General features: G+C 37.1%; 106 protein-coding genes and 2 pseudogenes (2 of these 108 cut by a window edge). 5 read left to right on the forward strand and 103 right to left on the reverse strand.

The genetic code is table 11. The features are described from left to right. The 30 genes and pseudogenes from E7L28_RS04440 to E7L28_RS04585 all read right to left on the reverse strand — a co-directional run. Nucleotides 1-182: pseudogene (locus tag E7L28_RS04440) on the reverse strand (IS30 family transposase) (its annotated part extends 625 nt beyond the left edge of the window); the annotation flags it as partial. Nucleotides 183-539: 357 nt separating this feature from the next. Then, nucleotides 540-854, reverse strand: a complete 315-nt coding sequence (locus E7L28_RS04445; RefSeq protein ID WP_101928203.1) for a hypothetical protein — start codon at nucleotides 852-854, stop codon at nucleotides 540-542. A gap of 31 nt (nucleotides 855-885) precedes the next feature. Continuing rightward, nucleotides 886-2,934: a tetratricopeptide repeat protein gene (locus tag E7L28_RS04450; protein ID WP_101928202.1), complete on the reverse strand. Its 2,049-nt coding sequence runs from the start codon at nucleotides 2,932-2,934 to the stop codon at nucleotides 886-888. Nucleotides 2,935-2,985: 51 nt separating this feature from the next. Then, nucleotides 2,986-4,665, reverse strand: a complete 1,680-nt coding sequence (locus E7L28_RS04455) for a hypothetical protein (protein WP_316691896.1) — start codon at nucleotides 4,663-4,665, stop codon at nucleotides 2,986-2,988. Nucleotides 4,666-4,869: 204 nt separating this feature from the next. Continuing rightward, complete coding sequence (locus tag E7L28_RS04460; RefSeq protein ID WP_101928200.1) at nucleotides 4,870-5,073, reverse strand: hypothetical protein; 204 nt, start codon at nucleotides 5,071-5,073, stop codon at nucleotides 4,870-4,872. A gap of 208 nt (nucleotides 5,074-5,281) precedes the next feature. Then, nucleotides 5,282-5,743 (reverse strand): annotated as a pseudogene (gene tnpA / locus E7L28_RS04465) (IS200/IS605 family transposase). Nucleotides 5,744-5,957: 214 nt separating this feature from the next. Continuing rightward, nucleotides 5,958-6,407, reverse strand: a complete 450-nt coding sequence (gene dut, locus E7L28_RS04470; RefSeq protein WP_101928199.1) for a dUTP diphosphatase — start codon at nucleotides 6,405-6,407, stop codon at nucleotides 5,958-5,960. 10 nt (nucleotides 6,408-6,417) lie between these two features. Beyond that, nucleotides 6,418-8,487: a polyribonucleotide nucleotidyltransferase gene (locus E7L28_RS04475; RefSeq protein ID WP_315306755.1), complete on the reverse strand. Its 2,070-nt coding sequence runs from the start codon at nucleotides 8,485-8,487 to the stop codon at nucleotides 6,418-6,420. 111 nt (nucleotides 8,488-8,598) lie between these two features. Then, entirely contained in the window at nucleotides 8,599-8,865 is a 267-nt protein-coding gene (gene rpsO, locus E7L28_RS04480; RefSeq protein ID WP_004692991.1) for a 30S ribosomal protein S15, read from the reverse strand. Nucleotides 8,866-9,036: 171 nt separating this feature from the next. Next, entirely contained in the window at nucleotides 9,037-9,834 is a 798-nt protein-coding gene (locus tag E7L28_RS04485; RefSeq protein WP_004692990.1) for an ABC transporter ATP-binding protein, read from the reverse strand. 10 nt (nucleotides 9,835-9,844) lie between these two features. Beyond that, nucleotides 9,845-10,717 (reverse strand): ABC transporter permease, encoded by an 873-nt coding sequence (locus E7L28_RS04490; RefSeq protein ID WP_004697183.1) that lies wholly within the window; start codon nucleotides 10,715-10,717, stop codon nucleotides 9,845-9,847. Nucleotides 10,718-10,728: 11 nt separating this feature from the next. Continuing rightward, nucleotides 10,729-11,709: an ABC transporter substrate-binding protein gene (locus E7L28_RS04495; RefSeq protein WP_021148050.1), complete on the reverse strand. Its 981-nt coding sequence runs from the start codon at nucleotides 11,707-11,709 to the stop codon at nucleotides 10,729-10,731. Nucleotides 11,710-11,733: 24 nt separating this feature from the next. Then, the gene (locus E7L28_RS04500; protein WP_004692987.1) at nucleotides 11,734-12,711 is read right to left on the reverse strand and encodes an ABC transporter substrate-binding protein; all 978 of its coding nucleotides are present in this window, start codon (nucleotides 12,709-12,711) and stop codon (nucleotides 11,734-11,736) included. Between the two features lie 131 nt (nucleotides 12,712-12,842). Then, a complete protein-coding gene (locus E7L28_RS04505; RefSeq protein WP_316101697.1) occupies nucleotides 12,843-13,220 on the reverse strand; it encodes a hypothetical protein in 378 nt (125 codons plus the stop codon). A gap of 51 nt (nucleotides 13,221-13,271) precedes the next feature. Beyond that, complete coding sequence (locus E7L28_RS04510) at nucleotides 13,272-14,663, reverse strand: aminopeptidase (RefSeq protein ID WP_316711457.1); 1,392 nt, start codon at nucleotides 14,661-14,663, stop codon at nucleotides 13,272-13,274. 71 nt (nucleotides 14,664-14,734) lie between these two features. Further along, the gene (locus E7L28_RS04515; RefSeq protein ID WP_316711458.1) at nucleotides 14,735-15,718 is read right to left on the reverse strand and encodes a 3'-5' exonuclease; all 984 of its coding nucleotides are present in this window, start codon (nucleotides 15,716-15,718) and stop codon (nucleotides 14,735-14,737) included. 4 nt (nucleotides 15,719-15,722) lie between these two features. Continuing rightward, the gene (locus tag E7L28_RS04520; protein ID WP_316711459.1) at nucleotides 15,723-16,763 is read right to left on the reverse strand and encodes a glycosyltransferase family 9 protein; all 1,041 of its coding nucleotides are present in this window, start codon (nucleotides 16,761-16,763) and stop codon (nucleotides 15,723-15,725) included. Next, nucleotides 16,763-17,782, reverse strand: coding sequence for a glycosyltransferase family 9 protein (locus tag E7L28_RS04525; RefSeq protein ID WP_316711460.1), 1,020 nt, complete (start codon nucleotides 17,780-17,782; stop codon nucleotides 16,763-16,765). The genes E7L28_RS04520 and E7L28_RS04525 overlap by 1 nt, the downstream gene beginning before the upstream one ends. A gap of 70 nt (nucleotides 17,783-17,852) precedes the next feature. Further along, nucleotides 17,853-18,347: a D-glycero-alpha-D-manno-heptose-1,7-bisphosphate 7-phosphatase gene (locus tag E7L28_RS04530; RefSeq protein WP_021148043.1), complete on the reverse strand. Its 495-nt coding sequence runs from the start codon at nucleotides 18,345-18,347 to the stop codon at nucleotides 17,853-17,855. After that, nucleotides 18,347-19,312 (reverse strand): ADP-glyceromanno-heptose 6-epimerase, encoded by a 966-nt coding sequence (gene rfaD / locus E7L28_RS04535; protein ID WP_316711462.1) that lies wholly within the window; start codon nucleotides 19,310-19,312, stop codon nucleotides 18,347-18,349. The genes E7L28_RS04530 and rfaD overlap by 1 nt, the downstream gene beginning before the upstream one ends. Continuing rightward, nucleotides 19,309-20,787: a D-glycero-beta-D-manno-heptose-7-phosphate kinase gene (gene rfaE1, locus E7L28_RS04540; RefSeq protein ID WP_316711463.1), complete on the reverse strand. Its 1,479-nt coding sequence runs from the start codon at nucleotides 20,785-20,787 to the stop codon at nucleotides 19,309-19,311. Before rfaE1 ends, rfaD begins: the two co-directional genes overlap by 4 nt. Before the next feature lie 94 nt (nucleotides 20,788-20,881). Next, nucleotides 20,882-21,451 (reverse strand): D-sedoheptulose 7-phosphate isomerase, encoded by a 570-nt coding sequence (gmhA, locus tag E7L28_RS04545; protein WP_316711464.1) that lies wholly within the window; start codon nucleotides 21,449-21,451, stop codon nucleotides 20,882-20,884. Then, nucleotides 21,451-22,377, reverse strand: coding sequence for a dipeptidase (locus E7L28_RS04550; protein WP_316711465.1), 927 nt, complete (start codon nucleotides 22,375-22,377; stop codon nucleotides 21,451-21,453). The genes gmhA and E7L28_RS04550 overlap by 1 nt, the downstream gene beginning before the upstream one ends. A gap of 60 nt (nucleotides 22,378-22,437) precedes the next feature. Next, nucleotides 22,438-22,929: a transcriptional regulator NrdR gene (gene nrdR, locus E7L28_RS04555; protein ID WP_004692976.1), complete on the reverse strand. Its 492-nt coding sequence runs from the start codon at nucleotides 22,927-22,929 to the stop codon at nucleotides 22,438-22,440. 198 nt (nucleotides 22,930-23,127) lie between these two features. Next, nucleotides 23,128-26,574, reverse strand: a complete 3,447-nt coding sequence (locus E7L28_RS04560; RefSeq protein ID WP_195395141.1) for a pyruvate carboxylase — start codon at nucleotides 26,572-26,574, stop codon at nucleotides 23,128-23,130. A gap of 281 nt (nucleotides 26,575-26,855) precedes the next feature. Beyond that, the gene (locus E7L28_RS04565; protein WP_008600727.1) at nucleotides 26,856-28,205 is read right to left on the reverse strand and encodes a M18 family aminopeptidase; all 1,350 of its coding nucleotides are present in this window, start codon (nucleotides 28,203-28,205) and stop codon (nucleotides 26,856-26,858) included. A gap of 234 nt (nucleotides 28,206-28,439) precedes the next feature. After that, a complete protein-coding gene (locus E7L28_RS04570; protein WP_316711466.1) occupies nucleotides 28,440-29,840 on the reverse strand; it encodes an anion permease in 1,401 nt (466 codons plus the stop codon). 236 nt (nucleotides 29,841-30,076) lie between these two features. Continuing rightward, entirely contained in the window at nucleotides 30,077-30,910 is an 834-nt protein-coding gene (locus tag E7L28_RS04575; protein ID WP_004697392.1) for an Mrp/NBP35 family ATP-binding protein, read from the reverse strand. 120 nt (nucleotides 30,911-31,030) lie between these two features. Beyond that, nucleotides 31,031-32,224: an aminotransferase-like domain-containing protein gene (locus tag E7L28_RS04580; RefSeq protein ID WP_008600722.1), complete on the reverse strand. Its 1,194-nt coding sequence runs from the start codon at nucleotides 32,222-32,224 to the stop codon at nucleotides 31,031-31,033. 56 nt (nucleotides 32,225-32,280) lie between these two features. Then, a complete protein-coding gene (locus E7L28_RS04585; RefSeq protein ID WP_060918806.1) occupies nucleotides 32,281-33,018 on the reverse strand; it encodes a TVP38/TMEM64 family protein in 738 nt (245 codons plus the stop codon). Between the two features lie 274 nt (nucleotides 33,019-33,292). On the opposite strand from E7L28_RS04585, the gene E7L28_RS04590 reads away from it, so the two are divergent. Further along, nucleotides 33,293-33,685 (forward strand): thioesterase family protein, encoded by a 393-nt coding sequence (locus E7L28_RS04590; RefSeq protein ID WP_278471420.1) that lies wholly within the window; start codon nucleotides 33,293-33,295, stop codon nucleotides 33,683-33,685. A gap of 156 nt (nucleotides 33,686-33,841) precedes the next feature. Here E7L28_RS04590 and E7L28_RS04595 read toward each other — a convergent pair whose 3' ends face one another. Further along, complete coding sequence (locus tag E7L28_RS04595; protein WP_316711467.1) at nucleotides 33,842-34,864, reverse strand: branched-chain amino acid aminotransferase; 1,023 nt, start codon at nucleotides 34,862-34,864, stop codon at nucleotides 33,842-33,844. A gap of 285 nt (nucleotides 34,865-35,149) precedes the next feature. Here E7L28_RS04595 and E7L28_RS04600 point away from each other — a divergent pair, with 285 nt between their 5' ends. Beyond that, nucleotides 35,150-35,812 carry a fumarylacetoacetate hydrolase family protein gene (locus tag E7L28_RS04600; RefSeq protein ID WP_004693512.1) on the forward strand — a complete coding sequence of 221 codons (663 nt, stop codon included), beginning with the start codon at nucleotides 35,150-35,152 and terminating at the stop codon, nucleotides 35,810-35,812. Between the two features lie 172 nt (nucleotides 35,813-35,984). Here the strand turns inward: E7L28_RS04600 and E7L28_RS04605 are convergent, their stop codons facing one another. The 19 genes from E7L28_RS04605 to E7L28_RS04695 all read right to left on the reverse strand — a co-directional run bounded on the left by E7L28_RS04605 (nucleotide 35,985) and on the right by E7L28_RS04695 (nucleotide 51,944). Then, entirely contained in the window at nucleotides 35,985-36,482 is a 498-nt protein-coding gene (locus E7L28_RS04605; RefSeq protein WP_195394927.1) for a methylated-DNA--[protein]-cysteine S-methyltransferase, read from the reverse strand. A gap of 102 nt (nucleotides 36,483-36,584) precedes the next feature. Continuing rightward, nucleotides 36,585-37,364, reverse strand: a complete 780-nt coding sequence (locus E7L28_RS04610; protein ID WP_060919708.1) for a protein-ADP-ribose hydrolase — start codon at nucleotides 37,362-37,364, stop codon at nucleotides 36,585-36,587. A gap of 108 nt (nucleotides 37,365-37,472) precedes the next feature. Then, nucleotides 37,473-38,240, reverse strand: a complete 768-nt coding sequence (locus tag E7L28_RS04615; protein ID WP_118091498.1) for a putative quinol monooxygenase — start codon at nucleotides 38,238-38,240, stop codon at nucleotides 37,473-37,475. Between the two features lie 14 nt (nucleotides 38,241-38,254). Continuing rightward, a complete protein-coding gene (locus E7L28_RS04620) occupies nucleotides 38,255-38,740 on the reverse strand; it encodes a prolyl-tRNA synthetase associated domain-containing protein (RefSeq protein WP_118091497.1) in 486 nt (161 codons plus the stop codon). Nucleotides 38,741-38,863: 123 nt separating this feature from the next. Further along, nucleotides 38,864-39,886, reverse strand: a complete 1,023-nt coding sequence (locus E7L28_RS04625) for a DMP19 family protein (RefSeq protein WP_316711468.1) — start codon at nucleotides 39,884-39,886, stop codon at nucleotides 38,864-38,866. Between the two features lie 125 nt (nucleotides 39,887-40,011). Further along, a complete protein-coding gene (locus E7L28_RS04630; RefSeq protein WP_316711469.1) occupies nucleotides 40,012-40,590 on the reverse strand; it encodes a hypothetical protein in 579 nt (192 codons plus the stop codon). Between the two features lie 119 nt (nucleotides 40,591-40,709). Further along, the gene (locus E7L28_RS04635; protein WP_316711470.1) at nucleotides 40,710-41,075 is read right to left on the reverse strand and encodes a hypothetical protein; all 366 of its coding nucleotides are present in this window, start codon (nucleotides 41,073-41,075) and stop codon (nucleotides 40,710-40,712) included. A 176-nt stretch (nucleotides 41,076-41,251) separates the two neighbouring features. Beyond that, the gene (locus E7L28_RS04640) at nucleotides 41,252-42,778 is read right to left on the reverse strand and encodes an SMI1/KNR4 family protein (RefSeq protein WP_316711471.1); all 1,527 of its coding nucleotides are present in this window, start codon (nucleotides 42,776-42,778) and stop codon (nucleotides 41,252-41,254) included. A 30-nt stretch (nucleotides 42,779-42,808) separates the two neighbouring features. Further along, nucleotides 42,809-43,279 (reverse strand): hypothetical protein, encoded by a 471-nt coding sequence (locus E7L28_RS04645; RefSeq protein ID WP_039969246.1) that lies wholly within the window; start codon nucleotides 43,277-43,279, stop codon nucleotides 42,809-42,811. 109 nt (nucleotides 43,280-43,388) lie between these two features. Then, complete coding sequence (locus tag E7L28_RS04650) at nucleotides 43,389-43,808, reverse strand: hypothetical protein (protein ID WP_005386940.1); 420 nt, start codon at nucleotides 43,806-43,808, stop codon at nucleotides 43,389-43,391. A 28-nt stretch (nucleotides 43,809-43,836) separates the two neighbouring features. Then, a complete protein-coding gene (locus E7L28_RS04655) occupies nucleotides 43,837-44,898 on the reverse strand; it encodes an ankyrin repeat domain-containing protein (protein WP_005386941.1) in 1,062 nt (353 codons plus the stop codon). A 113-nt stretch (nucleotides 44,899-45,011) separates the two neighbouring features. Then, on the reverse strand, nucleotides 45,012-45,659 hold the full coding sequence (locus E7L28_RS04660) for a DUF4304 domain-containing protein (RefSeq protein WP_227283057.1): 648 nt from the start codon (nucleotides 45,657-45,659) through the stop codon (nucleotides 45,012-45,014). Between the two features lie 108 nt (nucleotides 45,660-45,767). Further along, nucleotides 45,768-46,136, reverse strand: a complete 369-nt coding sequence (locus E7L28_RS04665; RefSeq protein WP_227283058.1) for a BdrN protein — start codon at nucleotides 46,134-46,136, stop codon at nucleotides 45,768-45,770. Nucleotides 46,137-46,329: 193 nt separating this feature from the next. Then, nucleotides 46,330-46,749 (reverse strand): hypothetical protein, encoded by a 420-nt coding sequence (locus E7L28_RS04670; RefSeq protein ID WP_227283059.1) that lies wholly within the window; start codon nucleotides 46,747-46,749, stop codon nucleotides 46,330-46,332. Between the two features lie 232 nt (nucleotides 46,750-46,981). Continuing rightward, nucleotides 46,982-48,460 carry an Lsa family ABC-F type ribosomal protection protein gene (locus tag E7L28_RS04675; RefSeq protein WP_024066715.1) on the reverse strand — a complete coding sequence of 493 codons (1,479 nt, stop codon included), beginning with the start codon at nucleotides 48,458-48,460 and terminating at the stop codon, nucleotides 46,982-46,984. A 28-nt stretch (nucleotides 48,461-48,488) separates the two neighbouring features. Beyond that, a complete protein-coding gene (locus E7L28_RS04680; protein ID WP_024066714.1) occupies nucleotides 48,489-48,803 on the reverse strand; it encodes a TfoX/Sxy family protein in 315 nt (104 codons plus the stop codon). 149 nt (nucleotides 48,804-48,952) lie between these two features. Then, nucleotides 48,953-50,440 (reverse strand): 23S rRNA (uracil(1939)-C(5))-methyltransferase RlmD, encoded by a 1,488-nt coding sequence (gene rlmD, locus E7L28_RS04685; protein WP_316711472.1) that lies wholly within the window; start codon nucleotides 50,438-50,440, stop codon nucleotides 48,953-48,955. Further along, nucleotides 50,440-51,108, reverse strand: a complete 669-nt coding sequence (locus E7L28_RS04690) for a TerC family protein (protein WP_288187162.1) — start codon at nucleotides 51,106-51,108, stop codon at nucleotides 50,440-50,442. Before E7L28_RS04690 ends, rlmD begins: the two co-directional genes overlap by 1 nt. A gap of 176 nt (nucleotides 51,109-51,284) precedes the next feature. Beyond that, entirely contained in the window at nucleotides 51,285-51,944 is a 660-nt protein-coding gene (locus tag E7L28_RS04695; RefSeq protein ID WP_316711473.1) for a TerC family protein, read from the reverse strand. Between the two features lie 270 nt (nucleotides 51,945-52,214). On the opposite strand from E7L28_RS04695, the gene E7L28_RS04700 reads away from it, so the two are divergent. Then, nucleotides 52,215-53,573, forward strand: coding sequence for an MATE family efflux transporter (locus E7L28_RS04700; protein ID WP_316711474.1), 1,359 nt, complete (start codon nucleotides 52,215-52,217; stop codon nucleotides 53,571-53,573). 60 nt (nucleotides 53,574-53,633) lie between these two features. On the opposite strand, the gene uvrC is transcribed toward E7L28_RS04700, so the two are convergent. The 20 genes from uvrC to E7L28_RS04800 all read right to left on the reverse strand — a co-directional run bounded on the left by uvrC (nucleotide 53,634) and on the right by E7L28_RS04800 (nucleotide 76,879). After that, nucleotides 53,634-55,460: an excinuclease ABC subunit UvrC gene (gene uvrC / locus E7L28_RS04705; RefSeq protein WP_316711475.1), complete on the reverse strand. Its 1,827-nt coding sequence runs from the start codon at nucleotides 55,458-55,460 to the stop codon at nucleotides 53,634-53,636. A gap of 134 nt (nucleotides 55,461-55,594) precedes the next feature. Further along, a complete protein-coding gene (uvrA, locus tag E7L28_RS04710; RefSeq protein WP_316711476.1) occupies nucleotides 55,595-58,447 on the reverse strand; it encodes an excinuclease ABC subunit UvrA in 2,853 nt (950 codons plus the stop codon). A gap of 134 nt (nucleotides 58,448-58,581) precedes the next feature. Further along, nucleotides 58,582-60,759 (reverse strand): excinuclease ABC subunit UvrB, encoded by a 2,178-nt coding sequence (uvrB, locus tag E7L28_RS04715; protein ID WP_004697449.1) that lies wholly within the window; start codon nucleotides 60,757-60,759, stop codon nucleotides 58,582-58,584. Continuing rightward, nucleotides 60,759-61,142 (reverse strand): hypothetical protein, encoded by a 384-nt coding sequence (locus E7L28_RS04720; RefSeq protein ID WP_008600675.1) that lies wholly within the window; start codon nucleotides 61,140-61,142, stop codon nucleotides 60,759-60,761. The genes uvrB and E7L28_RS04720 overlap by 1 nt, the downstream gene beginning before the upstream one ends. Further along, the gene (gene ftsY / locus E7L28_RS04725; protein WP_004693455.1) at nucleotides 61,132-62,067 is read right to left on the reverse strand and encodes a signal recognition particle-docking protein FtsY; all 936 of its coding nucleotides are present in this window, start codon (nucleotides 62,065-62,067) and stop codon (nucleotides 61,132-61,134) included. The genes E7L28_RS04720 and ftsY overlap by 11 nt, the downstream gene beginning before the upstream one ends. Next, a complete protein-coding gene (smc, locus tag E7L28_RS04730) occupies nucleotides 62,067-65,621 on the reverse strand; it encodes a chromosome segregation protein SMC (RefSeq protein WP_024061461.1) in 3,555 nt (1,184 codons plus the stop codon). The genes ftsY and smc overlap by 1 nt, the downstream gene beginning before the upstream one ends. A gap of 45 nt (nucleotides 65,622-65,666) precedes the next feature. After that, nucleotides 65,667-66,866: an elongator complex protein 3 gene (locus tag E7L28_RS04735; RefSeq protein ID WP_024061460.1), complete on the reverse strand. Its 1,200-nt coding sequence runs from the start codon at nucleotides 66,864-66,866 to the stop codon at nucleotides 65,667-65,669. 170 nt (nucleotides 66,867-67,036) lie between these two features. Further along, nucleotides 67,037-67,777 carry a ribonuclease III gene (rnc, locus tag E7L28_RS04740; RefSeq protein WP_004693448.1) on the reverse strand — a complete coding sequence of 247 codons (741 nt, stop codon included), beginning with the start codon at nucleotides 67,775-67,777 and terminating at the stop codon, nucleotides 67,037-67,039. Beyond that, nucleotides 67,777-69,021, reverse strand: a complete 1,245-nt coding sequence (fabF, locus tag E7L28_RS04745) for a beta-ketoacyl-ACP synthase II (protein ID WP_004693446.1) — start codon at nucleotides 69,019-69,021, stop codon at nucleotides 67,777-67,779. Before fabF ends, rnc begins: the two co-directional genes overlap by 1 nt. A gap of 35 nt (nucleotides 69,022-69,056) precedes the next feature. After that, complete coding sequence (locus E7L28_RS04750) at nucleotides 69,057-70,013, reverse strand: NAD(P)H-dependent flavin oxidoreductase (RefSeq protein WP_004693443.1); 957 nt, start codon at nucleotides 70,011-70,013, stop codon at nucleotides 69,057-69,059. A gap of 77 nt (nucleotides 70,014-70,090) precedes the next feature. Continuing rightward, nucleotides 70,091-70,321: an acyl carrier protein gene (locus E7L28_RS04755; protein ID WP_004693441.1), complete on the reverse strand. Its 231-nt coding sequence runs from the start codon at nucleotides 70,319-70,321 to the stop codon at nucleotides 70,091-70,093. Nucleotides 70,322-70,372: 51 nt separating this feature from the next. Beyond that, nucleotides 70,373-71,116 carry a 3-oxoacyl-[acyl-carrier-protein] reductase gene (fabG, locus tag E7L28_RS04760; RefSeq protein WP_004693439.1) on the reverse strand — a complete coding sequence of 248 codons (744 nt, stop codon included), beginning with the start codon at nucleotides 71,114-71,116 and terminating at the stop codon, nucleotides 70,373-70,375. A gap of 1 nt (nucleotide 71,117) precedes the next feature. After that, nucleotides 71,118-72,059: an ACP S-malonyltransferase gene (gene fabD / locus E7L28_RS04765; protein ID WP_004693437.1), complete on the reverse strand. Its 942-nt coding sequence runs from the start codon at nucleotides 72,057-72,059 to the stop codon at nucleotides 71,118-71,120. 11 nt (nucleotides 72,060-72,070) lie between these two features. Continuing rightward, entirely contained in the window at nucleotides 72,071-73,015 is a 945-nt protein-coding gene (fabK, locus tag E7L28_RS04770; protein ID WP_004693435.1) for an enoyl-[acyl-carrier-protein] reductase FabK, read from the reverse strand. Nucleotides 73,016-73,030: 15 nt separating this feature from the next. Then, nucleotides 73,031-74,026 (reverse strand): beta-ketoacyl-ACP synthase III, encoded by a 996-nt coding sequence (locus tag E7L28_RS04775; RefSeq protein WP_012864189.1) that lies wholly within the window; start codon nucleotides 74,024-74,026, stop codon nucleotides 73,031-73,033. Then, nucleotides 74,010-75,038 carry a phosphate acyltransferase PlsX gene (plsX, locus tag E7L28_RS04780; RefSeq protein WP_004693432.1) on the reverse strand — a complete coding sequence of 343 codons (1,029 nt, stop codon included), beginning with the start codon at nucleotides 75,036-75,038 and terminating at the stop codon, nucleotides 74,010-74,012. Before plsX ends, E7L28_RS04775 begins: the two co-directional genes overlap by 17 nt. 3 nt (nucleotides 75,039-75,041) lie before the next feature. Further along, nucleotides 75,042-75,602, reverse strand: coding sequence for a transcription factor FapR (gene fapR / locus E7L28_RS04785; protein WP_004693429.1), 561 nt, complete (start codon nucleotides 75,600-75,602; stop codon nucleotides 75,042-75,044). Nucleotides 75,603-75,929: 327 nt separating this feature from the next. Then, on the reverse strand, nucleotides 75,930-76,106 hold the full coding sequence (rpmF, locus tag E7L28_RS04790) for a 50S ribosomal protein L32 (RefSeq protein ID WP_004693428.1): 177 nt from the start codon (nucleotides 76,104-76,106) through the stop codon (nucleotides 75,930-75,932). Between the two features lie 25 nt (nucleotides 76,107-76,131). Continuing rightward, nucleotides 76,132-76,644 (reverse strand): YceD family protein, encoded by a 513-nt coding sequence (locus tag E7L28_RS04795; RefSeq protein WP_004693424.1) that lies wholly within the window; start codon nucleotides 76,642-76,644, stop codon nucleotides 76,132-76,134. A 100-nt stretch (nucleotides 76,645-76,744) separates the two neighbouring features. After that, nucleotides 76,745-76,879 carry a rubredoxin gene (locus E7L28_RS04800; protein ID WP_004693422.1) on the reverse strand — a complete coding sequence of 45 codons (135 nt, stop codon included), beginning with the start codon at nucleotides 76,877-76,879 and terminating at the stop codon, nucleotides 76,745-76,747. 548 nt (nucleotides 76,880-77,427) lie between these two features. Here E7L28_RS04800 and E7L28_RS04805 point away from each other — a divergent pair. Then, entirely contained in the window at nucleotides 77,428-78,381 is a 954-nt protein-coding gene (locus tag E7L28_RS04805; protein WP_118091479.1) for a nitronate monooxygenase, read from the forward strand. 21 nt (nucleotides 78,382-78,402) lie between these two features. Next, a complete protein-coding gene (locus E7L28_RS04810; RefSeq protein ID WP_004693416.1) occupies nucleotides 78,403-78,951 on the forward strand; it encodes a gamma carbonic anhydrase family protein in 549 nt (182 codons plus the stop codon). 92 nt (nucleotides 78,952-79,043) lie between these two features. On the opposite strand, the gene E7L28_RS04815 is transcribed toward E7L28_RS04810, so the two are convergent. From E7L28_RS04815 to E7L28_RS04975, 33 genes are all read right to left on the reverse strand, one after another. Beyond that, nucleotides 79,044-80,282 carry a chloride channel protein gene (locus E7L28_RS04815; protein ID WP_118091478.1) on the reverse strand — a complete coding sequence of 413 codons (1,239 nt, stop codon included), beginning with the start codon at nucleotides 80,280-80,282 and terminating at the stop codon, nucleotides 79,044-79,046. Nucleotides 80,283-80,284: 2 nt separating this feature from the next. Beyond that, on the reverse strand, nucleotides 80,285-80,782 hold the full coding sequence (gene nrdG / locus E7L28_RS04820; protein ID WP_118091477.1) for an anaerobic ribonucleoside-triphosphate reductase activating protein: 498 nt from the start codon (nucleotides 80,780-80,782) through the stop codon (nucleotides 80,285-80,287). Between the two features lie 248 nt (nucleotides 80,783-81,030). Then, nucleotides 81,031-83,181, reverse strand: coding sequence for an anaerobic ribonucleoside-triphosphate reductase (gene nrdD / locus E7L28_RS04825; protein ID WP_004693410.1), 2,151 nt, complete (start codon nucleotides 83,179-83,181; stop codon nucleotides 81,031-81,033). A gap of 244 nt (nucleotides 83,182-83,425) precedes the next feature. Then, nucleotides 83,426-84,229, reverse strand: a complete 804-nt coding sequence (locus E7L28_RS04830; RefSeq protein ID WP_004693408.1) for a tyrosine-protein phosphatase — start codon at nucleotides 84,227-84,229, stop codon at nucleotides 83,426-83,428. A 289-nt stretch (nucleotides 84,230-84,518) separates the two neighbouring features. Further along, nucleotides 84,519-84,953 carry a VanZ family protein gene (locus tag E7L28_RS04835; protein ID WP_004693407.1) on the reverse strand — a complete coding sequence of 145 codons (435 nt, stop codon included), beginning with the start codon at nucleotides 84,951-84,953 and terminating at the stop codon, nucleotides 84,519-84,521. A gap of 36 nt (nucleotides 84,954-84,989) precedes the next feature. Further along, complete coding sequence (locus E7L28_RS04840) at nucleotides 84,990-86,156, reverse strand: nucleotide sugar dehydrogenase (protein ID WP_004696963.1); 1,167 nt, start codon at nucleotides 86,154-86,156, stop codon at nucleotides 84,990-84,992. Then, complete coding sequence (locus tag E7L28_RS04845; protein ID WP_024061192.1) at nucleotides 86,157-87,254, reverse strand: NAD-dependent epimerase/dehydratase family protein; 1,098 nt, start codon at nucleotides 87,252-87,254, stop codon at nucleotides 86,157-86,159. 22 nt (nucleotides 87,255-87,276) lie between these two features. Continuing rightward, nucleotides 87,277-88,731 (reverse strand): lipopolysaccharide biosynthesis protein, encoded by a 1,455-nt coding sequence (locus E7L28_RS04850; protein WP_316711477.1) that lies wholly within the window; start codon nucleotides 88,729-88,731, stop codon nucleotides 87,277-87,279. Beyond that, entirely contained in the window at nucleotides 88,731-89,864 is a 1,134-nt protein-coding gene (locus E7L28_RS04855) for a CapA family protein (RefSeq protein ID WP_270278911.1), read from the reverse strand. The genes E7L28_RS04850 and E7L28_RS04855 overlap by 1 nt, the downstream gene beginning before the upstream one ends. Further along, on the reverse strand, nucleotides 89,848-90,780 hold the full coding sequence (locus E7L28_RS04860; RefSeq protein ID WP_316711478.1) for an ATP-grasp fold amidoligase family protein: 933 nt from the start codon (nucleotides 90,778-90,780) through the stop codon (nucleotides 89,848-89,850). Before E7L28_RS04860 ends, E7L28_RS04855 begins: the two co-directional genes overlap by 17 nt. Beyond that, nucleotides 90,770-91,999, reverse strand: a complete 1,230-nt coding sequence (locus E7L28_RS04865; protein ID WP_316711479.1) for an O-antigen ligase family protein — start codon at nucleotides 91,997-91,999, stop codon at nucleotides 90,770-90,772. Before E7L28_RS04865 ends, E7L28_RS04860 begins: the two co-directional genes overlap by 11 nt. 19 nt (nucleotides 92,000-92,018) lie before the next feature. Beyond that, complete coding sequence (locus tag E7L28_RS04870) at nucleotides 92,019-93,086, reverse strand: glycosyltransferase (RefSeq protein ID WP_118091549.1); 1,068 nt, start codon at nucleotides 93,084-93,086, stop codon at nucleotides 92,019-92,021. Beyond that, nucleotides 93,083-94,132 (reverse strand): NAD-dependent epimerase/dehydratase family protein, encoded by a 1,050-nt coding sequence (locus E7L28_RS04875; RefSeq protein ID WP_316711481.1) that lies wholly within the window; start codon nucleotides 94,130-94,132, stop codon nucleotides 93,083-93,085. The genes E7L28_RS04870 and E7L28_RS04875 overlap by 4 nt, the downstream gene beginning before the upstream one ends. After that, entirely contained in the window at nucleotides 94,125-94,847 is a 723-nt protein-coding gene (locus E7L28_RS04880; RefSeq protein WP_060918974.1) for an IspD/TarI family cytidylyltransferase, read from the reverse strand. The genes E7L28_RS04875 and E7L28_RS04880 overlap by 8 nt, the downstream gene beginning before the upstream one ends. Before the next feature lie 9 nt (nucleotides 94,848-94,856). After that, nucleotides 94,857-95,723 (reverse strand): LicD family protein, encoded by an 867-nt coding sequence (locus E7L28_RS04885; protein WP_118091547.1) that lies wholly within the window; start codon nucleotides 95,721-95,723, stop codon nucleotides 94,857-94,859. 11 nt (nucleotides 95,724-95,734) lie between these two features. After that, a complete protein-coding gene (locus tag E7L28_RS04890) occupies nucleotides 95,735-96,421 on the reverse strand; it encodes a sugar transferase (protein WP_118091546.1) in 687 nt (228 codons plus the stop codon). Next, the gene (locus E7L28_RS04895; protein WP_118091545.1) at nucleotides 96,415-97,614 is read right to left on the reverse strand and encodes a DegT/DnrJ/EryC1/StrS family aminotransferase; all 1,200 of its coding nucleotides are present in this window, start codon (nucleotides 97,612-97,614) and stop codon (nucleotides 96,415-96,417) included. The genes E7L28_RS04890 and E7L28_RS04895 overlap by 7 nt, the downstream gene beginning before the upstream one ends. 77 nt (nucleotides 97,615-97,691) lie before the next feature. Next, nucleotides 97,692-98,303: a CpsD/CapB family tyrosine-protein kinase gene (locus E7L28_RS04900; protein ID WP_118091544.1), complete on the reverse strand. Its 612-nt coding sequence runs from the start codon at nucleotides 98,301-98,303 to the stop codon at nucleotides 97,692-97,694. 1 nt (nucleotide 98,304) lies between these two features. Next, nucleotides 98,305-99,750, reverse strand: a complete 1,446-nt coding sequence (locus tag E7L28_RS04905) for a GumC family protein (RefSeq protein ID WP_058948428.1) — start codon at nucleotides 99,748-99,750, stop codon at nucleotides 98,305-98,307. Between the two features lie 150 nt (nucleotides 99,751-99,900). Then, a complete protein-coding gene (locus tag E7L28_RS04910; RefSeq protein ID WP_118091543.1) occupies nucleotides 99,901-101,727 on the reverse strand; it encodes a polysaccharide biosynthesis protein in 1,827 nt (608 codons plus the stop codon). A 37-nt stretch (nucleotides 101,728-101,764) separates the two neighbouring features. Next, a complete protein-coding gene (locus E7L28_RS04915; protein ID WP_118091542.1) occupies nucleotides 101,765-102,508 on the reverse strand; it encodes a polysaccharide biosynthesis/export family protein in 744 nt (247 codons plus the stop codon). A 407-nt stretch (nucleotides 102,509-102,915) separates the two neighbouring features. Further along, the gene (locus E7L28_RS04920) at nucleotides 102,916-103,626 is read right to left on the reverse strand and encodes an ABC transporter ATP-binding protein (RefSeq protein ID WP_118091541.1); all 711 of its coding nucleotides are present in this window, start codon (nucleotides 103,624-103,626) and stop codon (nucleotides 102,916-102,918) included. Between the two features lies 1 nt (nucleotide 103,627). Continuing rightward, nucleotides 103,628-104,389: an ABC transporter ATP-binding protein gene (locus E7L28_RS04925; RefSeq protein ID WP_004697257.1), complete on the reverse strand. Its 762-nt coding sequence runs from the start codon at nucleotides 104,387-104,389 to the stop codon at nucleotides 103,628-103,630. 11 nt (nucleotides 104,390-104,400) lie between these two features. Next, nucleotides 104,401-105,414, reverse strand: a complete 1,014-nt coding sequence (locus tag E7L28_RS04930) for a branched-chain amino acid ABC transporter permease (RefSeq protein WP_024061205.1) — start codon at nucleotides 105,412-105,414, stop codon at nucleotides 104,401-104,403. Then, nucleotides 105,414-106,295, reverse strand: a complete 882-nt coding sequence (locus E7L28_RS04935; RefSeq protein ID WP_024061206.1) for a branched-chain amino acid ABC transporter permease — start codon at nucleotides 106,293-106,295, stop codon at nucleotides 105,414-105,416. The genes E7L28_RS04930 and E7L28_RS04935 overlap by 1 nt, the downstream gene beginning before the upstream one ends. Nucleotides 106,296-106,311: 16 nt before the next feature. Next, nucleotides 106,312-107,460: an ABC transporter substrate-binding protein gene (locus E7L28_RS04940; RefSeq protein ID WP_118091540.1), complete on the reverse strand. Its 1,149-nt coding sequence runs from the start codon at nucleotides 107,458-107,460 to the stop codon at nucleotides 106,312-106,314. Between the two features lie 120 nt (nucleotides 107,461-107,580). Next, the gene (locus tag E7L28_RS04945) at nucleotides 107,581-109,500 is read right to left on the reverse strand and encodes an ABC-F family ATP-binding cassette domain-containing protein (protein ID WP_118091539.1); all 1,920 of its coding nucleotides are present in this window, start codon (nucleotides 109,498-109,500) and stop codon (nucleotides 107,581-107,583) included. 28 nt (nucleotides 109,501-109,528) lie between these two features. Next, entirely contained in the window at nucleotides 109,529-110,851 is a 1,323-nt protein-coding gene (locus E7L28_RS04950; RefSeq protein ID WP_118091538.1) for a type II secretion system protein GspD, read from the reverse strand. After that, the gene (locus tag E7L28_RS04955) at nucleotides 110,833-111,681 is read right to left on the reverse strand and encodes a hypothetical protein (protein ID WP_316061068.1); all 849 of its coding nucleotides are present in this window, start codon (nucleotides 111,679-111,681) and stop codon (nucleotides 110,833-110,835) included. The genes E7L28_RS04950 and E7L28_RS04955 overlap by 19 nt, the downstream gene beginning before the upstream one ends. Nucleotides 111,682-111,806: 125 nt before the next feature. Beyond that, a complete protein-coding gene (gene galE / locus E7L28_RS04960; RefSeq protein WP_077708306.1) occupies nucleotides 111,807-112,796 on the reverse strand; it encodes a UDP-glucose 4-epimerase GalE in 990 nt (329 codons plus the stop codon). Nucleotides 112,797-112,805: 9 nt separating this feature from the next. Then, complete coding sequence (locus E7L28_RS04965) at nucleotides 112,806-114,242, reverse strand: glucose-6-phosphate isomerase (protein ID WP_024061211.1); 1,437 nt, start codon at nucleotides 114,240-114,242, stop codon at nucleotides 112,806-112,808. Nucleotides 114,243-114,325: 83 nt separating this feature from the next. Then, nucleotides 114,326-114,604 carry a DUF1294 domain-containing protein gene (locus E7L28_RS04970; RefSeq protein WP_077708305.1) on the reverse strand — a complete coding sequence of 93 codons (279 nt, stop codon included), beginning with the start codon at nucleotides 114,602-114,604 and terminating at the stop codon, nucleotides 114,326-114,328. Between the two features lie 20 nt (nucleotides 114,605-114,624). After that, a protein-coding gene (locus E7L28_RS04975; RefSeq protein ID WP_077708304.1) for an NAD-dependent epimerase/dehydratase family protein crosses the window boundary here: on the reverse strand, nucleotides 114,625-115,343 show its 3' portion. The gene runs 205 nt beyond the window's last position; 719 of the gene's 924 nt are visible here — the last part of the coding sequence; its start codon lies off the right edge, out of view — the gene reads right to left on this strand; its stop codon occupies nucleotides 114,625-114,627.

Raw genomic sequence — 115,343 nt, forward strand, 5'->3', positions numbered from 1 at the left:
GTCTTAAAGCTTAGAACTCCAACTAATTCAGTACCAACTATTTCTTCTGGAGACCATGTTTGTTGTAACCTAGATTCAATTAAAGCTGCTAATTGAGGTGTTAACTTTATTGGTCTGCCTTTATTAGCAGACTTACTAATTGCTAACTGCTGCGCTTTAGTCGCAGAGTCCCCTTCTTTTCTTAACTATTTGACTTCGTTTTTCTATAGTAATACGTATATAACTCATATTAGAGACCTCCGTGTCATGTATTTGTGGTTATTTACATTTTACACGAGCTCTCCAATATGAGTCTTTTTATTTGTCGCAATATATTCTACAATTTATCTATTGTAAAAGTCGAAACTAGCAACACTACATATATTATATTTCTAGTCACATATTTATTATTTGGTATTGAAGATTCAATACACCAAGTATTATAAATTATTTTACGCTATAAAATATACTCTTTAGTTATATCAATAATATAATGTTTATACTCTGACAAACTCAATATTATATAAATAATTACACAGTTATACTAAAGTGGATAGAAATCAACATATTTGAGTTATTACCTTTTGATTTTCTTTATCTTCTCCATCAATCCTTAAACAATTACCATCAAATGAAAGCTTAGAATATTTGCTTGAAAAAACACTATAAAACTTTTTATCATACATGTTATCAGAATTCAGTGTTATAGTATAAACATTAGAATTATAAGTAATTATGACATCAAATTTCCCTTGATATATTAGTTTTTCGTTTTTCAAAACTAAGATTTGTCTAGACTTTTCTTGACCTATAAAATCCCGATAGGCTTTAATAGTTTCAATATTATTTATATTATCAATATTATTACTAATCATATCGTTCCCCTATATAAAACTAAATTGTCAATTATATTTTAGGCTCATCAAGTTCCCAATTACTTGATAAGGCATTATCAAAATAACCTTTTCTATAATAATCAAGTCTATTCCAAGCATCAACATTATTCATTAAATAATGCATCTCATCCCCTTTCTCCTTACTTTGCTCAACACCAAAACCATTATAATAACACATTCGAATTTTATTCAAAGACATTGGATTCGTTGAATCCCAAGAGGCGTAATAATACTTAAATGCAACATCAAAGTTTTGTTCAACTGCTACTCCATTTTCAAAAAATCGAGCATAGTTATAAGCACCTAACTTTAATCCATTTTCATAAGCACATTTATAACATTCCATAGCTTTCTTATATGCTACATTCTTTACTAATCCTTTTTCATATATATAACCTAGCATATTTAAAGCTAATGGGTTATTTTTATCCGCTCCAATTTTAAAATATTTAAATGCTAAATCATAATTTTGATTTACTCCATTTCCATTAAAATATATCATCCCTAAGTTATATGCAGATAATGCATTATCACAATCAACACCTTGCTCAAATAGTGAAATTGCTTCTTCTATATTTAAATCTACACCGTCTCCAGCTTGATACATTAAACCAAGATTATTAAAAGCCATTCCCTTTACATATGGATTTTTCACTAATTCTATTGCTTGTCTATAACATTCTAATCCTTTAATATTATTTCTATTACAACCTAATCCCTCAGAATATAGTTTACCTAATAAGAAATATACTTCATTATTATTATCTAAAGCTGTATCAATTAAATCAAAACAAGTCTCATAATCTACATTCGTACCACGTCCATATAGATAGGATGCAGCTAAATAAAAAATATTAGTATAGTCACCTTTATCAAATTCATCTTTCAATAAAATAAATGAATCATCATATTTACACTCCATATACTTATTTACACTTTCATATTGTATGATGTTCAAATTCTCAACGCATTGTTCAATTAGTTTATTATCATTAGATTCTATTGTAGACGGAGAGTTTTCATAAATTATATATGCCTCACCTTGATTTAAATTAAACAGCATCTCTAATATAAAATTAAATATAGATACATTACTATCGATCTTAAAATTATCATTAAAATGAATATATGACTTTGTTAATGATTGTGCTATATCTCTATATATAAAATCTATATTTCTAGAACTAAGTAATTCTATACAAGATAAAACTTCATATTTATCTTCATGAAAATATCTATTTAATTTATATAATGCTTCTAAAGCAACTAATCCACTTTCGGTAATCTCATCAGAAATACAAATTACCCTATCACCTAATAATTTATAATATAATTCATTTCTATCTTGTATTGACATAATTGAATCCCATAGATTAATTTCATCACTAGGAGAAAGTGATAGTTGAGATAGTACACTTTTTAAAACTAATAACTCTGATGTAGACCAATCGCCTTTAGTTATTTCATAAAAATCTCTTGTAATACAAATTATCTTTGATAATTTATCTAATTCTAAATAAGGAACCTCATTAAACATTTGATATTCAATAGAACTTGCCCATGTTAAAAGATTAACATTACGCTCTAAATTATTTAATCTCAATTCAATTTGTAATAGATTACTTTGATAAAGTCTAAAGAATTTATTTAGTCCTTCATATATTTGTTCAAATTCATTATTAACCATTTCAATATGATTATTTAATTTATTATTTACTGCTGATATTAAATCAAAAGATAGAAGATTCTGTTCAGCTAACTTTTGTAGTGTTTGTTGTGCTAAATACTGTGCCTTACCTCGATTATTAAGAATATCAATTTCTAGCTTTTTATTAGAACCTGTAAAGTTGCCTATCAAACGTTTAAAGAAACCTTTATTTGCTAAAGTATTACTAGCTCTATCCGCGTCAGTTAAACAAGCTATACTATCAAAAACAAGTCGATTAATCGTTTGGCGATTATCTTTATGTTGGTTTATAATTATATCTATTTGATCATTAAAATAATTCTTATCTTCTATTGTAACAATATCATCTTTTATAACGTCTAATTTATTCATTCTTATCTCCCCAATATATAAGATTAAATCATAAATATAAATTAAATTTCTTCACTTTTTTTCCTCATAAAACTTTATTGAGCTATTAAATTTTTGCTTACTATCATACAATTGATTTTGTATCATACTTATATTCCTTGAATGTATAACCTCATCGTCTTTTATTTTACATAGGATAATTTCTTCCTGTATTCCAATAGAATTAAACTGTTTGATAACATACCAAGCTTTTTTTGCAGCAAAATCACTTACATTATGATTTAATAATCTTTTTGCAATTTCTTGTGAATTAATACTGGAAGTACTAGATATAGTAAAAGTATTATTTTCTAGTCCTGTAATAACCCTACTTACTCCATCTACAAATTGTGATTGACTAGGTATTCTAACTTTTATTCTCCATATTATTACAGAATTTATACATTCAAGTATAAGTTCATCTGCAAATAATTCCTTATTTTTTGCAGCAAACATTTCTAATAATTTTCTCTGTATTAAACACCCTCTTAAAACTTCTAAGGATAACTCTATCTCTTCTTCACTCAATAAATACTCAAATGCTAATATAGAAAATCTTTTATTTATAATTCTTACCAGTGCGATAGAGTCATCTTCAATAAATTTATCTAATATTTCTTTTGATATCGATGTACCCAGACTACCACCTATAATTCCACCAACAATAGATGTTACGGCAGCCCCAACTGGGCCTAAAGATAACCCTAAAGCACCAATTAAAGCCGTAGCACCTGTTGCACCCCCTGTTGTACCAACAACACCAGAAACTATAGTGGTCACTTCCTTAAATAATTGTTTGCCTGAAATTTTACCTGTCACAAAATTAAGAATATCTTGACTAGACAAAACTAGTGAAGTAGTAGCAGAAACAATCAAATTTCCTCTTAATAATTTTGCTAAATTATTACTAGCTGCAGAGCCAAAAATAGGTGCACCATTTCTCATGGTAGCTAATAAATTAGATTTTACAACACTTGGTAATGCTTTTACCAACTCTACAGAAGGCTCTAAGAATAAAGTATTTAAACTAGTTTTAGTAAGTTGTGCAGAAACTAAAGATATTATAAAAGCACTACCTCCTGCTTGAATACCTATAAATACAGCATTATCAATAGCAGAATTAAGATCTTCACCATTCCATAATGCACGAGCAAAAGTTATAGTTGCAGAAATTCCAGCAGCACTCGTTCCTATTACTACACCATTAATAGCATCAAAGGATAAAGATTCAATCGTACCAGCCTTAGCCAAATTAGTGGCTTGCTCTAACGTTATATTCCCTTTGCGTACTAACTCTTTTGCTTTACTAGGATTATTACAATTGGGTACTTTACCATCTTCTATTTTTTTAGCCATAATTTTTACAGCTTCTTCATATTGATCACTAGGAACTTCTAATTGCATTGGATTACCATTTGTATCAAGATACCTATATTGACCATTTTTAAATCCTGCATCAATGGATGCTCGGGCACTTTGACAATACTTTGTTTGAATTAGCTTACCATTAACTAATCTATCAGCGCCATTTTTAGCATTATCATCACCTAAGATTTTTGCATCATTCCCTATCATTCGATCCCATAAATCATTTCCTTGCTCTGCAGCATATCCATGACCTTGTTGACTATTAAATCTATTTAATCGATCATTATGAGTTATTGAATCAAATTGACCTTGATAAAGTTGCTGTTTCTTAATCTTCGAATCCATAATATTCCTATCATTACCCCTATTCATACAAAATATTTTTTTACAATTATATCATCATTTCATCTCATTTTCATTAAACAAAATTAATTTCACTATTGTAGTAATATTTTTAACATTATTATACGAAAAGATATATGTAAATTTATACGCAAAAAAACCGTCCAACTATGTTGAACGGTTTAAAGTATCACATTAAATATCATATTACGCTAAAGATGCAATAGCTCTTAAGTATACATGTTGTAATAAGCGATTCCCTCTTAACCCATATTGTAGTCGTCGTATCATAGACAAACTAGCTTGGCTATATTTATCATTCTTAGCACGTTTTAAACAACGAATTGTATCTCTTGCTATTATGCGTTGATTTTTAAGCTCGAGCTTATATTCTTCAAGAGTAAAACTCATATTATATCCTCCTTTCCTCAATTATTTATCTTAATAATATCAGTATTTTAACGCAAAAACAATAAATCAGAACCACCCATAAAACTGGTGGTTTGCTCACGGGCTATAAGCCCGTAATACTAGGCCAGCGTCTAAAGGCGCTAGCCTAGTATTACGTTTAAGCCGCATAGGCATTGACTCGTAACATTCTCCTTAAAGAAGATATGTATTACTTGCTACCCTTAAAAGGGTGCTCATATTCTTTTACACTAAGTTTATCTTTCATTTGGTCATGTAAATCTTACTCACGAATATATTTTTTTACGATTGCTTCATTTAAACCTACTGTACTTATATAATACCCCTCGGACCAAAAGTGTCTATTTCCAAATTTATACTTTAAGTTTGCGTGTTTATCGAACATCATTAATGCACTTTTACCTTTTAAATATCCTATAAAAGATGAAACTGCTATTTTAGGTGGGATTAATACTAGCATGTGTACATGATCCGCCATAAGCTCCCCCTCTATAATCTTGACGCCCTTATATTCACATAAACTTCTCAGTATTTCACTTAAACTATTTTTGTATTGATTATATATAACTTTACATCTATACTTAGGTGTAAATACTATGTGGTATTTGCATAACCATTTTGTGTGCGCAAGGCTCTGTGTTTTTGTTACCATATAAAATCACCTTTCTTTTGCATATAATGTGGCTTGAACACCTACATTATACTTAAGCAAGGTGATTTTTTTATATAACTTTCGTTGCCGCCCCCGTATAGCGGGTGGTTTTATGATTCGCGACTACGTCGCGAACCAGTCTAAAGACAATAGTAAAAAGCCGCCCAACTTTAGTTGAGCGGCTTTTACCATTCCATTCAGAATCGTATTGAGTTTACATAGTCCCAGTGCTACCGATACCACCTGTACGAATACCTGTAGCATCATCATCATTTGTAATAAGGTATTTAGAGAATATACCTTGAGCAACGCGTTCGCCTTTTTCAAGGGTAACTGGTTCTTTGCCAAAATTATAGAGAGCGATCATAATATGACCTTCGTTGTCCTCATTGTTGTAGTAATCACTATCAATGATACCTGTGCTATTCACAAGTGCTAAATGGCGTTTAATAGCCATGCTAGATCGGATGTGAATGGCAAGGTATTCGTCGTACGCCATGAAAGCTTTAATACCTGTCGGAACGAGCACTACTTGTCCTGGTTCTAATGTAACAGCTTCAGCACATTCAATATCATAGCCTGCGCTTTCAGTTGTTTTACGAGTTGGTAAGTTGATATCTTGTTCTTCAAAAGCAGAAACTACTTCAAAGCCGCGAATATCCATGTAACACCTCTTATTTTAAACAATCTTTACGGGACAAATTCACACGTCCTTGTTTATCGATTTCGATAACTTTTACCATGATTTCATCCCCTACACTTACTACGTCTTCTACATTTTCAACGCGTTCTTTCGCGAGTTTAGAAATATGTACAAGACCTTCCTTACCTGGTAATACTTCTACAAATGCGCCAAAAGCCATTAGACGAGTTACTTTACCAAGATATACTTCACCTACTTCAACCTCTTTAGTAAGGTTTGTAATAATTTCTTGAGCTTTTGCAGCCCCTTCTTGTTCTACAGAGGCGATAAATACTGTACCATCATCTTCTATGTCAATTTTAGCGCCTGTTTCTTCGATAATACTGCGAATTACTTTACCGCCAGAACCGATTACGTCACGAATCTTATCAGGATCAATTTTCATTGTAATAATACGTGGAGCGTATTGGGACATTTGTTGACGTGGTTCAGCAATTGTATCAAGCATGATGCCCATGATATGCATACGACCTTTGTGAGCTTGTTCTAATGCTTCTTGAAGGATTTCACGGGATAATCCAGAAATCTTGATATCCATTTGAATTGCTGTTACGCCTTTAGCTGTACCAGCAACTTTAAAGTCCATATCTCCGAGAGCATCTTCCATGCCTTGAATATCTGTTAAAATTGTATAGTGTTCCCCTTGAGTTACAAGACCCATAGCGATACCAGCTACAGGCGCTTTAATAGGTACACCAGCATCCATCAAAGATAATGTAGAACCACATACGGAAGCCATGGAGCTAGAACCATTAGATTCCAATACTTCAGATACTAAACGCAAAGCATATGGGAAATCCTCTTCACTTGGAATCACAGGTACCAACGCGCGTTCAGCCAACGCACCATGACCAATTTCACGACGCCCAGGGCCACGGGAAGAACGAGTTTCCCCTACGGAGAAAGATGGGAAATTATAATGATGGATATAACGTTTTTCAGTTTCAACACCAAGGCCATCGATGGTTTGTTTTTCGGATAAAGGCGCTACTGTTGTGACATTCAACACTTGAGTTTGACCACGTGTAAACAAGCCAGAGCCATGTGTACGTGGTAATACACCTGTACGGCAAGAGATTGGACGAACTTCATCAAGTTGACGGCCATCTGGACGGATTTTTTCAACAGTAATCATATGACGCACGATTTCTTTTGTCATTGCATCAAATGCTTTATTTACATCAGCCAAGTTATCTGGGTAGATCTCTTCAAAGTGAGCTAATACATCTGCACGTACTTCATTTTCTTGTGCATCACGTTGTTGTTTATCTGCACAACGAACTGCAGCATCAAGTTTATCATGACCATAGGCACGAACTGCATCACTAATTTCAGCAGGAACATCTTTACATTCAAATACGCGTTTTTCCTTACCTACTTTTGCAGTCATATCTTCTTGGAATGCTACGATTTTTTTGATTTCTTCGTGAGCTGCCATGATAACTTCAAGAATGATATCTTCCGGTACTTCTTCAGCGCCACCTTCAACCATGAGGATAGCATCTTTAGTACCAGCTACAACGATATTAAGATCTGTTTCTTCTAATTGTGCTTTCGTTGGATTTACAACAAATTCACCATTGATACGTCCCATACGAACGCCTGCAATAGGACCATTCCAAGGAACATCAGAAATAGACAATGCCGCAGAAGCACCAATCATACCACAAATGGCTGGATCACAATCTTGGTCCACAGACATAACTGTTGCTACTACGTGTACTTCGTTACGTACACCTTTATTAAATAATGGACGAATAGGACGGTCAATCAAACGGCTATTCAAAATCGCAGACTCAGGTGGACGTGCTTCACGTTTAATGAACCCCCCTGGTAAACGACCAACAGCATACATTTTTTCTTCATAGTCTACTGTAAGTGGGAAGAAGTCAATATCCTTCGCCTCTTTAGAGCCTGTAGCAGTAACGAGTACACGAGTATCGCCATAACCAACCATTACGGCACCGCCAGCTTGTTTTGCAAGTTCCCCAGTCTCAATCGTAAGCGTACGACCAGCTAGGTCCATTTGGAATTGTTCCATTCCTATTCCTCCTAAAAATCTTCTTATATGTATACCTTCTAATTATATATCAATTAAAGCTAAATAGCCAATTCAAAATAAAAAAGCCGTCCTTTAGGACGGCTTTTTTTATTATTTACGAAGACCAAGGCGTTCGATAAGAGAACGATAACGTTCGATATCTTTACGACGAAGGTAGTCAAGCATGTTACGGCGTTGACCAACCAATTTCAACAAACCACGACGGGAATGATGGTCTTTTTTGTGCTCTTTCAAGTGCTCAGTTAAGTATTGAATACGACTTGTTAAAATCGCAACTTGTACTTCTGGAGAACCAGTGTCACCTTCATGAGTAGCGTATTCTTTAATTACTGCTAATTTAGCTTCTGTAGTTAACATTAATGTTACCTCCTAAAAAATTATAATCCCGATAAGCTTAAGTAACCGTTGGAGAATCGAATACTTCGCTTACGATATGTCTTACGACCTAATTTAGTATACAGTATCTGCCCTATCTTGTAAAGCAAAAATACAGTAATTGAACAAAAGATAGATTAGAACTTCCTTCTATTATTTAGCACCTAGCACCATGCGGTCGCTCAGTGCATTTTCACCAGCTACCTCAAACTTTTGAAGTAAGTCCGCAACAGTTAATTGTTTCTTTTCTTCTCCTTTTACATCATAGATAATTCGACCAGCGTCCATCATGATGAGGCGATTACCAAAGCGCAATGCATCACGCATATTATGAGTAATCATAAGAGTTGTTAGATTATGCTCTGCAACAAGTTTATCTGTTAGTTGCAATACATTTTCTGCAGTCTTAGGGTCAAGTGCCGCAGTATGCTCATCCAATAGCAAAAGCTCTGGACGAAGCATGGTAGCCATTAATAATGTAATAGATTGGCGTTGACCACCAGATAGTAGGCCCATACGAGCAGATAAACGTTCTTCAAGTCCTAAACCTAATAATGCAAGGCGTTCCTTAAAGAATGCTTGTTCGCTATCTTTGAAAGCCCATTTAAGACCTAAGCTTTTACCACGGCGCATAGCAAGAATCAAGTTTTCTTCAATTTGCATATTACCAGCAGTACCTACCATAGGATCTTGGAATACACGGCCAATGTATTTAGCACGCTTGTATTCTGGCATTTTTGTTACATCAATATCATTAATTGTAATGGAGCCTTCATCTACTGGGAATACACCGGCGATGGAGTTTAGTAAAGTACTTTTACCAGCACCATTACCACCGATTACAGTACAGAAATCTCCTTCTTCTAGGCGAAGGTTGATGCCTTGTAATGCAGTCTTTTCATTAATTGTGCCCTTAAAGAAGGTTTTTACCATATTTTTTACTTCTAACATAGTGTCCTCCTTAACGAGCCAACCATTTTGCTTTCAATGTAGGTAGGGAAAGCGCTATGGCAACAAGAATTGCAGTGAATAATTTCAAATCATTTGGTGGCATACCCATGTAGAGAACGGCAGCAATAACGATACGATATACTATAGAACCAAGTACTACAGCGATGAGACTGCGTACGAAGGATTTCGTACCAAATACTACTTCACCGATGATTACAGAAGCCAAACCAATAACGATGGTACCAATACCCATGCCTACATCAGCAAAGCCTTGGAATTGACCGATAAGAGCTCCAGACATACCAACAAAGCCATTGGAAATCAAAAGACCAAGAACAATCATATTATCAGTATTTACGCCTTGAGCGCGAATCATTTGAGGGTTAACACCTGTAGCACGTAAGGCTGTACCAATTTCGGTACCGAAGAACCAAAATAAGAGCAAACATACAACTACAGCAACGATAATACCTACGATAGCTGCAGACCACATATTCGGCGTATGGAAAAATCCACCAAGAATCGTATAAATTGTATCCATTCGAAGCAAAGATACATTAGCTTTGCCCATGATGTGAAGGTTTACAGAGTACAGTGCAATCATTGTCAAAATACCAGCCAATAATGCTGGAATTTTTAATTTTGTATGTATCCAACCTGTTACAGCACCGGCTATCATACCACCCACACCGGCAAGTAAAATGGAAAGGATTGGATTCATACCACTTGTAATTAAAATAGCAGAAATGGCTGCCCCCATTGGGAACGTGCCTTCCACGGTTAAGTCAGCCACATCTAATACACGGAAGGTTATGAATACACCAACCGCTAACAAAGACCATAAAAGGCCTGTGGTTATGGTGCCTACCACTAAATCTAACATCAAATTCTCCTCTATTGTTTCATATCTTTACGAAGAGCTTCAGGAATCGTAATGCCTAATTTTTTAGCACGTTCTTCGTTAACAGTTAACTTAATCTCTTTTTGTGTCTCAATAGCTAAGTCTGCAATTTTTGCTTCTCCTGCAAGAACTTTAGCAGCCATTAAACCTGTTTGATAACCCAATTGATAGTAATCAACAGAATATGTTGCTACACCACCAGTCATTGTCATACCTTCATCGGCAGCAAATACTGGGATTTTAGCAGCATCTGTGATTTGTGCCAAGTTAGCCATAGCGGATGCCAATACATTATCTGTTGGTGTATAAATAGCTTGCACATCTTGATTTACAAGATTTGTAGCCGCTTGTTGAATATCATTTACATTGGAAACAGTCGCCTCTACAACAGTAATACCTTTTGTAGCAGCATAGGCTTTCATTTTTTCAACTTGCAATTGGGAGTTGATTTCAGAGGATGTATAAATGGCACCAATGCGCTTTACATTCGGTACTAATGCTATGATAAGATCAACCTCTTTTTCAACAGGTGTCATATCGGATGTACCAGATACATTACCACCAGGGTGTTCGTTAGATTGAACGAGTTTAGCTGTCACGTAGTCTGTAATAGCTGTACCCATGATTGGCATGTCATGAGAAGCATTTGCCATCGTCTGAGCCGCAGGCGTTGCAATAGCTAATACTAAATCTTTTTTATCAGATACGAAACGTTGTGCAATACTATTGAGATTGGATTGATCGGCCTGTGCATTTTGTTGGTCAATTCTAATGTTTTGACCATCCTTATATCCTTTAGCTGCTAAACCATCTACGAAGCCTTTATTAGCAGCATCAAGAGATGGATGTTCTACTAATTGAATAACACCAATTTTCTTTTGGTCATTAGTTGCGGTATTGGAACCACAACCTGCTACCATTGCCATAACAGCAATGGCACTAAGTGCCACTGCAATACTTTTTTTCCAGTTCATGTATAACTCCTTACCAGATATGTATTAAATCATAGTCGCCTTGTTCATCAAATCCTCTGGTAAGGTGATGCCCAATTTTTCTAATTTATCTTTTCCCACAACTAATTTAAATTCTTTCTGCATTTCGATAGGCATATCTTCAACTTTAGCTTCACCAGTTAGAATTTTAGCTGCCATTAAGCCGGTTTGGTAACCGAGTTTGTAGTAATCTACAGACAAGGACATAACTGCCCCACCTTTTACGTGGTTATCTTCACCGCCAAACACAGGAATTTTTGCTGGATCGGTAATAGCTACAAGATTGCTCATCGCTGAAGCTACCACATTATCTGTTGGCACATAAACTGCATCCACACGTTGAGATACGAGATTTTGTGCCGCTTGTTGAATATCGTTTACATTGGAAACTGTAACTTCTTCAACTTTAATGCCTTTTGTAGCTGCATAAGCTTTCATCTTCTCCACTTGAATTTGAGAATTTACTTCGCTAGAGCTATAAATAGTGCCGATTGTTTTAGCATTTGGCATTACTTGTAAAATTAAATCTACTTGTTGCTCTACTGGATTCATGTCGGATGTACCAGACACATTACCACCAGGTTTTTGATTGGATTTAACAAGTTTAGCTGCCTCGTAATCAGTAATAGCTGTACCTAAAATTGGAATATCATGAGTTGCATTCGCCATGGATTGAGCCGCTGGCGTAGCAATTGCTAAAATCAAGTTTTTCCGATCGGATACGAAACGCTGTGCAATGCTATTCAAATTAGATTGATCTGCTTGCGCATTTTGTTGATCAAAAGTAATCTTTTCTGCCAAACCTTTTTCTTTTAGCGCATCAACAAAACCTTTATTTGCCGCATCTAATGCAGGATGCTCTACCAGTTGTACAACACCAACTTTGTATTCACCATTCGATGTAGTTCCATTTGAGCCACAACCTGTAAACGCCAACAATGCTGTCGCTGTGAGCGCCAAAGCAATACCTTTTTTCAAGTTCATGGGGATTTCCTTCCTATCTGCAAAGATTATAATACTTTTATTATAAACAAATTTATCTACTACATCAATGTAGCAGATTAAAGTATTTTACATTTGTCCATTTATAGAACACATTAAGATATGAAATCCTTTTACTTTTCAAGAGACGCTAACATGTCTTCTGTTAAATCATTAGCTGCTAAAATATAGCCCTTAAGAGTCCCTTTATCGAGAGCTACTTTCATAACAGGCACTTCAAATGGGTCCAAGATGACGCACATTAGAATTTCACCCGTTACATAGTAACCAACCACTGCTTCCCCTTCTTCAGGATCTAAGGTTTCACGTTTTACAGTAACACAGTATGGTCTCATAACCTGTGCTGCTGCTTCTGCTACCTCTTCACGATTAGCAATATATTCTTCAACCTTCGTTTCAGGAATGTCAAAGATATCTACCTTTACAGTCTTGACCTCTGTAGCCTCTCCTTTGGCAGACTCTATAGCTGCGCCTAATTCTGTTTGCTTCATATATACCTCACATAGAATGGACTTTCACCATTGGTGAAAGCCCCCATTATCTTAGATTGATTCATCAGTTGCATTTAAGAACGCCACATAACATTGTTTAGCCTCGTAAATATCAGCCTTAGATGTAACCTCCCAAGGAGCATGCATGCTAAGTACGGCTACACCACAGTCGATGACATTCATACCATAAAGAGCCATGATGTACGCGATGGTGCCACCACCACCCAAATCAACCTTACCAAGTTCAGCAGTTTGATAAGTTACATTGTTAGATTCCATGACACGACGAATAAAGCCCATATACTCAGCATTCGCATCGTTAGAACCAGCTTTACCACGAGAGCCTGTAAATTTATTAAATACTACACCCATACCAAGGTAAGAAGCATTTTTCTTTTCATACGCCGATGCATAAAGCGGATCATAGCCTGCACTTACATCGGAGGACAACATACGAGATTTCTCCAATGTACGACGTACACTTACAGAATTAGGTTTGCCCATAAGTGTTAAAATTTCAGCCACAGCATTTTCAAAGAAGCGTGATTGCATACCTGTAGCACCTACAGAACCAATTTCCTCTTTATCTACAAGTAAGCAACAAGTAGTACGCTTTACAGAATCCACTTCAAGCATTGCTACCAAGGATGTGTAGGCACACACGCGGTCATCTTGACCATACGCCATTATCATGGAACGATCAAAACCCATATCACGTGCTTTACCAGCTGGTACAATTTCTAATTCTGCAGACAATAAGTCACGTTCAATAAATCCATACTCTTTTTCAAGAAGGCTATTAATAAATTTAGTACCCCCTTCTTTTTCTTCATCTTTAACTGGACGGCTACCGATGAGTAAATCAAGAGCTTCCCCTTCAATTACTTTAGCTGCATTCTTTTGCATTTGTTCTTGCCCCAAGTGAGGTAACAGGTCAGTAATGCAAAACACAGGATCCGTTTCTTTATCACCAATATTAATATTAATACGGGTACCATCTGTTTTTACCACAACGCCATGAATGGCAAGAGGCATAGCTACCCAATGATATTTTTTAATACCTCCATAGTAATGAGTATCCCAAAATACTAAATTACTATCCTCATATTGTGGATTTTGCTTTACATCGATGCGTGGAGAATCAATATGAGCACCTAAAATATTCATACCCAATTCAATATCATCAATACCAATATTAAATAAAGCAATAGATTTATCCATATGTGTGTAATAAATCTTATCACCAGCTTTGATTGACGTATTGCTTTTAATAATATCATTTAGATTTACGTAGCCCTTTGCTTCTGCAAATTCTACAGCTTGCACAACACATTCACGTTCTGTTTTACCATTATCTAAAAATTGACGATATGTATCACTCAAAGCATATACTTTTTTCATAGTGGCATCATCATAATTATGCCATGCATATTTACGTTCCATAATCTATCCTTTCTAAAAGTTCATATTCAAATATATACTACAAATCAGAAAATGAACTTGAATTTACATAACTATTTTTGGTGGATTTTTTCATGTTCCGCCTTACGATACTCTAAATATTTTCGCTCTTTTTCGCGATTGATTTCAGACTTCTGAGTGTATAGAGAACGAATTTCGTCTGTACAATGAGTTAATACCTTAGTAACGTAAAAGTTACTATTGCCGGACTTAATCGTATACTTTCCAACTTTAAGTTGCACCGCAAAATCGCCATGTTTAGGACATACTCCGATGGCTAGGTGCTTATCCCCTTGTAATCGTTCAGGTCTTGTCATTTCTAAACGTGTTTCACAGTACGGACAGAAGGACATACGTACTCTTCTATCATGAACAATACGTTTTTTCTCAGAGAAATTTTCATACATAAAAAATGTCAAAATAGGAGGATATAGGAAAGGATTGTTACTTTCCTTGCGAATTAGATCATAATGTAAAATTCCTTGTGCAATATCTAGAGTCTGACATATATGAGCCGTAAAGACAGCATCGTGCAAAGCATTGTGAGCAGATAAGTGCTCCGTCGATATATTGAGATCCTCCATAGCATGTGCCACAGAATACTGCTGATTTGTTCCATATCGTTGATAAGAATAAATCATTTGCGCGTCAACCCATTGATCATAAGATAATGCTTTCATCTTATGGAGCATAAGGTTCTCTCGTAGGATGAGAATATCGTCTGATCCCCAAGAAAGCAGCATATATTCATCACCACACCATTTTTGAAAGTACTGCATAGCCGTCTTGAATGGCACACCATGATTGAGCTCATGGGTAGTTATCCCTGTCAACTCACGCACATGTTTATGCATCCGTGGCAGATATTGAGGTTTGATGAACATCGTAAAATGATCTATAATGTCCATCTTTTCATTCAGTTTTACCGCTCCGATTTGAATGATTTCCCCTGTCAACGGCATTTTTGTGCGCTTCATAAAGCTAATGTCATTGCTATAGGGTTGATTCCATTCTAAATCAAATACAATATAGTTCATATGTTTATTTCGATTCTAAAAGCAATGTTTCCGCTGCTTTAATAACCTGTTCTTCAGAAATTACAGATAAACCTTTATAATTTCCTTCTTTAATAATTTTTTTCATGCTTTTACCAATCTCATAAGAATCCATCGTTTCTAAAACGATAGCATGAGCTTGATAAGGTCCATAAAAGAATGGATTTGATGGACCATACAGTGCCACAATTGGCACACCTTGACTGATTCCTACATGCATCGGTCCAGAGTCATTAGTAATCAACAGATTACAACGGCCCATAGCAGCTGCCAAAGGCCCTAACTGAAATTTTCCTGTAGCCACAATAGGCTTTCTTTCCATTTGTTCCACTACGGGCTGCACCATTTCAAGGTCCATAGGTCCCCCAAAGAAAATCGTCTTATAACCTAAACGCCCAAAGTAATCTGCTACATGAGCAAAACGTTCAGCAGGCCAGCGTTTCTCAGGAACGGCGCTACCGATATTAAAACCAATGAGTATATCAGTATCAGTTAATCCATGTGTACCGTAAAACTCTTGAGCCTGACGACGCCATTCTTCACAGGTTTCAATATGTAAACCAGAGTTAGAAGTATCTGTTACACCTAATTGCTCTAGAACATTAATGTACATGTCCGCAGCATGACGAGTTTTACGATCTAACCGCGTATACTTTGTCATGAATGGTCTAAATAGAAAGTGGCTCATACCAGTTGTGATAGGTGCATGAATTTTCCATGCTAAATATGAAGTACGCTCATTAGGATGTAAATTAATGACAATGTCAGGTTTTCCCTTAGCATTGATTTCACGAGCAACTTCATTAAGACCTGAAATGCTATTATGGCGACCTTTTTTATCTACAACGATAAGTTCATCAATATTTGGATTATATTCCATGACTTGTTGTAATTTTTCATCTATTACATACGTAATATGACTATGAGGAGCCGCTTTGCGAAGCACTTCTAAAAATGGAGTCGTTAATATAACATCTCCTAAATGCATTAAAAAGGTTACCACAATGCGCTTATAATCTAGTTCCATTATAGTTCCTTTCCAAGTACTTGTTCATACACTGACCATACTGCGTCTACAGGAATTTGTGCCATACAGTCTGGATCATCTACTAGTGGTTGCTCAGGAGTAGCCTTAGATGTAGGTGAAATAATGAGATGTACATGACTGCCACCATAAGGACCTGTACGCTTAGGAGATGTTGTGCCAAACATGGCAATCAAAGGACGCTTCAAGGCATTTGCAATATGCAATGGTCCCGTATCGGCACTAATAAAAATTTGACAATGACGAATCAACTCAATGAGTTCAGGCATTGTTGTAGATCCCACTAAATTAATGAGATTATCATTCTTTACGTAGTTCTCAATAAAAATACCCTTCTCTGCGTCATCAGGGGCACCGGCAATAACAACCTTCTTACCAGATTCACATAAACGAATACAAAATTCTCCAAAATTAAGAAGTGGCCACTCCTTAACAATCCATCGTGCCCCTGGTACAACTACAATATATTCATCATCTACACCATGGCATTTCAACTTTTGTTTTATGGATTTCTCAGCCTCAACGTAGGCTGGCATAGGAAATTCAATCTCCTCTACCTCGCCACCAAGTGCACGTACAGTATCAAGATACCGTTCGATAACATGGTCGTATTTATGCTCACCTACTAAGGCTTTATTAACTAGATTACTTCCTTCCCGAAGCTCCCAGTAGCCATACTTTTCAGGTGAACCAGATAATAAAGATACAATGGCGCTTTTAGCAATACATTGAAGGTCCAAGGTCATATCAAAATGACGACTATGCAAATCTTTACGCAATTGATATAAATAAGCAGGCTTTTTGAGTCGTTTTTTATCGATAATAATCACATCATCGACCCAAGGTGTACCATGTAAGAGGCTAGCGAATTGCTCATGAATAGCCCATGTAATACGTGCATTAGGCCAATTCTTACGCACAGCATACAAGGTAGGCAATGCGTGAATTACATCACCTAAGGAACTCATCTTAATGATGAGTATATTCTTGTAATCTTTCATAAAGCCTCCCCAAATACAACACAACAAACCCAAATATATTCTTCCGAAATAAACTAAATGGAATAAATGATTAAATTATTGTTTTAATGAAATCCAATAGATTAGAGCCTTTAAATAGGTACCCCTTAATGCCAGCAGCCTCAGCTGCATCAACATCACGCTGACTGTCGCCTATAAGGAAACTCTCTGCAGGATTTACATTATAATCCTTAATGGCTTGATTAATCATGCCAGGTTTAGGTTTTCTACATTCACACTCTACCGCGTATAATGGAACAGATCCTTCTTTATGATGAGGGCAGTAATAGAAATGTAAAATCGGTGCACCACCGCGGTCTAGTTCATGAGCCATATAGTCATGTAAAATTTGAACATCAGATTCTTTATAATAACCACGAGCTACACCACTCTGATTTGTCACTACAATGAGATCATAGCCCTTACTATGAGCATAAGCAAGGGCCTCTTTTGCACCATCTACCCACTCTAAATCGCTTATTTTATATAGATAACTAACATCCTTGTTAATAACACCATCGCGATCTAAAAATAATACCTTGCGCATTAACGTAAATATCCTTCGTTATTATCTAATAGTTCACAATATTCTTTAACGGCATCTTCCATTTTATGGAACCCTTTATCATAGCCAGCAGCTAACAATTTAGTAGTATCAGCCTCTGTAAAGCTTTGGTATTTGCCTTTTAACACCTCTGGGAATGGCACATATTCAATTTTGCCTTGACCATTGTAGTCGATAACAGCTTGCATGAATTGGTTAAAGCTATGAGCATTACCTGTACCACAGTTGAAAGTACCAGAGATTTCAGGATGCTCCCAGAAATAGAAGTTTACATTAACTACGTCTTTTACATAGATAAAGTCACGGGTTTGCCCACCATCTTCGTAGCCATCCGTACCTTCAAATAGGTTAATGATACCTGTTTCTTTATTTTTGTAAAACATTTGGCGTACTAAAGAAGCCATTTTATCTTTATGAGCTTCATTAGGACCATATACGTTAAAGTAACGTAAACCAACCACTTGTGCAGTATATTCATCTTCATATTTGCGTACATAACGGTCGAATAACAGCTTAGAATACGCATATGGATTAAGTGCTTCTTCAGCTTCAGGCTTTTCTACGAAACCATTTGTACCATTACCATATGTAGATGCAGAGGATGCATAGATAAATGGGATACGGCGGTCTTGGCAATAATGGAATAGATTTTTAGAACCTTCATAGTTGTTCTTCATCATGTATTTGCCATTATATTCCATTGTGTCTGCACAAGCGCCTTCATGGAATAGGACTTCAATTGGGCCCACATCAAATGTACCATCAGCAATAGCACAATCAAAATCATCACAATCGATGTAATCTAGAAATTCTAGGTTTTGAATATTGCGAATCTTACGACCATCTGTAAGATCATCAACGATGAGAATATCTGTACGACCACGATCATTCAGTGCTTTCACAATATTACTGCCAATAAAACCAGCACCACCTGTTACGATAATCATAATTTGCCCTCCTTAGCCATAGTGGCTATTTTCCCTACAATATCTGATGTAGAGTAACCTTCTTTAAACGAAAGAACCTCTACATTGTCAACGGACTCCCGTCCGATAATATCTTCTATTTTGTAATCTCCGCCCTTAACAAGAGTATTGGGACGTAAGTATGCTAGTAATTCAGCCGGCGTATTTTCTTCAAATAACACAACCCCATCGATGCATCGCAGCGCACTCAACAAGGCCGCTCTATCCTCTTCACTTACGATGGGCCGTGTTTTCCCTTTTAAGCGTTGAACAGATAAATCAGAATTTAATCCAATGATTAAATGATCCCCCAGTTGTGCAGCCTCTTGTAAATACGTGATATGTCCACGATGAAGAATGTCAAAACAACCATTTGTGAACACTACTGTTTCACCTTTGCTTTGCCATTGTGAAACGAGTTCTTTCATTTCTTCCTTTGTATATAATGGTTTAGATTGAATACTATGTTTATAGGAATGCCATAAGTCTAATAGCTCAGAACGATGTATTGGATACGTACCAACCTTAGATACTACGATACCCGCTGCACCATTGGCAATATGCAAGGCTAAACGCATCGATAAACCACTTGCAAGACAGGTCATCATCATGGATACAACGGTATCTCCTGCACCACTCACATCGAATACCTCTTGTTGAGTAGCAGGGTTATGCCATGTACGGCCATCCTTTGCAATAACCGTAATCCCTTTTGCAGAGCGCGTAGCTACAATATAATCTAAATCTACAGTAGTGAGTACAGACTTAGCAGCCTCTACGATGGTAGCATCATCATTTTCTAATTTACGGCCTACACATTCACCAAGTTCTTTCACATTCGGTGTAATACATGTAGCACCATTGTATTTAGACCAATTAGCACCCTTAGGATCTACGATTGTTTGCACACCATATTCCTTAGCCAAACTAAAGATTGTCTTCAATAAGGTAGGTGTACAAACGCCTTTACCATAATCGGATACGACAATACCATCAATACCAACTTTACATAGATTTTCAAGCCAACTAGATAGTTGTTGCTCTTCTTGGTACGTTAGATCTGTAATCGTTTCAAAATCAAGACGCATCATCTGTTGACGATCACCTAAGATGCGCATCTTAGTAATAGTAGAGCGGTCATCACTAGTGATTAAACCAGTTGTATCGATCTTATCAGTATCAAGTAAATGTTGTAATAAACGGCCATGGTCATCATTACCGGCTAATGCACCAAGATACACCTTACAGTCTAAATTAGACAAATTAGATGCAACATTACCAGCTCCACCAAGGACCTCTTTCATCTTGGACACGCGGTTTACAGGAACCGGTGCTTCTGGAGAAATACGACTTACATCACCAAAAACATAACGATCTACCATTACATCACCTACAACGGCAATCTTTAAGTTTGGTAGTTGTTTTGTTAAAAATTGATTAATGGTAGTATTTATCATAATCCACCTATTCCTTACCCAAATATACATGTCTTCTTATTTATAATAAACCTTTGTTTGAAATAGCATGTACCTATATCTAATAACCTAGTGGTTAGTAATCTTCTTCAATGATTTCACACATAATGTGGCCAGCTAAGATATGCATTTCTTGAATGCGCGCCGTCACATGGCTAGGAATCGCCAATGTAATATCACATAGTTCAGCTAATTTGCCACCACCTTCACCGGTGAAAGCAATGGTATGCATCCCAATAGAGCGAGCCATTTCAGCCGCTTTCACAACATTCTTGGAATTCCCAGAGGTGGAAATACCGATAAGAACATCACCTGTACGGCCTAAGCCCTCCACTTGACGAGCAAAAACAGCATCAAAATCATAATCATTGGCAATAGCTGTTAAAGCAGATGTATCTGTCGTTAATGCAACAGCCGCAAAAGAACGGCGTTCTTTTTTGAAACGACCGATTAATTCTGCCGCTAAATGTTGAGAGTCCGCAGCAGAACCACCATTACCACAGAATAAAATTTTATTACCATTATCGATAGCTGTCTTACAGCGATATCCGATTTCTTGAATGGTATCCATATGTTCCATCGTCTTACCAAACACTTCGAGATGCTCAGTAAAACGCTCAGCAATGATTGGATTTAAATCAGTCATTATAAAATCTCCTTTAGTAGTCTATCTGCATTTTTCCAGAACAACTTTTCACACTGCTCCACAGATAAGCCTGCCTCTCTAAATGCATCATAAAGACGACTTATTTGAGACATATCTGCAATCTCTGTATCTGGTGGAATCCCATCAAAATCAGTTCCCAATGCCACTACCTCTTCACCGCCCTTGTCGATGAGATATAGACCGTGCTTTACAATATCTTCAATGCGACTAACTGGCGATGTGCCGAGAAAATTCTGTGCAAAATTAAGTCCTATAATACCGCCCTTATTAGCGATAAGTCTAATAAGATTATCCGGCAAATTTCGCGTATGAGCCCTAACTTTCCGTGCATTTGAATGGGATGCTATAAAAGGAACATCTAGAATATCTCCTAGTTGCTCTGTACCAGCATCATTGAGATGTGAGCAGTCAACGATCATCCCTAAATCTTGCATAGCCTCAACAAATTCAACACCTTTAGATGTTAATTTTTTATGTTGCTCACCACAATGTGGCTCGCCAAGACCATTCGGATAATTCCACGTTAGTGTTATAAGTCTAACTCCATCTTGGTAAGCTTGGTTAAGTTTATTCAAATCGCCACCTAGCACGCCACCTTCTTCAATAGACATGAGCGCCCCAATCTTACCAGACTTGTATACAGACTCTATATCTTGATAAGAGAGCACATGTTGTATGTGCTCTCCATAGTGATGAATTTGTGATACACACAAATTACGCATCTCTTCATAGCGACCATAAGGGTCATTCGTTTCACCAATATTAATAAAGAGCGCAAAGTCTTGTATCTTGCTATGAGCCTTTTGTAATTTTTCTATATCTATTTTCCAAGTATTACGATATAAATCACCACTATCAGGATGATCTAGCAGTTGCATCATCGTATCGCAATGTAAATCTATCATAAAGCCTCACACATTGCTAATTTCAAAACCATGTATAACCAATCAGTAATACAGAATCAATTATTCTTCTACGACAGGTTTGCGTTTCGGCTTTTTAGCGTCTAACTTCTTCAGAGCTTTTAACTCTTCCATAAAGCTATCAATATTATCAAACTTACGATATACACTAGCAAAACGAACATATGCAACTTGATCTATGTCTTTCAGTTGTTGTAACACGAGCTCACCAATGCGATCAGTTGTAACCTCTTGGTTAATTTCATTCCGAATATCACGCTCTACATCATTAACTACTTGCTCCATCACAGACATAGGAACTGTACGCTTATCACAAGAGCGCAATAACCCATTCAGTAGCTTACCGCGGTCAAATAATTCACGTCGTCCATTTTTCTTCAATACCATAAGTGGTACTTCTTCTATAATTTCATAGGTAGTAAAGCGACGGCCACAATTGATACATTCACGGCGACGGCGAATACTATTACCTTCATCAGTCGTTCTAGAGTCTGTTACCTTCGTGTCTGTGTGTTGGCAATAAGGACATCTCATCTGTTACTACTCCTTTTCTACTAATCATTCTAAAATAACGCATAATACGCCCATTTTCTCTATATTATATAGTACCATGAAACCCTTGAAAATACAAAGAATCCCTAGGATTTCCTAGGGATTCTTCCATTATACTTCAATTTTTCATTTTATGAAATATTTGAGAAATAATATTTTTAATTTTAAATGATTGTTAGCTTATCGTTTTAAAGCATCTTCAATACGAAGCAAGCAGTCACCAGATTCGATACGGCTACCTTCACGTACAAGGATTTCTTCTACGATACCGTCGATAGGAGCTGTAATTGTTGTTTCCATTTTCATTGCTTCTGTAACGATCAATGGTTCACCTTTAGTTACAGATTGACCATTCTTAATAAGGATCTTAACAACGGAACCAGACAATGTAGCACCAATTTCACCAGGGTTAGATTCATCCGCTTTGCGACGAACAACACCAGTTGTCTTAGCATGTTTATCATGAACCTTAATGCTACGAGGTTGACCATTAAACTCGAACAATACGATGCGATTACCATCTTCATCAGGTTCAGAGAAACCATTCATCTTGATAATCAGTGTTTTACCTTTTTCAATGGTTACTTGAATTTCTTCGCCCCGTTTCATACCAAAGAAGAATGTTGGAGTATCTAATACAGATACATCACCAAAGTCTTTTACAAATTTATTGTAATCTTGGTAAACCTTAGGATACAAGCAATATGCACTAATATCTTCATCAGTTGTTTGGGCTCCCATTTCGCTTAATTCATGACGAATATGTTCAAAATCTGTTGGAGGTAATACAGCACCAGGGCGAACTGTGATTGGGCGAGCACCTTTCAAGATGATTTTTTGTAATTTTTCAGGGAAGCCTTGATATGGAGTACCAAGACGTCCTTCAAAGAATTCAACTACGGATTGAGGGAAATCCAATACATCGCCTTTTTCGTAGATATCTTTTTCAGTTAAGTTGTTTTGTACCATGTACAATGTCATATCCCCTACCACTTTAGAGGATGGTGTAACTTTAATGATATCACCAAACATCATGTTTACTTGGTGGTACATTTTCTTAATATCTGTCCAACGATCACCAAGCCCTACCATTTTAGCTTGTTGTTGCAAGTTAGAGTATTGTCCACCTGGCATTTCATGTTGATATACTTCAGTATTAGGATATGCTTCTGCTTTATCTACACCTTTGTAATATGGTCTGATACTACCAAAATAATGAGACATTTCTTCCATGTAATCAATGTTCATTTCTGGTTGACGTTCATGACCAGACAATGCATAGTACATGGAATTCATGCTAGGTTGAGAAGTACCATTAGCAAATGCTGAGTATGCTAAGTCGATTACATCAACACCAGCATCTACAGCGCGGCCATATGTATAGATAGAGTTACCGGAGCCTTCATGAGTATGCAAGTGAATTGGAACAGAGACAGCATCTTTCAAGGCAGATACCAAGTTATAAGAAGCTTGTGGTTTTAAAAGGCCGGCCATATCTTTAATGGCAATAATATTGGCACCAGCTTTTTCAAGCTCTTTTGCCATATTTACATAATAGACCAAGTTGTATTTTGTACGAGCACCATCAAGGATATCGCCAGTATAGCACAATGCAACTTCAGCTATTTTATTTTGTGCACGCACTTCATCGATAGCAACATGCATATTATCAAGACTATTCAAGCTATCAAATACGCGGAATACATCAATACCATTAGCAGCAGCCCGTTGAATGAATTGACGAACTACGTTGTCTGGATACGATGTGTAACCTACGGCATTTGCACCACGAAGAAGCATTTGAAGCAATGTATTTGGCACTTCACGACGGAACATGCGCAAACGCTCCCACGGATCTTCATGTAAGAATCGGTATGATACGTCAAAAGTAGCACCCCCCCAACATTCTAAGGAGAATAAGTTAGGTACACCTTTTGCAGCATGACCAGCTACGCGAGCCATATCGATTGTACGAAGACGTGTAGCAAACAAGGATTGATGGGCATCACGCCAAGTGGTATCAGTGAAGAATACTTGTTTTTGTTCCGATAACCATTTACTGAATTTATCTGGTCCAAGTTCATCAAATTTTTGTTTTGTACCAGATGCTGGACTTACATCCAAAGTAGATGGCATTTGAATCGGTTCAAAGTCAGGAACCTCTTGAGCCCCTGCACCAGAATAGCCATTAATTGTAACATCAGCAATGTAACGTAATAATTTAGTACCACGGTCACGATCTGGTTTCAATTCGAATAATTCAGGATGTTCTTCAATGAAGTTTACATTGTAAGAACCACTTTGGAATTCAGGATGTTCCAATACATTAATCAAGAAGTGAATATTTGTTTTTACACCGCGAATACGGAACTCTTTTAAGCAACGAAGCATTTTACGAATAGTTTCTTCGTTGTTAGGACCAAATGCTGTCGCTTTCACAAGCAAGGAGTCATAGTAAGGTGTTACAACGGCACCTGTAAAAGCATTACCAGAATCAAGACGGATACCAAAACCACCAGAGCTACGGTACGCTAAGATTTTACCGGTATCAGGCATAAAGTTGTTTTTAGGATCTTCTGTGGTAATACGACATTGGATAGCAGTGCCTTTACAAGGAATTTTATCCTGCTCAGGAATACCTACTTCAGGGCTATGTAAACTAAAGCCTTCAGCGATTCTAATTTGAGCATGAACAATGTCAATATCTGTAATCATTTCTGTTACAGTATGCTCTACTTGAATACGTGGATTAACTTCGATAAAGTAGAAGCTACCATCAGCAGTTACCAAAAATTCTACAGTACCTGCATTCACGTAGCCAACATTTTTCATGATTTTAACGGCAGCATCACATACAGCTTTACGAGTTTCTAATGATAACGCAAAGGCTGGCGCCATTTCAACTACTTTTTGGTGACGACGTTGAACAGAGCAATCACGTTCATGCAAATGAACTACATTGCCATGTTCATCACCTAAGATTTGAACTTCAATATGTTTAGGCTCTACGATAAGTTTTTCTACATATACATCATCATCGCCAAACGCAGCTTTCGCTTCAGATTTAGCACGATCATATGCATCTCGAAGATCTTCTTTATGATGAACTTCACGCATACCACGACCGCCGCCGCCATTAACGGCTTTAATCATCAATGGAAAACCATGTGTATCAGCAAATTCTTCTAGTTGAGCATAATCTTTTAAAGCCCCATCAGAACCTGGGATCATCGGAATTTTTGCTAATTTAGCTTGCTCACGAGCATTTACTTTATCACCAAACATATTCAAATGCTTGATTTTAGGCCCAATAAAGATAATTCCTTCTTCTTCACAACGACGAGCAAAGCCTTCATTTTCAGATAAGAAGCCATAACCTGGATGGATAGCATCGATGTCATGTTCTTTTGCAATACGGATGATATCTTCAATATCAAGATATGCGTCAACTGGTTTTTTACCTTCCCCTACGAGATAGGCTTCATCGGCTTGGTTACGGTGCAAGGATAATGTATCCTCTTTAGAGTAAATGGCTACAGTTTTAATTCCCATTTCATTACATGCACGGAACACGCGGATCGCAATTTCTCCACGGTTGGCAACCAATACGGATTTAATTTTTCTCATGTATTGCCTCCTACTAGCTTCCACAAATGTGAACTATCAGCTTTCATTTTTATTAATATATGAATATTTCCTATACTTATAGATAAATCAATATTGAGGAAAGCCTCATCAAAATTTATGATGAGGTTTTATATTCATAATAATATATACTTATTATACAATATTTTCATTATATTTAAAGGATTATACCAATTATGAAAGTATAAAATATATTTTTTACTGTTCATTACAAAAAATCATATGTCTTTCAATAATGCACATCGAATAAATTCCATTTTATATTACTTACCACCTAGAAAATGATTCATTAATCGATTTAATTGCTCTTGATCAGCTGCCCCCATCAATTCTCTAGCTGAATGCATTGCTAAAAGAGGCAAGCCTACATCAATAGTACGCATTGGTAACATAGCTGATGAAATGGAACCTACTGTAGATCCACCTGGAATATCCGAACGATTTACATAAATCTGATACTGTGCATCCGCTTCTTCACAAAGGCCTTTAACGATAGCAATGGCCTTAGCATCCCCAGCGTAAGATTGGCTACATGCAATCTTAAGGGATAGCCCTTTATTAAGTACAGGAATATTCGTAATGTCATTTTTCTCTGGATAGTTTGGGTGTAATCCGTGTGCTACATCGGAGGAAATCATAAAGCCTTTAGAGATAAAGCTGTCCATCTCTTGATTAGAATATCCTAATGCGTCATACACGCGTTTAACGAGATTTGGTAATATCATGCCAGCCCCACCTTGTTTCGTACGACTGCCCACCTCTTCGTTATCAAAGAGTATAGCACAGCGAACACCATTAACATTCATTTTTTTGGCTTGAATAATACCAGATAATACACTAAAGCAAGATGTTAAATTATCTAAACGAGGTGAGCTAATGAAATCACCTTCCGTACCGAGTACACAGCCTTGTTCCGTAGGATATAACGTCATTTCATAAGATAATATTTCGGAAGGATCGCAATCTACTTCATCAGCTAAAAACTTTGTCCACTCATCGTATTGAGTATCTGATTCTGAAAATAAACTTGGATTATTTCTATTATTTAAAGGTTTTGTAGGATTATCTTCATTATTACGTTCCATCATCAATATAGGAAGCATTTCTTTTTGACGATTTAGTTTAACCCCATCATTAACAGAGCGATTCATATGAATAGCTAGGTTTGGAACAATAGCGATAGGCCGTTTTGTATCGACTAGAACAGAATCTACGTCAAAGGCATTTTTTCCTTTTAACACAACCGTACCTGCTGCACCTAATGGACGATCAAGCCATGTATTTTCTATAAGACCGCCATACATTTCTACATTTAACTTTGTGTATCCTTTCATAGAGGTTATAGGGTTTGGTTTAACACGAATAGCAGGAAAATCTGTATGAGCCGACGCAATACGTAATGTATGTTCTGGTTTCTTCCCTATATGAAAGGCAAATAAGGTGGTGCCGAACACGTTAACTACATAAGAACCAGAGTCTAACTGCCACTCATCTTCTAAACTGAGCTCTGTAAATCCTGAGTCCAATAGCATTTGTAAACTTGTATCTACTGTGTGATACGGAGATGTACAAGCGCCAATATACTTTAATAATTGTTCATTATCAAACTTCATAGGTCCCTCCTATGCACAAATCATATAAAATTTGTACAATTAGCTTGAATAATTTATTATGTATATTATTTTACAATATTTACATTAATTATCTATTAACTACTCATATTTTATCACAAAAAGCCGCCCCTATCGGGACGGCTTTTTATATACGATGTAAATGCATAGTACACTAAGTCTAATAGGTTTAAAGTACATGCCATTACAATCCTATAAAATTGTCAGTACTAAATTTTACCACATACCAATCAACTTCATCCATACAGAGCCAAGACCCATGAAGATAATTAAGTTGATTATAGATGTGAAGAAACCAAGTTTCCACCATATATTTTGAGGAACATAACCAGTATTAAAGATTACTGGAGATGGACCTGCTGCATAGTGAGTCAAAGACATACACAAGTTAGATGTGAATGCAATCATCAACAATGTCAACATAGGTGGGGCACCTGCAGAAATAGCGATTGCAGAGAATGCTACGAACATCGCAGAAATATGCGCTGTTAAGGATGCAAATACATAGTGAGCATATGTATTAACAAGAACAGCTACAACAAAGGCAATTACCCAAGAGCCTTCTGGAATATAACCACCCACTTGAACTGTAGCCCATTTGATAAAGCCCAATTTGGAAAGGAATCCGGCAAAGCCCATCAATGTACCCATCCAAACCAATGTATCCCAAGCACCCTTTTCACTCTTAACATCGTCCCAAATTAGAACGCCTGTAGCAAGTAAAATAGAAATACCTAAGAATGCAACAGTTGTAGCATCAAGTTTTGTAAATTGAGACGTAGCCCACAATACTAATGCTAAAATAAATACGCCAAGCATTACCCATTCTTGGAAAGAAATCTTGCCAAGACCTTTTAACTCTTCACGAATCATTTGTTGAGCTTCACGAGCATCTTTGATTTCCGGTGGATATACTTTATAAATGAAATACGGCATAATAATCAATGCAATAATACCAGGTACGATAGCTGCCATAGCCCAGTCGCCCCATGTAATACCAATACCAAAAGATTGAAGCGCTAATGCTGCAACCAATGTATTACCAGCCATGGATGTTTGGAACATCGCAGATGTAATCGTATTTACTTGGTAAATTGATTGCATCAAGAAAGAACCAATTTTACGAGGTCCATCTTGTGGTTCAGAACCGAAAGCTTTTGCTAAGCTAGTTGTAATTGGCATGATTACACCGCCTACACGAGCTGTGTTAGATGGTGTTGCGGGAGCTAAAATCAAATCAGACAAAGCCAATGCATAGGCCAAACGCAAGGAGCTACTACCAAAAGCAGAAATCAAATTATAAGCAATACGTTTCCCCAAACCAGTTTTAATAAAGCCACGAGAGAATAAGAAAGCACCTACAATTAGCCAGATTGCAGAGTTAGCAAAACCTGAAATACCTTCACTAATCTTTAATGTGCCTGTCAATGCAGCAACAGTAATAACAACGATAGATACGCCACCAATCGGTAACGGCTGAGTAATGAAGCCTACGATAGTAGCTACAAAGATTGCAAATAAATGCCATGACTGAGGAGTTAATCCCTCTGGAGTTGGAACAAACCACAGACCTAAACCAAAGGCTGCTGGAATGATCCAGTTCAATAGTTTTTTCATACACATACGTCCTACATAGGAAAACATTAAAATTAAACCAATATATGCCAATACACCCTATAGTATCATGTTAAGAAAAATAAAAATCTATACTAACTATGTTCAGCATATCTGTAGTAAGAGAATTAAAGATATAATTCTATCTTCCTACCATAAATATAACATAATTCACCATAAAAAGATGTGATAAAAAGCTGTGCATTTATAAATACACAGCTTTCATCATCATATGAATCCTATTCAGGTAGAGATACGTCCTCTAAATTTGTTTTTTCGATAGACTCAATATCACCTTTATCGCAAAGGTTTGCAATAGTTGGGTCAATTGGTAAACGGTTCAACAATAATAGACCGTATTTTTGAAGGATTTCTTCGATGTGGCTTTCACCAAAAATTTGATAATCCTTACCGTTATCTGGGCAATGGAAGTAAGAGTAGTTTTCCACCACACCAATAATAGGCACTTGCATTAAATCAGCCATTTTAACTGCTTTTTCAACAATCATGGATACCAAGTCTTGAGGAGATGTAACGATAATAATACCGTCCAATTTCAAGGATTGATATACAGTAATCGCTACGTCACCTGTTCCCGGTGGCATATCAACAAATAAATAATCGATGTCTTTCCAAATAACATCTGTATAAAATTGTTTTACTACATTACCTAAAATAGGACCACGCCATAAAACAGGATCTGTATCGTTTTCCAAAAGGAGGTTAACAGACATAACGTCAATACCACCTTTAGATTTTACAGGATACATACCGATTTCGTCAGCATATGCCTTTTCCTTAATGCCAAACATCTTAGGAATAGAAGGACCTGTAATATCCGCATCGAGGATACCTACTTTGTAACCTTTACGCGCCATTGTAATGGCCATCAAGCTGGTAACGGAGGATTTACCTACGCCACCTTTGCCAGATACTACACCAATTACATGTTTAACAGAACTAAGCTCGTGTAATTGAGCTGTAAGATCTTGAGGTTGTTGAGACGCGCCACCACCGCAACCAGAAGATTGAGATGGGCATCCGCCACAATCACTGCTGCTACCGCAACCCATAGTAAACACCTACTTTCTTTGAGGCTATACCTCACATCTATATTAAAAACTTTTTTATATGGTAAACACAATGTATCTACGCCTACATTGTATCACGTTATATCAAAAATTATCAATATATTACTCACCACAAAATTCTTTAGTTAACCCGCCGAGAATTTCCATCCCCTTTGTAATTTCCTCTACTGTTGGTACCGTATAGCTCAAACGAAATGCATGACCTGCTCCTGCTCCATCTGCTGCAAAGGCACCACATTTAATAATCCCAACATTGCGGTCCATACAAGTTTCAAAGAATACATCACAATCTACATCCTCAGGCATCGTCATCCATGCAAACATACCACCTGTAGGTTGTGTCAAATGAACTTTAGAACTCGCATACTTTTTAAAAGCGTTAAGTAAAGCTTCACATTTCATTTTATATACTTTTCGTACATTATCTAAATGAGCATCGTAATCAATGGTATCAAGAACCTTCGCTACCACCTTTTGAGTTACTAATGGCATTTGACCGGCCGTATTATTTTTTAATGCTTGGATAGCTTCAATAACTTTAGTTGGGCCAAATAAGAAGCCTACACGCAAGCCTGCAGATAATGTTTTAGAATAAGAACCTGCATACAGAACACGATCTTCTGTGTCGAAGGATTTGAACGTTGGAATATATTCTCCGGCGAAACGAATTTCACCATATGGATCATCTTCATAGATAAATAAATCATATTTAGATGCAATAGCATAAATCTCCTTACGGCGCTCTAAAGGCATAGTAATGCCTGTTGGATTCTGGAAGTTGGGAATTAGATAAATATATTTACCTTTACCAGATTGAGCCGCTTTTTCTAACTCACCCGGAATCATACCGTACTCGTCAGTTTTAATACCTATTGCTTTACCGCCCATGTTGCGCACAGAGTTAATAGCACTGGTGAAAGTAAATTCATCCATATACACTTCATCGCCTGGTTCTAAAACTGTAATTGGTACAAGACCTAATAATTGACCTGCACCATTGGAAATAATGAGACCTTGTCCTTCCGAATTCATCTTATGAGTTTGTACTAAACGTTCTAACGTAAGTTCTGCTAAATGTGCATCACCTTGCATTGGACCATATTGTAAAAGGCTCATAGGATTAGAATGCACAACTTCATCAAAAGCCCTTTCGATGACCTCTACCGGTATCGCTTCTGGCGCAGGATTACCAATACCAAAGCTAATAAAGCCTTCCACGCCTACACCACGTTCAAATACTTCACGAATAAAATTAGGACCTTTTAAGGTTACACGTTCAGGAAGAGAAAAGCTCATACTATCGCCTCTTTCATATATACTAAATTGAATAACATTTAATTAATTAGAAATTGTTAAGCATTAGGATCATGCTCTTGTTCAGCATTTTTCTTATTGATGTAGTTCTTATATACTTTCCAAAGAATAAAGTATACAACCCCTGCAACAACTACGATGATTCCTAAGCGCCCCATATTCTCTTGGAAGTTTACAATATCTGTACCGATAGCTACTTCAAGAGCTGTAGATGGGAATTTACCGATTAAATTCGCTAAGATATAATCTCTCGGTTTGATTTTACTAATGGCACCCAATGCTGTGATAACACCAGATGGAAAATATGGTAAAGATCTGGCAAATAACATGACCACAAAGCCATTTTTACCAGAAAAATCATCTACTTTCATCAATACTGTACTCTTAGCAATCAACTTGTCCGCTGTATCACGTAAGAAGTAACGCATAATATAAAAGCTAATGACTACGCCAATCGTCTCAGCAAGCCAAGAGATAATAATCCCAGGCCACATACCAAATACTAGACCATTAGCTGTAGATATAAAAATTGACGGTAAAAAGCCTACGGCATTAACAAAAATATCGAGGACCATACTCACCACCATGGCCATAGGACCAAAGCTTTGAATATACTCCGCTACCTCCTCCATAGAGCCACTCGTTGCCAAGTGCCACATAGTCGGATAAAACGTAGGATCTACTATATTTATGACAATTAATAAAACAATGAAACCAATACCTGCTATTAACTGTACCCAACCTTCACCAGAAGGTTTTAAATTTCTTTTACTCATATATACCTCGTATTAAAAAGACTAGCTTCATTATATCACGTATTCTATAGAAGAGTTATAACTAGTTACATTTCTTTAATTCTAATCTGAATAGCAATTTTAATACTCTATTTATCTAATTTCTACCGGTTAAAACTATTGTTTTTAGAGCATAAACATTCTATTTCCTAAGGTATTACCAGTTAAAATATATATAATTTCAATAGCATAATAATTAATTTTAGATGTATAATACTAGTATAATGAGAATATTCTTAGTGAAAGAAGGTATAATATGGTATCAGCAGGTCAAACAGCTACAGCAACAGTTATAGTAACTGAATCTAATATTGCAAAAACAATGAAGTCTGGTTCTTTAGAGGTCTTTGCTACACCAGCGATGTGTGCACTTATGGAGGAAGCTGCACAAGCTGCAGTACAGCCATATTTAGAGGATGGTGAAGGCACAGTAGGTATCTCCCTATCTATTACTCATGAGGCCCCTACGCCTTTAGGCGCAACAGTAACAGCAAAAGCTACTGTAAGTGCTGTAGAAGGTCGTAAAATAACATTCGATATTGAAGCCTCTGATGGTGTTGGTATTATTGGTCGTGGCACACATGAACGATTTGTTATTAACAACGAAAAATTTATGACTAAGGTGCATAGTAGAGCAAAATCTAACTAATAGTCTACTATTTTACTAATAAGTTTATTGCTAATATCTTATTTACTTTGTTAAAATAATAAAATACAAAAAATGGCATCTATCAAATGATAGATGCCGTTTTTATTTACATATTAGTTTCTATTTACATATTAAATTATATAATCTACTAAAGGATTAGCAAATTTTAACTACCCAGCCTTCAGGAGCTTCGATTTCACCATGTTGAATGCCAAGTAATGTGTCATATAATTTTTTAGTGATAGGACCCATATCATCCATGCCAGCAGGTACATTAATGGTACCTTCTGGAGTATCGATTTGGCCTACTGGAGAAATAACAGCCGCTGTACCACAAAGACCAATTTCAGCAAAATCTTTTAATTCATCTTTACGAACAGGACGATGTTCTACAGTCATACCAAGGTAGTGTTCTGCTACATACATCAAAGAACGACGTGTAATAGATGGCAATATACTATCAGATTTAGGTGTAACTAATTTACCATCTTTAGTAATGAAGATGAAGTTCGCACCACCAGTTTCTTCTACATGTGTACGAGTAGCCGCATCAAGATACATATTTTCTGCATAGCCTTTGTTATGAGCATCAGTGATAGCATACAAACTCATAGCATAGTTCAAGCCAGCTTTAATATGCCCAGTACCATGAGGAGCTGCACGATCAAAATCAGTAATACGAATTTTGATTGGTTTAGCACCACCTTTAAAGTAAGGGCCTACTGGTGTTGTAAACACACGGAATTGATATTCATCAGCAGGTTTTACACCGATAACGGAGTTTGTACCCATCATGTAAGGACGAATATAAAGGCTTGCACCATGACCATATGGAGGAACAAAGTCTTTATTTGCTTTTACAACTTCTTTTACAGCTTCGAGGAAACGACCTTCAGGTAATGTAGGCATTACAAGGCGTTCACAGGATTGATTCAAACGTTCTGCATTCAAATCTGGACGGAAGCATACGATGTGACCATCTTTTGTATAGTATGCTTTCAAACCTTCAAAAACAGTTTGAGCGTATTGGAATACACCAGCACATTCATTAAGGACAACGTTAGCATCAGTAATTAGACTACCTTCGTCCCATTTACCATCTTTATATGTAGTCAAATAACGGTAGTCGGTTTCTACATAACCAAAACCGAGATTATCCCAATCGATATTCTTGCTCATAACAATAACCTCCATTTATATTGATATACACTTAATCTTATCACTATCATCTTGTATTTTCAATAGATTCTATAGAGATGATAAATTATATATACAGATATAGTATCTATTAAGATATATCATCTATATATAGGTAACATATTAATAGATATGTATATTATCAAATAGGCCCCTAGCTATACTATCGTTGAATATAAAAATTGTTTTTTACAGTATAGCTACCGCCCTATTTATATTATAATAATTTCAGATATACATTATCTTATTTTACTAGAGGTCCCTATTATGAACGAAAATAAAAATTTTTTAATTCCTAATCCTAAAAGTATCATTTGTATCGGCCTTAACTATGCTGATCATATTGCTGAAACTAGTCTAGCTACACATGATTTTCCAGAAATCTTTATGAAAACATCAAATGCTCTTGCAGGTAATCATGATACAATTACTATTGAAGACGAAACTTTCCATTACGATTATGAAGGAGAATTAGTTATCATCATCGGTAAATCTGGTAAAAACATATCTCCTGAAAAGGCAATGGAACATATCTTAGGCTATACCATTGGTAACGACGTATGTGCCCGTACATTACAGTTTAGAGGTTCTCAATGGATCCTTGGCAAATCGCTTGATCACTTTGCTCCTATTGGTCCTAATATTGTATCTCCTGATGATTTTGACTTTGAAAGTGCTACTATTACGACAACAGTAAATGGTGAAATACGTCAACAAGCAAAGCTAGAACAAATGATTTTTAAGCCTTATAACATTATTGCCTTCTTATCAACATATATGACACTCCAAGAAGGTGACATTATCTTTACAGGTACGCCTAGTGGTGTAGTATTAGGTAAAAATGAAAGTAAGTATTCTTGGTTAAAACCAGGAGATATTGTTACAGTTTCCATAAGCGGTATTGGTACCTTAGAAAACAAATTTATTTAAAATAAGTACATTGTAAAAGTATTGTATTTGCTCATATTCTAATTATTACGATATCTATTTACATTACAACTAAATATATCTAAACACAAAAAAAGATTACTTCTATATATGTCTAACTATACATAGAAGTAATCTCTTTTATTATTATCTATGTTTTATATTTACTATTACTTTATTTATGCTCCGACTCTAGGTCTAGCATATATTTCTTGCGTTCAATGCCCCCTGCATATCCTGTTAACTGGCCATTACTACCAATAACACGGTGACAAGGAACGATGATAGAAATTGGATTATGCCCTACAGCCCCTCCTACGGCTTGAGCAGAAAATTTCTCTTTACCTTGTTGCTGTGCAATTTGTTTACCAATATCTCCATATGTTGTAGTTTCACCATAAGGAATTGTCTGTAATATAGACCATACGGATTTACGGAACTCTGTACCTTCTAACTGGATAGGCGGTGTAATAAAGGGCTTTTTACCATTAAAGTATTGATTTAGCCACATAATTGTTACTTCAAATGGACCTGTTAGTTGCTCTATATACTCCGCATCATCATAACTAGGTGCATGAGCTTCATCAATAAAAAATAAATCTGTTAAGTATGATAATGTACCAAGCATAATCATTGTCCCTAATGGACTTTCATAGGTATATTTATAGTTCATAGTACATTAACTCCTTCTTAAGATAACAAATCATTCAATACCTTTTGTATGTCATTATTAAATGATACAGCATTTTTATGAATTTCAAAAGGAGTATGTTAGTTATCCCAATAGTTTGTTGTAGATGTCATAATCTATATCCTTAAATACGTTAAATACCACTTGGATTTTACTATTTGTTTCTTTTAAATACCTACGTACCGTATCGATAGCAATTTGGGCCGCCAATTCATTAGGAAATCTAAACTCACCTGTAGAAATGCAGCAAAATGCAATGGACTTCAAACTATAAGCATTAGCTAGCTCCAAGCAAGATCTATAGCACGATGACAATTGTTCTTTTTCTAAGTCTGTAACAGTATCATAAACAATAGGCCCTACCGTATGGATAACATGACTGGCAGGTAAATTAAAACCATAGGTCATACGAGCTACACCTGTCTTTTCAGGCATATCCATATACTCAGTCATCCTAGCACAGGCCATACGTAACTCAATACCAGCAAAAGTATGAATGGCATTATCAATACATTTGTGATTCGGTAGAAAACAACCGAGCAACTGCTCATTAGCTGCATTGACTATAGCCTTTACCGCTAGACGTGTTATATCCCCTTGCCACAAATATATCTGAGGTTCTCGCTCTTCCATATCGTTAATCGTAACGATGCCTTTTTCATGAGCCAATGTATTTAAATATTCATCCTCTATCTTCATCCACTCTGCGGACATAGCTCCTGCAGGACGAATATTACATAGTGCTCTAAATAGAGTAAATTGTTCTTCTTCACTTACGGGAATATCTATATGTTCGTTATATTTCTCTTTATATTCGGCTACTAATCCCTCTAAAAGATAGCGCAATCGTTCTTGTTGTGTCATATATAACTCCTAAATAGAATTAACTAGATTATAACCTATTATATAGCAAAAAACTGCTAGCACATAATATGCTAGCAGTAACTTTACTGATTAGTATTATATCAAAAACTAAGGTCTAACAAATGATTGACCACCATGGTTTACAAGGATATCCCCATCTAATACTTTAGTAGTAACCCCTTGTAGACTACCTTGGATTTGGCTCATCATAAAACGATAACCTGGGCTGTTCAAGTGTTTAGTAAGGGCTTCTTGATCGCTATAGATTTGAATGACGTACCAACGATTTTTTGCATTTCTTTCACGAAGCACATAACCAGCCTTATAACCCGCATCATCACGAACGGCACGTTCCATATCGAGTTGATATTGTCGTTGTACCGTATCGATTTCATTGCTATCAACAGTAAACTCAGTTAAGGTCACCACTGCCTTACCATCATTTACGATAGATAATGCATCTTTCTTTTCAAATAAAAGTACAGACTGTACATCGTACATCTTACGATTTGTTAATTTAGAACCGACTTCATTAACAAATGCTTGATAATGGTCAGATTTGCGATGTGTTTCAATAGCAGCTAAATCTTTATAGATTTCAACTACATAAGACTCCGAAGGATTACCTTTTACATGCGCCACATTCATGGACAATGTATTAGGTTCTTTTTCCATAGATGCTGTCAGATTAGCTACACCTGCACTATTATAAGTTCCTTGTAACTCTACAGGTACTTCGAAACGATACATGCCTACACTAGGTGCTGTATCTACAGATTGATCTCGCTCCATAACAAGAGCTGCAAAAGATGTGCTTACACCTAATACGGCAATAGCAGATGTTAATACAATACGTTTTAACAAATTTTTGTTCATAAAAGACTCCTAAATCACAATGTAATATATTCTACTATTGTACCATGCTCTTCAATGAGTTTAACTAGTTCTTTACCTTGAAGCCACACAGTCGCATCATTTTGGTTCGGATGTATGCCGATTAAATTATTCTCGTAGTCCGCATCAATATAGTAATGGACCTTACGGTCCTCATCATGAAGCAAGCAGAATGGAGATACGTGACCTGGTTTAATCTTCAAAATATCCCATAGTTCTTCTTCAGAGCCAAAGGAAATCTTTTTCAACTTATGGTCCTTACGAAATTGTTTTAGATCTACACGCTTTGAACCACGAACGGTAATTAAATAGTAATGCTCTCGTTTATGATCTCGTATAAATAAATTCTTCGCATCCCACTCAGGATAGGGCAACTGCACATTTGGCTTATCGTCCATACTAAATAATGGTGCGTGATCTGTAATTTCAAAATCGATATGATGGTCACGTAAACAATCATATACGCCTTGTTTATCTAACATGTAATACCTCTAATACATCGTTTCTACTTGGTGAAAGTTGCTACATAATAAAATCGATTAACATAGTGAAAGTACCAGTTGTACCGGTTACATCGATTATATCTTGTTAAATATATCCCAAGCTTATTCTGGAACTTTATAGGTACCATCAAATACAAATAATTCAGGATGTTCATGTACAAATGCATCTTCAAAGATTCCATCATATTCATATACTACATCATCTTTTCCATCTAGGAAATCGAATAATTCAGCCTCATTCTCCCAATCTTGTAAAATAGTCCATCGTTCAGCTCTATCAAATGGAACAGAGCCGCCAAAGTAATCGATTACAGATTGTAAATTATCTGCTAGTATGTCCATCTTGAAGAGGCGTAACCCCGCAAGAGTGTCCTCCCATACAATACCAGTAGAGTTATAGAAGAATTGATGATGCCCACCATTATTAACCTCAGCGAAATACCAGCATATAGCGTTAAGATATCGCTGCTCTACGGTAAAGGCTTTTGCAGATTCTAAATAGTCATCATACGAACCATAAATATTAATAGTCCAATAGGCAGGCTCATTTATAGTCCACATATCATCTGTAGCTAAAATTTCTTCTACAGTAATCGTTCGTTGACGAGGTACACCTTCTCTTTTCTTCTTTTTCTCTGCTATATACTTGCTATAGTTTAAGCATAAATCAGGATAGTCAACTTCACATTTTTCAAAGTCCATTTGTAGACGGCACATATCCATGATTTCAAAGCAATATTCCCTTATATCATTTCGATTTTCTTTAGTAGCTAATTGTACACCGCTATCTACTAAAGCTAACATCTGTTGCATGTTCTCTGATGTATAAGCCTCATGATTAGTAGAAGCAATAGAGCCATGAGAGTACGCACAGCGATAATGCCATACTGCATCTCTCTGTTCTTTATCGATGGTCTTAAATACTTTAATAGCTTCTTCTGGCTTATCGTTATTGTTATAGGCTCTACCAAGTTCGCCTAATAAAGGTACAGATAAGTTATCGATGTCAACCCCCGTCAATACATCGATAATAATGTCCTCTTGACCGATATCATTAAGATCTTTAATAGTTTGCAACTGTTCATCATCAGACAAAGATAGAAACTGCTCAACACTCATAGACAATCAATACACTTCCCCTCGTATCATTAATATGTATATGAACTCATCTTATCATAATAATAACAAACAACACAAAACAATAACTGACTGATTTTAAAATAATAGTTTATAACAAAAACAGCTATTTACTAGCTACCAAGCCATACGACAAATACAGGAGTACCTTCATCATCGTCAGCAACATCGTCGTCATCGTCAGCGTCAAATTCATGATCATCATAGGCTAGATTTTCAAAGAATACATGATCGCCGAGCTCTTTATTAGCCATTGTGTTATGTATCTTGAAAAGAATCTCTTCAGTAGTAAAGTATTCGCCATTATCTGCTTTAAAGCGAGCATAGATATCTACTTGCCACATACCGTCTTCTTTATCGTATTCTTCTAATTCATCGTCTTCATATAAGTATTCATTAGGGTGAAGCTGACTTTTACTTTCAATCCAAGCCTCATAGCTTACAAGAATTTCAGGCTCTACTAATGGCGGTAAATTATCAGGATTAACATTATGCTCTTCTAAGCATTTATAAAACTCCTTATCAAACTCTTCTCTAGTATAGGTAGTTTTATTGAAAACCCAAGGAATTCCCTTAAATTCATGATAGTAACCTTCATATATTTTATTACCATCTTTATCAGTACCAAGATATTCAATCTGCTCAGTATTCTCATCCTTGTTAAAAAGTTTTTTTATGGCATCAAAAATCATAGGATAATCCTCCTTGTAATCCTTTGAACTAATAGAGATTAATAAATGCTCTACTACTTCACAACACTAAACTAATCTATTTATCTAAGGTAGCTCTTTTGCCATTTTATGGCAATATATCAGCCATCAATAGCAAAGTAATTTAAATCTTCAAACTCATCATCCCAAAATTCAAAGCAAAATATATGAGTAAAATCAAAGGTTTGTTCACAATAGGTTACAGCACCTAGCTCTGGTTCAATTTTAGGGATACCGATACGTTCTTTCACATCATCTATAGTAATAGATTCATCATACATTTCTCGAATGTCTTCAAGCATGAAAGCTGCAATCTTATCAATATTTTTATGATAATTTTTGGCAAGAACTTTTACAGTATCTAAATAATCGCCTGATGGCTTCTCCTCCCAACAGAATTCTAAGCCTTCATAAAGAAGTCTATATTCACAATATTTCTCATCATATATGAGTTCATTTTCTATCATAGGCATCCTCTCTCATCACAATGCTTTGATTTCAAAATTACTAAAATACTTTCTCAATATTTTACACAAAGCTCATATAAAATAACGTAGCCCAAAGCACAATAATATATAATTTCTAAGTATATAGTAAAAGCCCTTCGCATAAGCGAAGGGCTAATCTATTATTTCTCTATTAATTAGCTACCACAGCATGTATAGAATACAGGTATACCTTCATCGTTATCTATAAGTCCATAACCTTCACATTCATGGCCTTCATATTCAATACCTTCAAAAAAGACGTGATCGCCCAGTTCTTTATTAGCCATTAGATTATGCAATTTAAAGAGCAATTCTTCTCTAGTAAAATATGTACCATTATCTGCTACGAGATAAGCCATGATTTCAACTTGCCACATACCGTCTTCTTTATCGTCTTCGAGTAGTTCTTCATCGGTTACACGTTCATTATCAAAGAGTTGGTCTACACTTTCAATCCAAGCCTCATAGATTACTAGAATTTCAGGTTCTTCTAATCTATCGTCGTCTGCTTCATCATCTACATATTTCTCTACTTCTTTATGGTATTCTTTAGAAAACTCTTCTCTGCTATATGTTTGCTTATTAAATACCCAATGTACTACATCATATGTAGGATACTTATCTTCTTCGCATTCATTAATATCTCCAGTAACTTTACCTTCTGTAGTAACTTTATCTTCTATAGTATCTTTGCTATTTTTCTTATCAAAGACATTCTTAATAGTTTCATATACCAAAGGATAATCCACCTTGTACTCTTTTGGCTTAATTTTAAATAGGTGATATTTTACCACTTCACAGCACCAAACAAGCTGTTTATCTAAATGGGCTTCTTTCGTCATTTTTATGCCTGTTTCTATTAATTGTAATGCCTTCTGTACATGTTCAGATTCATAGCTTTTACCATACCCTAGCATCCCATGAGCATAGCCACAACGATAATACCAAGACCAATCGCGATGTGCCTCATCGATACGTTCAAATAAATCAATAGCCTCTGCTGCGCGGCCACTATTGTTATACATACGTCCTAAGGAGCTTAACAATATAGGCGACAAATTATCAATGCCTATGTTAGTTAATAACTCCATCGCACGCTTGAAATCGATGCCCTCTTGTTCATTAAGGAGCTTAACCTTTTCTGTATCACTTAATTCTTGAAACTCTTCATCCGTAATTTCTTCTATATTGAAATATAAGTTCTTAATAAAGTCACCAAAATTATCTGCTAACGGCGTAATTGAATAATCACATTCTTGGTCTACACGGACTACCTTAGGTTCACCGGTTGGACCGCACTCACGATAATCGAGGAAAACCATGTCGTGACCGCCGGAAATTGTATCGGCTACAACGATACCAATAGGGGGATATTTTACTTTGGAAATCCAAAATTCATTACCCATCTCACCTAAAAGAGAGTATTTTTTATCTCTATCGATGCCATATATTCCTGTTATATATACACAATCGTCATCATCGTTAATAAAACAATTCTTATTTACTACACCACCATTATGGTTTTTAAGTAGCTCTATATATGCTGTAGGCAATGTATAGCCTAGTTTAGCTTCAGCATTCTTAATATCCTCATCGGTAACCTCTCTACCTATATAGGACTCAAATGCATAATCGGTGTCTTTCCAAAATCCAGTCCAATTGAAATCTTTTAGATGACTCATAATACTCTCTCCTAAACAAATAGATATAATCTAACCACATTTTATTTGATCAATGGAATATTTTTTTATTAAAGCTTTCACCTCACGCCGTATCAAAATGGTATCTATAATATAGGAAAAAATGATATAAGGACATACATTTATAATCCCGATAGGGGCCAATATAAGGGCTGCCCACAATAAATTCAGTGAATACGCATACCACTTAAAATCAATGGTATTTAAAAATGGTATAACATAGTCAATAACTCTTACTTCCCATTGCATTAATGGGTTCAATTCCTCACTTGTGCCTAATAGCCAAGTGAAAGTAAGGGCAAATATCAAACCATATACTATGCCAACAGGAATCAATATCTTCGCTCTCTTTTTTAACAGATTACGGCAAATCTCATCTTCTTCCTCTGGTGTTACATCGTATACCATATTACATTCTATCTGAATCCGTCTAAATCGATAGCGAATATACTTATACAAAAGGTTATTCGGTGAATATAACATAATGGGCTCCGTATACTATTTGTAGTAACTTAATTTTAGAAAATATATCATCCATCTATGGCAAAGTAATGTAAATCTTTGAATTCATTATCCAAAATATATTGCAGGATCAGTCATCGTTTGTCCCCTTTACATAGCTTTCCATCTTCGGTCTTAAATCTAACACGATTTCCCAACTATCTAATGTAGGAACCTTACGATGTGCAATAAAATCTTCTATTATCTGTAATACCTCTTGATGGCCCAGCTCATTCTTACCATATATGATAGCGCCGCGGTCGCCATCATTAGTTACACTAAGCTCTATATGTAATAAATCGGTATCTTGATCACTACAAACCTGTACAAAGTTATATAGTTTATTATCTATGGAGATTGCCTTTGATGGAGAAATAACTACAAAGTCTTGCTCTTGGTCTTCAATAGCATACAGATTTTGTTCAACTTCATTCAGTGTAATACCTTCATATTTATAGGTGCCTACATCAATGGACCAATCCGTATATGTTTTCTCAAATGTATCTGTCATATGTATTGCCTCTCCTTTACGATATACATTAAAATAAGGTTTCTAATTGACCTGCCATATCGGACATAAACTCATCAAATTTACAAAGCTCTCGTAGTTCTTGATGTTCTACATCATAACAAGAAATCTTTTTAGTTTTAGGGTCCCATACAATTTGCCACTCGTTATACTCGCCCAGTTCTTTAGATAAACGCAATAGATTACGACGACCTAATTTAAATGGAATCGTATCAATAAGTGGGAAGAACTCTATAGATATAAAATCGGAGTCTGGCAATTCAAAGTAAAGTTGTTCGCCCGCTAAAAAATTCACTAATGCTTTTGGTAATTTAAATGGCTTTAACTGATCCATTTTATTTTGTATATCATGAAACTCAGCAGGCTCTAAGGATTTAAAATACTCTGCCATTTCCATATCGCCTTTTTCAATAGCAATGCTATAGGCGCGCATACCATCCTTTTCCGTGATGGTCACGTCAGCGCCATGTTCTACCAAGTATTTACACATCTTTAAATCTACATACCGTGCTGCTACGCACAATGGCGTTGGCTTAAAGGGATATACAGAATCAGGCTTATTGTAGTTAATATCTACACCATTATGAATAAAGAAATCTAGAACCTCATAATTTCTATCTGTAATGGCATTTCTGAAAGCTTTACCGCCATACTTCTGTACCGTATGGCCTAAGTCATGAATAATCTGTAAATGATTATATTTCTTGCCATATAAGGCAGCTCGAAAGGCATCTACTTTTACACGGTTCAAGGCGTGAAAATTAGCACCATGAGTCACAACATAGTCGATAATCTCTTTATTACCATACCGTACAGCTAATAAGAAACTTGGATTTTCTTCATCATTAAGATTAGCGCCATTCTCCACTAACCATTGAATACTTGGCAAGCAACACATAACAAGAGCTAATTCTAAAGGTGTATGCTCACTATACTCACCAATTTCTATAGGTATATTAATATCCCAACCATTGGCTAATGCATTTTCTAAAGCGCTAATATTTCCTGTTACAATATCTGTTACGATATGAGGCACAGATTCAAATGTACCTAAATCTTTTAACTGTATCATGTCACTCTCCCATGAACTATATATTTAAAATGATTATCACTAATTACATTATATTACATTTATAAGTATGAGTGTATAGTAAAAGCCCTCCGCATAAGCGAAGGGCTTAATTATTATTTTTCTATTTCAATTCCATGAAGATATGCAAATTTAATCATAGCAGAGCCATAAAACTCACTTTTATCTAATGAAATATTTTCTTTTGGCATGTCTTTCAACTGATTATAAAAGTCAATATACATACTTCTTAACTCAGAATTTTTGATTATTTTATTAAAATATTGTTGAGCTTTATCTTTTCCACCATAATGATAAATATAATATGGTAGATTATAATCGTTTATATCTCCCTCTATAAGTTTTTCAATATTACGTTCTGTATCTTCAAAACCTGCAAATAGCGGTATTATATATTCCTCACATAACTTGCTAACTTCATCTACAGTATATTGATAGCTAGCACCTGCTAATTGATACCAATGCCATTCCGTTCTATTTAACAAACGACCTAATTCTCCGCCATATACAAACCCGTTATGAATATTAGCTTTTTTCATAGATTTAGAATAAATGGCAATATGTGGAACAAACTCTACGCTATCTGCATAGTTATTTCTATTAGCTTGAAAGTAGATTTCAAAGATGAGGTCTTTATTCTTAGAGGTTTTCTTTAACTTCTGACCTTTACTAACTACCTTAAAATCAGGAAATTTACTTGCTATCTCCTGCCAAGCTTTTTCACATAACTCTCTAGGTTTCAAAATTGTAAAAGTCCTCCTAAATAGTACTGTATTTCTTTTAAAGATTACTTTCAATAACTATAACAGATGTATATTAAAGTATTTCCTTTTCCCAAGCAATACATGAGTTTAAAACTCTAATGCATCTTTACTAAAGTTTATAAGATCAACTTCAATATTATGAATTATTTTAATCCAATCATCTTGTTTAATCCAATTATCAAAGCATACGTCAACGCTATCTCTTTCAGTATTATCTGATGCATCTATAATAGGATATACTTGATTAAAATAAGAAACTAAAACATCAAAATCTGGACTATAAACTCGTAATGGCTTCCTATAACAATGCCAATCCTTCCAATTTGGTGAGGAATTAGAGGTATCAGTAACTTTTAGAGGATTAAAATCTAAGCGTATATGCTCACCTAACGGTGCATTAAGCCTTAACTCCATATACTCTTGTTTTTTATAATCCATTGGTTTTAGCCAGGCCATATATAGTTAACTCCATAAACTTATAATACAAGGTATTATTTTATTTCTTTATTCCTAGTGTGCAAATCCATTATATCGTGCGTTATCATGAGAGTTAATACTGGATTCCTCTACGCTCTCAATACCTATAAAATATTATATCAATCTTTCTCTTCCCTATATCTAGCATAATTTTATCGGTAAAAAAATAGGGTTATTTTTTTACATGATACACCATATCCCCGCTATTCCAAATATACATAATGACAGATACTGGAGGTTTTTCATCAATCCAAAGCCAACCTGTATATGTAGTTGTATTGGCAAAATATCCTTCCGTAATTATTTCAAATTCTGAGTCTACATACTCATTCATAAAATCACGTAAACAAATGGACTTTCCATTAAATCGACCTTCACCTAAGGTTTTGTTAAATATTAGTACCTTACATAAGTCCACATCACAGTCTTTAAAAGATATTTCACCAGAAAATGCTCTTTCTTCACCATCTACCAATTGATATAATTCGTCAACTGTTAACGTCAATGTTCTATTATGAATTCTGATTCTACTTACTTTACTACCATAAAGACTAAAAAGGATGTTACTCTTTCTATCATGTATAAAATCCATAATATTCCTCACATAATTAGAGCTAAAACTGTAATCCATGGCCAGTGCTAATGCTTACTGCGTCGCTTCGCTTCTAGAAATCAAAGCCAGCGCCTAAACGTTGATTAAGTGAACACCAAGTATATCAAGTAGTTGCGTTTGTATGTGGGAATATATCCACATACTTTTTAACGATAGCATAAGGTTATCGTTAAAAGGTATTACCTCGACAAACTGAGAGTTGTTATTTAGTTTATAATCGTATTGTTTTATTAGCTATATCTTCTACAAACCTCTTATCGTGTTCCACAAATATAAGTGTAGGTTTTGCTTCTTTTATAATTTCCTCAATCTGTATCCTTGATATTACATCTATATAATTTAATGGTTCGTCCCAAACAAATATATGAGCCGGCTTTGATAAACTTACAGCAATTAAAACTTTCTTTTTTTGTCCATCGCTATAGTTCTTCATATCCATTTCAAACAATTCTCTTGCAAAATCTAATTTCCTAAGAATTGTTTTGCACAATGTTTCATCAACACCTTGCTTATGAATATACTCATTTAGGTGGCCTGTTAAATTTGATGTATCTTGGGGAATATATGATATTTTTAAATTACTTGCTAATTTTACATCACCTACGTACTCGTGATTTAAACCTAATAAAATTTTAATTAAGGTTGATTTTCCGCTACCATTACCCCCATATATAGCCACTATATCTCCCTGCTTTATATCAAAATTTACATCGCTTAATATCTGTCTTTCTCCATAATATAATGATAAATTTCTAACCAATATTAGAGAATTTTTGTGGTGATGTAATGGATGCAATAATAGACTTTCCTTTGTTTCAATATCTTTTAGTAAATTTTGTTTTTTTTCTATTGCCTTATTTTGTCTATTCTCTAAATTCTTAGATTTTTTCATCATCTTGGCTGACTGATGACCTATATGTCCCTTATCCGGCTTTACACCTGATACTTTTACACCGTTTTTGGTATTTTCAATTTTATAAGACCAGTTTTTACTTTGTCTTGCAGCTTCTTTTAATCGTTTAATATCTTTTCTTAATTTTTCGTTTTCACTAATTTCAAATTGATCTTTCATCAATTTGTTTTCATGCCATGATGTAAAATTTCCTGATTGAACATCAATAGAGTTTCTGTTAATCGAAATAACATGATTGATACAGCCATCTAAAAAGTCTCTATCATGAGATATAAGTAAAAAACCTTTTTTATTTTTCAGATATTCACTTACAATTTTTCTCCCGTCCATATCTAAATGGTTTGTTGGTTCATCTATAAGTAAAAAACCATCTTCTCTTGTAAATAAAATAGCTAAAAGAATTTTTGTTTGTTCTCCTAAAGAAAGCGTTTCAAATCCCCTGTAAACAAGGTTCTCATCTACATTTAGCAAATTAAGTTCTCTAAATAATCTCCATTCTTCCTCATCCGATATTAGTTCTTTATATAACTCAATTCCTAATTTTGAAGTATCACTTAAATTGGGTGGGAATTTAATAAAATCAACATCCTGACTTATTTTACCTTGATAAGTTTCTTGATTTAAAAGTAACTTAAATAGAGTTGATTTACCTATTCCATTTCTTCCTATCAATCCTATTTTCCAGTTTGTATCAAATGAAAATGATACATTTTCAAATACAGGGTTTACATAACCATAATATGAGAAATTGAGGTTTTCAATTTTAATTGTAGACATAAAAATCCCCCCTTAAATTCAAATTTGATTATTTCTTTAGTTTTGGTACAGGTAAATCATCATACATTGAATTAAATAAGCCATTTAAAAATTCTTTGTTGTCAACATCATCAACCAATAGCATTTCCTTTGCTCCATCATATGGTAACTCATACTTTGCATTTGGCATATATGCTATTGCGGATTTAACAGGTTTCACTAAGAACCTATCATCATAAATTCCACCAACAATTTTTCCGCGATAATAAACAATGTATTCTCCCATCATTGATCTATATGTTATTTCTTCCAACTCTGATAGTTGTTCTAAAATAAAATCTAAATATTCTTTACTTGAAGCCATAACCTGTGCCTCCAAAAAATTTTAATTCGTCTACACTATTTTAATAATTATATTAGATCTATATGTTGGGACTTCAGTTTACAGTAGCACGCAGCCAATCATTCTTCACTTCGCTCTAATTCTTGGACATCCCTGCCCAGTGCTAATGCTCACTGCGTCACGTTATTCCTAGTAAGCAAAGCCACCGCTTCGACATGAGCGGTCATTGGGAACATGTCTACTGGTTGTACTTCTTGTAGTTCATAGCCGTAGTGTGTGAGAATTTCAATGTCTCGAGCCATGGTGGCTGGGTTACAGGATACGTAGACAATGCGTTTTGGTTCCATGCTAGCTGCAGAGGTTAGTACTTCTTCTTTACAGCCTGCTCGAATTGGATCGAATACGATGACGTCTGGTCGTACGCCAGCGTTGTAGAGTTTTGGCATTTCTACGGCCGCATCAGCGACGATGAATTCAGTATTGTCATAGCCATTATTTCGGGCATTTTCACGAGCATTGATAATGGCTGGCTCTACGATCTCAATGCCGATAACATGTTTCGCTTTATGAGCCAAAAACAGTGAAATGGTACCCGTACCACAATACGCATCGATAACGGTTTCATCACCTTTAAGGTCCGCATACTCAAGAGCTTGGTCGTAAAGTACTGTAGTTTGTTCTGGATTAACTTGAAAGAATGAATGTGGGGACAATGTAAACTGTAGGTCCTTAATATGGTCTGTAATCGTCCCATCACCATAAAGGATATTATTTTTAGGGCCTAATATAACATTAGTTCGCTTACTATTTACGTTATGAACAATAGTTTCTACTTGAGAAATTCGTTCTGTTAATTTTTCTACCCACTTTTCTCGGTGTGGTAAGTAGTCTGTAGCAGTTACAAGGATAATCATCCATCCAGATTGTCCAATGCGACCGATTACATGGCGTAGTATACCTTTGCCTGTATGTTCATCATACGGTTCAATGTCAAACTCTTTAGCGATTTGGTAACACGCTTGAGCGATGATATTATTCCCTTCATCTTGAATAGGACAGTTTGTACCTTGCACGATATCGTGAGATCCCATCGCATAGAATCCCATTTGAATATCGCCTTTAGTGCCGCCTACAGGCATTTGCATCTTATTGCGATATGCCCATGGGTCTTTAGGGCCTAATGCAGGTTTTACAAGGTCTGGATTTTGATGACCAATGCGCTCTATAACGTCCTTCACCTTTTGTGTTTTTAGTGAAAGCTGACCTTCATAGGTAATGTGCTGTAGTTGGCAGCCTCCACAGAATCCATAAAGATCACAACTTGCATCGATACGATTGGGAGCCATCGTAACAATTTCTAAGAGGCGCCCTGTAGCATAGGTTTTTTTAACCATATCAATAGCTACTTTCACAGTTTCTCCAGGTAAGGCAAAAGGCACAAAGACAGTAAAGTCATCTACACGACCTACCCCTTCACCGCTGCTACCAATGCCATGAATAGTTACCAATACTTCATCACCAAACTTAACAGGCGCATTTAAAATAGCCTGTTGTTTTTTAGATAATTGGCCGTTTATAGCTTGCTGTGAATTAGAGCGATTACTTCTTCTATGTTGTTTAGATTTCTTCTTACGAGATGTACGATTAGTACCGTTCATTACGCGTCTCTTTTCTTCCAAATTTTAATCATACCAGTCACAATGAGTACGAAGAATACAGTGCCGAATTTAACGAGTAATTCTTCACCTTGAATATATGGCATAAGAAGTGGATCTTCCACAATCATTTCGCCTGCAACCCAGCCAAGGAGTGCACCACCAGCCCAAAGAATGGCAGGGAATTTATTAATAATTCGAGCAAATAATGTAGAGCAAAATACGATAATTGGAACAGTAATTAACATACCTGCAATAACAAGCTCTAAATGACCTCTAGCGGCCCCTACTACACCGATGACATTATCAATACTCATCATAGCGTCAGCTACAATAATCGTCCAAATGGCACCCATTAATGAATTCTTAGCTTCGATATGTGCATCTTCATCGCCACCTTTTAATAATTGAATGGCAATCCATACAAGTACAAGGCCACCGCCTAAATGAATAAGAGGAATTAGGGTGAGAGCCTCTACTAAAAGAGTAGCAAATACGAGACGCATTACAATGGCACCTACTGTACCCCAGATAACAGCTTTCTTTTGTAGTTCTGGAGCTAACTTGCCCGCAGCCATACCGATAACAACAGCGTTATCTCCTGCTAATAAAATATCTATTAAAATAATTTTACTAATGGTTATCCATGTAGCGGCTTCTAAAAATTCCATTCTGTACTTACCTCAATTCAGTCTACTAATTCTATAACTATCCCTTAACTATACCATAAATATTGTATTTTCTCATCTATATATGGAGCTTAGTCCTTATGATGAGTTCTATTAGGAATATACTTTTACCAAAAAAATATCTCTCCTCCTATTACTAGAAGAAGAGATAAGTTTCATTATTTTTTTAGTTTATTTGCTAATAGAGATGCACCTACTACGAGGATTACTGCAGCTATTTTAATGAACAGTGCATATGGTTCAACAATGTGAGAAATCAATTTATCTTCCACGCTCATAGCAGCACCTACCCAAGCGAGGATACCACCACCTACGTATAGGATAATTGGGAAGCGTTCAATTACTTTCACAAACAAAGTACTACCATAAATGATGATAGGTACAGTGATAAGCATGCCAATAGCAACTAATGTCATGTCACCACCAGCAGCACCTACTACGCCGATAACATTATCGATGCCCATGATACCGTCCGCAATGACAATTGTCATGATGGCAGCACGTAAATTATCTTTAGCCTCGATATTATGCTCGCTTTCATCATCAGCAACGAGCTTGTAACCGATCCATAAAAGAAGGATACCACCTACTAAACGTAGAGCAGGAATATTGTTTAACGCTTCTACGAATAAGAATGCCATAACAAGGCGTAAAATAATGGCACCTGCTGTGCCCCAGAAGATGGCTTTCTTCTGTAAATGTGCTGGCAAGTTACGAGCTGCCATACCAATTACAATGGCATTGTCGCCAGCAAGTAAGATATCGATAACGATGATCTGAAGCATCGCTAATAAACCTTGTACAGATAAGATGTCCAATGTATCCTCCTTAGAATATAACTATAGTATATATATTATAATCGATATAGTAAGGTAGTGTAAAATTCAATTATCAACATATGTATACGTTTTTATCATAATTCTTTCTTATTAAATAAGATAGTTTATATAAGCTCATTTCTCCCCTTACATGATCATAATATGGGCTCTATTTTTTTATATATTTAATTCCTTTTTTTCTTAGGTTTTGGCTATTAAATTAAGCTACTTTATGATATGGTATAGTATATCGTTACTAGGGAGGTTAGTATGTATCAAACATATTCTATACTGCAAAAATTATGGTTGTTCATAAAACTATTTACTCCAATGTGCATCACTCAATTTTCCCTGATTGGGGCGACCTTCATCGCCATTTTTTTAACGGGGCAATATAGTACGACTGATTTAGCGGGTGTCGCTACGGGATATAATTTATGGCTCCTCTTCTATATCTTTGCACAAGGTACATTAATGGGTATCACGCCAATCATTTCTCAACTATTAGGAGCTAAGAAAACAGATGATATTCCAATAATCTTTCATCAAGGCCTTTTCATCGGTACAGGACTAGCATTTTTAATTTTATTAATTGGTATATTCGGCTTACGCCCTTTATTGACATATTTAAATCTTGAACCCGCTGCCGCCGAGGTATGTATTAGTTATCTGAAAGCCTTTGCACTTGGTTTATTCCCATTACTCTGGGTAAATACCTTGCGTAACACGGTCGATTCTCACGGATTAACACATTATTCCATGGCCATTGTCTTTACAAGCTTTGTGATTAACGTATTCTTAAATTACGCACTCATCTTTGGTCATTACGGCTTTCCTGAAATCGGTGGTGTTGGTGCTGGCTATGGTATTGCCGGTGCCTGTTGGACCAACTTTATTCTATTTAGCTTAGTCATTCTATTGCATCCTAAGTTAAAAGGCTATCGCATCTATAAAGATTTCCATAGTCCTAATTTCCACTATATCCGTGAACAATTACAAGTTGGTATACCCATTGGTTTTTCCATCTTCTTTGAAGCTAGTATCTTTAGCATTGCTGGTCTCTTAATGGTTCACTTTGGATCTGCTGTAGTAGCAGCTCATCAATCGGTTATTTCCTTTACTAATGTATTCTACTGCTTACCATTAAGCATTGCCATGTCTTCTACCATTGCCGTTGCTTATGAACTCGGTGCAGGGCGAAAAAAGGAAGCCATTCAATACTCTTATATTTCTCGTGTATTGGCCATCATCATAGCCGTTCTCATTTGCGCCTTTACGTTCACTCATATGGATAATATTGCTAATCTATTTACCAATGATGATGAAGTATATGAGCTTATTTATCACTTCCTTGGGTATGGCGTATTTTTTGCTGCCATCGATGCCATAGGTACTCCATTACAAGGTATTCTAAGAGCCTACAAGGATGTTAAAGTAGTTCTTTACATCTCACTCATTTCTTATTGGGGTGTATGTTTCCCAACGGCTTATACCCTTGCTAAAAATCCTAATTATGGACCATTTGGCGTATGGATTGGTTTGTTGGCTAGTGTAGTAGTTGCAGGTATATTATTTACACTTCGCACATACTATATACAACATTACAAACCTAGAGCTATTATAAAATAATAAAAGCACCTATTGAATATTACACATCAGTGTAAAACATCAATAGGTGCTTTTTCCATTTTATTTTAAAATCTCTTGTTTCTCTACTTTGGACATACGAAAGAAATTATATAGTGTTTCTGCCGTCTTATAATTCATAGATTCTACCTTTGAAAGTTCATCAATAGATGCCTCTTTCATGGCCTCTAAACTATTAAAGTGAGCCCATAATGCCTTACGGCGTTTAGGACCGATTCCTTCAATATGGTCTAATATAGACTCAAGATTTCGCTTGCCACGCAACTTACGGTGATAGGTAATGGCAAAGCGATGAGCTTCATCACGAATTTGTTGAAGTAATTGAAGTTCCGGCGTGTGATGACTCAAAATGATACTTTCAGATTGCCCTTCTACAAAGACCTCTTCAATACGTTTAGCCAAGGAAATGACAGGCACATCTGTAACACCAACGGCACGAATTAACGGCAAGGCTGCATTGAGCTGACCTTTACCTCCATCGATGATAATAAGGTCCGGCATAGGCCAGTCTGTTTCATTACCGTAGCGTCGTTCCATGATTTCTGCCATCGATTTAAAATCATCTGGCTTACCCTGTGTGGTTTTCAATTTAAAGCGACGATATTCCTTCTTCGCAGGCTTGCCACCTTCAAAAACAACCATGGAAGCTACTGTTTCAGCCCCTTGTATATGAGATATATCAAAACACTCCATACGTTCAGGTAAACGTGGTAAGTCAAGAATCTCGGCTAGCTTCTTAACCGCTCCGCCAGTCTTATCGATTTGGTGCTGCCACTGACGACGACGTTCTTCAAGGAAAGTTTCCGCATTTTCATGAGCCATCTTAATCATGTCCATCTTATAGCCACGCTGTGGCACAGATACATCTACGTGTTGACCTTTTAGCTGTGTAAACCATTCACTTAATAAGTCCCTATCTGTACTCTCCATAGGTAGTAGTAACTCTTTAGGGATAAAGTTTGTATCTCCATAGTATTGCTTGATAAAGTCCGTCATAATGGTTTCTGAACTATCACCATCATGTTGCACAAAGTAATTCTCACGGCCTAACAGACGACCACCACGGATGAATAACAACTGTACACAGGCCATCGATGTATCTACAGCCAATCCTAATACGTCTAAGTCGCCACGTTGAGTAACCATGCGTTGCTTTTCTTGTATCTTTTCAATACTAGATAATTGATCACGATACCGTGCCGCATCTTCAAAGCGCAAATCTTCTGCAGCAGTTTCCATCTTTGATTTAATTTCCTTTAGCAATGGTATAGATTTGCCTTCAAAAAGTTCTATAATTTCGTCAATATACTTCCGATAATCCGGTACAGATATTTTGTTAAAACACGGTGCCTCGCAGTAATGCATATGATACTGCAAGCACGGGCGTTCTACCTTCATAGATTTACAGGTACGCAATGGATAGTACTGGCGTATTAATTTCAGTACCACATGGACGGATGTAACATCTGTAAAAGGGCCAAAATACTTAGCTCCATCCCGTTCAAGACGACGCGTCATATATACACGAGGATAGTCTTCTTGCACTGAGATTTTGACATAGGGGTATGTCTTATCATCGCGGAGCCTAATATTATATTTAGGTTCATGCTCCTTGATAAGCGTATTTTCTAAGATAAGTGCTTCCATTTCCGTCTTTGTTTGAATGACTTCCACATCGACGGCACGTTTCATCATGGCCGTTACCTTTGGTGCCCGATTCGCATCATTACGTACATAGGAACGCACACGGTTGCGCAAATTAATAGCTTTACCTACATAGATGATGCGGTTATATTGATCGCGCCATAAATAGACACCTGGCGTCGTTGGCAGATGACTGACCTTTTCCAGTAATTCTTCAGACGGCATATTTCCTCCTTTCCTTGTAGATTACAAGAGAATAGATTACACACTTCTTTAAGTAATGACCTTTATAAGTTGAAGGACGTAGTCTATTCTCTTTATGATTTTTCTTTTATAGAAACTTAAATATATGTACTATTTTATTTCTTATGCTTCGCTGCTTTCATAAATTTCTTAGTCTGTTCCAATACAGGACCCAAGAATTTGCCGGTATAGCTTTCTTTTACCTTAGCAATTTCCTCAGGTGTACCAGTAGCCACGATAGTGCCACCGCGATTACCACCTTCAGGACCAAGATCGATGATGTGGTCAGCCATTTTAATAACATCTAAGTTATGTTCAATAACAACAACTGTATCGCCACCCTCTACGAGTTGTTGCAATACGTGTAACAACTTACGAATATCTTCAGCATGAAGGCCTGTAGTAGGCTCATCAAGGATGTATAACGTTTTACCGGTGCTACGACGAGCTAACTCAGTAGCTAATTTTACACGTTGTGCTTCACCACCAGATAATGTAGTAGCCGCTTGACCTAAACGAATATAGCCAAGACCAACCTCTTGGAGGGTAACCATCTTACGATTAATTTTAGGTATGGCACTAAAGAATTCTACAGCATCATCTACGGTCATATCTAATACATCAGCAATGGATTTACCTTTATACTTAACCTCCAAGGTTTCACGATTATATCGCGCCCCTTTGCAAACTTCACAAGGCACATATACATCTGGTAAGAAATGCATTTCAATCTTGATAATACCATCACCACGGCAAGCCTCACATCGACCGCCTTTTACGTTAAAGCTAAAACGACCTTGTTTATAGCCACGCATCTTAGCCTCAGGCGTTTGACTATATAGTTCGCGAATCGCATCAAATACACCTGTGTATGTAGCTGGATTGGAACGAGGTGTACGTCCGATAGGGCTTTGATCAATATTGATTATTTTATCAATATGTTTAATGCCTCGAATCTCTTTATGAGCTCCCACCTTATGATAAGAACGATACAACTGATTGGCTAATCCTTTATAAAGAATTTCATTGATTAAGGTAGACTTACCAGAACCACTGACCCCCGTAACGACAGTAAATAATCCTATCGGAAATTTTACATTAATATTATGTAAATTATTTTCCTTCGCACCGCGAATTTCGATGCAATTCTTGCCTGGTTTGCGGCGTTCTTCGGGAAGGGCGATAAATTTACGACCACTTAAGTACTGACCAGTAATAGAGTTTTCTACCTTCATCACTTCCTCAACAGTACCTGCTGCAATGATTTGACCACCATGTTCACCTGCTCCGGGACCGATGTCTACTAAATAATCAGCAGCGCGCATCGTATCCTCATCATGTTCTACAACAAGCAAGGTATTTCCTAAATCACGTAGCCCTTTTAATGTATCGATGAGGCGATCATTATCGCGTTGATGTAAACCGATAGATGGCTCATCTAGGATATATAATACACCTACTAAGCCTGAGCCAATCTGTGTGGCCAACCGAATACGCTGTGCTTCACCACCAGATAATGTGCCTGCACTACGGTTCATTGTTAGATAATCGAGGCCTACATTATTGAGAAAACCTAAACGAGCATTGATTTCCTTCAAAATTTGAGCGCCAATGACTTGTTCACGCTCTGTTAATTGTAGATGCCCAAAGAAATCTAATGCTTCCTTTATAGTTAATTGTGTGACCTCATTGATATTCTTATCCCCTACGGTAATAGCCAATACTTCAGGTTTTAGACGAGCACCATGGCAAGTAGTACAAGGCTTAATGGACATAAACTTTTCAAATTCTTCACGCATAGAATCTGTAGAGGCTTCACTATGACGGCGCTTAACCATCGGTAAAATGCCTTCGTACTCAGTAAAGAATTCCTTTATCTCACCTCTCATATTTTCATAGGTGAAATTTACCTTATCCGTCGTACCGTACATCACCTTTTTCTGTAATGCTTTCGGCAATTCATCATAGGTGGAGTCTAAGGAATATCCATTAGCTTTTAATAGACCTTCTACTTGACGCATAAACCAAGCATTAGGATTGGAGCTCAAGGCTTGCACGCAACCATCGGCAAAGCTAATAGATCCATCTGGAATAATGCGCTCCTCATCAACCTCCATAGTAGAACCAATCCCTAAACAAGATGGACACGCACCAAACGGACTATTAAAAGAGAACATACGCGGTTCAATTTTAGGTAATGAAATATGACAATCTGGGCACGCAAAATGTTGGCTATACATGTGTTCAGGTCCGTCTACCTCTTGAATCACAACGATGCCTTCTGCCCATTTTGAAGCGGTCTCCATAGAGTCAGCCAACCGAGATTCAATGCCTTCTTTTACAACGAGACGGTCCACAACGATATCGATGGAATGCTTCTTATTTTTCTCTAATACAATTTCTTCGTCCAAGGTACGCACTACACCGTCTACTCGAGCACGAACAAAGCCTTCTTTGCGAAGTTGTTCAAACACCGATTTATGTTCCCCTTTTTTACCTTGAATCATAGGGGCCAGCACTAAAATCTTTGAACCTTCGGGAAAGCTCATTACATCGTCGGTCATTTGTTGTATTGTTTGCTGGGTAATAGGCTTACCACATTCTGGACAGTGTGCATGACCTACGCGTGCAAATAAGAGACGTAAATAGTCGTAAATCTCCGTTACGGTACCAACCGTAGAACGAGGGTTGCGACTCGTCGTCTTTTGGTCGATAGAAATGGCGGGAGATAAACCTTCAATATAATCGACATCGGGTTTATCCATTTGTCCCAAAAATTGACGTGCATACGCAGACAGGGACTCAACATAACGTCGTTGTCCTTCTGCGTAAATCGTATCAAATGCTAGGGATGATTTACCAGAACCACTGAGGCCAGTTAAGACGATAAACTGATCACGTGGCAAGGATATATCAATATTTTTTAGGTTATGCTGACGCGCACCTTTTACAATCAATTGATCTTTCATTATCTTTCCTATTTAAAGAGATGATACCAAACGGCATCATCTCTCCGATTACTAACATGAAATAATATATGTATATTATCGCACATATAGTCTATATAATCTATGTGTTTTCTTACAATCTTTTAAAATTGCTCTTAAGATTTACTTTTTGGACTCGTCCGCTTTCTAGATTTGGTAGAAGCAGGCTTCTTCAACTTGCTATCTCCTGCACTATGCATATCGGACCATTGTTGACGTAATACGCCCAATTGATCACGTAATTTAGCAGCGGATTCAAATTCAAGCTGCTTGGCGGCGGCCTTCATTTGACGATCTAGCTCTTCAATCTTATTGTACAATTCTTCCGGTGTTATATCTGCCACCTTAGGTGCTGATGTATCTTGAACATATGATTCGTGTCCATGGTCCATGCCCTCTGAGGATTTTTTTTGTTTTCCTTTTTTCGGTGAAAGTCCCTTTCCCTCGGTAACCATATCTTCTTCGATTTTCGTTAATTCGATAAGCTCTTTTACATCTTTAGATACAGATTTAGGCGTGATATTATGTTCAATATTATAAGCCTCTTGCACGGCACGACGACGATCGGTTTCATCGATAGCTCGTTGCATGGAACCTGTTACACGATCTGCGTACATGATAACATGACCATTCACATTACGAGCCGCACGACCTATAGTTTGAATCATGGCCGTATCGGAACGCAAGAAACCTTCCTTATCCGCATCTAAGATAGCAACCAAGGAAACCTCTGGCATATCGAGACCTTCACGAAGCAAGTTAATACCAACTAATACATCGAATACGCCAGCCCGCAAATCACGAATGATTTCAGCCCGCTCAATAGTAACAATATCGGAATGAAGGTAACGAACTCGTACGCCCATTTCCTTCAAAAATTCCGTTAAGTCCTCAGCCATCTTCTTCGTCAATGTCGTAACAAGAACCCGTTCATTCTTGGCAGCTCGTTTGTGAATTTCTCCAAGCAAGTCATCCATTTGCCCCTTAATAGGACGAATTTCTATAGATGGATCTAATAGGCCCGTAGGACGAATGATTTGCTCTGCAATATTCGTTTCTACTTCCATTTCGTATGGGCCAGGTGTAGCCGATACGTATACAATTTGATTGATACGCTCTACAAATTCATCGAATTGAAGAGGTCTATTATCTAATGCAGAAGGAAGACGGAAACCGTATTCGATAAGAGATTCTTTACGGGCACGGTCACCATTATACATAGCACGAATTTGAGGCATCGTCACATGCGATTCGTCCACCATGATGAGGAAATCATCTGGGAAATAATCAATCAATGTAAACGGTGCTTCCCCAGCCTTACGTTCAGACATATGACGGGAATAGTTTTCGATGCCCGAGCAATAGCCCATTTCTTGCATCATTTCTATATCGTAACGGGTACGCTGTTCTAAGCGCTGAGCCTCCAATAGACGGTCAGCAGCTTTTAACTTCGCCAACTGCTCATCTAATTCGGCTTCAATACGCTCTACAGCAATATTCATCTTCTCTTTCGTCGTTACATAGTGAGATGCTGGATAGACAGCAACGTGTTTTCTTTCCGCAATAACTTCACCCGTCAAGGAATCTACCTCTACGAGGCGGTCGATTTCATCACCAAAGAGCTCCACACGAATGGCTCTTTCACTATAAGCGGCAGGGAAAATATCAATTGTATCCCCTTGTACACGGAAGGTACCGCGGATAAAGTTCATATCATTTCTCGTATATTGAATATCTACGAGTTTAGATAAGATTTCATCGCGCGATTTAGTTTGACCTAAGCGCAAGGACAATACAAGATCAGAATAGTCCTCAGGGTCACCTAAGCCATAAATACAGCTAACAGAGGCAACGATAATGACATCGCGGCGCTCAAAAAGGCTCATCGTAGCACTATGTCGCAGTTTATCGATTTCATCATTAATAGACGCATCCTTCTCGATATATGTATCACTAGAAGGAATATAGGCCTCCGGTTGATAAAAATCGTAGTAAGATACAAAGTATTCTACCGCATTATTTGGAAAGAAACTTTTAAATTCACTACATAATTGAGCCGCCAAGGTTTTATTATGAGCAATGATCAAGGTCGGCTTTTGAACTGCTTCAATAACCTTAGCCATTGTAAAAGTCTTACCAGTACCAGTGGCACCGAGCAAAACTTGCGCCCATTCACCACGTTCAATACCTTCTGTTAAAGATTGAATCGCGGTAGGTTGGTCACCTGTAGGCGTAAAGGGCGCCTCCACTTTAAATGGTTGGCCCCCCTCGTAATTATATGTACTATGCTTCATTACTGTTCATCCTGATGTTTACGGATGGCTTTCATTTCTTCATCCGTCAAACGACGACCTACATTTTCCGCTTGATTCAACGTATCCTCACCTTCTAAGACTTCGATGAGCATAGCAATAGAAAAGCGATCTAGTGTAGGTGTGGTCTTCTGGATTTCATCAGCCATCATCCAATCTGATTCAGTATAGTTATTAATACGTTCTGTAATTTCTTCCCAGTTTGAAAGTAGCAATCTCGTAATGGGGCGATATAGTTCAATACCGAAGTACTCGATTAAGCTAACTATCTTATTCATATTTTCTAGGCTAACATTACATTCATTTTTTTTATTTTCAGATTCTACATATTCAAGTAAGAATTCCCGGTTATATTTATTTGTCACCTTGAATCATTCCTTTATTAAATAGTGCATTAGCAAATTCTTTTGCATTAAATGGACGCAAGTCATCCATACCTTCGCCAACGCCAATCCAGCGTACGGGTACGCCCAGTTCCTCTTTAATAGAGATAACTACGCCGCCTTTTGCTGTACCATCTAGTTTAGTTACTACAATACCATTTACTGGTACAGCTTGACCAAATAATTTAGCTTGGCTTACTGCATTTTGACCCGTAGTACCATCTAAAACGAGCAATGTTTGATGCGGCGCACCTTCTACGTGGTTATTCGCTACGCGCCCCATCTTTTTAAGCTCTTCCATAAGGTTAACCTTAGTATGTAGACGACCAGCCGTATCTACGATAACAAGGTCTGCATTACGAGCTTTCGCAGCTTCCATTGCATCATATACAACGGCAGCAGGGTCTGCGCCTTCTTTATGTTTAACAATCGGCACACCAACGCGATCAGCCCAAATGGATAATTGGTCAGCTGCAGCGGCACGGAATGTATCACCTGCAGCAATGATAACCTTTTTACCTTCTTTAGTATAATAGTTAGCCAATTTAGCGATTGTCGTTGTTTTACCAACACCATTTACACCAACTACGAGGATAACCTCAGGATGGTGCAAAGTAATTTCATCTTCTTGATCGATGAGCATTTCCGTGATGCGGTCTTCCATAAACGGCATTACATCGCCTGTATGATTGATGATACCTTCTGTTACACCACGACGAATTTCTTTCATCAAGTATTCTGTCGTCTTAGGGCCTAGATCACTAGTAAGCATAACTGCTTCTAAATCATCTAAAAAATCATCATCGATTTGCGCATAACCAATAACGATGCTTTCTACATTTTTTACAAAAGACTTACGAGTTTTCTCTAAACCGTCTTTAATTCTATCAAAGAATCCAAATGCCATTATGCTAGATCCTCCTTCACATCTTCAAATGCTACTGTTAATAATCGCGATACACCGCGTTCCACCATGGTTACCCCTTGAAGTACTTCGGCAGCTTCCATCGTCTTTTTACGGTGAGATACAACGATAAATTGTGTTTCTTTATTTATTCGATTTAAGTAAGAGCTAAATCGTTCAACATTAGCTTCGTCAAGCGCCGCGTCAACTTCGTCAAGCACACAGAACGGAGCTGGACGATAGTCAAGGAATGAGAACAATAAAGCGATAACCGTAAGAGCACGCTCACCACCCGATAAAAGTGTCAATTGTTGACGCTTTTTCCCTGGTGGTTGAATGTAGAAGTCGATACCACCCGTCAAGATATTATCTGGATCAGTAAGTACAATTTGCGCAGTACCACCGCCAAACAATTGGCTGAATACTTCTTGGAATCTACGGCCTACCACATCCAATACATCATATAGCTGTGTACTCATCGCCTTATCCATTTCGGCAATAACCGCCTGTAATTGCGCCTTTGCCGTATCTAAATCAGCTAATTGTGTGGTTAAGAAATCATAGCGTTCTTTAGTCTCTTCGTATTCCTCAACGGCATTTGGATTGACTGGACCCAATTCGGCAATTTCGGCTATCAAACGAGCTTGCTCATCCTTCCAATCGCTAACGGAGCCTTCAATGCGAAGGACTTGAGCATCTTCCAAAGTAAAGCCTAGCTCTTGTAATTCTTCTACAAAGCGCTCACAGTCCATGCGATGACGTGTAATTTTACCTTCCATATCAACAAGGCGACCTTGCACCACTTTGTAGCGTTGATTCAATCGGTCTTGCTCACTGAGGATAGATTCCATTTCCTCGCGCCCCGTAGATGTTTTATCATAAGCTTCATCGCGAAGGGCACGTAATCGTTCAACCTCAGCCGTAGCAGAGGTCAACTCTTGTTCTGCAACTTCCTGAGCCAGAGGGATATCCTCTTCATAGCGTTGTGTAGTACTAACTAACAAATTACGAAGTGGTGTTAAACGCTCAATAATACTAGAAATAGACTGATTACGCTGTTCACGTTGTGATTCCCGTTCCTGAATGGTATGTCGCAAGGTATCACAAGTAAGGCGAGCTTCTGTAAAAGCTTCATACGCCTCTTGTTGCACCTTTTGCAACACGGTTAATCGACCCATCAACGCCCCTTGATTACCATCCATACCATGATCCTCTTGCAAGGAAGCTAATGCTGTTTCTTGATCTTTCAAGTTAGCTGTTGTAGTAGCCAAATCAATATCAATTTGTACTAAACGTTGCTCTTCTTCATGGAGAACACGTTTCTTACGATCCAGCTGATTTTGTATATTTTGTACCTTTGTTTCACTAGCCACATAGAGTAAGTTCGTATGTTGATAGCTTTCATCAAGAGTCGCTTGATCCTTTTCAGTCTCTTCAACCCGTTTTTCAAGGCTTTCTAAGTTAGCTATTAAGGAGCGAATTTGTTCTTCAATTTGTACCAGTTCTTGTTCAAGACTAGCAGCCTCTTCCTTGCGGCTCAATACAGAAGCACGCTTACGTTTTGTGGCACCACCGGTTAGAGAACCACCAGGTTGAAATTGTTCCCCTGTAAGAGTTACGATGCGCAATTGCTGATTGTATTTTTTCTGTAATCCAATGGCATCATCCATGGAAGACACTACCAAGGTGCGCCCCAATAAGTATTGGAAAATATGGGCGTATTTATTATCAAAAGAAATACAATCAACAGCAGTGCCTAATACACAGCTTTCATGTAAAGCCGGTGTATCATATGGTTTACCTTTAACAGAATCCATCGGCAAGAAGGTTACGCGACCACCTTGGATAGATTTCAAATAATTGACACCCTCCGCAGCAGCGCGAGCTGTAGTAGTTACAACGTGGTTAACACTACCGCCTAAGGCCGTTTCGATAGCCGTAGTATATTTCTCCTCTACCGTAAAGAGATCGCCAACAGCGCCCGTGATCTGTTCGCGCCAAGAACCTTTACCATTGAGGATGTTCTTTGTGCCTTCTAAGTAACCTTCGTGCTGTTCCTCCCACTGTGCTAATAGTTCTAATCGACCTTTTGCACGTTGTTCTTGAGTGCGCAGCTTTTGTAATTCCTTACGCTCTTCACGCGCTTTCATGACCGCATCCTTAGCATCATCAACGAGGGCTTGTCGTTGAGCAGATAAGGCATTAAACTTTTGACCTAGCGCTTCAAATTCAGAACGAGCGACTTGTAGTTCACTATCTACCTGTGCTATTTCAGATTCTAGAATAGCACATTGATTTTTACTTTCCCCCTTGCGAGCTTCTAAGCTCCGAATACTAGCCTTAGCCGTTTCAATAGCACTCACAACTTCTAATTGACGTTTCTCAAAAGCCTCTCGATTGGATTGCAAGGATTGGAACTTAGCTTGTTCTGACCTTACATCTTCAACAGCCTTTTTGTAACTCGCTTCTAATTCTTCTAGATTAGACTCTTTTTCTACTAATTGAGCACTTTCATCTTGAATCAATTGATTTAAGATGCGCAATTGTTGCTCCTCGCCCTTTTGCGTAGCCTCTAGCTCGCTAATGCGCATAGACGTTTCATCTAATTCACGGCGCGCTGTTTTTAGTTGCTCTTCTAAGAGACGTAAATGACCAGATAAGCGTTCTTCATCGCGTTGCTTTTCAGTATATTGAGCCTCCCACAACTTAAGCTGTTCCTGCTCTTTTGACGAGGACGATTGCAATTCGTGACGACGAGCCTCTAATTTAGACAATTCAGTTTGAAGCTCAATTTCTTCATCTTTAAAGGCAATATTATCGTTTTCAAAACGTGTTAAAAGACGATCAGAGGTCTTATAATTGTGGAAGCCTAATGCCCCATCATAATCGCGCTTTGCGCGGCTTAAGGTCATATATTTTTTAGTCTTTTCCGCTTTTTCAGACAAAGGTCCTAATTGCTCTTCAATGGTAGCCATTACGTCTCGTACACGCTCCATATTACGATCTGTACTGGCAATACGACGCAATGCATCTTCTTTATTGATCTTAAAGCGAGAAATACCTGCTACATCTTCAAAGATAAGGCGCCGTTCTTCAGGTTTAGAATTTAAAATAGCATCAATTCGGTTCTGCCCAATGATAGCCATGGAGTCTCTACCAAGACCGGTATCTGCTAGTAAAAGATGTATGTCCTTTAAACGACAAGATCGCTTATTAATGAGGAACTCACTTTCACCAGTGCGGTATATACGGCGTGTAATGGCTACCTCAGCCATATCTATATCTAATTGTTGGTCACTATTGTCAAACACAAGTGTAACCTCAGCAGCGCTCATAGGTTTGCGCTTTTCCGTACCAGAGAAAATAATATCCTCTGCTTTTTGACCGCGCAAATTACGGACATTGGATTCTCCCAATACCCATTTCATAGCATCCGTAATATTACTTTTACCACTTCCGTTAGGACCAATAACGGCAGTCATTCCTGGTGAGAATTTTACAATCGTTTTATCCGCAAACGATTTAAAGCCCTTTAATTCCAACCGAAGTAATTGCATGACTGCCTCCTTTCTACCAACAACCCTAAATAATCATATCTTTTATTATAACACATATTGCAGGCCATCAATACAGCAACGAACGGTATTTCTCGTGCGTTCTTCACACCATTCAAATGCATACTGCGGATACTGAATCTGAAAGTATTTAACGTTTCGATTATTAAGGCCTCGCACCTTAGATGTTAAGCATCTCGGATAAGAAATAACAATATTATGCTGTACTGCAATACCATTATTCCTAATATAATTTGTTCTATCATTATTAGTGTTATCTATATATCCACTATTATCAGCATTATAAGCACTAACTCCACTAAATCCTAGATTTTCATAAGTAGCGTAGTCAGTTAGATTAAAACAATCGTTACTTAGTGCGTACGTATACTGAGATGCATGCTCATCAATACAACGTTCAATTCGCTGCTTATACTGTTCGTTCACAACCAGCTCCCCCATAGCGGGCTCATATGGCCCCGCTACTAAGCTATTCCTAGAATCTAATTCTTCTGTACTTTGTAAACCCGTGCGAATGACTTCAATGCCATGCTGTTCAAACCAATCTTTTAAAAATGAACAATACTGTATAGCTAGCTCAGTACTTAGTGGTTTATATTCTCCAGCTCTATACTGTTCGGCTAGCTCTGTATTTTCTATAACTAGTACGGGATAGATACGTACAAAATCAGGTCGTAATGCGGCTACTGCAATGGCCGTTTCTATTATGGTTTGCCAAGTCTCTCCTTTTAGTCCCGGTAAAAGTTGAACCCCAACGGTCATATCACGATGTTTTAATCGTGTAACAGCCTCTACTACCTCTTGTGCCGTGTGCCCCCTCTTAGCATCGACTAAAATACCATCATTCATAGACTGCACACCAAGTTCCACAGTTTTTACTCCATAAGACTGTAATAATGTAATCGCTTCATCTCCTACAGCATCGGGCCTTGTAGAACAGCGTATGCCATCAATGAGGCCCTGTTGAAGCATTTCATAGGCAGGCATTAATAATTTATGTTGTAAATCTTTAATAATAGCCGTAAATGATCCACCATAAAAGGCAACCTCCCAAAACTTTTCATTCCGCTTTGTTCCTACATAGTCTTTGATTGTTTGTTGTATATATTCTGGAGTTAGGTGACTAATACCAGATTGGCCTGTAATACGAGATTGATTACAAAATGTACACACATAGGGACAACCTACGTGAGGTATAAAAAAGGGAATCATACCAAATGGTTTCATAGACACCTCCTCTTCTTATGTAAAAATTATTATTCATCTATTATTATATAGATTATTGTTCATCTATCATTATATAGATCATTATTCATCTACCATTATATAGATTATTACTCACATACTATATATTACTCACATACTATTATACAAAAAAAGCGCCATTCGGCGCTTTTCTATTTATCAGCCATCAACTTTTCTAAAGTCAATTGAGCCGCATGTTGTTCTGCAATTTTTTTACTTTTACCAGAGCCGGCCTCGTAAGTAACACCATTAATTTCAACCTCCATATGGAAGGTTTTAGCATGATCGGGACCACTTTCACTGAGCAAATGATAGACAATATGTTTATCCCCATCACGTTGCACATATTCTTGTAATAATGTCTTATAATCTTTGCCCCGCTTACCTTCTAAGGCTTGCATGATATAGGTAGTTAAATGCTTTAAAACAAAGGCCATAGCCGTTTGATAATCTGTAGAAATATAAATGGCACCGATGAGAGACTCAAAGGTATCCGCTAATATAGAGTTTCTATCGTTACCACCGGAAGCGCGTTCTCCATGACCGAGCAATAAATATTGTCCTAGTTGCAAAGAACGACTCACAGATGCTAAAGAATCCTCACACACTGTAGCGGCCTTAATTTTCGTTAAATTACCTTCAGCCATATCTGGATATGTCTTAAATAGGTATTCCCCAATAATAAGATCCAAAACAGCATCGCCTAAAAACTCTAATCGCTGATTGTGATGAATATGCTTTGATTTATGTTCATTCGCATAAGAAGTATGTGTAAAAGCACAATCTATAATGGATATATCTGACACAGGTATGTCTAAACGAGCAACAAGCTCATGAAGAGATTCTTCACGAGCTTGTGTTATCTTACTCTTATGCGTTTCGATAGTAACCATTAAGCTTCATAACGGCGAATGCAAAGTGTACCGTTATGACCACCAAAACCGAAAGAGTTAGAAAGTGCACATTTTACTTGAAGTTCACGTGCGCCTTCACGAACATAGTCCAGATCCAAACCTTCATCAGGATTGTCACAGTTAATTGTAGGGTGAACTTTACCAGTTTCAATCGCCATTGCCATTACGATAGTTTCAATAGCACCAGCAGCCCCCAATAAGTGACCTGTCATGGATTTAGTAGAGTTAACAGCGATATTTTTAGCGTGATCGCCGAACAATTCTTTAATAGCCAATGTTTCATTTTGGTCATTAAGGCCAGTAGATGTACCATGAGCATTGATGTAGTTAACGTCTTTAGGATCAATACCTGCATCTTTAATTGCTAATTCCATACATTTACGAGCTTGAACACCACCTGGAGCTGGTGCAGTGATATGGTAAGCATCACCATTGCTACCATAGCCCACAACTTCAGCATAGATATGCGCACCGCGTGCTTTTGCGTGTTCTAATTCTTCAAGAACTACGATACCAGCACCTTCACCCATTACGAAACCATCACGGTCACGGTCAAATGGACGGGACGCCTTTGTTGGCTCATCATTGCGTGTAGACATAGCTTTCATAGCCGCAAAACCAGCTACAGCAGCCGGAGATACCGCAGCCTCAGTACCACCAGCAAACATCACATCAGCATCTCCACGTTGGATGATACGGAATGCATCGCCAATCGCATTTGTACCAGAAGTACAAGCAGTTACGTCTGTAATAACTGGACCTTTAAGACCAAGGCGAATAGATACGCGTGCAGATGTCATATTTGCAATCATCATAGGTACTGCAAATGGACTTACACGGCCAGGACCTTTTTCGAATAATGTTTCATACACCTCATGGATAGAGTCAATGCCGCCTATACCTGTACCAACTACAGTACCACAGCGATCTAAATCTGCTTTATCTAAATCAAGATCAGCATCTTCACAAGCAAGAACAGCTGCACCGATAGCAAATTCTACAGAACGGTCCATACGACGAGCTTCTTTCTTGTCTACCCCATAGTTTGTAATATCAAAGTCTTTTACTTCACCCGCAATGCGTGTTGCATAGTCAGATGCGTCAAAGCGTGTAATCGGCCCAATACCAGATTGACCTGCCAATAACGCATTGTAGAAGTTCTCTTTACCGATACCTACAGGAGTCACTGCCCCTAAGCCAGTAATTACTACACGTTTTTCCAATTATTCCACCTCTTATAGCTATACAGCCCTTTAAATTAATCAATCTCTGCTACTTGCTGTTTTAATTGAGCAAAGATATCTTTAACTGGCATAATCCTATCGACTTTTCTCATATTATTGCCAGAGAACACCAACCCCGTTTCCACATCACCTTGTTGTGCGCGAGAAAGAGCACGGATAATGCAGAATTTATGGGAACAATGTTTTAAACAGTTATCACACACCGTTGGAGGCGCTACAGTACCATCTAAAACAGATTCAGCAAATTTGTTTTTTATTGCTTGACCAGGCAAACCAACAGGACTTTGAATCAATACTATATCCTCAGGGTTTGTAGCTCGTACATACATTTTTTTCAATTCATCAGATGCATTACATTCATCAGAAGCAGCAAAACGGCTACCCATTTGAACACCACTAGCGCCGATTTTTAACATTTCAACGATATCATGGCCATCTAGAACACCACCAGCAGCAATTACTGGAATGTTTTTTACCGCTGCTACAACTTCGGGAACGATTTCTCGAGCGGAACGATCCGTCCCCAAGTGTCCACCAGCTTCACAGCCTTCTACGATTACAGCTGCAGCACCTAAACCTTCAGAAATGCGAGCTAATTTTGCGGACGAAACAATTGGTACAATAGGAGTACCAGACTCTTTGCCCATTGCGAACATATCTCTTGAAAAACCAGCACCTGCTACTACAAGATCAATGCCTTCTTCGATGGCAGTCTTTACTAAGCCAGCAAATTGAGTTGCTGCTACCATCGCATTTATACCAATAATACCCGTAGGTGATAATTTTCTAGCTAATTGTATTTCGTATCGTAATTCATCGAAAGGCAAGCCCGATGCCGCAATAAGGCCGATACCACCTTCATTTGCAACGGCTGCTGCCAAGCGAGCTGTAGACAATCTAATCGCCATACCACCTTGAATAATAGGTACTTTGGCCACTAGATTCCCAATGCGAAGTTCAGGGAGCTTCACTATCAAATCCTCCTGTAAATAAAACCGGTTGGGAGGCCACTCGGCCTCCCGTTCGGTTGAATTGTTAGCTTTACAGCTTATTTAGCAGAATCAATATATTCTACTGTATCCTTAACGGTTTTAATTTTTTCTGCAACGTCGTCAGGGATTTCAACATTGAATTCTTCTTCAAATGCCATGATCAATTCAACGATATCTAAGGAGTCAGCGCCTAAGTCGTCGATGAATGTAGAATCAATGGTAACTTCAGCTTCATCAACGCCTAATTGTTCCACAACGATTGCTTTAACTTTATCGAAAGTGTTCATTAGTGGTTCACCTCCTTTCAAAGTGTATTTATATATAGTCTAATTTTACAACTACATTACCATGCCACCATCAACATTGATGACTTGACCCGTAATATAATTAGCAAAATCGCTAGCAAGGAATGTTGCTACTGTTGCTACTTCTTCGGCATCAGCCATACGGCCCAACGGAATTTGAGTAACCATAGCTTCTTTAACTTTTTCTGGTAATACATCAGTCATATCTGTATTGATAAAGCCTGGTGCAATAGCATTAACTGTAATACCACGGCTAGCCAATTCTTTAGCACAGGATTTAGTAAAACCAATTACGCCCGCTTTAGAAGCAGCATAGTTAGTTTGACCAGCATTACCTATAACACCAACAACAGATGTCATGTTAATAATATGACCAGAACGTTGTTTCATCATGATTTTAGATACTGCTTTAGTTACCAAGTAAACACCTTTTAAGTTGATATCGATAACAGCATCAAAATCTTCGTCTTTCATTCGCATTAACAAACCGTCACGCGTAATCCCCGCATTATTCACGAGAATATCAATGTGACCAAATTCTTTATGAGCTTCTTCCACCATGGAAGCAACTTCATCAGCATTGGCTACATTAGCTTTAATTTTAATGGCTTTGCGGCCTAACGCTTGTACAGCTTCAACAGTTTCTTGCGCTGCACCTTCGCTACCGCTATAGTTTACAACAACATCAGCACCAGATTGTGCTAGATTGATAGCTACAGCGCGACCAATGCCACGGGATGCGCCAGTTACAATGGCTACTTTACCCTCTAAATGCATTTTATCGAACCCCCTTCAAAAATTCAAGCGTTTTCTCTAAGGATGCAATGTCTTCAACATTGGCTAATTCCATATCTTTGTTAATCTTTTTAGTAAAACCTGTAAGTACTTTCCCAGGCCCCACTTCAACAAAGCGAGTAACACCAAAGTTTACCATTTCAGCTACACAATCTTCCCATAAAACAGGGTTAGCGGCTTGAGTAACTAAGGACTCTTTAATGTCATTGGCATTAGTCAAAATCTTACCAGTAACATTTGCAACTACAGGAATTTGTGCATCACTCACTTGGATCTTATCCAATTCTTCCTTTAACCGAAGAGCTGCTGGTTCCATCAAACGGCTGTGGAATGGAGCACTCACCGGAAGCATTACTGCACGTTTCGCTCCTGCTTCTTTCATTTTTTCAGCTGCTGTTTCCACCGCTGCAGTTTCACCGGCAATAACGATTTGTCCAGGGCAATTGAAGTTAACTGCTTGTACAGAACCTACAGAAGCATTTACTTCTTCACAAATTTCTACAACTTGCTCACGAGGTAATGCCAAAATTGCCGCCATAGCGCCTTTACCCAATGGCACAGCTTCTTGCATATATTCACCGCGTTTATGAACTACATATACTGCGTCTTTAAAGTTCAATACACCGGCTGCTACTAGAGCACTATACTCACCAAGACTATGCCCGCCTACGATATCAGGCGTAAAGCCTTGTTCTTTTAGAATTTCATAACAAGCTACGGATGCAGTCAAAATAGCTGGTTGTGTATTTGCTGTTTTAACGAGCTCTGTATCAGGACCTTCGAAGCATAATTTACTGATGGAATAACCAAGTGCTTCGTCAGCCTCTTCAAAACGTTGTTTTACAATAGGATACGCATTATACAAATCTTGTAACATGCCTACTTTTTGAGAACCTTGACCAGGAAAAACAAATGCCGTTTTCATTAGGGGCCTCCTTATTTACTAAGACCTTGAAGATTCTTAATCACTGTTTCAGCTTCAGTCATGATATCTTTAATGATAGTTTCACATGGTTTAACATCTGTTAACATACCAGAAATTTGACCGATCATTACAGAACCTTCTTTTATATTACCATCAATAGCAGCTAAACGAAGTGTGCCAGCGCCTAATGCTTCCAATTCCTCTTTAGAACCACCACTAAATTCAAGGGATTTATATTTATGAGCTAACGCATTATCTATAATACGTACAGGATGACCTGTTGTTAAGCCAGTCATAACTGTAGCACGATCTTTTGCTTTCAATACAGCATTTTTATAATTTTCATGGGCAATACATTCTTCGGATAATACGAATCGTGTCCCCATTTGTACCGCTTTAGCACCTAATGCAAATGCCGCAGCCATACCACGACCATCTGCAATACCACCAGCAGCAATAACTGGTACATCTACAGCATCAACTACTTGAGGAATTAATGCCATAGTTGTAATATCACCTACGTGACCACCAGACTCTGTACCTTCAGCAATAATTGCATCAATACCGCCACGTAATAAGCGCTTTGCAAGTAATACTGATGCAACTACAGGAATAACTTTTGTACCAATTTCTTTCAAAGCGGGAACATAAACACCAGGATTACCTGCACCTGTAGTAATAACAGGAACACGTTCTTCCACAACTACTTCCATAACCTCTTTTACAAATGGAGACATGAGCATAATATTACAGCCAAAAGGCTTGCTAGTGCGCTCTTTTAATTTATGGATTTCATTACGGAAAATATCAGGAGGCATATGACCAGCACCAATAATCCCAAGGCCACCAGCTTCAGAAACGGCTGCCGCTAATTCTGCAGTACCGAGCCAAGCCATACCACCTTGAAAGATTGGATACTCAATCTGCAATAAATCACAAATGTCAGTCTTAATCATCTTGATGTGTCCTCCTTAATACCATTTCAAGACCAGGCTTGCCCATGTTAGGCCTGCACCAAATCCTGCAAACGCAACATTATCACCGCGTTTGAAACGTCCCTCGCGATTAGCTTCATCAAGTGCAATCGCTACAGACGCGGCAGATGTATTACCATACTTATGTAAATTAACAAAAACTTTTTCCATTGGCAGATGTAAACGTTTGGCTGCCGAATCAATAATACGAATATTCGCTTGATGAGGAATGAAGTAATCTAATTCGTTTAACTCCATACCAGCGCGTTCTAAGGATTTTAAAACCGTACGCCCCATCGTTTTAACGGCAAATTTATATACTTCAGGGCCATCCATATGAATAAATGTTAAGCCCTCTTCTACGCGTTGATCATTTGCCACCACAGCAGTGCCACCTGCAGGAATGCAAAGCGCTGGTCCGCCAGTGCCATCGGCGCCCATGTCAATACCTTTAATGCCATAGCCTTCAGGTACTTCAGATACTACTGCAGCCCCAGCACCATCACCAAAGAGGATACATGTACCACGATCATTCCAGTTTACTCGACGGGAAAGAATTTCCGCCCCCACGACGAGTACTTTTTTATAAATACCAGAACTAATATAACTAGCGGCAGTAATCAATCCATATACAAACCCAGAGCATGCCGCTTGTAAATCATAGGCTGCAGCGTTTTTGGCACCTAAGTTCGCTTGCAATACACAAGCTGCCGAAGGAATAATCATATCTGGTGTTAAGGTAGCAAAGATAATCATGTCGATTTCCTCTGCAGTGACATTAGCCATTTGCATAGCTTTTTTTGCTGCCTCTGTCGCCATATAGGATGTATTCATACCTTCCGGTGCAATGCGTCGTTCTTCTATACCCGTACGCTCTCTAATCCATTGATCATTGGTATCAACCATTTTTTCAAGATCAAAGTTTGTTACTACATTGTCAGGAAGGAAGCTCCCAGTACCAATGATTCCTACAGGTTTATTCATCATAGTCATACTTTAAGGCTCCTTCAATATCCATCGTTTCTCTTATGTGTTGAATAATTTTACGCTCTACTAAATCACTAGCAATTTCAATAGCAGTTTTTATTTCTTTTGCTTTAGAACTACCATGAGCAATCATGAATACCCCATTAACTCCTAAGAGCGGAGCACCACCATTTTCTGTGTGATCCAAACGTTTTGCCATCTTTTTCAAAGCTGGTTTTACAAGCATAGCTCCTATCTTGGCGAAAATACTTCCTGCCATGATGCTATCCTTTACTAATTGCGTAAGACCTGTTACTAAACCTTCCGCAAATTTAAGTACCACATTGCCTACGAAGCCATCACATACGACAACATCAACGGCACCTTTAGGAATATCACGACCTTCAATATTTCCTTTAAAATTGATAGTCTTCATACCCTCCAAAATCGGATATGTCGCCAATACGACATCGTTCCCCTTTGTGGCCTCTTCACCAATATTTAACAATCCCACAGTAGGATTTTCTTTTCCTAATAAAAGCTTAGCATATTCAGACCCCATTAAAGCACCTTGTACAAGATGTTTAGGTTTACTATTAGAATTTGCACCAGAGTCTAACATAACTGTTATACCACTTACCGTTGGCATTGGAGTTGCAATGACAGGGCGATCAATGCCCTTAATGCGACCAAGACCAAACAAAGCCGCTGCAACAGCAGCTCCCGTACTACCTGGAGCAATTACAGCATCACAACGATTATCGCGAACCAACGAAGTAGCGACCACAACAGATGCATCTTTTTTCTTGCGCAATGCTTGACCTGGATGTTCATCCATGCCGATTACCTGGCTAGCATGATGTACAGAAATACGTGGATTCTTAGCTTCATTATTAGCTTCTAATATATCAAAAATTTGCTGCTCATCGCCGACGAGCACCACTTCAATGTGTTGATTTGCTCGTACGGCTTCAATGGATCCAAGTACAGTCTCCATTGGAGCAAAGTCGCCACCCATGGCGTCTATTGCAATTTTCATAATTTACACCCTATTCTCTACGGATTCCATAATAAATTTTGCGCGAAACACTTCTTTTATTTTATCTCTTATTATAACCCAAATAAAGAACTTATTACCTCGGCGACGAACAATTTCTGCTTTCGCTACCAAATTAGTACCAGATCCTACCGGGTTCTTATATTTTATATTTCCAACTTCCGCAGAGCAAACAGTCGTCCCCATAACCACTTTTGCAAGGGAATTTGCTTGAGCATATAAATACTGCGGTTCTACATATCCGAATTGATCTTCCATATCAGCCGTAGTACGCAACATAGATAATGCTTGGTGCCCCTCGGTGACATCAATCAATTCGCCAACCACTTCATATGATACATGTTCTGCCATTTCATGTGATTGACCTGTAGCCATAACACGAATACGTTCACGCAATTCAGGAATACCCAATTCTAGTCGATCGAGACGAATTGTTGGCACACTTACACCAAAGTGTGTTGCCAATTCTTCATCAGTAAGAAATGGCGTAATATTCAGTTTTTCTTGTAACTGCTTCTGGCGCTCTTGCTTCTTTAACCGACTCATGGGACCACCTTTTATGACCTATGGGACCACCTTTTATGACCTAGTATTAATATTACATCCTAAGTATATACAATAATTCCCTTATTGGCAAGACTTTTCATACATATAGTAAGATATTTTCATAGCATATACAAAATATAGTTGTTTTTTTATATTTTAGTATTATTGTTTATAAAAAATAAAAATGTGTCACCATTTTATAGAATAATCTTACTATAAAATAGTGACACTTGCTATTGATAACAAAATATATAAAAATATGAGTGTATATTTTGAAAGCATATAAAAAAGACGCCTACAAAGTAGGCGTCTCTCTCTGCTCACATATTAAGCATTAGCTACTACTTGTTCACCTTTATAGTGACCACATGTAGGGCAAACACGATGAGGCATCTTAGGTTCGTGGCATTGTGGACATGCTACATAACCAGGAGCTTCTAATTTCCAATTAGCACGACGACGATCGCGACGGCATTTAGACAATCTACGTTTAGGTACTGCCATTATCTGCACCTCCTTAGTACAATCATTAGGATAATCTATCATCTTTCTCATCAAGCAAAGCACGTAACTCTGCAAATCGAGGATCCACCACAAAGGATTCACAAGAACAAGGTGAAACATTTAAATTTGCTCCGCAATGAACGCACAATCCTTTGCAATCATCCTGACATAACACTTGAGAGGGCTCATTGATGATTAATGTATCCCTAATTAGTTCAGTTAAGTCAATTTCTTCTCCATCAAAAGAATTCACATCATCTGCAGCATCTCGACAATCACTAAAGATTTCCTCAAAGAAATCTTTTCGATAATGTTCTGTGGTATTTAAACAACGGGAACAATCATAATCGCCTTTAGACTGAATCGAACCTTGAACGATGTAATTTTGACCATCAAACCAAAACTCACCACTAATGGTTATATCATGACGGCTCCAAGGAAAAGCAGTTACGTCACCAAGCTCAGAGGCTGATATCGTATAGCTATAAGGAAATTTCTTTCCTATATGTTCTTTTGCTTGCTCTACTTGCAGTTTCATAATCTTACCTCGACTCATAATATTATAAACATGACATGGTGCTTTGTCAAATAAAAAAGACTATCTCAAGTGGACTCAAGATAGCCTTTTGGTAAGTCAATTACATTTTTTCGAATTGGTCTTTACCAACACCGCAAATTGGGCAAACATAATCAGCTGGTTGATCTTCGAATTTTACGCCTTCAACAGCTTCGTCATAAACCCAACCACATACTACGCATACATATTTTTCCATGTGTATTTCCTCCTTCACTTGAAAATTATTGTTTAATGTTTATCTTTAATTAATTCAGATACTCTATCTGTAATGTAGTATATCAAAGACATCGAAACTTTTCAATACTCATTTTCTTATTTTCTCATTTTTTATAATATTTAATAATCATAGATACTATGCGGTTTTCTACTACTTAACTCATTTGAAATATATTATCATTTAGTTTTTTTATCTTTAGACTACTGCTGAATATTTTATTTTAATCTAATAATTGGAAATTAATTTTGAAAGCATATTGTTTAAATAAATAACTATAATAACCTTATCTAAGGTGTACATAATTACTATATTATACTATTATATAGAGAAGAGATTATGTGACTACATATAATCTCCAAATAATATTACGCTTAATCTCTTTAGTATATAAGTATATACTGATGAATATTCTTGACTTTATTAATACTCTAATTTTATATAAGAAAATAAAATCATTCTTATATAAAATTCTCCTATAAAGGTATAATAAAGTTTCAGTAAATTTAATTATTATCATAGGAGGCTTTATGAGAACAGCGTTAACACAACTTTTACAAATCGAATACCCTATCATCCAAGGTGCTATGGCCTGGGTATCTGAACACAAACTAGTTGCTGCCGTAGCTAATGCAGGTGCTACAGGTGTAATTGCTCTTGGTGGTCGTGATGCAGAATGGACGCGCAACGAGATTCGTGCCTGTAAAGACTTAACGGATAAGCCTTTCGGAGTCAATCTCATGTTAATGGCTCCCAATAAAGACGAATTAGTGGATGTTATCATTGAAGAAAAGCCTGCATTTGTAACACTTGGAGCAGGCAATCCTGTACCATATATTAAACCATTGCAAGATGCAGGCATTAAAGTTATCCCTGTTGTTCCATCTCTAAAACTTGCTAAACGTATTGAAGAAGCTGGTGCTGATGCAATTATTATTGAAGGTATGGAAGCTGGTGGACATATTGGTAGCCAAACAACCATGTCCTTGATGGAAAATATTTTACCTGAGATTTCCATTCCTGTTGTTGTAGCAGGCGCTATCGTAGATGGTCGTGGTATTGCAGCAGCATTGTTGATGGGTGCTGAGGGTGTACAAATGGGTTCCCGTTTTTTGTTAGCTGAAGAATGCCAAGCCCACATAAATATGAAAGAAGCAATTATCAAAGCCACAGATACAGACTCTGTTGTAACGGGTCTCCTCTCCGGTCACGGTGGAGTACGTAGCTTGAAAAACGAATTCACTTCACGTTACTTAGCTGCCGAAACAGATGGTGTTACTACCCCTGAAGAACGCACCAAAATGTCCCAAGGCACTAACAAACGTGCTGCTATCGATGGTGATGTTGTAAATGGTGCTGTACAAGTTGGACAAGGTTTAAACCGACTTACTACTATTGAACCTGCTCACACTATAGTACAAACAGTAATGAACGAAGCTATCATGTCTATTCGTAAAGCACAACGTCTTATTGAAATCGTATAGTTAATAAATTAGGAGTTCCTTATGTTACCATTTCACGGAAAATACCCCAAATTAGATCCCAAAAGTTGTGTTATGCCTGGTGCAGAACTTGCAGGTGATGTTGAACTAAAAGAATATGCTTCCATTTGGCAAAACTGTGCACTTCGCGGTGATGTAAATAAAATTGTAGTAGGTCGCTATTCTAATGTACAGGATAACTCTGTATTACACGTTGATGATGACAGGGCTTGCATTCTTGGAGATTATGTAACAATTGGCCATGGTGCAATAGTACACGCTAGTACTATCGAAGATAATGTATTAGTTGGAATGGGCGCTATTGTATTGAGCGGTTGTCATATTGGCTCTGGCTCTATTATTGCTGCTGGTGCAGTCATAAAGGAGAACACTGTAATTCCACCTAATTCTTTAGTTGTTGGAATCCCAGCTCGCATAGCTCGTACAGATGAAACGCAAATCGAACGTATTCACAATCAAGCACTAAAATATAAACACTTGTGGACTGTAGAATATGGCATGCTTCCTGATGCGGGTGGCGAGGAATACGATAAGAACGCAAAAATCGTATAATTACATATACATTAAAAGCGGATAGTTGATTAATTCAACTATCCGCTTCTTTTCTATATATTATATTTACTTTTATTAACTATTATTTATTGCTACTTAGCGCTATTTAATTTTGATTGAATGATTTGCTCTACCATAAGAGCTGTCCCCATTGTTAAAGCTATAGGAAACAACATCTCTACAGAGAAACGAGATAATTCAAGCATAAATACACAAGATGTCAAAGGCATTTTTTGTGCAAGGCCTAAGAATACTACGGCCCCCACAAAAGCAGACATTCCCAAAGATACTGGCGCTATAGCAATAGCCCATACGGTACCAAATACGATTCCCAAAGTACTACCTAACATCATAGATGGTGTAATACGACCACCATATGCACCAGCGGTCAAAGCAAGTAAAACAGCTACCCATTTGGATCCAAATAAACCCAATGCATATGTCCATGTGATATCGTTCGTAAAAGTCAACTCATTGCCTGCTTTACCATTTCCAAGAATTTCAGGAAAATACATAGCTAAAACACCAATTAGTGTAAATGCTACGATAGAAATAGGAATCATTATGGGACTACTACGGTGAATAGCGGGTAGCTTACTTTGTGTAATATTAAATAAAACAACACCAATTGCAATAATAGCGCCTAAAACGATAGAAAACTCTACATAATGACTTCCCAAACTGGGTTGTGCCATTGTATATTGAATGACATCTCCTACGCCAGCTTGTCGCGTCACAAATGTAGCCAAGCCACAACATAAAAGGGCTGCACTCATAGCGCGTACATTCCAAGTAAGAAGCAAAGTTTCTAATGTAAAAATTGTCGCAGATAATGGTGAATTATAAACTGCAGCTAGGCCAGCGCCTGCAGCACATGCAATTAATAATTGACGGTCTTCTTGTTTTATATCAAAATGTTTAACTAAAAAGGTGGTAATACCAGCACTAGCCTCACGTGGTGCAACTTCTCGACCTAATGGAGAACCAATACCTACCGTAATTATTTGCAGTGTTGCATGTAAAACAGTAGTAATTGGATTCATATCCATTTTAACAGAAACTGCCGTTTTTATATCTACAACGCCTTTACCATATCTATGAATCAAAACCCAACCTACGCCACCTATCACGCCACAGACGATTAAAGGTATCAATCGTTCTACTGGTGATACTCGGGCCACAGCTGCACCAAAGCTCAAATGATCAGAAGAGGAATAATTATATACGAAATGTTGGATTCCATGTAATAAATGCGTATAGGAAGCTCCTACTAACCCCGCTATAAAGCCAACTATAATAATGAGACCTATAAATCGTTTATCAAATATCATATTTACTCCATTGCTAATATAATTTCCCCAGTCGCTAATGTCTTTTTAACATCAATGATGCGCTGATTTGAGGAACCTCTGAAGCGCAATGCAGGGTCCTTAAGTTCATCTACAAAGCGGCCATCTACGAGAATGTCAATTTCTTGTAATAAGGCACTTCGTAACTCATCTTCTAAGATATCATCTATTTCATAGCCTGAATAGGCCCAAATCTTCTTTTCTGGCTCCGCTGCACGAACAGCTCTCACCACCGGTAATAAGCCTTGTACATTTTGAAATGGCTCCCCACCTAATAATGTTAAGCCTGAACATGTAGGATTCTTCACATAGGAAACTACTAAATCTGTCTCAGCTTGCGTCCACACCTTACCGGCATTAAAATCTTGGTATTCTTCGTTAAAACAATTATAACAACAATGTGTACACCCTGTTACAAATATAGATGTACGAATCCCTTCTCCATTGGCAATATCATATTGTCTTATTTGCCCATATCTCATCATAACCTCCATAGTAGTGCCTATCAACTTTGATTAACACTATATAGATATATTTCAATTTCTCATATATACAGTAAAAGCTGTGCCTTAGGCACAGCTTTTACCATTTACAGAACTATCGTATTTAGAATTAAAATCGTATCTATTAAAATATCCACATCATTAGATATCTATGATAATTATATTAATCTATATAACAGTTTATCTTAATATATAGAATAATTATTAAAACTATACCTCTAATAATCTTAAATGTGCATTACACGATCTTTAATTTCCTTTGTGCGCCCTTCATTCCAGAAGTTTTCACCAAGATATCCACAAGTACGACGGATAACAGTTAATTTATCGCGATTTGTATTGTGACAACGAGGGCATTCCCACTCGTTATGTTCATTTACCTTAATTTCTCCATCAAAGCCACATTCGTGACAATAGTCAGACTTGGTATTAAATTCAGCATAAGAAATATGATCATAAATATATTGAATCATCGTCAAAACAGCTGGAATATTATTAGTCATATTAGGAATTTCCGCATAGGAAATACAGCCACCTGTAGATTTCTTTTGAAACTCAGATTCAAAAGAAAACTTGTCAAATACATTAATCTCTTCTCGTACGCTTACATGATAACTATTAGTATAATAACCTTTATCCGTAATATCCTCAATAATACCAAAACGAGCGCGATCCAAAGAAGAGAATCGATGGGTTAAACTTTCAGCAGGTGTACCATATAATGCGAACCCCATGTTATGTTTAACTCGCCATTCATCAACAGCTGCATTTAAACGATCCATAATCTTCATCGCAAAAACGCGACCTTTCTCGCCCGTATTCGATTCACCGGTAATTAAGCGAGTTGCTTCATAAATACCAATATATCCCAAGGAAATAGTCGCATAGCCGCCAGTCAAGAATTTAGCAATTTTCTCGCCTTTTTTAAGTCTTGCAATGGCACCGTGTTGCCAATGGATTGGCGACACATCGCTCACTACGTCCTTAAGTAATTCATAACGAAGCATTAGAGCTTTTTCTGCTAACTCAAGTCGTTTATCTAAAATTTCAAAATATCGTTCTTCACTACCTCGGGCTAGAATGCCGATTTGAGGTAAGTTCAAGCTTACTACACCAATGTTAAAACGTCCATCAAACTTGTATTCACCATTTTCATCCTTCCAAGGAGATAAGAAGGATCGACAGCCCATAGGACTAAAGACATTACCTGAGTAGTTTTCCTTCATTTTTTTCGCAGAAATATAATCAGGGTACATACGCTTAGCCGTACATTGTGCTGCCAATTCAGTTAAGTAATAGTATGGACTATCTGGTGTTACATTATGCTCATCAAGAACATAAATCAACTTAGGAAAGGCTGGTGTAATATATACATCGGCTTCGTTTTTTACACCTTTAATACGTTGGCGCAAAATTTCTTCTGTAATAAGAGCCGCTTCCTTCGCGTATTCATAGTCTGGTTGGAAATACATAAATAATGTAACAAATGGAGATTGACCATTTGTGGTCATCAATGTATTGATTTGGTATTGAATAGTTTGGATACCATCTTTAACCTCTTTACGCGTACGTTTCCACGCTATTTCACGAGCCTTTTCCATATTAGGCTCCATGCCGTAAATCTCAACTTGCTCTTCAATAACATTATTGAGGATTTTTTCATAAGATTTACGTACAAATGGTGCCAAAATACGGTCAATACCATTAATACTTTGACCACCATATTGACCAGATGCTACTTGTGCAATGATTTGTGTTGTTACAGTACAAGCAACTTGGAAAGACTTAGGTGTATCGATTTTCTTACCATTGATTACTGTGCCATTTGTAAGCATATCTTCCAAATTAATCAAGCAACAGTTAAACATAGGTTGAATAATATAATCCATATCATGGAAGTGGATAGCTCCACTATCATGGGCTTCCAAAATATCGGTAGGAATCAATTTACGACGAGCAATATCCTTAGATACTTCACCAGCAATTAAATCCCGTTGGGTAGATACAATAGCAGCATCCTTATTAGAATTTTCATCAAGAACACTGATATTACTACGATCTAATAAACCAATTACATCATCATCAGTTGTATTTTGACGGCGTTTAAAGGCTTGAACAGCTTTGTAACCTTCATAGGCACGTGCCGTTGCAGGATTATGATACTCAATCAACTTATAATACACTTGATCTTCAATAGCATAAATTGTCATGTCTTTTTGAAGCTTAGTAGCATATTCCTCAATTTCATTTGCAATACGCTGTGCCAAGCCCTCTTCGTACAACCCAGTACTACTATGTTCAGCTTTTTCAATAGCCAAAGCAATCTTGTTTTTGTCGAATGGTACCTTCGTGCCATCACGCTTAATGACCTGCAACATATTGGCAACCTCCCCATCTTGTTACTGCCAAAATATATGTTAAGAAGTATAAAAAGTATGTCTAATCACACTTTTTATAAATTTAAATGTAAAAATGTAAAGAATTATTAGAAAACCCCTCTATTTTTACTGCCTTCTCAGTATACTATATATGGTGGTTGTTTTCAACCCTAAATACAATATAAAGTAAAAATAGGTCCCTCTATCTATGTCAATATGACATGGATAAAAGAACCTATATAAATTATAATGCAAAGCCAAATAGACGAGTTAAGAAATTACCCTTTTTCCCCACCCAACTAGATGGGACAGAAGGATAAAATGTGCGATTAGCTAAGAGGTCGCGTTCATTAAGATGGATATTTGGCAACAAATCTTTTTTATACGTATTGTCTAATTCAGAAATTGCTTCCACATAACCTTGGTACGCCTCAACATCATAGCCATCGCTGTAACCAGTACCAAAGAAATGAATTAAACCATTTCGATATAATTCAATAGCCCTATCATAGTTAGCGTTACCATGATCAAAAGATGCCATATTACATTGAATCAAAATACCTCTATCAACCCATGCTAGTAATTGTTCAGGTTTAGTAAATAATTGTCCATAAGTTTCTACTTCACTAATAATAGGTACAAGCCCCATATCTAGTAGACTTAATAACCACGCATTAATATGATGCACTTTGCTATTTTGTGGAAGAGCAACTAATATAAAATGGCTATCTCCCAACGTATATTGATTGCGATGAGAAGCTATATATGCAACCATTTCATCACAAAGCATTACGCGAGCTCCACTGTGAATAGTTATATCTACTTGTTGCTCCTTAACCATAACTTTTACTTCATTAACTAAAGAGTTTATAGCATTCCATGTGTTCAGCTCCATAGATACTGTTACATCAGGCGTACTAAAAATATCTGTAATACCTTGTTCAGACAAGGACTTAATCATTTTTACTGATTCTGCCATTGTTTGAGGCCCTTGTGGACCTAACACAGCTGGCAAAATGCAACCATGTAAATCAACCACGCGACTCATAATCTTTCCCTTCTACTTTCGATTCTCTTTTCAAAAATCGACCTCTTCTATAAAGTTCATGTTCTTCTCATTTAAGTTTATAATTCATTTTATATTCACGATTATAACAAGGGACCTGTCGCTTGTATAGTGGTTTTTCTATAAAAATAAATAAATTATTATATGTTCATTTAATACAATTTTTATATATTCATTTATTCTTCATAAAATATGACCCATAATCTCTACAATTATGAGTCATATTTTACACATTATTATATTAATAATTATTTAATTTTTAAATGTACTTTTATCTTTTATCATGACTAATATAATAAGTTAATTTCACTACCGATATACCGATGATTATACCAACTGTATCAATCAGTACATCAGACAGTTGAGAGCTGCGTCCTAGAGAAAATAATTGTATAAATTCATCTAGACTAGCTATTACTATACCCACTCCTATTGTTTTTACTACTGTGCCATATTCAATATAGCGGCGTAGAACTACATATAAAACACCACCAAGGATTGTGAACTCTGTAAGGTGGGCTAATTTTCGAATAATCCTATTTAAGGCCCATATATTTCCGTAAAAGCCTAATTTATTAGCTATAGGGGCAATCCACTTTGCAAAAATAAGACTAAACCCATCAGAGGTTCCTCCATTTTGCAAGGAATTATCCCATATAAAAAACACAATTAGACATAACACAATATATAGTATCCAACGTTTCATACTACTCTCCTAAACGCCACAATACATATAGCTGTATTAATCTCTATCAAAAATATCTCGTGTATAAACTTTATCTTTTACACCTTCTAAGCTACTATCCCAGCGATTAGCTACAATAACATCACTGACACGCTTAAAGTCTTCAAAATTACGAATAACTGGCGAATTAAAGAAATCTTCTGCATCTAGTGTAGGTTCATATACTACCACAGCAATCCCTTTCGCCTTAATACGTTTCATAACACCTTGAATGGCTGATGCTCTAAAATTATCAGAGTTCATCTTCATGGTCAAGCGATAGATACCAACAATTTTCGGATTTTTAGCAATAATAGTATCTGCCACATGATCTTTACGTGTTCTATTCGCATCGACAATGGCAGAAATTAAGTTTTGTGGTACATCATTATAGTTAGCTAATAATTGCTTTGTATCTTTTGGCAAGCAATAACCACCATAACCAAAGGAAGGATTATTATAAAAATCTCCAATACGAGGATCTAAACAAACCCCCTTGATGATTTGACTTGTGCTAAGGCCACGTACTTCAGCATAGGAGTCTAACTCATTGAAATACGCTACACGTAATGCTAAATACGTATTAGCAAACAATTTAATTGCTTCCGCTTCCGTAGAATCAGTATATAATTGTGGAATATTTTCTTTAATAGCACCTTCCGCTAGTAATTGGCCAAAACGACGTGCTCTGTCAGAATCCTCGCCCACAACAATACGGGATGGATGTAAATTATCGTATAAGGCTTTACCTTCACGCAAGAATTCTGGCGAGAAAATTAAATTCTCCGTATTAAATTCTTTACGCATTTGTACCGTATAGCCTACCGGTACAGTTGATTTAATAATCATTACTGCATCAGGATTAATCTCTAGCACAGTTTTAATGACTTGTTCAACAGAAGATGTATCGAAAAAGTTTTTTTGAGGATCATAATTTGTAGGTGTCGAAATGATAACATAATCTGCACTGTTAAAAGCTTCTACTGGGTCAAGTGTAGCTTTGAAGTTTAACTCCTTAGTAGCTAAATATTCTTGCAATTCAGCATCTACAATAGGTGTCTCTTTGCGATTTAACATATCTACTTTTTCCGGGATGATATCGAGGGCTACTACTTCATTATGTTGAGCTAATAACACACCATTGGAAAGGCCTACATAACCTGTACCAGCAATTGCAATTTTCATTTATTTGCCCTCCATCATATAGAAATCTTTATACCATATGGCAAAACGCTTTAACCCTTCTCGTAAGGTTGTATTAGGTTTAAAGCCAAAATCTGCTTCTAACGCACTTGTATCAGCATATGTAACAGGCACATCCCCTGGTTGCATGGGTACTAATTCTTTATGCTCCTCAAAATTATAATCTTCTGACAATACGCCAGCAGAAACCAATTCCTCTGAAAGAATGCGCACAAAATCAAGTAAATTTTCTGGGTTGCTATTGCCGATATTATAAATAGCGTACGGTGGAACCGGCAAGCCATCCGCACCATTGCGACGCTCTGGTGCAGTAGACATAACCTTAGAAACGCCTTCTACGATATCATCGATATAGGTGAAATCACGCTTACAATTGCCGTAGTTAAAAATTTTAATTGTCCCACCATTACGTAATGTATTTGTAAAACCAAAGTATGCCATATCTGGACGACCTGCAGGGCCGTATACAGTGAAGAAACGAAGCCCTGTGCTAGGGATGTTATATAATTTAGCATACGAATAAGCCAATAACTCATTTGACTTTTTTGTAGCTGCATAAAGAGATACAGGATTATCTACTTTATCATCTATAGAGTATGGGATTTGTTTATTTGCACCATATACAGAAGAAGATGATGCATACACTAAATGCTCTACACCTCTTTCACCATCGTCATAAGAATGACGACAAGCTTCTAGAATATTATAAAATCCAATAATATTAGACTCGATATAGGCGTCGGGGTTAGTGATAGAGTAACGAACCCCTGCTTGAGCTGCTAGATTCACTACAACTCGTGGTTTATAGATAGCAAAAATTTCATCAACAAAGGACTTATCTGCAATATTCCCTTTTTTAAAAATCCATATATTCTTATTATCTTTGCTAAGTTCATCAATCTGTTGCAATCGATACTCTTTCAATGCTACATCATAGTAATCATTAACAGAATCTATGCCAATAATTTGAGTCCCTTCTGCTTCAGATAGTAAGGACATAACTAGATTAGCCCCTACAAATCCAGCGGCACCCGTTACAAGGATTACCGTGTTGTTTAAATCTACATTTTTTGAAAGCATATGTACTCCTTTCATAGTTCTGTTAATTATGTCGTTTTACTTTACTTAAGACTTTTTTATAGCCAGAAGCAATAATTATGCGCTCAGATGGAATGACGTATAAAATAGCCACATATAATACAACACATAAAAGCATACAGACGACGGTCCACCATACTGCATCATAGAGATGTAAAATACTATAGGCAATTAACCCAACTATAGATGCTGTAATGAGATATACACTGATATTAGATATTATGCGAAATGCACTCATATTGACAAATAAAGCCAGTAGCAACATAGAAGCCACTAGCATTTCCATTCTTACTAACGATCGAGCATATACAAAGGTACTGAAATCATATTGAATACAAATATAAATAACTGGTATTAAAACTACTAGATGTAATATTTGAGTCCAAAATGATAGATTAGGCATCCCTTTTGCACGAAATATTTCGGAAATCAAATTAGCTGTTACAGTCATAATAGCCGAACTCAATGCCCAGGAACCTAATACAATGCCCGCTAACGTCCATTGTGGCCCTAGTAAAAGCTGAACAACAAAGTCTTGAAATACAAATAAGCCTACACCTAGAGGTACCAAAAATAGAGCCATATAGCGTTGGAATGTAAAGAATGTATTCGAAAAGGCCTGTTGATTATTTTGCACACGACTTAAAGCCGCGAATAATACAGGAGCCAAAGATGCTGTAGCCATAGCCATTACAGTCGTAACAATAGCCATTGGCATCTTATATATACCCAAATAATAAGCATCTAAAAAACGGCTAATAATGAATGTATCCACCCAAGCAGTGAGCCATATAGAAAATGCTTCAGCTAAAGACCATGCACTATAGTTAAACATATTCATAAAGACGCGGCTACTAAAAAACAGATGAATTTGATTCTTCCGACTCTTTAATAATGCCAACGCCGTAAATAGCTGAGACCCTAGCATACCAGCAATTAAAGACCAATAATCGTACCCCATAAACGCCATTGGTATAGATATCAATATAGGTGTAAGAATTGTTATGAGCCTAATATTTAAAAGAAACTTGAAATTAAAATCTCTTCGATACAATGCCATTTGGACACTACTAAAAGCAGATAAAGGAATCATAGCGCCCATCACGGCTAAAGGTATACCTAAGCCATCATTACCTACTAATACAGCCAATTCATCACGACCGATTATGATAGCGCTCCATAAAACTAGAGAAAACACTAGGTTGGCAATAAATGCCACATCTGTAGCCTCTTGCTTATCTTGGGCACTTTCAAACTCATGCTGAACAAGAAATTTTTGAAAACCCGCATCAGCAAGCATTTCCGCAAAAGATATAACCATCATAATCGTCGCCAATATGCCGAATGCAGTCGGTGCTAACATATGAGCCAATATTATATTTGTCAGTGGTGTGATAAGCTTTGCCAAAACCTCTGTAATAACAGACCATTTAGCAGCAGCTACGATTTTAGTATCCATTATTTCTTATTGATATTCTTAATGCCTCTCAAGAATAGTTCATGATGAGCTTCACATTCCAAATAATTTTGTATTGCTAAATAACTCGTTTTGCCCAAAATAAGTTCTACCAATTTTCGGCCCAATAAAGCATTAATAGCGCGTACAATAAATGATCTACCTAAAAACTCACGCAAATAACGTTTTACATGTGTATCAGCAAAGACCTTATAAGCTTGAGTCACAAAGTGAGGGTCTTTAATTTCTTCACTACGTTTTCTATAAGCCTCTAATGTTTCTGTAGCTTCAACTTCTGTGGCTAATCGTGTACCATTATCGGTTCTACGAATAGGCAATTCAGACACCACAAAATCATCCTTAGTTACGTCTACAGTAACTAGTATTGAATCTTTAATAAACTCTTGATGGTTTACAAAAAAATCGGAATTAAAGATAAAGTTGCCTTGTCCATAAATGATAGTGCCCCCCTGGTAATCTTCGCGAGACCCTACACAATGATTATGTTGACAGATAACGAGATTCGCTCCACTATCGACAAATTTACGGCAATATCTCTGTAGCATAGGAGATGGATAGCGATAGAATTCCTTGCCGCCGTGATATAGAACGATGACGTAGTCGCATTGTGCCTTTAAAACTTTCACTTCGTCAAAGCTTTCTAGCACATCAAAAGGATTAGCCCCCATTGTATGACAAGTAGCCATAGTAAACTCGTTCTCTGTACAAAGATAGAATCCAATACGTATATCATCTTTTTCAAAGATAAATGGCTTCTTAGCCTCTTTCAAATTAGCTCCAGCTCCAGCATGAGCAATCTTATGCTGCTTCAACAAATTTAATGTTGTCGTCAACCCTTCTACCCCTTGATCTAAAGAGTGGTTATTAGCCAGTGTTAAAAATAACGGCTCTAACGCCTTATATCCATTAATTGTTTTTGTAGGCGCAATTAAATTATTACCAAATTTTACGATGGGTGTCTCTATATCAGTAAGAGGAACCTCTAAATTGAAAACATTTAAATCCGATTGCTTCAAAATTTCATAAAGCTCTTTTCCTACAAAAGCTTCTCCATTACCGTTTTCAAATAATGTTTTATTAATATCCGTAGGAACTAAATCAGCCCCGATGTACATTCTCAAGATGTAACCACTCTCCTAATTCATAATCCTTTGACATAGGACGAAATCTTTCAAATCCAGCACCAGGAAAAAATGTTAATTCTCCAATAAATAGATGCCCTTTAATTTCATAAAAATCAACACGCAAAAATGGACACCCTTTGCTAAGCTCCATCGCAACCTGTTGCATTTCACCATATGTGTCTGGCTTTGGAAACTCTGTAGGTAACGGTGGATAATGTCCAAAATGAATTCCCATAGGATTCCAATCGATATCATAGAAGTTCATACGCGTTCCTGTTTTAGAAAAACGATTAGAACATACTACTGTTAACTTTGGTTCACCATGAAAGCAATACATCTTATAATCTAATATGTCATTGCTACCTAACTCCGACAAATATTCCTCTCCGATAATACGTCGAGGAACATTCTTATAAGGCCACTCTCTAGCAATACGTGAATAATCCCGTTTTAAGAATGTTCTTAATTTAGCTTTTGCTGCTTCCCAATCAAGTGTTGATTTATCTTTACAAATAACGATGCCTCCACTATCATGTGTACATTTCAAAACGAATTGATTAGGCAACCTATCAAGGTCAATATCATCTACAGAGTTCCATACGGAAATCGTAGGTATTATATACTGATTACCTACACGTTGAGCAATAAGATGTTTAGCTTCATGTTTATCAACCATCACTGTTTGTATTGGGTCTCTAAAATTAACCTTAAGCCATTGTAACTTTTCGCTGAAAGTTTTTGGATTTTCTAGATCTAAAGGGTATCCCATATACTTAGGAAATACCTTCTTCAAAAAGTCTTCATCAGACAAAGAGTCATAATAACCCGATTTAATTAATACCCTCGTACGATAGTAAGGTTTTGTTAGAAAGGACATGCCAACATTACACAATTTTCTAAACTTCATGTTTTCGTCCTTTCCGAAGCAGTTGCACCTCTAAATAAAACAACATCATATAAAAATAAGTACTTTTACTTTCATAAGAAACCATCCCCATATCCATAACAATCTGTGAAAGAAATAGAATAAGTACCATTATATATTCATTACTATGGATATCACGATAGCGAATTAAATTATAAGCTACATAGAGATACATTGAATAATAGGCTAGTAAACCAATGACACCCGTGCCAGCTAATAACTCAATATAATTGTTATGCAAGTAATAATTATCTTTGCCATATACGAAAAAAGTATATACAGATGGATTATTGATGCCTACACCAGTTATGGGAGATTGATAAAATAAGTCCCATCCAATATCTACCAAAGCTAACCGAATAATAGTGGATGAGTCCCCCCCTGTGCCTGTAAAGGCTTCTACCATGTTAGACATTCGGTCTAATACTTCAGAGAACATCGGCAATTGCAATACCGCAATACCTATAATGGTAAGACCTAATAAGGAACCAATAATTTTTACAATAGAATTGACCGCATTAGCACTACGAAAACTTTTAAAAATAAAGAGTAATACTGTACCAACACCGACAAAAACTAAGGCCTTACGACTACCTGTAGCCGCTAAAATACCAAGTGTTGGTAATGCAATAATATGCCACCAACGAGGACGGTCGTATAGCATATAATACAAGGTCATAACAATAGCATTGGCCCCCAATAGCCCTACCGTATTCGCATTCAATGCATCATTAGCAATACGTGCTGAGGATGATAAAACAGTAATAAAATAATCTAAACCGTAGAAATAAACAGTATAGAAACAAACTATATAGCCTGTCCACATGCCAATCTTTAATAATGTATCCACCGATTTCTTATCTTGATAACACATGTATAAAATGATGAGCATAAAGAATATCTTGACCATATCAAAACTTCGGCTCATAGCTACGGAAACATCTGTGGCATTAATCGCACTTAGATAACAAGCACCAATAAAAATTAACATATAAGCATGCATCCAATTAAACCGCAGTTTTATAACACCCTGTTCTCGTATAAGATAAAAAATGATGAGGCCAAATAAGCATACAAATAATACATACGCACCATAGTTCGCTTCGCCAAGGGCAAAGGAAATGGTCAACGACAACACTAAAAAGATTAGAGTTATGAACCATATCATGCGATCAGCAAGAGCCGTAATATTTAACTTCAATGGTTCTCCTCCTTACAACTCATAAAACTTCTAACCAACGTTTTGCGATTTTCCATAATGGAAATTCATCGCGTACTTTGATGGCATTCTGTGAAAGTTTAGCCGCTAGTGCAGGGTCCTTTAATACACTGCGCATGGCTTCATACATAGCCTGCGTATCACCTACAGGTACGAGAATGCCATTCTCTCCACTTTTAATTACCATGCGAGCACCGCCTACAGGACAATCTGTGACTACTACAGGTAAGCCCATACCCAATGCTTCTAGCATGGAATTTGAAATACCTTCAAAATCAGAGGATGATACAAACATAGAACAAGGGGCTACCTTTTCTAAAATATTACTAGCAAAGCCAGGCAATAAAATGCGATTCTCTAAATTAAGAGACTTAATTTGAGCTCGTAGTTCATCCTCTAATACACCTTGTCCATAAATAACGAGTTTATACGCTGGAAACTCGTCTGCCAACATACTGAAAGCATTAATCATCATAGGCAAATTCTTTTGCGGATGCAAACGACAAGCTGTAACAATTGTCTTTTCTCGTTCCCCCTCTATTGGTGGTGGCAATTTACCATTAATAGGATTGGGGATAATAACACCACGATTTTGCACAGATTTTGGGAAATAAGAACGAGCATCTTCCGTTTGGAATACTAGTGCATCTGCAAATCTAAAGGCAAAGTTGCGCAACGCTTGCTGATGCCAACCAATAGGAACTTTGCGTGGATTATTGCGTTCAGAAAAAACAATGCGATTTTTTATAAACCAAGAGCTAATCGCTAAGATAAAACTCGATGCAGACAAAAAAGATAAGCATGTCGCATTTGGCCTAGTCTTTAAGATTTTGATTAGTTCTTTTATTTCTTGCATAAAGCGAATGACTTTATTAGAGCTTGTAGTATGAATTTCGATTTGTTCAATACCTTCCTCTAACGCATATTCATTACCATATCGATTAGGGCTTGTTTGGATAACTGTAATATGATGACCATCATGTACCCACTGACGAGCCAACTCTGTTAAGATTCGTTCAGCCCCATCGTTACCAAGGGAGATGGTGACAATTATTATTTCCTTTTTCATAAGCCTTCCTCTTGGATATATTCTGCCAGTCTTACATAGGCTTGTGCCATTGATACCTTAGGTTTCCAACCTAAAGACTTTAACTTCTTAGAACTTAAGAACATGTGTACTGTCGGTGCATAGCCGAACCCTTGTACATCTTCTGGAATATCAAAAACAACTTTACTCTTATTATTGCTCACATGAATGGCCACTAATTGAGCAATGCTTGCAATAGAACGAGTCTCTTCATCATGACATACATTATAGGCTTCGCCAGCTTCGCCCGCCTTCATAAGGGCTAAAATACCAGCTAATGCATCGGTAATGTAGCAATAGTTCGACATAGAATCGCCTTTTGTGTGAAGAACAATATTTTCATGTTTAAGAGCACTCTTGGTAAACTGCATGAATACACGGTTATCTGATACCGGAACACCAGGTCCAAAGGTTTGAGCTAGTCTAGCTATTACAGCAGGCACGCCATATTCCACAACATAGGACTTGCAATAACATTCACATAGTCTCTTACTTTCAGAATAGGAACTACGAACATTTAGGTGATCAAGATACCCTAATCGGTCTTCAGTCATAACTTGACCAGACTCATAAGGTACACCATATTGTTCCATACTAGATAAATAAACTACTTTCTTTACCTTTTTTCGACGGCCTAACTCGAGCATGGCCTCCGTGCCATAAATAGAGGTACGGATAGTTTCTACTGGATGTTCTACAAAAAACTTAGATTGTGTTGGTGCGGCTCCATGCAAAATATAATCACATGGCACATCAATAGATTCTAATGAACTATCCACTAGAGATAACGACTTATTATCTAAATACTCACCAAAAATAGTTTTTGCCTTTTCATGACTTCGTACATGACCAATCACTTTTAAATCCAGGTCATGAGTCTCATTGGCAAGTATAAGTAATTTTATAAACATCGATCCAATAAGCCCCGTTGCACCTGTTATAAGAATGCGTTGATGACGGAGGAAATGAAAGTAATTTTTTTCATGTACTAAAGCCGTTAACTCACGTTGAATAACGGAATTACTCATCTTTTAATCCTCCTAGCTCACGATTTTTAATAATCCCTGTGAACATATAATAATCAGATGGAGTTGTAATCTTTATATTTTCAGTTTCCCCTAATACAGGATATAGAGTATATCCATAGTGCATCATCATCGATGCGGAATCAATAAAGTCATGAATGCCCTCATCTTTTGCACGATTATGAACTGATATAATATCATCTAATCTAAAACTCTGAGGAGCTTTAGCCATGAGACATTCATTACGATTTAAAATATGCTTAATAGAACCATTTTGGGTAACCATAACCGTTTCTATAGCTGGAGTAACAGTAATGGCAGACCCCTTTGATTCAACAGATTCTATGTTTCTCTCTATAGTAGAATTATCTACAAGTGGACGAACCCCATCATGAATCAATACAGTCACCGCATCATCAGGAAATAAACGCTTAGCCTCTACGAGTCCATTATATTGGGATTCTAGAGCGCTTTCACCACCAGGCACAATGGATAATACCTTTTGTAGCCCCGCCTTTTTGATGAGCTGTTTTGTATGATCAATCCATTCTGCTTTGCAGGCAAGAACAATCCCATCAATTGTCTCCGTTTGTTCAAACACATCTAAGGTTTGAATCAAAATTGGTCTACCGTTCCATTCTAAAAATTGTTTTGGCGTCTTGCTATTTTTCATACGAGCACCTACGCCACCCGCAAAGATTACTGCTATTCGTTTCATAGGCCCTCCTTATGGTTGAGCTTCTTTTTTGGCATAATGTATGCCTTTATACTCCTTGTAAGGTGTATGTAGATCAGCAAATACTGCATCATGTTTTGCCACACGTTGTTCTATAGGTGGTAATTGCATATAGTCGCCCCAAATAAGACGCAAATATCTCTCATACCCTTTCATAACAGGTATTTGATGACCTTCAAAGTCTTTATATACAACAGAAGCAAAGTCCTCTCTAGGATGACGTAGCTTCATACCTTTTAAACTGCCAATTAACTCCGTACATTCATCACTGGTATCAAAGTCGTATTGAGTCATTCTCTTTTCTGCAAATCGCCAAATATGATAGCGTATAGACTGACTGGAAAAGATTTTATAAATATAACCAGCTAAAGCGCGATATGTAGGCCCTTTATTATCTGGTAAACGCTGCGCATTAAAGAGTGCAAACGTCATGGCCCACATCAATTGCAATAAACGACTAATTTTGCCGGGTGCACAGCCATCAATAGGCATAATTTCAAGTGCTAAACCATGACAAACATCTTCATGCATACTATGACGATTAATAAAGGTCGTATTATTATCTCTTATAGATGCACCTGCATCATGATAGATGTGATCTCGATCAGTACGACAATACGTAAATCGTTCAGTGTCAGCATATTTTGGCCATAATTTAGCTAACTTTTCATAATCTGGACGAGGCATAAATAGATCTAAATCATCATCCCAAGGGATAAATCCATTATGCCGTATAGCCCCAATGAGACCACCGCCGCAAAGATAAAAGCGCAAATTATGTTTATCACAGAACTCTTTAAAGTACAGCAACATATTCAGCTCTTTTTCTTGTATTTCCTTTGTCATAGATGTACTCATAGGGACCTCTTTCAACGTAATACAGCTAATACTGTATCAATCATCGTTTTTATATCTTGTAAAAAAGAAAACTCCTTAATACTCTTTAAATTCCAAGCCATCTTGCCCGGTAAAACCTCATTTATATAGACTTCATCAACATTTTGAGCATTTTGTAAAAGTTGATCTTCATCCTTATAAGTAATACTGGCAATACTGGTAACCCCAGCTGGTAATAATAAGGTAGCTTTCATTTCATCTGTATAAGCAGACACGTAACGTGGAACCTCAGGTCTTGTACCAACAAAACTCATATCACCTAAAAGGATATTGATAAGCTGAGGCAATTCGTCGAGGCGACAGCTGCGAAGCATATTTCCGACCCTAGTGACACGCATATCATTTTGCGACGTCACTTGTGCTCCTAAAGATTCTGCATTTTTTACCATAGTACGGAACTTGTAGATGCCAAAGGTACGACCGTACTGTGTCACTCGAGTTTGACGGAAAAAAACCTCTCCCGCACTATCTCGTTTAATCATGATGGCTAGTATGAAAAATACAGGACTTAATGTAATAAGCAGTCCCGCTGCCATTACGCGGTCAAAAATGCTTTTACAAAGAAGGCTTGTACGTCTTTGATTTAATATTTCAAAATAAGGACGAACCGCTTCACACTGTAGCGCTTGTGGTAGATCATAAAAGTTCTTTACTAGCATTCGGTAATAATCCTTTTAAACTGCTCAATGATATATTGCACTTCTTCATCTGTAAGGAGCGTATGAAGTGGCAATGTAATTTCATTCTTAAATTGGTCATAAGCATTTGGATAGTCATCGATTGTAAAGCCTAAGTTTTTGTAAGCCGTATGCATTGGAATTGGCTTATAGTGAACATTCGTTGCAATGCCAGCCTCAGCCATAGCTTCTATAACCTTATTGCGATATTCCGCATCACGGCCATCTAAACGGACTAAATACAAGTGACCACTACTCTCATGCTCATCTGTATAATGGTTCAACAATGTAACAGGTAAATCCTTAAATGCTGTATCATAAGCTTCGATAATTTCTTTACGACGTGCCAAAAGTTTTGGGTATCTTTCAAATTGAGCTAGCCCAATAGCCGCCATGATATCCGTCATATTACATTTATAATAGGTACCTTTAATATCATATTCCCAAGCACCTGCTTTTGATTTTGCAAGAGCATCCTTATCTTGACCATGCAAAGATAGCAATTGGAATTGCTTGTAAATAGTTTCATCATCAATACCATCTATATGACGCCATGTAGCACAACCACCTTCAGCAGTAGTAAAGTTTTTTACTGCATGAAAGGAAAAACTACTAAAATCTGCAACATTACCTGTTGATACTCCTTTATAAGATGCACCAAAGGAATGAGCACAATCAGCCACAATAGGGATATGACCTAATGCTTTTTGAATATCATTAGATGGTGTGAAGAGAGATTTCTTTTCCTCTACAATGGAACGCAAGCGATCATAATCACAAGGCACCCCCGCAATATCTACAGGGATGATTGCTTTTGTTTTTGGTGTAATAACGCGAGCGACTGCATCGTAATCCATTTCATAAGCATCTTTCTGTGTATCAACGAGTACTAAGGTAGCACCTACATGAACTACAGGACTCGCACTAGCTGTATAAGAATAAGCACTAGTTATGACTTCGTCTCCAGGTCCAATCCCCAATACGCGAAGAGACATTTCAAGCGCTGCCGTAGCAGAGTTTAAACAAACGGATTTAGGTGTACCTAACTGATGAGCTATCTTTTTTTCTAATTCTTTAGTACGAGGACCCGTCGTAATCCACCCACTTTTTAAGGCTTCAACGACTTCATTGATTTCTAACTCTGTAATATCTGGAGGAGAAAAATTAATTCTCATATAAATCACCTCAATACTTTCTGTACCATATTGATACGTTTGATTTATCACATAGAAGACTGATTAAAACAGTTATATTAAGCATCAATTACGATAGATCCTAAAAGAGAAATACCTACTTGTGAAAGCCGTTTCTTAGCTTCAATCAAATCTTTTGGACTAGCTACTTCATTTTTAACAACTAACACAACACCATCTGATTTTTCTGCCAATACAACCGCATCTGTAACAGACAATACGGGTGGTGTATCTATGATAACCACATCATATTCATCACGTACATACTCAAAAATCGCAGGTAATTTGCTAGAATCTACAATATCAGATGGATATTCAACAACTTCACCCGCCGTAAGAACATCCAAATGAGGCACTACATTACGATGAATCGTCAAATCTTCATCCATCACCACCGCATTTGTAAGGCCCTTATTTTGTACATTAAAGGCTATATGTTGTGTTGGATTACGTAGATTACCATCTACTAGAAGAACTTTATTATTATTTTTAGATAAAGCTAATGCAGTATTAGCAGCCACCTCAGAAGTGCCTTCACCACTAGTGGCTGCAGTAATACAAATAAGCTTACACTTATATTGGTTACATACATATTGAAGATTGCTACGCAATGTACGGTATGCTTCCACAAGTGGTGTATCACCACGTTCATTAGAAATTAGTCTAATCATATTAACCTCTCACTTTGCGCAACAATGCTACGAAACGATTACTAGGCTCTTCGTATTCTACTTCTTTATGATTTGGAATCACGCCCAAGTTTTGAATGCCAAGGATGTCATTAATCTCTTGTACAGATTGGACTTTGCGATTACCGAAGAATTGGACCAATGTATAGAGACAACCAAAGAGGACCCCTAAAATGGCAGCGCCTAATAAAATAAGTACTTTACGCGGCGCAATTGCTTTTTCTGGTAATGTTGGAGCATCTACGATTTGAACTTCATTTGGTACCATAACCTCTGCTACCTTCGCTTCTTCTAAGCGAGTGGATAGCATTTGATAGATATCTTGTGCCACATCTACATCACGTTTTGCTTGGATATAACCGCGTTCTTTTTCAGGTAATCCCTTTATAGCTTCTTCGTTTGCTTTATCTAACTCAGCTAATGTAGATTGTTTACCTTGAGCTACAGCTAATGCAGCTTCATTTTTAAACTTATCCGCTAGCAATCCTTGTTGTGCAGAGTTGCTTGAAGGTGCTTGTTGAGATGCAATGGCATTGATTTCAGCATTTAGACCACTTTTAGCTTCTTCAATTTGTTGATTAATTTCTTTCATCGCAGGATGTTCATCAGTATATTTACCAATATAAGAAGCTTTACGAGATTCTAAATCTGCTAACTGACCCTTGTAGGCTTGAACCGTAGCACTATCAGCGATGCTTTTACCTGCAGAACCTAATTGCTCATTGATACTGCCAAGTGCAGCTTGTGCCGTTTCTAAATCGAGTTGATTTTGAGCCTTCTCACGATCAATTAGAGTAATCTTATCAGTTAAGCCTTTCATCTGATCAGCTGTAGAGTACACCTTATTATCTACTTGAAATTGTTGCAATTTATTTTCTGCTTGCTCTAATTCAGATTTCGCAGTAACAACGCGTTTTTGTAAGAATTCACGAGTAGTTCGTTGTTCAACATGAGAAATTTCGGCAAGACGTTTTAAGAAGGTATCAATAAGTAATTGATTAGCTTCTTGTGCTTGCTCAGGACTCTTACCAGTTACGCTTACTTGTAATAACTCGGTTTCTTTATACGGTTTAGTTTCAATGCGAGTTTTAACAAAATCTTCATATGTTGGCGCATTACCAGTACCTTCAGGATCTTCTATAGCAGTAATTACTGGCTCTACTACATTACGACTTTTTAAAATTTCTGCATCTGTGTTCATCAATTGACGAGACATAGAATCAGAATAGGCATTAGCACTAGATAATACAGAATTACTCAAACCTTGAGCTTGTTTAATGCGTAACATCGATGTAGATTGATATGTAGATGGTGCAAGAAAGGCATACGCACCACCTAAAACCATACATGCTACCGTAATATTAATAATTTTACGGCGCTTTTTAATGAGGACTCTGCCCACCTCTTTTAAATCAATAATTTGTTCCACCCATATACCCCTTTCTGTAAAAGTATACAAACAACAGGGTCTCTCCCACTTAGAATATTAACTGTACCTAACCCTCTCAATAAAGGCATAATGTATCAAAATTAAAATAGTCTTATACATATATCGGGTAATAAATGTATCGTCCATGACCTATACATTATGATTTGGATCGTATGTAGGAATAATATCCTGCAATACATTAATTACATCTATATCAGTTTTACATGTATCAAAGCGCTCTATTTCACGACTCAGCCATTCTTGATCAACATCTTCTAGAGCTGCTTCAAAAATTTTCTTATGCGTAGTAGTATTCGTACCTTCTCCGGCAGTTAATAGTTCTTCATATAACTTTTCACCTGGACGTAAGCCAGTAAATTCAATACGAATATCCTTATTAGGCTCAAAGCCAGAAAGGCGAATCATATTCTTAGCCAAATCGACAATTTTAACCGGTTCACCCATGTCCAAAAGGAACACTTCTCCTCCATTCCCCATGGCACCAGCTTGAAGTACTAATTGACTGGCTTCAGGAATAGTCATGAAATAACGTGTCATTTCTGGATCTGTAACGGTTACAGGACCACCTGCTTCAATTTGTTTACGAAATAAAGGAATAACCGAACCACGGCTACCAAGTACATTACCAAAACGAACTGTTATAAACTTAGTATCATATGTATGATTCATACCAAGTACAACTTTTTCAGCAACCCGTTTTGTAGCGCCCATAACACTAGTTGGATTCACCGCTTTATCCGTGGAAATCATAACAAATCGATCTACCCCATGAGCTCCGGCTACATCCGCAACATTACGAGTACCATAAATATTATTTAATACCGCAGCAATTGGCTGGATTTCCATAAGAGGCACATGTTTGTGAGCTGCCGCATGAAATACTACATCAGGATTATAGTTTTTGAAAATTTGTTCTAATTGATTCTTATCACGAATATCTGCAATAATTGGAATCAATGTATCTTGAGGCACAATATTGCGCAATTCTTGATGAATAAGATAAATACTATTTTCACCATGACCTAGGAGCAATAGCTTTTTAGGTTTTACACGTAAAACTTGACGACAAATTTCAGAACCAATAGAGCCCCCCGCACCAGTAACTAAAACTACTTTATCCTTAAGATATGTTTCAACCTTGGACGTATCGAGCTGAATCTCATCACGCTCCAATAAATCCTCGATTGAAACAGGATGTAAATGAGATACAAGAACTTCATCATCAAGCAATTGGTACATCCCCGGTAAAATATTGATTTTACATTTTAAAGGAGAACAGATTTCCATGATTTCTTGAATAATATCTCGCTTCACAGAAGGCATGGCAATAATTATTTCTTCTACCTTATACTTAGCAACTAATGCTGGAATATCTTCACGATTACCTAGAATTCTAAAACCATTCATAAGACGATTATGTTTAAACATGTCATCATCAACATAACCAATCACTCGACGAGAACGCTTATGATATCGTTCAATTTCACGAGCTATAGTTGCACCTGCATCACCGGCTCCTATGATCAATGTATTCACTTGGCCACTTTCACCATCGTCCCCACTGCTATAGTGAAGTGCCACATAATGAAGCAACATACGTCCCATACCAACAGCACCTGTAGTGAGGAACCATGTAATAAAATAGACAGAACGTGGTAATGACTTACCAAATACAAACATAGAGGAATAGAATAAAGCCGTACCAATTGTAGTCGCTACAAATACTGCTAATACCTCTCGCATCCCTGCATATCGCCAAATACGTGTATATAAATGCATTATCAAGAACATCAACATATACGAAATAAGTAATAACGGAAGTGCATCCACCATTTGATTAATATATTGAGGTTCTATGTGCCCATCAAATCGAATAAAAAGACTGATAAAAGCAACGATTACAATCGTCACAATATCGGTAATAAACAATATGGATGGTAATAAATATGAACGCAAAAAAACGCCCCCTTATATGATAGATATCGCCTTATCTTTAATCCTTACCTATTCGTGATACCATATAAGCCCCTGTTAAGATTGGAGCAATATCACGAGCAAAGTTGATACGACTATTCTTAGTTAAGTAAAGAATATCACCTTCACGCATGATGTAGTTTTCAGACATATCTCCAGTTTGTAAAATACGATTCAAATTGATAGGAATTGGTTTCTCTGGATTATCTTGATGAATCAAGTAAATTTTCTTCTTTGCTGTATCCCAGTTAAAACTACCTGCAGCCCCAATCGCATCAATAACTGTACTAGATTTAGTCAACGTATAGGCGCCAGGCTTATTAATTTCACCAAATACATATACGCGAACACCGCCCAATTTCGATACATTTACTGTGATATCAGGATTAATGATATAACGAGACAAACCTTGCTGTAATTCAGCCGTAAATTCATCTACAGTTAAGCCATCTGCTTTTACAGCACCAACCATAGGAAACGATACATATCCATCTGGTCTGACGGTATACACAATGTCATTACCATTACGTGTACCAAGCTCTGCCTGCTGAACCACTTGAATATTTAGTTCGTCGCCTTGATGCAGACGATATTCTTTATCAGAGCTAATTACAGATGCACTATTTTCCAATGGTGCATGGCCTTCCATTTGTACATTCTTAGCATTATAAGGCTGATTAGTATTTATATTAACTGGTGCAGCCATGACCATTGTTGTAGTACATAAGAATGTAGCCATCATCATATACTGTTTCTTCTTCATACTTACCTCTTTTTTATTCAACTTATTTAATTCATCACTTAATTATTGATGTATCTTATATCTAAAAAATCAGTCATGCTATTTTATCATTTTTTTAAATATACTTCTACAAATCTAGTATCTTCCAGGCGAACTTCATATAATCTTCAACAACAATTCCCTAAAAATACAGTATTTTCAATATATGTTCATTAATTATTATTTGCTTTTTTCATTCTTAATTCACTAGATTTATTATTGATTATCTTAAAAATAATAAAAAATTTATAAACTCACTTCATTATCAGCTCACATAGTGCTGCTATTTCTATCAGAATTAGTGATAAAAAATAAGGTGTATATACTAGAAATCTAGTATATACACCTTATTCAAAGTTTTGACAATAATAATCGCTTTATATAATTACTTATTCAACACGACCGCCTAAATAAGCTTCCATAACACGAGGATTATGGCGAACTTCATCAGCAGATCCAGATAATACCATTTTACCAGTCTCTAAAACATACGCATAATCAGCAATCTTCAATGCTTGACGTACATTTTGTTCTACTAAAAGAACTGTTGTTCCATCGGCACTGATTTCTTTAATTGTTTCAAAGATCTCATTTACTACTAAAGGCGCAAGCCCCATAGATGGTTCGTCTAGTAATAACAACTTTGGACGAGCCATAAGTGCACGGCCAATAGCTAGCATTTGCTGTTGACCACCAGATAAAGTACCACCCAATTGATAGCTTCGTTCATCGAGAATAGGGAATCGTTTAAATACCTTTTTAATATCTGCTTCGATTTCTTTATCTTTACGTGTATAAGCACCCATTTCAAGGTTCTCATAAACACTCATATCTTGTAGTATTTGACGCCCTTCAGGAACTAAAGAGATACCATTTTTTACAACTTGATAAGTTTGACGACCTGTAATATCTTGACCTTCAAAAATCACTCGACCAGATGTGGGTTTTACAAGTCCCATAATAGTCTTCATCGTAGTAGTCTTACCAGCACCATTAGCGCCAATAAGAGATACAATCGAACCTTGTGGAACCTCTAGGCTTATATCTTTTAGGGCTGTAATATGTCCATAACCAGCCACAATATTTTCTAGTTTTAACATATTACACCTCTTCTTTACCTAAGTATGCTTCAATTACAGCTTCATTATTTTGAATTTCTTGAGGTGTACCTTCAGCAATTTTCTTGCCAAAGTTAAGTACTACCAAACGATCACAGATATTCATCATTAATTCCATGGCATGTTCAATAACCACAACAGTAATACCTAGGTCACGAATCTTGCCAATCAATTGACGCAGAACTTCAGTTTCACTATCATTCATACCGGCTGCCGGTTCATCAAGTAAAATTAACTGAGGATGTGTCGCTAAAGCACGAGCAATTTCAAGACGACGTTGCTTACCATACGGTAATGATGTGGCAACCTCTTCCGCATCAGCTTCAAGCCCTACAAGCTTTAAAAATTCATAGGCAATACCACGGCAACGTTCTTCTTCAATACGTTGACGTTTTGTTTTCAAAAAGCTAGACAGAAATCCAGAGCCAGTGCGACAATGCATACCAGTTAAAACAGTTTCAAGAGCAGTCATATTGCCAAAGAGACGAATATTTTGGAATGTGCGAGCAATGCCCATTTCAACAGTTCTATGAGGCTTAATGCCTACAGCAGACATACCATCAAAAACAATTTCGCCTGAACTTACTGGGAATACACCTGTAATCAAGTTGAACAGTGTCGTCTTACCAGCACCATTTGGACCAATAACACCAAATACTTCACCTTGTTTAACGCCAAAAGATACTCCTGTGAGGGCTGCAACGCCACCAAAGCTTTTACTTACGTCATTTAATTCTAATAGCATTCAGTTCCCTCCTATCCTTGTTTTTCTTCTTGTTGTTTGCGTTTATATGCTTCAAAACGTTCTGTCAACACTTGTGATTCAGGAATATATGGAGCTTTTTTAAAACCTAATTTACGACTAATTTTGTCTACCATAGATTCTGTTAAAATACCATCTGGGCGAACTGCCATCAAGATAACGAGTAATGCACCATAGATAATATCCCGATAATCGGATAAGAAGCGCAATACTTCTGGCAATAATGTAAGAATAAAGGAACCTAATACGGAGCCCCATACTACATTAGAACCACCAAATACAGGGAATAATAAGATTTGTACTACCTTATGGTAGCTAAAGTCTGTAGGATTTATAAAGTTTGTAATATGAGCATACAAACCACCGCCAATACCAGCGATGAAAGCACCAATGATAAAGGCCATCATCTTGTAGTATACAACGTTAATCCCCATCAATTCTGCTGCATGATCATCAGCCTTAATCGCTGCAAAGGCACGACCCACACGGCTATTATTGATTCGTACGCAAAAGGCGATAATCAATACTAAAATAGCTAACAAAATAATGATAGCCATTAGATTGCCCCATGCAACAGCATCAATGCCCATTAAACCATCGATATCAAGTTCATAGGCTAAGTTTGTTAATTCTTGAGGAATGGATGGAATACCAGAAAGGCCTAATGCACCATTAGTAATATCCAAATTCAAGAAAATAACACGCACAACTTCGCCAAAACCAAGAGTAGCAATGGCAAGATATAATCCGCGAAGACGTGTTGTTGGTAAACCGATAATAACGGCTACAAGACTAGCAACTAAACCACCAATGATAATGCCTAAAACGATAGGCAAATCAGCTTTCAAAGAAAGGATAGCGCCTACATATGCACCAACGCTCATAAAGCCAGCAGCCCCTAAAGAAAGCTGACCACTTGCAAGTGTGAAATAAATTGAAATACCCATGATGGCATTGATGATGAAAAACATCACGATCTGTAGATAATACGGGTTCAATAAATCCATTATGGTCTCCCCCCTTTATCTTTAGATCCAAACAAGCCTTGTGGGCGCCAGAATAATAATAGGATGATGAGACCAAAGGCCACAGCATCACGGAATGTAGATGCGCCATATGCAACAGAGAAGATTTCTGCTACGCCTAAAATGAAGCCGCCAACCATGGCACCTGTAATATTACCAAGGCCACCTAAGATAAGTACTGCAAGGCCTTTAAAGCCTATAATAACCCCCATCGTAGGCTCAATAGCATTAAAGGACAAGCCTACCAACACGCCTGCAGCAGCACCTAAAGCAGATGCAATCATAACTGTAACAGATATAATCATTGTTGGATTAATACCCAAGAGAGCTGCTGTTTCCGTACTCATAGATACAGCGCGAATAGCCTTACCAATCTTAGTTTTCTTAATAACTATATTAAGAATCAGCATTAAAACAATAGAAACGCCTAAGCCAATAATTTGTACCATGGAAATTTTGAAAGCTCCAAAGTCGATTAGGCCACCAATATAGTCTGGTGGGAACGATCTAGTTTGAGGGCCCCAAAGCAATAATGCCAAACTTTCAAGGAAAATAGAAACACCAATGGTACTAATAAGTGGTGCCAAGTGAGACACCTTTTTCTTACGAAGTGGACGAAGCGCCACAAATTCTAAAAGATAACCAAGGATAGCACCGACAGCCATAGCTACGATAAGGGCTACAAAAATGTTAACGTCAAAAACAGTTACCATAAAAAGACCAACGAAGGCACCTATCATAAAGATGCCTCCGTGTGCCATGTTGATGATATTTAAAACGCCAAACACAAGTGTTAAGCCAATAGCGAGTACAGCATATAAGCTACCGAGGGTTAACCCGTTAACTAATTGTTGTAAAAACACTATACTACCTCAACTTTTATTTTTTTAATGCGTCAAATTGACCGTTTTTAATTTGTAAAACTTGAACTTCCATGGAAGGGTCGCGTTTTTCGTTGAACTTGAATTGACCAGTTACACCAACAAAGTCAGCAATATTTTTCAAAGCTTCTCGGAATTTTTCACGATCTGTAGTGGAACCTGCTTTTTTCAAAGCTGCTTCATAGAGGTATACCGCATCATAAGCTTGAGCTGCGAATTGGTCTGGTTCTTTACCGTATTTATCTTTATAAGCTTTACGGAAATCTTTTACCTTTTGATCGTCTTTGTTAGGGAACCAAGGTGTACCTACGATAACGCCATCAGCTGCAGCACCTGCAATTTTAATGAATTCAGGGCTGTTAAAGCCATTGGAACCAACTACAGGTTGATTCATACCCATTTCACGCATTTTTTTCATGATTAATGCGCCTTCTTGGTAAAGAGAAGCAACTACGATAACATCAGGTTTTGCTTGTTGAATCTTAGTTAATTGTGCAGAGAAATCAGTATCTTTATCTGCAAATGTTTCAGTATCAACGATTTGTACGCCTTCAGATTCCAATGCTTTACGAGCTGTATTATTTACAGATACCATTTGGTCATTATTGTTGGAGTACATAATAGCTGCAGTTTTGAAGCCTAAAGTTTTATGTGCTTCTTTAATTGCAGTATCTACTGCCAAGGATTCAGGTACAGCATTACGGAAAATGTAATCGCCGATATCTGTAATACCTTCAGCAGTTGTAGATGTACCAAGAGCTACGATTTTACTTTTGTTTGCTACAGGACCAGCTGCCATCATTTCACCAGATAACATTGGGCCGATAACAGCTACAACTTTATCCTTAGAAATTACTTTATTCATTGCATTAATTGCTTCGTTTTTATCACCTTTAGTATCTTCTACTAATAAGTTAATTTTTACAGCATTTGCATCAGCATTGATTTCGCTTACTGCCAATTCTGCACCAGCTTTAATGGACTCACCATATGCGGCTGCACCACCAGTTGTTGTTGTCAACAATGCGATTTTAGCTTCATTGCTATTTGCATTACCTGCATCTTTATTGCTGCCACAACCAGCAGCAACTGCCATTACACCAGCAAGGCCAAAAATGACTGCTTTTTTTAACATGGATTTATTCATGTTACACCCTTCCTTTAAAACATAAAACTTTGATTCTATACCTATATTATGAGAAATTTCAATCTTTTGTCAATTAAAAGAAAATGATTTTAATTCCTTAATAATATATACATTAAAAAGCTATTCACATAGCCGTTCCCACTTCTCATATAATGAATCCAACTCAGTTTGAGTCTCTTCAATTTGTATGGAAATTTTAGACATTTCATCTAAATCTTGTTGTACTACAGGATTAGCTAATTGCACCTCATACATTTTCATCGTCGCCTCGAGGCGAGCAATTTCAGCTTCTACCTCAGCTAATTGTTTTTCTACCATATAAGCATTTGGCTTCTTCTGATTTTCCTCTATAGTTTCTGATGCTGAAAGCATTGACTCATTAGTAGGAGTAGCTTTACTATCACGCTTACTGCTCTCAGAGTTTTTCTCATTAGCTAATGCTAATAAGTCTTCTTGCTCTTTCAGCTTTTCCTTATAGTATGAATAATTACCGAGGTACTCTGTAATTTTACCTTCATCTAGAATTACTGTTTTTGTAGAAACTTGATCTAAGAAGTATCTATCATGAGAAATAATAAAGCAAGTCCCTTCAAATTGTTGTAATGCTCTTTCTACGATTTCTCGTGTAGGAATATCTAAATGATTGGTCGGTTCATCTAAAATTAGGAAATTATCGCCTTGAAGAAATAACTTAAGCAAAGCTAAACGAGCGCGCTCACCACCCGATAATTCACCTACTAGCTTAAATACATCATCACCTTTAAATAAGAACGACCCAAGCACATTACGCGCCTTATCCTCACTGTAGTTAAAGTGATTCATAATCTCTTCTACTACCTGCCAAGAATCGTGCAACTCTTCGTGCTCTTGTGAGAAGTAACCCACTTGTACCCGATTGCCAATATCTACATGACCATTTTCAGGGAATAATTCTCCTACAATAGTTTTCACCAGTGTAGACTTACCAGCTCCATTAGGCCCGATAAGTGCTACGGATTCACCACGTCGAACAACAAGAGAGATATCATTAATAATACGACTTTCACCATATCCTACAGATAAGCGATCTAGTACTAAAACCTTATCGGCACTCATTGCTGCAGGAGGGAACGAAAATTGTAAATGATGTGAAGTAACAGGTGCCTCTAGACGTTCTAATCGATTGAGTTGAGACTGACGACCACGAGCCATTTTAGACTTGATACCAGCACGGTATTTATCTATATAAGCCTCTGTTTTCTTAATGTACTCCTGTTGTTTTTCATAAGCCACCATATCTGCCTTTAAGCGTTCATCCCGTTGTTGAATATACCGACTATAGTTACCGCGATAGGTTGTAGCCTTGTGATTATCTAACTCTACAACACCTGTGACAATACGGTCTAAAAAATACCGGTCATGACTTACAATGAAAATTCCACCCTGATAGGCAGATAGGTACCCCTCTAACCACTCCAGCATATCCATATCTAAATGGTTAGTTGGTTCGTCTAAGAATAAAAAATCGGGACTACGTACTAATGCTTTAGCTAAGTTAATACGTGTTTTTTGACCACCTGAAAATGCATTAGCCGGCTTATCTAAGTCATCGTCAGTAAAACCAAGACCATAGACTATGCGCTTTGTCTTTTGCTCGTAGTCATACCCGCCTAACCATTCTAGACGATTCTGTAAATAATCTAAGCGTTGTAAATCCGATTCGCTAGCCTCTTCAGATTCCAATCGACTAGTGAGTTCTTTTAATTGTTTTTCCAATGCATGAACATCGGCCCAAGCCTTTTCTATTTCTGTAGCAAGGCTATCATCCCCCAGATTTACATCTTGTTGTAAATAGCCAATACTAGCAACAGGCGACTTGACTACATTACCTTCATCCAGCTCTTCATAGCCTAATATGCACTTTAACAAGGTAGATTTTCCAGCCCCATTAGGGCCTACCAAGGCGAGTCGATCACCTTCTTTTAACTCAAAGGACACATTGGAAAATACTTGGCGCACTCCAAACGATTTTCCAAGGCCTATCATTCGAATGCGTTCCATTCACAACCTCCTAATCATTTACTCTTCATTATACCACAGTTGCCCTCACTAACATTAGCATTTCTATAGAGTCTTTTGTTTTTCGACTATGACGGAATAATTTTCCTAACAAAGGGATATCTCCTAAAATAGGTATCTTTTGTATTTGATGTTGATCTCGATTGTCCATGAGTCCACCAATAACCAGCACTTCTCCTGGTTGTAATCGTACTCTTGTATGTGCTTGACGTGTGCTTATTTTATAGGCTTTCATTTCAGATACCATAATAGGTGTACTCACCTCTGCATGTATTTTAGCATCTACACCATCATCAGCAGTAATAATAGGAGTATAATTCAACTTAATGCCCACCTCTTCATAACGAGTAGAACGCTTTCGTTCTCCATTCACTTCCGATTCTTCTATAACTGGTATTCTTTCACCTATCAAGATATGTGCAGTCTCACCATTGAGAGCCATAATAGATGGCTTTGCAATTAGAACGGCTTTACCTGAGCTTTCCATAAGACTTAGCTCTGGTTTTACAAAGAACTTATAGGCCTCTCCAGTCGGAGTTTTGCCAAAGGTAACGGCACCATAGGAATGTGTTTTATCTTCTCCATGGCCGGTCAAGCTAAGCCAAGACCATCTAAATCCTTGTTCCTTAGCATAGGATTGTTCCATAGCAATGATGGTAGCTTCTAATTGCACTTGTTTTGGTTCCTTGTCGATAGCACGTACTAAGGTTTCTACACGTCGCTTTTCTCCACTCGTCAAATGCATAATTACTTCGTTTTGTTCTGAAAGCACTGCCATTTTATCATTTTTTACCACTGTGCCTACCACATTTTTCAAAGACTCAGCCGGCAAATGTTCAGGTGATATAACATATAGCTCTCTTTTTTCAAGTTTTTCATCATCAGAATCAATAAGAAGGGTATTATGCTCCTTCGATACGGAAAAATGATATAACTTACCTAATTCATTAATAATTGCTTCTGGTGATTCTCCCTTTACAGTGGCCGTAATACTCCCTTTTAACGACTCTACACCAATTACGGATATACCATAACTACGACAAATGCCTAAGACGGTCTCCTTTAAGGATGCATTGCGTACAGAAATCGTTATGAGTTCGTTCCCAACCTTTTTTTCATTTTTATCTACTTCACTACTATTTACGATAGTTTCAGAACTACTAGCAGTTATTCTATCATTTCTATTAGTACCTATCCTATCAGTACTATTAGCAAATACCATGAACGGAGTTACAAGCATGACGACCATCCATAAGCTTATTCGCAATATAACTATCACTATAATCTTATCTATATATTTTAGACCTAGAAAGTTTACTCGATTCTTAGCCACCGTGATGAACCTCCTTCAATAATTTCTACACCACTTGCAGTTATCTTAGATACTGATATTTCTTTCCACACACTTCCTATACTAACCATTTGTTCCTCTGTACCTTTTCGTAAAATGGCAATATTCTGTTGTCCCTCAATAATACCTATAAGCTCTATGGGATGTTGTTTGATAGGATTACTTATAGTAGGTTGTATACTGGATCCAACTCGTCTAGCACTAGTATCTTTAGATTTTAATTCAATATAATTACCACTATGCTTTTTATTATTTTTTTTTTGTTGATATTTTCCATTTCTACGACTTTTATCTTCCGCTTTTCCAAAAGTACTCTTTTCATCATCGGACTCATATAAATTATTATTTATATCAACGAAATTGCCATTACTATCTTTAGTCATCTTATTCTGACCAAGTAAATCATCTATAGGAATATCTTTAAAAACCTCTCGCCAAGGATTTGCTCGCTCAACACCGGTAATATCATATAATAATCGTCCATGAACATTGCTTTTTACCTCTCTATCCTTTACATTTTTTATATCACTTTCATCTTTAAAATAGTTCTTTCCTTTCCCTGTTCTATTACCATGTGTTGTTTCTTTTGATAATTTCTCTGAGCCTCGTTCATTTTGATTACCATCTCTACCATTAGATTGATCTAAACTAATATGAACATTTTCCTCCTCATGAGGATAAAAAATACCAATACCTAAAAGGGCCACCGCAATGATAAGGAAAATACCAAGTGCAAACTTATAGTGGCGCATAATAAAATGCTGCTTATCAATCCACATTTTCATACGTTCTATATAGTCTCGTAAATTCATAATCCACCTCCTGCTGACATATTCTAGGAGGCTCTTTTAAAATCCTACAAAAAAATGACTCTACCAGTCACCACGGTGACTAATAGAGTCATTCATTATATTGACAAATCAAAACTATTTGTTCTTTATTTACTACTAAACCCATCTGGATGAGATGTATGCCAATGCCATGCATCTTTGATAACATCAGCAACATTACTAAATTTAGGATCCCAACCAAGTAAATTTTTAATTTTTTCAGAGGATGCAATTAATGTTCCTGGATCACCAGCACGGCGATCACCATATTGAACAGGAATATCGATACCTGTAACCTCTTTTGCAGTCTCGATGATTTCCTTTACAGAGAATCCATTGCCACTACCAAGATTAAATACTTGAGATTCTCCGCCTTTACGTAAGTAGTCCATAGCCAATACGTGAGCAGTTGCTAAATCATTGACATGAATATAGTCGCGTACACATGTGCCATCAGCCGTATCATAATCAGTACCAAATACAGTTATATGCTCTCTTTTACCGCGAGCCGCATCTAACACAAGTGGAATCAAATGAGTTTCAGGATGATGGTCTTCTCCAATCATACCAGACGGATCTGCACCGGCCGCATTGAAATAACGCAACGCAACATATGTAGAACCATAGATAGAACTATAATCAGACATCATTTCTTCTATCATCAATTTAGTGCGACCATATACATTTGTTGGTTGCAGTTGAGCATCCTCACGAATAGGCACTACCTTTGGCTCACCATACACAGCAGCCGTACTAGAAAATACAAAATGCTTTATACCTGCGGTACGAGCAGACTCAATAAGGTGATAGGAACCAACTACATTATTTTCATAATAAATAGCTGGATTTTGCATGGATTCACCAACTTGTGAGTGAGCAGCAAAATGCATTACACCTAGGATGTTATGTTCTTTCATAATGCCTACTAGTTTAGGATCTGCAATATCCATATTGTAGAACTTTACCCCTTCAGGAATAGATTCTACATGCCCTCGAGATAAATTATCTACAATGATTGGTGTATATCCTGCTTGTTGTAAAGCACGTACAGTATGACTCCCAATATAACCAACACCACCTGTTACTAAAATATTCATAGTTCCCCCTCATGAATTATGTACATCCTTTGCTCGAGCCAATTTGGGCCCAATGAGACGCTTATAAACCTCTACCCCTGGTTGATCAAAAGCATCAACGCCCGCAAAAATGGACTCAAAATAAACGGCCCAACAATGCATAAACATAATTTCCCCTAAATGGAATGCGTTTAATGTTGGTACAGTTATAGTCATGTTAAAACGATTGTCACTAGACAAGGCTTCTCTATTAGCATCTAAAGCAATGTTTAAAATATCACAAATGCCTACATCAGATAGAGAGTGTAAACGTTCATATTGACTATAAGAATCTGGAACAATGAGATTATGTTTCCAGTCCTTAACCTTAATAAATTGAACTACCTTATTTAGGCGCCCCTCTTGATGCTCTTGAACTTGAGCATGCATATCCATAGTACCTACTGCAGCTACTGGCGTGCGGCCATATGGTAGACAAGTATTACTCATTTTTCCAAGAGATTCGGATAGGAGCTGTACATACCAATCAGATAATGAGTGGAGTGCTTCACTATAAGGCATAAACACCTCTATAATACGACCATATCGTTCAGATGCAATATATTTCAATAATGCACTTAAAAGGCCTGGATTTTTAAAAATGTCTTCTTCTTGACATGCTACATCCATAGATGCAGCACCAGCTAAAAATCCTTCAATATCAAATCCTACAAGAGCGGCCGTTACAAAACCAACTTCTGTAAATACAGAGAAACGACCACCTACGCCATAAGGAATACTATAGGTCTTCCAATTATTTTCTATCGCCATAGATCGTAAAATCGTAGGATGTTCATCATCAGATACATCTGTAACAGCTATCACTTCGTAGTTAATATTACGATCTTGTAAAGCCTTCTCCAAAATCATGAAGTTAGCCATAGGTTCAATGGTAGATCCAGACTTAGAATTAATAACGAGCATCACCTTATAATCAGGACCTTTTTTCTGAGCTTGACACTCTAACGTACGAATTAGCCCTACTAAGTAATCACCATCCACATTAAAGCCTGCAAAGTACATTCTAGGATAGCCGTCGCGTTCCTCTGCACTGTAGTTATTCCAAAATGCTCCACATTGCACATCAAAAATAACTTTGCTTCCCAAATAGGAGCCCCCAATACCTAGAGATACAACCGTATCAATATTATGGCGTGCATAGTCACGTAATTCGTAGAGCCGCTCTAACATATCTGGTGTATTGATACCATCTTCTGAAATATATGGAAGTTGGTAAAACAACACAGGTTCAGGTAAACCATCTTTAGAAACATGACCTTCTTCGAAGCCTGTAGAACGCAAAATATTTGTATGACGCCATACATTTTGTATAGCTCGTTCAAAATTATTCACATCGCGTTCTTGTATGCAACTTTCATTATATATATTAGCATAATCTAACTCAAAACCTGATTGTAATCGCAACATCAAATATCTCCTTCACTGACATTTTATGTACAATATTTTTTTATTATACCATAAAAGAATGAATAAAATATTAGTTTATACAATCATTTTACCCACAAGCCATAACCGAATCCAACTGCATATACAGACCAAAGTAATGCAAAAGGAATGGCTAATTTAAATTTAAGCTTTAACGTCTTATGACGCCATAGGACCATGCCTAATAAAGCACCAACACCCCCAAAGGCAAACGCTAAAAATAATAATGTAAACTCTGAAATTCGATCATATCCATTAATGGCACATAATTTATCATATCCATACAGACTAAATACGATAAGATTCCAAATACCTACGGTCACCCAAAATTGCGTATCACTCATATCCCCAAACCTTATTTTTCTTACTTATGATGAGCTTTAAAATATTCCAATGTCTTTTGTAAACCAGCTTCTAATGTTGTAGTGGCAATAAAACCAAAATCACGTTCAGCTTTCACATTACTTAAGCGCGAATGTTTAATATCCCCTATACGTTCATTTTCATAATAAACCATAAAATCTGTCCCACTAATAGCCCGGAATCGCGTAATCAACTCATTCACAGATGTTCCCATATTGGTAGATACATTATAAATACCTGTGCATTGACCATTCTCCATAGCCTTAATATTAGCATCTACCACATCATCTACATAAATGAAATCTCTAGTTTGCTCACCATCACCAAATACAGTTAATGCTTGCCCTTTGACAATCAAGCGGTTGAAAATACTGATAACACCACCTTCACCGCCATCACCTTGACGTGGTCCATATACATTTGCATATCTAAAGCATACTGTATTTAATCCAAAAGCTTCATGATAAATTCGCAAATAACCTTCTGCAGTAAGCTTTGTCAAGCCGTAAAAAGACGAAGGCATACCACTCAAGTCTTCAGTCAATGGCAATACTGCCAAGTCACCATATACAGCAGCTGATGAAGGCATTAAAAATTGTTCAACTTTCACTTTACGACAAGCATCGAGAACATTAATAAGCCCTATTAGATTTACATCACAGTCATAACTTGGGTTCTCCATGGAGGATTGAACCATTGTTTGCGCCGCTTCATGAAATA

It is taken from the genome of Veillonella parvula (assembly GCF_032575955.1).
Taxonomy (GTDB): domain Bacteria; phylum Bacillota; class Negativicutes; order Veillonellales; family Veillonellaceae; genus Veillonella; species Veillonella parvula_J.

Excerpts from the sequence above, each read along its gene's own strand:
- E7L28_RS04445 (WP_101928203.1), bottom strand. The coding sequence starts at position 854 with ATGATTAGTAATAATATTGATAATATAAATAATATTGAAACTATTAAA.
- E7L28_RS04450 (WP_101928202.1), bottom strand. The coding sequence starts at position 2,934 with ATGAATAAATTAGACGTTATAAAAGATGATATTGTTACAATAGAAGAT.
- E7L28_RS04455 (WP_316691896.1), bottom strand. The coding sequence starts at position 4,665 with ATGGATTCGAAGATTAAGAAACAGCAACTTTATCAAGGTCAATTTGAT.
- E7L28_RS04460 (WP_101928200.1), bottom strand. The coding sequence starts at position 5,073 with ATGAGTTTTACTCTTGAAGAATATAAGCTCGAGCTTAAAAATCAACGC.
- dut (WP_101928199.1), bottom strand. The coding sequence starts at position 6,407 with ATGGATATTCGCGGCTTTGAAGTAGTTTCTGCTTTTGAAGAACAAGAT.
- E7L28_RS04475 (WP_315306755.1), bottom strand. The coding sequence starts at position 8,487 with ATGGAACAATTCCAAATGGACCTAGCTGGTCGTACGCTTACGATTGAG.
- rpsO (WP_004692991.1), bottom strand. The coding sequence starts at position 8,865 with ATGTTAACTACAGAAGCTAAATTAGCAGTAATTAAAGAATACGCTACT.
- E7L28_RS04485 (WP_004692990.1), bottom strand. The coding sequence starts at position 9,834 with ATGTTAGAAGTAAAAAATATGGTAAAAACCTTCTTTAAGGGCACAATT.
- E7L28_RS04490 (WP_004697183.1), bottom strand. The coding sequence starts at position 10,717 with ATGTTAGATTTAGTGGTAGGCACCATAACCACAGGCCTTTTATGGTCT.
- E7L28_RS04495 (WP_021148050.1), bottom strand. The coding sequence starts at position 11,709 with ATGAACTGGAAAAAAAGTATTGCAGTGGCACTTAGTGCCATTGCTGTT.
- E7L28_RS04500 (WP_004692987.1), bottom strand. The coding sequence starts at position 12,711 with ATGAACTTGAAAAAAGGTATTGCTTTGGCGCTCACAGCGACAGCATTG.
- E7L28_RS04505 (WP_316101697.1), bottom strand. The coding sequence starts at position 13,220 with ATGAAGCAAACAGAATTAGGCGCAGCTATAGAGTCTGCCAAAGGAGAG.
- E7L28_RS04510 (WP_316711457.1), bottom strand. The coding sequence starts at position 14,663 with ATGGAACGTAAATATGCATGGCATAATTATGATGATGCCACTATGAAA.
- E7L28_RS04515 (WP_316711458.1), bottom strand. The coding sequence starts at position 15,718 with ATGAACTATATTGTATTTGATTTAGAATGGAATCAACCCTATAGCAAT.
- E7L28_RS04520 (WP_316711459.1), bottom strand. The coding sequence starts at position 16,763 with ATGGAACTAGATTATAAGCGCATTGTGGTAACCTTTTTAATGCATTTA.
- E7L28_RS04525 (WP_316711460.1), bottom strand. The coding sequence starts at position 17,782 with ATGAAAGATTACAAGAATATACTCATCATTAAGATGAGTTCCTTAGGT.
- E7L28_RS04530 (WP_021148043.1), bottom strand. The coding sequence starts at position 18,347 with ATGCGCAAGGTATTATTTTTAGATCGCGATGGTGTTATTAACAAGGAT.
- rfaD (WP_316711462.1), bottom strand. The coding sequence starts at position 19,312 with ATGATTATCGTAACAGGTGGTGCTGGTTTTATTGGCAGTAATATTGTG.
- rfaE1 (WP_316711463.1), bottom strand. The coding sequence starts at position 20,787 with ATGATAAATACTACCATTAATCAATTTTTAACAAAACAACTACCAAAC.
- gmhA (WP_316711464.1), bottom strand. The coding sequence starts at position 21,451 with ATGACTGATTTAAATCCAATCATTGCTGAGCGTTTTACTGAGCATCTC.
- E7L28_RS04550 (WP_316711465.1), bottom strand. The coding sequence starts at position 22,377 with ATGATAGATTTACATTGCGATACGATGATGCAACTGCTAGATCATCCT.
- nrdR (WP_004692976.1), bottom strand. The coding sequence starts at position 22,929 with ATGAGATGTCCTTATTGCCAACACACAGACACGAAGGTAACAGACTCT.
- E7L28_RS04560 (WP_195395141.1), bottom strand. The coding sequence starts at position 26,574 with ATGAGAAAAATTAAATCCGTATTGGTTGCCAACCGTGGAGAAATTGCG.
- E7L28_RS04565 (WP_008600727.1), bottom strand. The coding sequence starts at position 28,205 with ATGAAGTTTGATAATGAACAATTATTAAAGTATATTGGCGCTTGTACA.
- E7L28_RS04570 (WP_316711466.1), bottom strand. The coding sequence starts at position 29,840 with ATGAAAAAACTATTGAACTGGATCATTCCAGCAGCCTTTGGTTTAGGT.
- E7L28_RS04575 (WP_004697392.1), bottom strand. The coding sequence starts at position 30,910 with ATGGGTTGCGGTAGCAGCAGTGATTGTGGCGGATGCCCATCTCAATCT.
- E7L28_RS04580 (WP_008600722.1), bottom strand. The coding sequence starts at position 32,224 with ATGAGCTTTTCTCTTCCTGAACGTGTAACCTTAAAAGGTCCTAATTTT.
- E7L28_RS04585 (WP_060918806.1), bottom strand. The coding sequence starts at position 33,018 with ATGAGTAAAAGAAATTTAAAACCTTCTGGTGAAGGTTGGGTACAGTTA.
- E7L28_RS04590 (WP_278471420.1), top strand. The coding sequence starts at position 33,293 with ATGGTATCAGCAGGTCAAACAGCTACAGCAACAGTTATAGTAACTGAA.
- E7L28_RS04595 (WP_316711467.1), bottom strand. The coding sequence starts at position 34,864 with ATGAGCAAGAATATCGATTGGGATAATCTCGGTTTTGGTTATGTAGAA.
- E7L28_RS04600 (WP_004693512.1), top strand. The coding sequence starts at position 35,150 with ATGAACGAAAATAAAAATTTTTTAATTCCTAATCCTAAAAGTATCATT.
- E7L28_RS04605 (WP_195394927.1), bottom strand. The coding sequence starts at position 36,482 with ATGAACTATAAATATACCTATGAAAGTCCATTAGGGACAATGATTATG.
- E7L28_RS04610 (WP_060919708.1), bottom strand. The coding sequence starts at position 37,364 with ATGACACAACAAGAACGATTGCGCTATCTTTTAGAGGGATTAGTAGCC.
- E7L28_RS04615 (WP_118091498.1), bottom strand. The coding sequence starts at position 38,240 with ATGAACAAAAATTTGTTAAAACGTATTGTATTAACATCTGCTATTGCC.
- E7L28_RS04620 (WP_118091497.1), bottom strand. The coding sequence starts at position 38,740 with ATGTTAGATAAACAAGGCGTATATGATTGTTTACGTGACCATCATATC.
- E7L28_RS04630 (WP_316711469.1), bottom strand. The coding sequence starts at position 40,590 with ATGATTTTTGATGCCATAAAAAAACTTTTTAACAAGGATGAGAATACT.
- E7L28_RS04635 (WP_316711470.1), bottom strand. The coding sequence starts at position 41,075 with ATGATAGAAAATGAACTCATATATGATGAGAAATATTGTGAATATAGA.
- E7L28_RS04640 (WP_316711471.1), bottom strand. The coding sequence starts at position 42,778 with ATGAGTCATCTAAAAGATTTCAATTGGACTGGATTTTGGAAAGACACC.
- E7L28_RS04645 (WP_039969246.1), bottom strand. The coding sequence starts at position 43,279 with ATGTTATATTCACCGAATAACCTTTTGTATAAGTATATTCGCTATCGA.
- E7L28_RS04650 (WP_005386940.1), bottom strand. The coding sequence starts at position 43,808 with ATGACAGATACATTTGAGAAAACATATACGGATTGGTCCATTGATGTA.
- E7L28_RS04655 (WP_005386941.1), bottom strand. The coding sequence starts at position 44,898 with ATGATACAGTTAAAAGATTTAGGTACATTTGAATCTGTGCCTCATATC.
- E7L28_RS04665 (WP_227283058.1), bottom strand. The coding sequence starts at position 46,136 with ATGGCCTGGCTAAAACCAATGGATTATAAAAAACAAGAGTATATGGAG.
- E7L28_RS04670 (WP_227283059.1), bottom strand. The coding sequence starts at position 46,749 with ATGGATTTTATACATGATAGAAAGAGTAACATCCTTTTTAGTCTTTAT.
- E7L28_RS04675 (WP_024066715.1), bottom strand. The coding sequence starts at position 48,460 with ATGTCTACAATTAAAATTGAAAACCTCAATTTCTCATATTATGGTTAT.
- E7L28_RS04680 (WP_024066714.1), bottom strand. The coding sequence starts at position 48,803 with ATGGCTTCAAGTAAAGAATATTTAGATTTTATTTTAGAACAACTATCA.
- rlmD (WP_316711472.1), bottom strand. The coding sequence starts at position 50,440 with ATGAACGGTACTAATCGTACATCTCGTAAGAAGAAATCTAAACAACAT.
- E7L28_RS04690 (WP_288187162.1), bottom strand. The coding sequence starts at position 51,108 with ATGGAATTTTTAGAAGCCGCTACATGGATAACCATTAGTAAAATTATT.
- E7L28_RS04700 (WP_316711474.1), top strand. The coding sequence starts at position 52,215 with ATGTATCAAACATATTCTATACTGCAAAAATTATGGTTGTTCATAAAA.
- uvrC (WP_316711475.1), bottom strand. The coding sequence starts at position 55,460 with ATGCCGTCTGAAGAATTACTGGAAAAGGTCAGTCATCTGCCAACGACG.
- uvrA (WP_316711476.1), bottom strand. The coding sequence starts at position 58,447 with ATGAAAGATCAATTGATTGTAAAAGGTGCGCGTCAGCATAACCTAAAA.
- uvrB (WP_004697449.1), bottom strand. The coding sequence starts at position 60,759 with ATGAAGCATAGTACATATAATTACGAGGGGGGCCAACCATTTAAAGTG.
- ftsY (WP_004693455.1), bottom strand. The coding sequence starts at position 62,067 with ATGGCATTTGGATTCTTTGATAGAATTAAAGACGGTTTAGAGAAAACT.
- smc (WP_024061461.1), bottom strand. The coding sequence starts at position 65,621 with ATGCAATTACTTCGGTTGGAATTAAAGGGCTTTAAATCGTTTGCGGAT.
- E7L28_RS04735 (WP_024061460.1), bottom strand. The coding sequence starts at position 66,866 with ATGAAACCATTTGGTATGATTCCCTTTTTTATACCTCACGTAGGTTGT.
- rnc (WP_004693448.1), bottom strand. The coding sequence starts at position 67,777 with ATGGTTACTATCGAAACGCATAAGAGTAAGATAACACAAGCTCGTGAA.
- E7L28_RS04755 (WP_004693441.1), bottom strand. The coding sequence starts at position 70,321 with ATGAACACTTTCGATAAAGTTAAAGCAATCGTTGTGGAACAATTAGGC.
- fabG (WP_004693439.1), bottom strand. The coding sequence starts at position 71,116 with ATGCATTTAGAGGGTAAAGTAGCCATTGTAACTGGCGCATCCCGTGGC.
- fabD (WP_004693437.1), bottom strand. The coding sequence starts at position 72,059 with ATGAAAACGGCATTTGTTTTTCCTGGTCAAGGTTCTCAAAAAGTAGGC.
- fabK (WP_004693435.1), bottom strand. The coding sequence starts at position 73,015 with ATGATTAAGACTGACATTTGTGATTTATTGCAGATTGAGTATCCAATC.
- E7L28_RS04775 (WP_012864189.1), bottom strand. The coding sequence starts at position 74,026 with ATGACTATGATGAATAAACCTGTAGGAATCATTGGTACTGGGAGCTTC.
- plsX (WP_004693432.1), bottom strand. The coding sequence starts at position 75,038 with ATGAAAATTGCAATAGACGCCATGGGTGGCGACTTTGCTCCAATGGAG.
- fapR (WP_004693429.1), bottom strand. The coding sequence starts at position 75,602 with ATGAGTCGGTTAAAGAAGCAAGAGCGCCAGAAGCAGTTACAAGAAAAA.
- rpmF (WP_004693428.1), bottom strand. The coding sequence starts at position 76,106 with ATGGCAGTACCTAAACGTAGATTGTCTAAATGCCGTCGCGATCGTCGT.
- E7L28_RS04795 (WP_004693424.1), bottom strand. The coding sequence starts at position 76,644 with ATGAAACTGCAAGTAGAGCAAGCAAAAGAACATATAGGAAAGAAATTT.
- E7L28_RS04800 (WP_004693422.1), bottom strand. The coding sequence starts at position 76,879 with ATGGAAAAATATGTATGCGTAGTATGTGGTTGGGTTTATGACGAAGCT.
- E7L28_RS04805 (WP_118091479.1), top strand. The coding sequence starts at position 77,428 with ATGAGAACAGCGTTAACACAACTTTTACAAATCGAATACCCTATCATC.
- E7L28_RS04810 (WP_004693416.1), top strand. The coding sequence starts at position 78,403 with ATGTTACCATTTCACGGAAAATACCCCAAATTAGATCCCAAAAGTTGT.
- E7L28_RS04815 (WP_118091478.1), bottom strand. The coding sequence starts at position 80,282 with ATGATATTTGATAAACGATTTATAGGTCTCATTATTATAGTTGGCTTT.
- nrdG (WP_118091477.1), bottom strand. The coding sequence starts at position 80,782 with ATGAGATATGGGCAAATAAGACAATATGATATTGCCAATGGAGAAGGG.
- nrdD (WP_004693410.1), bottom strand. The coding sequence starts at position 83,181 with ATGTTGCAGGTCATTAAGCGTGATGGCACGAAGGTACCATTCGACAAA.
- E7L28_RS04830 (WP_004693408.1), bottom strand. The coding sequence starts at position 84,229 with ATGAGTCGCGTGGTTGATTTACATGGTTGCATTTTGCCAGCTGTGTTA.
- E7L28_RS04835 (WP_004693407.1), bottom strand. The coding sequence starts at position 84,953 with ATGAAACGTTGGATACTATATATTGTGTTATGTCTAATTGTGTTTTTT.
- E7L28_RS04840 (WP_004696963.1), bottom strand. The coding sequence starts at position 86,156 with ATGAAAATTGCAATTGCTGGTACAGGTTATGTAGGCCTTTCCAATGGT.
- E7L28_RS04845 (WP_024061192.1), bottom strand. The coding sequence starts at position 87,254 with ATGCTTTCAAAAAATGTAGATTTAAACAACACGGTAATCCTTGTAACG.
- E7L28_RS04850 (WP_316711477.1), bottom strand. The coding sequence starts at position 88,731 with ATGGATACTAAAATCGTAGCTGCTGCTAAATGGTCTGTTATTACAGAG.
- E7L28_RS04855 (WP_270278911.1), bottom strand. The coding sequence starts at position 89,864 with ATGTACATCGGGGCTGATTTAGTTCCTACGGATATTAATAAAACATTA.
- E7L28_RS04860 (WP_316711478.1), bottom strand. The coding sequence starts at position 90,780 with ATGAAGTTTAGAAAATTGTGTAATGTTGGCATGTCCTTTCTAACAAAA.
- E7L28_RS04870 (WP_118091549.1), bottom strand. The coding sequence starts at position 93,086 with ATGAAAAAGGAAATAATAATTGTCACCATCTCCCTTGGTAACGATGGG.
- E7L28_RS04875 (WP_316711481.1), bottom strand. The coding sequence starts at position 94,132 with ATGAGTAATTCCGTTATTCAACGTGAGTTAACGGCTTTAGTACATGAA.
- E7L28_RS04880 (WP_060918974.1), bottom strand. The coding sequence starts at position 94,847 with ATGAAACGAATAGCAGTAATCTTTGCGGGTGGCGTAGGTGCTCGTATG.
- E7L28_RS04885 (WP_118091547.1), bottom strand. The coding sequence starts at position 95,723 with ATGAGTACATCTATGACAAAGGAAATACAAGAAAAAGAGCTGAATATG.
- E7L28_RS04890 (WP_118091546.1), bottom strand. The coding sequence starts at position 96,421 with ATGCTAGTAAAGAACTTTTATGATCTACCACAAGCGCTACAGTGTGAA.
- E7L28_RS04895 (WP_118091545.1), bottom strand. The coding sequence starts at position 97,614 with ATGAGAATTAATTTTTCTCCTCCAGATATTACAGAGTTAGAAATCAAT.
- E7L28_RS04900 (WP_118091544.1), bottom strand. The coding sequence starts at position 98,303 with ATGATTAGACTAATTTCTAATGAACGTGGTGATACACCACTTGTGGAA.
- E7L28_RS04915 (WP_118091542.1), bottom strand. The coding sequence starts at position 102,508 with ATGAAGAAGAAACAGTATATGATGATGGCTACATTCTTATGTACTACA.
- E7L28_RS04920 (WP_118091541.1), bottom strand. The coding sequence starts at position 103,626 with ATGTTAAAACTAGAAAATATTGTGGCTGGTTATGGACATATTACAGCC.
- E7L28_RS04925 (WP_004697257.1), bottom strand. The coding sequence starts at position 104,389 with ATGCTATTAGAATTAAATGACGTAAGTAAAAGCTTTGGTGGCGTTGCA.
- E7L28_RS04930 (WP_024061205.1), bottom strand. The coding sequence starts at position 105,414 with ATGGATTTATTGAACCCGTATTATCTACAGATCGTGATGTTTTTCATC.
- E7L28_RS04940 (WP_118091540.1), bottom strand. The coding sequence starts at position 107,460 with ATGAATAAATCCATGTTAAAAAAAGCAGTCATTTTTGGCCTTGCTGGT.
- E7L28_RS04945 (WP_118091539.1), bottom strand. The coding sequence starts at position 109,500 with ATGGAACGCATTCGAATGATAGGCCTTGGAAAATCGTTTGGAGTGCGC.
- E7L28_RS04955 (WP_316061068.1), bottom strand. The coding sequence starts at position 111,681 with ATGAATTTACGAGACTATATAGAACGTATGAAAATGTGGATTGATAAG.
- galE (WP_077708306.1), bottom strand. The coding sequence starts at position 112,796 with ATGAATATTTTAGTAACAGGTGGTGTTGGTTATATTGGGAGTCATACT.
- E7L28_RS04965 (WP_024061211.1), bottom strand. The coding sequence starts at position 114,242 with ATGTTGCGATTACAATCAGGTTTTGAGTTAGATTATGCTAATATATAT.
- E7L28_RS04970 (WP_077708305.1), bottom strand. The coding sequence starts at position 114,604 with ATGAGTGATACGCAATTTTGGGTGACCGTAGGTATTTGGAATCTTATC.